Below are 82,161 nucleotides of genomic sequence, written 5' to 3' on the forward strand. Positions count from 1 at the left end.
ATGATTTGAGGGTTAATTATGATGATTTGAGGGTTAATTATGATGATTTGAGGGTTAATTATGATGATTTGAGGGTTAATTATGATGATTTGAGGGTTAATTATGATGATTTGAGGGTTAATTATGATGATTTGAGGGTTAATTATGACCGGCTTTTACAAAACGCCTCGCCTTTATTAGAACTCTCTCAAAACACCACTTTTAAAATCTATCGCAAAACTTATCAAAAATCCTTACCCTTATTGCGTGTAATAAGGAGATGGGTTAAAAAATAAGGCGTATTTTAAGACTGATTAAGAAATTGGAGTGCTATTTTAAAATGTGCTAACGCTTCTTTTTTGAGCGTGGGGTTTTTGAGCATGTCCTCTAAAGCATGGGTGCTTAAAAAATGTTTGGTTTTTAAAGACACGATGCGCCCAAAGGACTCTTCTTTAGAAAGGTTTAAAAGGCGTTTGGGCAAAATCTCGCCAAATACCACAATGACTTTTGAAGTGCTGTTGTCTAATTGCCATGTTAAATGAGGCAGGCATGCGTTGATTTCTTCTTCTAAATTGAGGCTGTTAGAGTCGCATTTAAGGAGCGATAAAATACTGCAATCTTTTAAGGGGTAGTTAAAAACCTTTTGGATAATGCTCTCTAACATGACCGCTTTTAAATTGTTTAAGAAATGTAATTGGCTATCCAGCATGGGGGTGAGCGTGATGAAAGCGAGCTTGGAAGTGGGGTTAAAAAGCCCGATCACCGGTTTTGAATGTTGATGGCGTTTGCACAGATTACAATTTTCTATACCCTCATGAACTTGTTTGTTAAGGGGCTTATTTTGGGGCTTTATAAGGCTAATATCCGTATAAGTTTCGCCCAAAAGACGCTCCATATAAAGGGAGCGTAAAGTTTGAAGGCGTGAAAGTTGCAAAGCGTTCAGTCTTTATGTTTTTTGAAAGCGTGAGGGCTTAGCATGTTTTCTGGCTTGAAAATATCGTCCAATTGCTCTTTAGTTAGGATTTTCTTTTCTAAAGCGATGTCATAGATAGAGCGATCGCTTTTTAAGGCTTCTTTAGCGATCATAGCGGATTTTTCATAGCCGATATGAGGGTTTAGCGCGGTAACAATGCCAATGCTGTTAAAGACATAATCGTGGCAAATCTTTTCATTAGCCGTGATGCCTTCCACGCATTTAGTCGTTAAGGTTTCAATCGCGCGCCCTAAAATCACAAAGGAATGGAAAAGCTTGTAAGCGATAACCGGCTCAAACACATTGAGTTGCAATTGCCCTCCTTCTGCGGCTAACGCCACGCTCAAATCGTTCCCAATCACCGCAAAGCACACTTGATTGACCACTTCAGGGATCACCGGATTGACTTTACCGGGCATAATAGAGCTACCCGGCTGCATTTTAGGCAAATTGATTTCATTCAGCCCAGCCCTAGGACCTGAGCTGAGCAGCCTTAAATCGTTACAAACCTTAGAAAGTTTCACTGCAATACGCTTTAACACCCCACTCACTTGCACATACGCTCCCGTGCTTTGAGTGGCTTCTATCAAATTGTTAGCCATGACAAAGGGGCGGCCCGTTACTTCTTGGATTTTCTTTTCAATCAAACTGCGATAATCCGGGTGCGAATTGATCCCTGTGCCAATAGCCGTGCCGCCTAAATTAAGCTCTCTTACCCAATTCCTAGCGTCTAAAACCTGCTCAATATCCCTATCAACCATCAAAGCGTAAGTTTCAAACTCTTGGCCTAAAGTCATAGGCACAGCGTCTTGAAGTTGGGTGCGCCCCATTTTAATCACATGAGCGAATTCCTTAGCTTTTTGAGCGAAAGCGTCCCTTAAAGCTTTCATGGGAGCGACCAAATTGCTCAAGCGCTCATAAATCGCAATTTTTAACGCGCTAGGATAGGCGTCATTAGTGGATTGAGAGCGGTTGACATGGTCGTTTGGGTGGCAAAATTGATACTCGCCCTTTTGATGCCCCATGTATTCTAAAGCCAAATTAGCAATCACTTCATTCATGTTCATATTCGTGCTTGTGCCAGCCCCCCCTTGAATCATATCCACAATGAATTGATCATGGTATTTGCCATCAACCAACAAATCGCACGCATGGCAAATCGCAATTTTAAGCTTTTCATCAATCAGGCCTAATTGCGCGTTCGCTAAAGCAGCCGCTTTTTTGACTTGCGCAAAAGATTTGATAAAAACAGGATAACTGCAAAGCTTGTCGTTGGTGATGAAAAAATTTTCACTCGCTCTTAAAGTTTGAATCCCGTAATAAACTTCATCGCTAATTTCCATTTGCCCAATGAAATCATGCTCAATACGCATAAAAGCTCCTTATGTAATAATTGAAAAATATTCTAGCTATTGTAACCAAATCTTGGATTATTTTTCTTTTAAACGCAACACTTTTGCCCCTAAGGCGTTGATTTTATCCTCTAATCTCTCATAACCCCTATCCAAGTGGCAAATCCTATGCACCCTACTCACGCCCTTAGCCACTAAAGCGGCTAAAACGAGAGCCGAAGAAGCCCTTAAATCGGTCGCCATCACATCGCTTCCGGTAAGCTCTGTGGATCCGCTAATGGTAGCCACATTGGTTTTTAGGCTGATATTAGCCCCCAAGCGTTGCAGTTCGCTCGCATGCATGAAGCGGTTTTCAAAAAGCGTTTCTTCAATCACGCTCGTCCCCAAACACTGCGTGGCTAACGCCATGAATTGCGCTTGCATGTCTGTGGGAAAGCCTGGGTATTCTTTCGTGGTGATTTCAAAGGCTTGTCGTTTTTTGGCCGGATGAATTTCTATAGAATTTTCTTGAATATCTAGCGAAAAACCAATTTCTATAAGCTTATCCGTAATCGCTTGAAGATGGTTAGGGATGATACGATGGATTTTAAGCTGGCTGTTAGTGATAGCCCCCACGCATAAATAAGTGCCTGCTTCAATCCTATCGGGTATGATTTGAATGTCTTTTAGATTTAAAGCGTCGCTTTCTACCCCCCTAATCTTTAACTCGCTGCTGCCAACGCCCTCAATTTCTACCCCCCCACTCTGTAAAAACGCGCACAATTGAGCGATTTCTGGCTCTTTAGCGGCGTTAATGATGCACGTGATCCCTTTGGCAAGACTGGCTGCCATGAGAGCGTTTTCTGTGCCTGTAACGCTGATTTTATCAAATAAAATGTCATTCCCTTTCAAGCCTTTAGGGGCTTTTGCATGGATATAGCCTTGCTCAATTTTGATTTCAGCCCCTAATTGTTGCATCGCTTTTAAGTGCAAATCCACTGGCCTTGCTCCTATAGCGCACCCACCAGGCAAACTCACTAAGCATTCTTTAAAGCGCGCTAATAAAGGGCCTAAAACCAAAATAGAAGCGCGCATTTTACGCACCAAATCGTAAGTAGCTTCGGTGTGGCTCAGGGATTTAGCGCTGATTTGAAGCGTGTGTGGGTTAAGCCATTCTAATTCTGCACCTAAATTTTGCAACAATAACGCCATCGCTTTTATATCCACCACTTGGGGCAAGGATTTGATTTTGACTTCTTGTTGGCTTAAAAGCGTGGCGGCTAAAATGGGGAGCGCAGAGTTTTTCGCCCCTGAAATTTCTACTCCCCCTTTTAAAGGGACTTGTCCTACAATCTCTAAAAAATCCAATTCTATCCTTTTTCTTTTTTATTCTTAAGGGCTAAGCCGGTAGCGTTAGCGATTTTTTGTTGGTAATTAGGGTTAGCGTTTTCTAATTCTTGCCCAAAATTAATAGCGTCTTCTAATTCAAAAAATTCTGAAGCGACTAATTTTTGGATCGTTTCTAACCACAGAGTTTCTTTATCTTTAGGGCAAATTTTAAAACGCTCATTGAAGTTGTTTTTAAGTTTTTCTAAAGCTGGCACGCTTTTAAGGTTTTTGATTTGTTCGCTCAAATCTTCTAAAGAAAGGCTTTTATTAGGAATATTTTGCTTTAAGGGGGGGCGAGTAAGCCTCCAAACAAGCCCCACCAATAACACAGGCAGCAGGCATACAAAGAGAATCAAATACATGTAAGCGTAATAAGTCAAATTGCCCATGTTGATAAGATTTATAAGCGTTTTTTATAATAAGCGTTACTCGCTTCAATATAGCCTTCCACGCTCCCGCAATCGTATCGTTTGCCTTTGAATTGGTAAGCGATGATGCGCTTTCTTTTGGCTTGAGCGCGTAAGGCGTCTGTGATTTGAATCTCATTGTTTTTACCCGGTTTCGTCTCGCTTAAAATTTCAAAAATATCTGGGGTTAAAATGTAGCGCCCTATCACGGCTAGGTTGCTTGGGGCGTCTTCTTGGCTTGGTTTTTCCACCATGTCTTTAATCTCATACACCCCCTCTTCTAACCATTCGCCCCTAATCACGCCGTATTTTGAAACTTCTTCTAGCACCACTTCTTCAATGGCTACAATGGAGCATTGGTATTTTTGATACAATAAAATCATTTGCTTTAGCACGCTTGGATAATCATGGCTTATACACAAGTCATCGGCTAAAATCACCGCAAAAGGCTCATTGCCTATGAGGGCTTCTCCGGTTAAAATCGCATGCCCTAAGCCTTTCATTTGCTTTTGGCGCACATAGGAAAAACAGCATTTTTCTATAATGTTACGAATGCTTTTTAGAGCGTTTTCTTTGTTAGTGCCTTGGATTTGATGCTCTATTTCATAGCTCGTGTCAAAATAATCTTCTAAGCTTCGTTTATTCCTACCCGTAACGATCGCCATCACTTCACAGCCTGCTTCCATCGCTTCTTCCACAGCGTATTGGATCAAAGGCTTATCCACAATGGGCAGCATTTCTTTAGGAATGGTTTTAGTGATCGGCAAAAAGCGCGTGCCATAGCCCGCGGCAGGAAAAAGGCATTTTTTAATCATGGTTTGTCCTTTGAGTTAAGAGTTTGTTCTAAAAATCCATCAATAGGGATGAAATTCCCAAAAATTTCTTGATAAATCAAGTAATTGAGCATGACTCTAAAGCCATACATGCGAGTCTCGCTATAAGGCATAAGCTCCATGCTAAGCCATGGCTCAAAATGATTTTTTTCTTTAAATCGTTTGGAGCTTTCCAACCACCTCCTTAAAAATCCAGGCCCAGCGTTATAAGCGTAGGCGACAAAAAGGGGGTGGTTGAATTCTTTTTTCAAATGGTTCAAGTAATAATTGCCAAGTTTGAGAGCGATGTTGGGGTTAAACATGTCGTTTAGATCAACATTATCCATGCCAAGGCGTTTAGCGAAAGGCCCTACATTAAAGGGCATGATTTGCATAAGCCCCAGAGCGAACGAGCGCGAAATGACTGCCGGGAGCAAAAAGCTTTCTTGCCTAGCGATCGCATACGCCATAGCCTTTTCATCTGTATTTTGCCATTCAATAATGCCCTCATAAGGGGATAAATAATAATAAATCTTGTCTTTATTGCGTTGGCTTAAAAGATAGGTCAATTCAGGGGCGCTTTTTTCATAATACAGGCTTTTTAGCATCGCATTAAACGCGCCCTCATCTTTCAAACTCAAAGTTTTTTCCTTAAAAATTTGCCACGAAAAAGGGTCATAAGTGTTAAAAGGAGGATCTTCTTGGCTTAAATTTTGGATGTGAGAAATGATGCGGTAATTGGGCGTGGTTTTTAATTTTCGGCTCGCATAAAGACTATAGAGGTTTAAAGCTGGGCTTTGTGAAAGGCGCTCCAAAGTTTTTTTCTTTTTAGAGACTAAATACTGCCAAAAAATCGCTCTGTCTTTTGAAAAATCATCATCTTTAACCACCGCTTCTGATCGTTCAAAATACTTGAGCGCTTTAGAGGGTTTTTTGCGCAAGATTTCGTTAATCCCTAGAATAAAAAAGGTTTGCGCGTTGCTGTGGGTAGCGTTACTTTTAGCCAGAGCGTCTTTAAAATGATCCAATTTAGGATCTAAGATAACCTGATAGATCAAGCGGTTAAACGCCGGGTAATCTTCATCTAAAAGGCGGTTTAACTCTTTAATAGGGATATGCTTTTCAAAAATTTGGAGCTTTTTTTCATAACTCAAATGATTGAAAAGCGCGCTAAACACTTGCACATTAGCCTTAAATAAAGAAGCGCTCACATGCTTACTTTGCAAAATTTCTAATTCTTCATAAAGAACGGGGTAAGCCTCTTTGATTTTAGCTTGTAAGGGCTTAAGAGTTTGAAGGGGGATTTTATCAAAATCTCTGATTTTTGATTTTAAAGCGATAGCGATACAGCTATTTTGGAAAGTGTCTGTTGTTTCTAACATGCTTTCTAGAGTAATTTGCTTGCAATAAATATCTTCAGGCAATTTAACATCAGGGCTTTTTTCTGCATTGTCTGAGCCTTTTTCTTGCATGGCCTTTTGTAGGGCGTTATTTTTATTTTGGGTCAATTCATAGGCTTTTTTAGCGTTTTCTAAAGTGGTTTTTTTATCGCTAATATAACGCCACAAATAATAATCCCTAACGATCCCGGCGGGCTTTTTTTCTAAATCTTTTAAACTCAACTCGGTTTGAGAAAAACTAACACCAAGCACACCCATAAAAAATAAAATAAAAAAACGCATGATTTCCTTTAAAGACTTTTGGCGAGCATAAAAAGCCACTGAATGAGCGTGAGATCCAAGAATTTCAAAACGATGACCACCACTAAAGGAGCGAAATCCAACCCGTTAAACACCAACTTGAATCTAGAGCGTAAAAAATAAAACACCGGCTCACACAAGCGAGAGAGGATTTGCATGATGGGGTTATTGGGGTTAGGCTGCACAAAACTGATAAGCGAATAAATGATCACCACCCACATATAAATCGTAATGAGCGAGCTTAAAATCACCGCTATCGCATTAATAAGGGTAGAAAAAATCATGCTTTGAGCCTTAAGACTTCTTGATAATGGCTTTGGATATAAGGGAAAATCAAAGGCAATTCAACGCCATGCGAGTTCCCGGTTAAAAGAATGCGCAAAGGTTTGAAAAAATCCTTACCCTTAAGCTGGCTTAATCGCATGGCTTCTTTTTTAAAACTTTCAAAATCCTTATACGCTTGAAAATCCATGCTTTTTAGAGCGTTAAAAAGCACTAAACAACGCTCTTTAAAATCTTCGTTCTCGTAAGTTTTAACAATATCTTTTGGCTCTAAAAACAACGAAATTTTTTCTTTCAATTCTAAAAGCGTGCCGCATTCTTCTATAAACAATCTTAAAAGCCCTAAGAGGTTTTTATCTTTTATTGAAGTGAGTTCTAATAATGTTTCATCGTCTAAAAGCTTTAAATGCTCGTGGTTTAAGTGTTTTAAATATTTTAAATTAAAATGAGCCGGGGAACTGGAAAGATTTTCTAAATCAAACCATTCTATCGCTTCATCAAGGCTAAAAACTTCCTTAGGCACTTTATTGCCGATAGTGATGAGATAATTCACAATAGCCTCCGGTAAAAACCCTTGATTCAAAAGCCATTTCACGCTGGACGCTTCATCTCTTTTACTCATCTTTTTACCGCTTGTTTCATCTAAAATAATGGGCAAATGCGCATAAACAATCGGGTCGTTTGAGCCTAAAGCTTGCTGGATTAAAATTTGTTTAGGGGTGTTGCTCACATGATCTTCGCCTCTAATGATCAGACTGATTTTATAGAGCAAATCATCGCATGCGCAAGCGAAATTATAAGTAGGGCTTTTATCTTTTCTCAAAAGCACAAAAGAATCCAATTCATCAGGCTCAAATCTCACTTCTTTTTTAATCGCATCGTTGAAAGACACCGCATGATTGGGGGCTTTTAAACGCACCACAGGGGCATGGTGCTTGTCTTTTTCTAAAGTGGCCCACTCGTCTAAATACCTGAAAGGGCGTTTTTCATTTTTGGCTTTTTCTTTTTCTCTTTCTAAAAACTCCGTACTCGCATAACAATAAAACGCTTTATTTTCTTTCAGTAATTTTTCTGCCATTTCTCTATGGTAATCTATATTATGGCTTTGATACACGAGCTTGTCCCAGCTTATCCCCATAAGCTTTAAAATTTCTAAAATCTCTTGGTCTTTGCCTTCAATGTTACGCTCTTTGTCCGTGTCTTCAATGCGAATGAGAAAGGGTTTATGTTGCTGTTTGGCTACAATGTAATTGAAAATGGCTGCCCTTAAATTCCCTATGTGCATATCCCCTGTAGGCGAAGGCGCAAAACGAAGCATAAAAACCCTTTATTTAAAAATAGTTTTTGATTATACCTAAAGAATACTTAATTGTGTTGCGGTAGTTCTGTTTTATCAAACATGAATAGGCATTATTCAAGAGATTAGCGCTTGGCTAACGCCAAGCTCTTTATGGTTGGTTATCAAAAAGCTAAAAGCGTTTTTATTCAATCACTTCATAAATAACTTCTGTCTTCCAGCGGGTTTTAGGGGTGATTTCTTGGTTGCGATAACCAAAACAAGCCATTACCGACACGCCAAATTCCGCCGTGTTCAGATAGCCTTTTTCCTCTAAATAAGCCTCCACTTTTTCTTGATCATACCCTTCAATCGGGCAAGAATCAATGCCTAACATGGCCGCTGCCATCATCATGTTCGCCATTTGGATATAAGTCTGCTTGCTAGCCCAATCAAACAAAGATCGTTCGCTATTGAGTTTCATATCGTTCTCTTGGAAATTTTTGATGATTTGAGCGAACCTGGAATTAGTGTCATAATCCCTTTTTTTAACCTCATGCATCACTTTCTTAACATAATCGCTGTCATAAGTAACGCCTTTTCGCACAAGATAAATGACAAAATGGCTCGCTCCCTCTAAACCAAAAAGTGCCCCCCAGGCCATCGGTTTTAAATCTTCTTTCATGCGTTCATTTTTTAATAAAAGCATTTTCCATGGTTCAAGCCCGATTGAAGAAGGGGCTAATCTCCCCACTTCAACCAAAGCTTCCCAATCCTTTTGGGAAATACGACGATTAGGATCGTATTTTTTGCAGCAAATCGTTGGTGCTGTAAAGCAATCACTTGTTCTCTGTCCATTTTAATGTTCTCCTTTTTCTAAATAATGATAAACGGTTGCCATATCCATTTCGCCTAAACCGGATTTTTCCGCTTGAGAATAAAGCTCTTGCGCTTTGGATAAAAATGGCAATTGAATCGCCTCTCCTGCTTCATTGTTGGCTAAACGAATGTCTTTGAGCATGAGTTTCAAACTGAAAGCGGCCGGATAGCTATCTTGTAGCCACATGCCTTTTTTAGCTTGAAAGAGAGGCGAATTCATGCCAGATTGGCCAATAATTTGTAAAAATGACTCTGCATCAACCCCTAAATGTTTGGCTAATAGCAAAGCTTCTGAATAAGCAACCCCCCATTTGAGCCAAAAGACTATTAATGGATAATTTAGCCCCTGTCCCTTGACCAATCTTACCCAAATAAAAGGTTTGACTCCCCAAATGCGCCAAAATAGGTTTGAGTTTAGAGATAACTTCTTCATCACCTGCCGCTAAAATCAATAAAGCCCCAGCTTTGGCCGCACCAACCGATCCTGAAACAGGCGCTTCAAGGTAAGTTACTTGATGCTTTTGAGCGGTTTTTTCTAAAGATAAGCTTTCCAAAGGGACGATAGTGCTCATATTCACCACGATTTTTTCAGACATCTGTTCCAAAAATTCTGGCACTAAAACAGCATCAATCGCCGTTTTATCCGAAAGCATGGTAAAAATCAGATCAACTTTAGCGGCCAAATCTATAGGGTTAGTATAAACCGCTACGCCCTTTTCCTTTAAGGGGGCTGCTTTGCTCTCTGTTCGGTTATAAACCGACACTTCTAAATTTGCATCATGCAAGCGAGCCGCCATAGGAGTCCCCATAGCCCCAAGTCCAATCCATCCGATTTTCATTTAACCCTCACTTATTAGCGTGAATACGCCACTAAACCATCTAACCAAGCCTGATGGCCATTTAGCATCGCATTAGGCACAGATTTCGCTAAAGCTTTAGCAGGGACTCCCGATTGGCTTTCTTGGGTTAGAATACGCACACGATCATTATCTAATTTTTCAACAATCCATGCGTGATAGACTTCAAGATGCTCATCGCCTTTAGCTTCATTCCAACCTCTCCAAGCCAAACGCAGTATGGTGTCTTTCAATTCAAACTCTTCCACCTGTGCCTCCACTAAAAAACCAAAAGTTTCAAAACGGAAACGAGTCTTGTCTTTAAGAATGGTATTGTCTTGATTATGCATGTGGACATTCCCTGAATTTTTGTAATACTTTTCCCAACAAGATGCGTCTCTTAAATGCTGCACCACTTTATTAAAATCCAAATCTTTGACAATGACTTCATTGGACACAAAATTATCAGTCTCTCCTGGAATCCATTTTTCAGGCCATTGAATCGCATTCATCGTTATCATGTTTTCTCTGTTTTTAATTTTTTCTGCCTATTGGCGAAAGATTTATAGCATCATTAGGTAAATAATGACCTTTAACCCACTCAATCAGCCATTCTAAAGCGTTGTTTTTAGGATTTTCAATGACTGAATTTAAGCATGCGTTTAAAATTTCGCCGATTTTTTGGTGTTGGTAACCCAAGCTTTGAAGCGTGCCGCCCTTAAGGACTAAATGTTCTTTTTTAAAAGGCTCGTTAGAATCAAAGATTTCTTTTAACAAGCCTTTAATTTTTAAAGCGTGTTTGGGGTTTTCTAGCGCATAAAAATCTAAAGCCAAATTAAAAGGCTCTAAATCGTAGTTTTTCAATAAAAATTTTAACTCTGTTTTGTTGTGAATATTTAAAAAAGCTTTGTGGCATTCTTTAGCTTTGGAAAATAAAACACAAGTTTTTTTAGGGTAGCGTAAATTTTCCAAACTTTTTTGATGCTTAAAAAACCCCAATAATCTTAATTCCAAATTGAAAGGCGCGTTTTTTAAAAACCCTAAATTTTCTATTTTTTCTTGAATAACCAACTCCAAAATTTCTTGATATTCTTTGGCCACTTCATAGGCGTTTTTCCCCATAAGAAGCTTATTCAACTCACTTTGTAAGCGTTCTTTAGAAAGGTGTTTTAACAAATCCTTACACGCAAAAACCGCCCTTTTGGTGTTTGCTGCTATCTTAAAGCCTAAAGTTGCGCTAAATCGCAACGCTCTTAAAATCCTTAAAGCGTCTTCAAAAAACCTCAATCGCGCTTCCCCCACGCATTCAATCGTTTGATTTTCAATCGCATTCTGCCCTTTAAAAGGATCAATCAGCCCTTTTGTAGGGCTATAAGCGATCGCATTCATGCTAAAATCGCGCCGCTTTAAATCGTCTGTTAAATGCGTGCTAAAAACCAATTCTTTAGGCTTTCGGTGTTTGATATGCCCTTTTTCAATTCTAAAGGTTGTAATTTCATAGCTTTGATGGTTTTTAAGGGCTGTGATCGTGCCATGTTTGATACCGGTTTCTAGCACCCTAAAATGGTGCTTTAAAAGAAGCTCTTTACTTTCATTGACTAAAGCGTTTGAGGTCAAATCGTAATCTTTTGGGGTAATGCCCATTAAACAATCGCGCACGCACCCCCCTACCAAGTAAAGCTCATAAGAGGATTTTTCATAAATATCAAACAATTCTTTTAATTCTGTATTTAACTCAAACACGCTTTTTACTCGTAAAATTTCTTTGTGTTATTATATCTTTTTAGAATTTTTAAGGAATTTTGATGGGACAAGAAATTTGCGTGATCGGTTTTAGCGGCGGGCAAGACAGCACCACTTTGGCTGTATGGGCGAAAAAGCGTTTTAAAAAAGTCTGTTTAGTGGGGTTTGATTACGCGCAAAAACACTCTGTGGAATTAGAATGCGCTCAAAAAATCGCTTCTCTTTTGCAACTCCCTTATGAAATCATCTCGTTAGATTTTTTAGAGAATATCACCCGCTCCGCGCTTTTTAAAAACTCTAACGATTTAATAGGGCATTCGCATGTGCAAAATAAAGATTTACCCAATTCTTTTGTGCCTAATCGTAACGCCATTTTTATCACCCTTTTGCATTCTTACGCGCAAAAAATAGGGGCTAGCAACATCGCTTTAGGGGTTTCGCAAGCGGATTTTAGCGGCTATCCAGATTGTAAAGAAGATTTTATTAAAAGCATTGAGCATGCCCTAAATTTAGGATCAAACACGGCGATTAAAATCCTAACGCCTTTAATGTTTTTGAATAAAGCGCAAGAATTTCAAATGGCTAAAGATTTGGGGGCTTTAGATTTAGTTATCAAAGAAACGCACACCTGCTATCAAGGAGAGCGAAAGATTTTGCATGCTTATGGCTATGGCTGCGATAAATGCCCAGCATGCCAGTTGAGAAAAAAAGGCTTTGAAGAGTTTCAAGCTAAGGCTTTGTTTCAATAAAGCGTTGGTAAAAATACTCAAAAGCATGTTTAAGACAAACAATCAAAGAGCGGTAAAAAGCATGTTTTAATGTTTGTTTTTAAAGTTGTATGTATAGTTAAGATAAACGCTCACCACTCTTTTATAATCCAATTTATCCCCATAATTATCGCTATAGTAATTGACTTTAAAGGCTGGCACTTTAACCCCTAATTCCACGCTAGAACCCCCAAGATATATTTCATCACCATAGCGATCAACATCGTATTCATCATTATTCCAACGAACACCAAATTTTCCTTGCAACTGAAAAATCGTGCGGCTCTTGACTTGATTGAAAGGGGTGAGATTATTGCTCGCAAACCAAGTGCTACCCCCTAGTTCCATGCTAATCACAAGCCCTGAAGATTTTCTAAATACATGCCTTGATGCTTTTTTTAATGTGTTAGCGTCTAGCGTTCTGCCGGTCATGTCTTTGTAAAATATAGAGAGCCCTTTTACCCTTCGTTGAACATATTTTTGGGACGCTCGCTTATCGTTAGTCCAATTAATGAGCAAATCCGTATTGAAACCATAGGGTAAAAAAGCAATTAAACCGCTGCCAGGAACAGAACCAACGCCACCAAGTTGGTAACCGAAAAAAAGAGAGTGCCTAAACCCTATAATCCTTTTTTTACCCAAAAAATATTTATACCCAAAGCTGAGTTCGTTAAAAAGACCGCCCGATCCACCATTTCCTGCGAATCGGTTAGCGATTTTTGTTGAATCTTTCACTTCGTTTAAGGCGTTTTGCGCGTCTCTTATGGCTTTTGTGTTTTGTTGGGGGAATACTGAATTTTTTGCGTTATTGATCGCTTGATTTAAGGCGTTTTCTGCTGAAGCTTTTTCGCCGATATTGCCTTGTCCTTGAATATAGCTTCCTTCTGCAAAATTTAAACCTAAATAAAATCCATTCCTTTCAGCGTGGAGCCAAAACGAGAAAAAGAGAGTTAGTAAAAGGGTTTTTTTCATGGTTTTTCTTTGGTTTAAGATTTGATATTATGATTAGGTAGTTTATCATAAAAATAAGATTTTAGTGATTGGGTTTTAATGGAAAACACAATTAAAATAATAAAATAGCCACAAAACCACCGCTTAATCAACATTAAATTAAAAACATGTTAATCTTTAGTTATTTTTAAATTTAGGAAACCCCATGCATCAAAACAATAAAACTTTTTTACCCAACCAATCCGCTCATCTTTCTAAAATCGTTCTTTTTTTAAACACCGGCTTTTTAGCCTATCTGTTAAGTGCTTGTGGGGCGAATGTGCCTATAGAAGAAGTGTTGGTTAAAGATCCCAAAGAGACCAAAGCCCAAGAAGTCGCCAGAGAAGAAAGCGCCATCCAGCAAGAAAACGCTATTATTGATGCACACACCACGCCTTTAATCAATCGTTTCACTAATTATAGCGCTTATGGCTCTTTAAACGGCTTTTACAATTCAGTGGATAACCTCAATTCGCCCATGCAAAACGGGATGTATGGAGGCTATTACATGCCTTATTATTACATGCCCTATGGTTTCATGCCTTATGGGTCTGGCCTTATGCCTTATGGGCCTTATGGGTATGGAGCGCCTGGATACTTCCCTTACGCTTTTTATTGATTGAGCGGCTTTAGCGAGTGCGGTGGTGTTTTCACTCAAACATGCTTGTGTTTTCTAATGGTTATTTCTAACATGCTAGGGTGGTGTGATAGAAAAAGACTATATTAAGAGGAGATATTCTTATGTGTATAGTTAGAAATTTATTTCTTGTATCGCTTGTGGCTTATAGTAGTGCGTTCGCAGCGGATTTAGAAACTGAGACTAAAAGCGAAAAAAAAAGCAGTAAAAAGTTTTACAAACTCCATAAAAACCATGGATTAAAAACCGAGGCTAAAAACGACAAAAAGCTTTATGATTTCACTAAAAGTAGCGCTTTAGAAGGCATAGATTTAGAAAAAAGCCCTAACCTTAAAAGCCATAAAAAAAGCGATAAAAAGTTTTACAAACAACTCGCTAAAAACAATATCGCCGAAGGGGTGAGCGTGCCGATTGTTAATTTCAATAAAGCTCTGTCTTTTGGGCCTTATTTTGAAAGGACTAAAAGCAAAAAAACCCAATACATGGACGGCGGGTTGATGATACACATCCGCTTTTAAGCCCTTATTCATAATCCAAAAACGCATGCGTTTTAAGGGCTAGAGTTTTAGGGAAATACCGCACAAACAAATCCAAAAACACTTTTTCGCTAAAGAAATCCCCAGCGATCGTTACTTCTTGGACGCTAAAATTTTGCGCGTTATCCCAAATGAAATTCCCTAAAAACTCCGCTAAAGAATCCAAAATCCCCAAACTCAAAATTTCATTTTCCACGCCTGCGAGCCTGAAACTCATCGCGCTGTGCATGATCTTTGAAAAGTTTAAAGCCATTTTCAAAGAATCGTCTTTAAGGATTTTATAATCAATCCTAGGGCCTTTAGGGCGTAAGCATTCTTTAGCCAAAGGAATAACGCTCTGCGTGCAAAAATCTTCGCTATAACCCAAAACAAACCCTAAAATGCGAAAAAAATCCAATAAATTAGTGCCCCCTAGATTGTATTTAGAAAGCTCTACAATGCGCGCGTAAAAATCAGGGAATTTAGTGGCGTAGTTTTGTAGCATTCTAGAGGCTTTTTCATCTTGTTTGAGGAGGTTAAATATTTGATTGAAATCAAAACTAACGCTTAAAAGCGTTTTTAAAGAACCATTAGCATGCAATAACAACCTTGTAGGGCGCTTGAAACTAAAATATAGAACGATAGAATTGGGGGTTGCGCTTAAAAACTCTAATTCATCTTTAAAGGGAAAGGTAGAAAAATTATTTTCTAGCACGAATTTTTTAGTGGGTGTGATCAAGCGTTTAGGGGTTTTAAAAAGCGCTTCATAATGTAACAGCACTTCACAAGAACGGCTTTCATGCATAAAAACAAATTCTATCCCCTCATCTTGTAAAATACGGCACAATAAATTCAATATAGGGTCAAAGGGCAGTTGGGCTATGATTTCATCGTTTTTAAAAGTGTCTTTAAACACGCTTTTTAAAGAGGCTTTGATGGAGGGTTTTTCCAAACTGGCTAAATATTTAGCGTCTTCTAAAGGCAATTTAGTGCAACTCAAAACGCTAGAAAGATCGCTAAAAATAACGCTTGGAGAGGGATTTTTTAAAGAAAGGGATAATGCTCCTCTAGAAGTGAAAATAGGGATAAAATCCTGTGTTTTAAGCATCTCTTTTAATTGGGTTAAGCAATCTATAAGCTCTTTAGGGCTATGGATTATATCTCCTTTAAAAGCAGTGTTTTTGATAAAACCCAACGTATTGGCATATAAAGATGCATTTTTGTCTAAAAAATCTTGATGCTCTTTAGCGTTCATAAAAAGGGGCTTTGAAAGGCTTGTTGTTTGGAAAAGATTTTCATCTAAAGGCTCTGTGATTTCCTTTAAAGACAAAAAGCTAAAATCTAAAGAAAAGGGCAAAATTTCGCTTAATTTTTGCGCGAACTCTAAAGTGATCTCAGCGCTCGCTTGGAGGTAGAAAGAAGTCATGTTATCTTTATAAACGCTATAAAAACGCGCTTGCAAATGGAACGCTATTTGCTCTAAAAGGGGCATAAAATTCAGGCTTGTTTTTTCATTAACGCATTTAAAAAGAAAGACAAAAACCAATTCAAAAACCCTTATAAGAGAGTTCAGCGATACAATCTAGGGCAATATGATCGGTGCGTTGCATTTTAACTCCCCATGCGTTGAGTCGGGTTTCTATGGCTTTTAAGGCTGTTTCTAAAGCGTTTAACATTTCGCTTGAGAGTTTGAAAGTGGTCTCGCTCCCTATCACAAAAGGCACAAGCCCCACGATAAAAGTTTTAGGCAAATCCCCTAAAAACTCCGTGAGTCTTAAAGTGTGTAGCATTTCCACTTCATGCGCGCTCCCAGCCCATGTGATTTCTTTAGGAGCGTCCTTAAAATCAAAGGCATAGACTGATCCTATCTCAACGCCTTCAGCGCTCACGCAATCTAAAATCAAAACCTTTTCATACGAAGTGATTAAAGGAATGAGTTGCTGAGCCATTGTCCCCCCATCTACAATATCCACGCTAGGGAAAAAAGAAAAATTTCTTTTGAGGTAGTGGGCTAGATGCACCCCAATGCCTTCATCGCCAAAAAGGATATTGCCAATGCCTAGAATTAGGATTTTTTGACTCATTCTTTGGTATAACCATAGCCATTAATCATAGAATCCGCCCCCGAACTTTCATACCTGATAGAATGGAAAAACACCATATAAACATGCACAGGGACAAACAAAATAAACCCCCAAGTCGCTAAGTGGTGGATAAAACGAATGTTCGCTAACCCCCCACAAAGCGCTTCAAACCACTTAAAAGCGCTTGCTAAAAACGCCCCAAGCCCCGCATGATAGACATTATAATACAGCACCACCCCGCTCAAACTCATCAATACGATCAAAACAACCAAAGTGAAATAAGCCACGAGTTGGATAGGGTTATACGCTCCTTTAGTGTGGGGTTTGCCGCTGATAAGAAAATATGCTTTCATCTGATCAATCCACGCTTTTGGGCTTAAAAGTTGGCTGAAACTCCTGCGTTCCATTAAGCTTTCTTTAGTGAAAAAAAGATAGGTTCTAAAGATTAACGCGCTAATGAGCAAAAACCCAAACATGACATGAAAAGAGCGCACATAAGCTTGTAAAAGATACACCCCTTTATAAAAGCTGGAATTAGGCTGCAAAAAAGGGTAAGCGATGTAAAACCCTGTAGCGATTAAAGCAAAAATACTCAAAGCCCTAACCCAATGGAAAAAGCGCACAAAACCTGAATACTCTTTGTGTAAAACGACCTTATTCATTTTATCCATGCGTAACCCCTTTTTAGAATTTAGCGAAATTAGGCTCTACTTTAAACTCGTTCAAAGACTGCCCCTTAAAATCCATCACATGCACTGAGCATGCGATGCATGGGTCAAAAGAATGGATAGTCCTAATGATTTCTAAAGGTTGGGTTAAATCAGCGATTTTAGTGCCAATCAAGCTCATTTCATAAGCCCCCCTTTGATTTTGAGAATCTCTAGGCCCTGCATTCCAAGTGGAAGGCACCACCGCTTGATAATTTTCCACCACGCCGTTTTTAATACGCACCCAATGGCTTAGCATGCCCCTTGGCACTTGACCAATGTAGCGCCCTTTATATTCTTGATTTTTATCAATGTGATAAGGAGCGCAAGTGCTTTGATCGCTTTTTAGATTTTCCACTAACGCATCAAACGCCAAAAGGCCATTATCAGCGATCGTCTTAGCTTCAATACACCTTGCAGCTGTGCGCCCAAGCGTTGAAAACAACGCCTCTAAAGGCAGTTTCGTGTCTTTTAAAAACTTAGTAGCCACTTCAGTAACATAAGGGTTTTTCGCCGCTAAACCTACCACTACGGAACTTAAAGGGCCTACTTCCATGGGCTTACTATCGTATCTGGGGGATTTTATCCAAGAATATTTATCCTTAGTGTCAAGCACTTTAGCAGGGATTATTTTATTTTCAATCCCCACGCTCTCGCCGTCTTTTAAACCGGTATAATGCGGGTTAGTTTGCCCGTCATAAGGGTGGAGTTGCACCTCTTTAGTGTCTTCATATTGATACCAAGAATGCGTAACCTCTTCTTTAATCAAACTCTCATCAATGGGGTGCAGTTTAGAAATATCCCCATCAAGCACCACCCCACTACTCAAAAGGTATTTATCCTTCCCGAGCAACACTTCTTCATAAGCGATAAAATTCCTTAAGCCACAGCCTTTAATAACGGATTGCTCGTTAGCGAACATTTCGCCTGCCATCACCAAATCAGGGTAGTAAGCATGGTTGATAAAATTGGCTACCACTTCAAACTTGCTCTTCCATTCCGCCAACCTTGTTGGATCCAATATATCCATAACGCTCGTAACACCCCCTACCGTTAGGCTTTGTGGGTGAGGCTGTTTGGCTCCAAAAATAGCGGTCATTTTCGCCGCTTCCCTTTGGATTTCTAAAAGCTTGAGGTAGTGGCTTAAGACGATTAAATTTTGCTCTGGGCTTAAACGATAGGTTTTATGCCCATAGTAGCCATTACTAAAAGGTCCCAAAGATCCACCTTTAGCGAAATCATTCAAGCGTTTTTGAACCGCTTTTAATTCGCCCGCACCGGTATTAATAGGATAAGGGCTGTATTTGAAAGAAAGTTTTGCCGCTTGAATGGGATCGGCTTTTAAAGCACTCATAATATCGCACCAATCAAGCCCATGCAAAGTATAAAAATGCACTACATGGTCATGAAAAAGCAGCGCCATGTTCATCAAAGATCGCACTAATTGTGCGTTTAATGGGGGGGTGATGCCTAGAGCGTTTTCTACCGCAGTGATACCGGCTTTATAATGCGAATAAGTGCATACCCCGCAAATCCTTTGAGCGATAAAGCCTGCATCTCGTGGGTCTCTGCCCTTAATGATCGTTTCTAGCCCCCTAAAAAGCGTAGAAGAAGAAAACGCATCGGTGATCACATTATCATCATCTACGATCACCTCAATCCTTAAATGCCCCTCAATCCTAGTGATAGGATCGACTACGATTTTTTTTGACATGTTAATCCCTTACTCTTTGTTTTTGATCGCTTTAGAAAGGAGTGCATGCGCGGCAATGCCAATAGCGGTTGCACTGAGTAAAGTCGTGCCGACTTTATCCGCCACTTTATCAGCCCCTAATCCATCAAAAGCGGTTTTAATGGAGCGATTCGCCAAAGGCTCTTCAAAAGGACTCATCGTATCCCAAAAATTAGGCTCAGAACACCCTATGCACCCATGCCCTGCACCTATGGGCCAAGAGGTGTGTGAATTGAAGCGGAGTTTGGAGCAATTGTTGAAAGTGTAAGGCCCTTTACAGCCCATTTTATACAAGCAAAAGCCCCTTTTAGCGTTTTCATCGCCAAAATGTTCCACAAACTCGCCCGCATCAAAATGCCCTCTCCTTTCGCACAAATCATGAATCCTGTTCCCATAAGCCCAAGAGGGGCGGTTATACGCATCCAATTTAGGGAGAGCCCCAAACATCAAGTAATAAAGCACATTGCCCACGATATTTTTTTCACTAGGCGGACAACCGGGAACATTGATCACGGGTTTATCAATGATTTTATGCAAGGGTTGCGCGTTAGAGGGGTTAGGGTAAGCCGCTTGAACGCCCCCAAAACTTGAGCATGTGCCTATGGCAAAAATAGCGGCTGCGTATTGAGCGGCTTTCCTACACTCTTCAGCCCCCGTTTCAGCGTTTGGACCTTGAGTGAGAAAGTATTCTGTGCCTTGGGGGATACCGCCCTCTACCATTAAAATGTAATTGTTTTTATGCTTTTCTATGGCGTCATGCAAGCTTTTTTCAGCTTGAAAACCGCTCGCTACCATGATGGTCTCATGGTATTCTAGGTTGATGTAATCAAAGATAATGCTATCAATGGTGGGGTCTGCACTCCTTAACAAGCTCTCGCTGCAACCGGTACATTCTGCCATGTGCAACCAAATCACAGGCAATCTGTTAGCCACTTCTACCGCTTTCAAAGTCAAGGGAGCAAAACTAGCCGGTAAAGCTAAAGTCGTGCTCATCATGCCCGCCCACTTCAACAAATCGCGCCTAGAAATGCCCGCACCCTTAAACTCGTCTTGCAAGTTTTTATGCTCGTTATGAGCGTTAAACGAGCTGACTATCTCAAGGCGTTCTTCAATCTTTTGATAGGTCTTTTTTTCATCGTAGAACATCGCCACTCCTTAACTGGAAATTTTCATTATCTTAACATAATAAAAATAACACAGTTACAATTGATTGTTTTTTAATTTTTATTTAGGTTGAGAGAATTTCTTTAATATTAAGTTTCATTTGGATAGAATTCCCAACTATTTTATTTAAAAAAGGAACAAAATGAAAAAAGTACTCATCATTAACGGGGCCAAAGCGTTCGGGAGCTCTGGGGGGAAACTCAATGAAACTTTGACCCAACATGCAAAAAAGACTTTAGAATCTTTGGGGCTAGAAGTGGATACAACGATCGTAGATAAAGGCTATGAACATGCTCAAGAAGTGGAGAAATTCTTTAACGCTGATGCGACGATTTGGCAAATGCCTGGCTGGTGGATGGGCGAGCCTTGGATTGTGAAAAAATACATTGATGAAGTCTTCACTTTAGGGCATGGGAAACTTTATGCTAGCGACGGCAGAAGTTCGCAAAACCCCACTAAAAACTACGGGAAAGGAGGCTTAATGCAAGGCAAAAAATACATGTTGAGCTTGACCTGGAACGCTCCCATTGAAGCCTTTAACGATCCTAATGAATTTTTTGAAGGGGTGGGTGTGGATGTTGTGTATTTGCATTTGCATAAAGCGTTCCAATTTTTAGGGCTTTCAGCGTTGCCTACTTTTATTTGCAACGATGTGGTGAAAAACCCCCAAGTAGAGCAGTATCTTAACTCTCTCACCACGCATTTGCACCAAGCTTTTGGCAAGTGATTTTAAAATTTTTTTAACCCCCCCATTTTTTGGGGCTTGATTATTCCACAATAAAGTCTTTAGGATTGAGATCGCAGCCTAAGATAAGATCCCTAAGATTACTGCCCACCGTTTGATAACTCGTATTGCTCACAAAGTAGAATCCGTATTTTTCAAAAGGCACAACAAGAGTGCCATCTCTATCCCTTGCTTCAGCTTTTGCTTTATCCCAGTAAATGTATCTTGGAGACTCATCGTCTGTGTAGCTTTCAAAGGCTTCTCTGGCGTTTTCTAGCAAATAGTCTATGACAACGCTAGCCAATTCCTTAGCGTTTTTTGCTGTTTTCCTTTGATGATTGGGGAGCTTAACGCTTTGAAGATTATGGGAAGTTAAGTCATCATCAAGGGTTTTACTAATCTCTCTGGTGCGGTATTCTTTAGGCAAATCTTTAAACAACCCCACTTGACAAAATTTATCCGCTAAATATTCGCTCCTAGCCTTCACTTCCTCTATCCCCCAAGAATGGGTGTTATTGATGAAATAGTCGTTTAAATGCAAGGAGCTGTATTCTTCCATAAGCTCTATTTTTGCCTCGTAAGGTTTGTTGCCAAGCCTTTGATTTTGCCCTGATAAGGTCAGATTCCCAAAATTATTGAGGTAGTCTTGCTCAAAAGTGAAATAGTCCCCCACCCTATCGCGCCATTCTTGGGTGGGGGTTTTGGGGTAGAAATGCTCCACTTCTAGATTTTCTTCTCTTGGTGGTTCAGCGTTACTTAACTTTTCAATCTCAAGCAGGATGAATTTGCACACTTGATTTGTTGCATAAACGTTACGCACAAGAAACGCCGCTTTAATTTTATCGTCATTAGGGAACGCCGTTCGTCCAACGCTCTTGCCCAAATACCGCTTCAATGCATCGGCTGAAACATCTTCCCCTAGCTGTCTGTATAAAGAATAAAGAAGTTCAGCAAGTGCAGGGGCAGGCTCTCCGCACACGCTCCGGTGCACGAAGTAGCTGATAAGGATTTGCAAAATTTCACAGAAGTTTTCATAATCCAATTTGCCTTCTTCAAAATCTCTGGCGCAACGCAAAACAAAGGGCTTTGCCACGCCAAATTTGATCTTCACAAGATCTTTGATGCACAGGCGTAAATTCGCTAACTGTTGCGGGTCTCCACGATGTAAAAAATAATGATCTCTGTCTAAAAAGATTTGATAGATTCTCCCATATTCACGCATATCGCTCATGAGAGCTTGTATATCATTAGGGAAATTCTCTCTGTGGTGGGCTTTTAGCGCGTAATACACTTCACGCTCTTCTTTTTTTAATTTATCTTCAAAATAGATTCTTAAATAGGTTAGAATAAATTCATTCAAATCCTTTTCACCAAGCCAATCTTCTAAAGGAACCCAATAAGTATTATAAAGACGATTCTGGTTGTCAGAATTTTCCCCCATCATCAGATAGTTGCGGATGAGATCTAGCCCTTTTAATTGCACGCCGGTAGCGTTAATGCTTTCAAACACCACTTGCGGATCGTCTTCGCCTAACTCTAAGCCTATGGCTACGATTTTAAGCCGCAAAAACGCGCCATAAATCTCTTCAATGCGATACCCTTTGCTGATATAATTGTCAAGCTCTTTGGTGAAAAATTTATAATTGTTCCTGATGTGTGATACGCCTTGCAGTTCATGCGATCGATTTTGCTTGACAAGATCAAAGGCTTCTTTGTCGCTTTTAATGGGCTTTAGGCGTAGCCTTTGTCCCGAAAGATTGAGTAGTCCGTCAATCTCTTTTTTTATCCCTTCATTTTGTATCTTTGTCTCTATGGCTTTAAGCAAAAGCATGATGGTAGTAACCCTTTGCTGCCCGTCAATGATGACAAATTCTTGGAGTTGTCTTAAGCTCTTTTCATCATCAACATGATGCAAAATATAAGTGATAGAACCCATGAAATGCGTTTTCTTATTTTGAGAAATACTGACAATATCTTCCAGTAATTTTTCACAATTTTCTTCTTCCCAAGTGTAGTTCCTCTGGTATACAGGGATAGAAAATACCGTGCCTGTTAGGGCGAAAAAGTCGTTAATGGTGCTTTGTATCGCTTTCATCGCTTTTCCTTTTTAAGTCAAATTGAAATCACACCGAGTATTAAATCAAAAAAAAAAAAAAGAGCTTAAACTTTTGAAAAAACCGCAATTTGTAGCTGAATTAATTCAAAAAAATAAAAGAGCTTGCACAAAGCAAGCACTAATCTCTTAAAAATTAGGGTATCTCATAAGAATGATACGGCATGAACAAGCGCCCGTAATTAGGATTCACGCGCAATAAATGCTCTTTAAAATTCCCGTAATTACGACAGCTCGACTCAAAACCATTATCGCACGCATACGAGAATAAATCCAAAGCCCTTTGATCGTCTTGAGGCACGCCTAAGCCCTTTTGATACAGCACGCCTAAATTGTTACAGCTCCCCAAAATCCCCCCATCGCATGCCATTTGAAAATATTTCGCCGCATAGTGGTTATTTAACGGAGCCCCTAAATCCCCATTCGCATAAATCCAGCCCAAATTCGCGCACCCCATCATATCCCCCGCGTTACAAGCCAAATAATTCAAATCCACTTGACTGAGCTTGGCCTTATCAATGCCGTAAATATTATTCACATTAGACATCAAGCCCAGATTATAACACCCCATATCATTCCCGTTATCGCATGAAAATTTATAATAACCTATCGCTTTGTAATAATCTTTTTGGACCCCACTCCCGTTAGCAAACATCCACCCCAAATTATTGCATGCGAGCATATCCCCCCCTTGACAAGCCACCGCATACAATTGCAAAGCGTTTTCTTTATCGTTCGTATCCGCATTTTTCTTGTTTTCATACATTTGAGCCAGATTCGCGCAAGCGGTCGCATCGCCCCCACTGCAACCCATTTCATAATAGCGAGCGGCTTTTAATCTGTTCGTTTGGATCCCTACCCCATTAGCATACATCGCCCCCACTGCAAAACACCCGGCCGCATTACCATTATCGCACGATTGGGAAAAAAGCTTGAAAGCCCCTTGATAATCGCCCTTTTTAGCCAAATCAATACCGGCAGAAAGCTCGGTTTGAGCGTTTTCAGGCGATCCCAATTTGTCTAACAGGTTAGAGTTATCGTTTTTAGGGGTGATCTGGGTGTTAGGGTTTGGCGCGCCCTTAGCGTTAGCGGGATTTAATTCAGGGGGTGTGTTTTTTTGGGCTTGGTTATTTTCTTCAGCGCCGCTAAGCTGTAAAATTAAAAAAACAAGCAATAACAAACTTTTTTTGAGCATTCTTTTCATCCTTAATGCAGGTTTTGATTCAACTCAATTTTTTTCACGCTCCTAAAAGCAATCAGCTTACCATTTTGGCTATTGGAACGAAAATGCACGCCATTTTTTCCGGAAAGCTCTTTGCCTTTGTAAAGATTATTGGCATGTTTTTCTAAATTGCTATTCACTTCTAAAAGCTTTTTAAACTCATTTTCTTCAATTTCTATCACGCTCCCAGCTAAAATCGCAACGCCTGCATCCACAATACAGCCATCGCCTAAACTAATGCCGGTAACGCTATTAGCCCCTAACAGACAATTTTTCCCGATGCTAATGGGGTTGTTATTCCCTCCACTTAAAACGCCTAAAACGCTCGCTCCCCCACCAATATCAGTGCCTACTCCAACCACCACTGATGAAGAAATGCGCCCCTCATTCATGCACACTCCCATAGCCCCTGCGTTAAAATTCACATAACTAGCCCCGGGCATTTGGGTATAACCTCCAGTCCCTAAATACGCCCCAAAGCGCGTTTTTGAGCTATCCAGTAAGCGGATATTATCAAATTCAGGGATTAATTGCATCAAATAGCGCGGGAATTTATCTATAAAATCAATGCTAGGGAAATTGCCTTGCATTTTTAAAGCCACTTCGTTCGTTCTGAGCCATTCTAATTCGTAAGGCTTGTTGCCGCTCCAGGCCGCATTAGAAAGCTGGTTAAAAATATCCTCTAAATTCAAACTCCTCAAAGGGGCTTTCCCTAAAGAAAGCGCTAAAAGTTTCATATACGCGCTCTCCACGCTCTCGCAAGGCTTATCTTCAAACAAGATCACCAAGCGATAAAGAAACTCCCCATCGCTATTTTTCAAACGATTTTCTTCTAAAGCCTTTAAAAGCTCTAAAACCACTTGAATGTTTTTATGAGCCATTTTATTAGAATAGGCTTCATTCAAAAAGGGCGTATAAAAATCTAGCGCTTTTAGCACAAAACTTTCATCAATCTCAACGACACGCTCGCTCGCGCTCTCTTTTAGGATTTTGTCTTTAGAAAGCGAATTGCAAAACACCGCATAAGAGCCTAGATTTTCCTCTTTCCAATTCAAAACGGGGTAAGTGGCGCATAAAATCTTTTTGGAAATAGGGGCAATATCCACCCTAGCAATGCCAAAACCTAAAGGCTCTCTGTAACAACTGGATTGCTGGTAGTTGCTCACAAAATTTTTAAACTTATTGATCATGCCTAATCCTTTAAACTCTTTTCTCTTTCTTTAGCCAGATTTTCCACTTCTATCACAAAAGTTTCAAACAAATCCTTTTCAGCCAGTTTGTGAATGACTTTACCCTCTTTAATGATCAAACCGCTGCGATTCCCAAAAGCGATCGCCATGTCTGCATGCTTGGCTTCACCTAAAGCGTTCACCACACAACCCATCACGCTAATGTCTAAAGGGGTTTTAATGTGGCTTAGGCGTTTTTCTACCTTGCTCGCCATATCCACTAAATTGGCTTCAATACGCCCGCAAGTGGGGCAAGAAATCAAATTGATCCCCTCTTTCAAACGCCCGCTATGGCGTAAAATCGCTCTAGCCACTTTGATTTCATTTTCTAATTCCCCTGTGATGGATACGCGCATCGTATCCCCAATGCCTTCCATTAAAAGCCCCCCTAAAGCCATAGCGGATTTGATACTGGAGCTAAAAAGATTCCCCGCCTCCGTAACCCCCAAATGGAAAGGATAGATCACAAGAGGGCGAAGCATCCTATAAGCTTCTATGGTGCGCATTACATCGCTCGCTTTTAAAGAAATCTTAAAATTGGTAAAATCCAAATCTTCTAAAAGCTTGGCGTTATACAAAGCGCTTTCTACCATGCCTTTTGGAGTCGGCCCGTATTTTTGATCAAACTGCTTTTCTAAACTCCCGGCATTCACGCCAATTCTTATAGGAATGTTTTTTTCTTTACAAGCATCAACCACCGCTTTAATTTTGTCTTTAGAGCCGATGTTTCCAGGGTTAATTCTGATCGCATCCACGCTTTGAGCGGCAATGAGAGCGAATTTATAGTGGAAATGAATGTCAGCGATTAAGGGCAAAGGAGACACTTTTTTCAATTCTTTTAAAGCCAGGGCGTCCTTTTCATTACTCACCGCCACCCTCACTAAATCAGCCCCGGCAAGTTTCAATCTGTCAATTTGATTTTTAGTGCTTTCAATATCAGCGGTTTTACTAAAGGTCATGCTTTGCGTGCTAATAGGAGCATCACCCCCTATGGCCACGCCACCGATAAAAATTTGCTTGGTCTTAACTCTATTTTCTAGCATTAAACCTCTTCATCAGTTAAATTCTCACTCGCTATTATACTCTTTTATGCTCTCTCTTTTATGTCCTCTTTCGCTCTTTTTTAGCGCTTTCAATGATAAACGCTTAAATTTTAGGTAAGATCAACTATTCCATTTTAAATTAAAGTAGCCCTATGACTTTTGAGCCTTATCCTTTTGAACGATTAAGAGCCTTGTTTAAAGAGATCACCCCTAAAAAAAAGGGGTTGGATCTAGGCATCGGCGAGCCGCGATTTGAAACGCCTAAATTCATTCAAGACGCTCTCAAACAGCACACCCATTCACTCAATATCTACCCTAAAAGCGCGTTTGAAGAGGGTTTGAGAGAGGCTCAAAGAAGTTTTTTTAAACGCCGTTTTAAGGTAGAATTGAAAGAAAACGAATTAGTTTCCACGCTAGGATCTAGGGAAGTGTTATTCAATTTCCCTAGTTTTGTTTTATTTGACTATCCAAACCCCACTATCGCCTACCCTAACCCCTTTTATCAAATCTATGAAGGATCAGCCCAATTCGCTAGGGCTAAAAGCCTTTTAATGCCTTTAGTTAAAGAAAATGATTTCACTCCAAGCTTGAATGAAAAAGAGTTGCAAGGAGTGGATTTAGTGATCTTAAATTCCCCTAACAACCCCACCGGAAGAACCCTTTCTTTAGAAGAATTGATCGCTTGGGTCAAACTCGCTTTAAAACATGATTTTATTTTAATCAATGATGAATGTTATAGTGAAATTTATGAAAATACGCCTTCTCCTTCGCTTTTAGAAGCTTGCATGCTGGCTGGTAATGAAGCGTTTAAAAATGTTTTAGTGATCCACTCGCTCTCCAAACGATCTAGCGCTCCAGGGCTAAGGAGTGGTTTTATCGCTGGGGATAGCAGCCTTTTAGAAAAATACAAAGCGTTTCGTACCTATTTAGGCTATACGAGCGCTAATGCGATCCAAAAGGCTAGTGAAGCGGCTTGGCTAGATGATGAACATGCAGAATTTTTCCGCAATATTTATGCGAATAATTTGAAACTGGCGCGAAAAATCTTTAAAGACACGCTCATTTATCCTTATAGTTTTTATGTGTATCTGCCCGTTAAAGATGGCGAAAATTTTGCCAAAAGACTTTATCAAAACGAAGGCATTACCACCTTACCGGCTTTGTATTTAGGGCGTAATCATATCGGTGCTGACTGCGTGCGTTTAGCCCTTGTCTATGACACTCCCCTTTTAGAAAAGCCTTTAGAAATCATAGAAGCTTATCGAGAAAACCATGCTTGAAACCCCAAAAGTTTTACTCAAAAACTTACAAGATTGCAAGATCCATTTTATCGGTATAGGGGGGATTGGCATTTCAGGCCTAGCCAAATACCTTAAAGCGCAAGGGGCTAAGATCAGCGGCTCTGATATTGCCATAAGCCCTAGCGTTAAGTATTTGAAAGCTTTAGGCGTAGAAATTAATATCCCGCATGATCCAAAAGCGATCAATCATCAAGATGTTATTATCCATTCAGCCATTATCAAAGAAGACAATACCGAAATACAAAGGGCTAAGGAACTAGAAATCCCTATTTTGTCTCGTAAAGACGCTTTATATTCTATCCTTAAAGACAAGCGCGTTTTTAGCGTGTGTGGGGCTCATGGAAAGAGCAGTATCACAGCCATGTTGAGCGCGATTTGCCCTACTTTTGGAGCGATTATTGGGGCGCATTCTAAAGAGTTTGATTCCAATGTGCGAGAGAGTGCGGATATGAGCTTGGTTTTTGAAGCCGATGAGAGCGATTCAAGTTTTTTATTTTCCAACCCTTTTTGCGCGATTGTGCCTAACACAGAGCCAGAACATTTGGAGCATTATGACCACGATTTAGAGCGCTTTTTCTCCGCTTATAAATATTTTTTAGACCATGCTCAAAAAAGAGTGATTTATAGAGAAGATCCTTTTTTAAAAAACTATTCTAAAGACGCCATTGTTTTAGAAAAAAAAGACATTTATAATATCCAATACATTTTAAAAGACGGCGAGCCTTACACTTCATTTGAATTGAAAGATTTGGGGGCTTTTTTGGTGTGGGGGTTAGGCGAACATAACGCTACGAATGCGAGTTTGGCGATTTTAAGCGCTTTAGATGAATTGAATTTAGAAGAAATTAGAAATAATTTATTGAATTTTAAAGGCATTAAAAAACGCTTTGATATTTTGCAAAAAAACGATCTCATTCTCATTGATGATTACGCCCACCACCCTACTGAAATTGGCGCCACTTTAAAAAGCGCTAGGATTTATGCGAATTTATTGAACACGCAAGAAAAAATTATAGTGATCTGGCAAGCGCACAAATACTCTCGCTTAATGGATAATTTAGAAGAATTTAAAAAATGTTTTTTAGAGCATTGCGACAGATTGATTATCCTACCCGTTTATAGCGCGAGTGAAGTCAAAAGAGACATTGATTTGAAAGCCCATTTTAAGCATTATAACCCAACCTTTATAGACAGGGTGCGTAAAAAAGGGGATTTTTTAGAGCTGTTAGTCAATGATAAGGTGGTAGAAACGATTGAAAAAGGCTTTGTGATAGGCTTTGGAGCGGGGGATATTACCTATCAATTGAGAGGCGAAATGTAATGGGCGTAGCGGTTGTTTTATTTTTAACGCTAATTTTATTGTTTTTAGTGTTAAGGGATTTTGGTTTAGCAAGCCCCAAACAAAAGATTTTAGCTTTTTTAATCGTAGGGATTATAGGAGCGAGCATCAGCGTTTATACTTATAAACAAAACCAACAAAACCAACAAGAAATCGCTTTGCAAAGAGCGTTTTTAAGAGGGGAAACTTTGTTGTGTAAAGGCATTAAAGTCAATAACCAAACCTTTAATTTAGTGAGCGGGACTTTGAGCTTTTTAGGCAAAAAACAAACCCCTATGAAAGATGTTCTTGTGGATTTGGATTCTTGTCAGACGCTTCAAAAAGATCCCTTAATCCAACCCTAATGATGAATAATAATACCCCACCCAAACCCTTAGAAGAAAGCCTGGATTTAAAAGAGTTTATCGCTCTTTTTAAAACCTTTTTTGCAAAAGAAAGAGACACTATTGCTTTAGAAAACGATCTCAAACAGGTTTTCACTTATTTAACTGAAGTGGATTCGATCGGTTTGATCGCCCCTAAAAGCGTGAAAGAAAGCGATCTTATTGTCATCAAACTCACCAAATTAGGGACGCTCCATTTAGATGAAATTTTTGAGATTGTCAAACGATTGCGCTACATTGTCGTTTTACAAAACGCTTTTAAACCTTTCACGCATTTAAAATTTCATGAACGCCTTAACGCTATTATTTTACCCCCCTTTTTTAATGATTTGATCCTTTTATTAGATGATGAAGGGCAAATCAAACAAGGGGCGAACGCTACCCTAGACGCTTTGAATGAAAGCTTGAACCGCCTTAAAAAAGAGAGTGTAAAAGTCATTCATCATTACGCCCACTCTAAAGAGCTTGCCCCTTATTTAGTGGATACGCAAAGCCACCTTAAGCATGGTTATGAATGCCTTTTATTAAAGAGCGGGTTTTCTAGCGCGATTAAAGGCGTTGTGCTAGAAAGGAGCGCTAATGGCTATTTCTATCTTTTGCCTGAAAGCGCGCAAAAAATCGCCCAAAAAATCGTGCAAATTGGTAATGAAATAGATTGTTGTATTGTTGAAATGTGTCAAACTCTAAGCCACAGCTTGCAAAAACACCTTTTATTTTTAAAATTCCTTTTTAAAGAATTTGATTTTTTAGACAGCTTGCAAGCACGGCTTAATTTCGCTAAAGCCTACAATTTAGAATTTGTCATGCCAAGCTTTACGCAAAAAAAAATGGTTTTAGAAAACTTTTCGCACCCCATTCTAAAAGAGCCAAAGCCCTTAAATTTGAAGTTTGAAAAATCCATGCTCGCTGTTACCGGCGTGAATGCGGGCGGGAAAACCATGCTCTTAAAATCGCTTTTAAGCGCGGCTTTTTTGAGCAAGCATCTCATTCCTATGAAAATCAACGCCCATCATTCCATTATCCCCTATTTCAAAGAAATCCACGCCATTATCAACGACCCCCAAAACAGCACGAACAATATCTCTACTTTTGCAGGCAGAATGAAGCAATTTAGCGCTCTTTTATCCAAAGAAAACATGCTTTTAGGCGTTGATGAAATTGAGCTAGGGACTGACGCTGATGAAGCGAGCAGTTTGTATAAAACCCTGTTGGAAAAATTGCTTAAACAAAACAACCAAATCATTATCACCACGCACCACAAACGCTTGAGCGTGTTAATGGCAGAAAACAAGGAAGTGGAATTACTAGCCGCTCTTTATGACGAAGAAAAAGAACGGCCCACTTACACTTTTTTAAAAGGGGTTATTGGCAAAAGCTATGCGTTTGAAACCGCTTTGCGCTATGGCGTGCCGCATTTTTTGATTGAAAAAGCGAAAGCCTTCTATGGCGAAGATAAGGAAAAATTGAATGTTTTGATTGAAAATTCCAGCGCGCTAGAAAGGGAATTGAAACAAAAAAATGAAAGCTTAGAGAACGCTTTAAAAGAGCAAGAAGATTTAAAAAACGCATGGCTTTTAGAAATGGAAAAACAAAAAGAAATCTTTCATAATAAAAAATTGGAATTGGAAAAATCCTACCAACAAGCCCTAAATATCTTAAAAAGCGAAGTCGCTTCAAAAGATACCAGTTCCATGCATAAAGAAATCCATAAGGCGAGCGAGATTTTAAACAAGCATAAAACAAGCCATGAGATCCCCCAAACGATAACAAGCTTTCAAATTAACGAAAAAGCGCGCTATAAAAATGAAAGCGTGCTGATAGCGCAAATTTTAGACAAGGGCTATTACTTGGTAGAAACCGAGCTTGGAATGCGCTTAAAAGCGCATGGGAGTTGGTTGAAACAAATCCAAAAACCCCCTAAAAACAAATTCAAACTCTCTAAAACCATCATTCCTAAACCCAAAGAAGCGGGCTTACGCCTTGATTTAAGGGGGCAACGCAGCGAAGAAGCCCTAGATTTACTAGACGCTTTTTTAAACGACGCGCTTTTAGGGGGCTTTGAAGAAGTGCTGATTTGCCATGGCAAAGGGAGCGGGATTTTAGAAAAGTTTGTGAAAGAATTTTTAAAAAACCACCCTAAAGTGGTAAGCTTTAGCGACGCTCCCATTAATTTAGGCGGCAGTGGGGTTAAAATCGTTAAATTGTAGTTTTTGGTGCTTTTTTATGGGAAATACAAAATCTGCTTTAAACTATAAAGCGATTTTACACCAACGCCCAATGAGGACAAAGCCTTTTATATTGTAAGCGTTAAAAAGGGCTTATCGCTTAATTGAGCCAAAACCCTTAAAAATCTTTAGCCTTGATAGGCTTTTATGGCTTTTTCTAAAACCTTAATCGCGCTCTCTTTGTTTTCAAACCCCTTGACTTTCACCCATTTATTAGGCTCTAAATCCTTGTAAGTTTCAAAAAAATGTTTGATTTTATCTAAAGTGTGTTTGGATAAATCATCAATATCTTTAACATAGGAATGCGTGGGATCAATCTTATCTATGGGTAGAGCGAGTAATTTTTCATCCATCCCGCTTTCATCTTCCATGTTCAAAACCCCAACCAAGCGTGCTTTTACCACGCTTCCGGCTTGAAAAGCCACATCGCTTAAAACCAGCGCATCTACAGGGTCGCCATCAGATCCTAAAGTGTTAGGCACAAAGCCGTAATTTGCGGGGTAATTTTGCGCCCCATAAAGCACCCTATCCACCATTAAAGCCCCGCTTTCTTTATCCAATTCATACTTGATATTAGAATGCTTGGATATTTCAATCACCACGCACAAAGAATCAGCGTCATGACTCACTTCTAATTGGTCTAAATTCATTGCAATCTCCTTTGAATAATAAAAAAAATTATTCTAACATAAAGCCCGCTCTTTTTAAACCTCTTTAGGGGTTTTTAAAGGAGCGTATTGTTTGCTGTATTTATTAAAGGCTTTTAAGCACTTTCTGGCGTTAAATTTATGATAAAAAAGATTATCAAAATAAGATTTTTTAGGGGGCTTTAATGAAATGTCAGGCTTTTTTGCATTTTGAATGGCGCTATTGAAAGCATGCTTGTTTAAAGAAACAGGGCAAGGCAAATAGGTAAAATTAGCCACATCATGGTAAGTGGGGTTGTTCATAAACATATCCACCGGCTCTATGATTTTAAAACGCTCCGTGGCTTCTATAAAGGTTTTAGCACCCTTAGGCGTGAGGTAGTAGCCTGCCGTAGTGGCCACATACACGCTGGTGAGATAAAAATGCTCTAAAAATAGCGCTTCTTTTTCATTATCAGCGCGAGATTCCCAAAAGGTCTCTTTGATGTTTACCTCTTTTGCCAATAAGGATTCGTATTTTGCAGTGAGATCATCGTATTTTGCAGTGAGATCATCGTATTTTGCAGTGAGATCATCGTATTTTTCCGCAATATTCTTATTGAGATCATCGGTGAGTTCATCGTATTTTCCTGTGAGTTTCTTATACACTTCCGTCCGAGCTAAAATACTTCCAATGAAGTGGTTGAGTTTTCTTTTAATTTTTCTAAAAACCACTGGATTAAAAGAGATTTTTTGGGGCACTATTTTGCAAGGCTCAGATAGTCCTTTAGGGTCTTGTTGCGTTTCAATAATAGAGTCTTGTTGCGCATCTTGTGTGGGATTGGGGGGGGGGGGGGTAACTTCATGATTTTCAATAGGCGTTTTTTCAATAGACGCTTCAGCCTCTTCAGTTTCTGTATAGATAGGGAGAGAGTACAAATTGGTTTTATGGCCTCCCCAATAATGCCCATAGAGTCTCACAAAATCAAAAGGGCTTTTCAAGCAATCTTCTAAGGCTTGCATGAAATTAGACTCTAATGCTACATCATCTTCTAAAATAACGACCGGTTGGTTTGTTTTAACGCATTCTTTCCACAAAAAATAATGACTCAAATAGCACCCAAATTCTTGGGGCAATAATTCTTGATAACAATAATCAGAATGGAACCAATCGGATTTTAACATGCTTTGCGCATCATAAAGCTCTTGAACGAGTTTTTCAAAATATTCGTGTTTAGGGCTAATAGCGTCAAAGATTTGAAAAACACAACGGCCTTTAAATTTTTCATTGGATTCTAAAACGAGTTTTTCAGTATCCAAACGCCTTTGACTTTCTTTTAAAGAAATGATATAAACTTGTGTCAAATGAACTCCTAAATATGGCATTCTGTGGCATTCTACCATAAAGTTTTTTCATTCTTTTTAAACCTCTTTAGGGGTTTTTAAAGGAGCGTATTGCTTGCTGTATTGTTGAAAGGCTTTTAAACGTTTTTTAGCGTTAATGCTGTAGTAGAAAAGATTCTTAAAAGTTGATTTTTTAGGCGGAAATGGGTAAGATTTCAAGCTCTTTTTTTGGGGCTTTTGAATGGTGCTGTCTAAAGAATGCTCGCTTAAAGAAACAGGGCAAGGCACATAAGTCAGATTCGCCACATCATGATAAGCAGAATTATCCATAAACATATCCACCGGCTCTATGATTTTAAAACGCTCCGTGGCCTCTATAAAAGTTTTAGCGCCCTTAGGGGTTAAGTAATAACCGGCTGTAGAAGCCACATACACGCTGGTGAGGTAAAAATGCTCTAAAAAAAAGGCTTCTTTTTCATGCGTTGCGTAATAGCTTTTTTGTATTTTTTTGAGAATATAGTGGATGACTTTATGGGTAGAAAGATTTAAAAATCTAGAAACATCAAAAAATTTTTTAAATTTTTCTAAAATAGGGTTATTTTTAAAAGGATAATCAAAGGGAGGAAATACAAATTCTTTGGGTAAAACATGGAATTTTGTCTCGTGGTAATACCAATAGCACCCATAGAGTCTCACAAAATCAAAAGGGCTTTTCAAGCAATCTTCTAAGGCTTGCATGAAATTAGACTCTAATGCTACATCATCTTCTAAAATAACGACCGGTTGGTTTAATTTGACGCATTCTTTCCATAAAAGATAATGGCTTAAATAGCACCCTAATTCAGGCAAAGTCAAACCAGCACCAACATAAGAATGATACCAATCAGATTGCAATAAACTTTGAGCGTCATAAAGCTCTTGAAGTAATTTTTCAAAATCTTCGTGTTTAGGGCTAATAGCGTCAAAGATTTGAAAAACACAACGGCCTTTAAATTTTTCATTGGATTCTAAAACGAGTTTTTCAGTATCCAAACGCCTTTGACTTTCTTTTAAAGAAATGATATAGACACCAATCACAGCTCATTCTCTTTGGAACGCATTTTAATTCGCAAAAGACAAAATATATTCTTGCATTTCATGCACGATTTCTTCAATGCTTCTTTCGCCATTGATGATTTTATGCAAATGTTTAGCCTTGTAGAAATTTTGGATTTCAGCTAAGGGATCTAAAAACACCCGCATGCGGTTATGAAACACCCTTTCATTATCATCAGCCCCCCTAGAGCGCCCTAAAACCCTTTCTTTAGCGGTGTTTTCACTCACTTTTACTTCAATCACGCTTTTTAAGATCACTTCGTTTTGAGCGTTCAATTCCTTATCCAAAGCCTGCATTTGTTCCACGCTCCTGGGATAGCCATCAATTAAAATGATCCCTTTACTAGAGCTTTTAATCGCTGAAAGGATCGTTTCTACCACAATTTCTAAAGGCACTAACTCGCCTTGAGAAGTGAATTTCTCAATCAATAAGCCTCGCTCGGTCTTTTTAGCGCTTTCAGCCCTGAGTAAATCCCCGGTAGAAAAATGAGCGATTGTTTCGCTGTTATTCTTAGCGATAAGCTCTGCGTCAGTGGTTTTACCACTCCCTGGGGCTCCAATGATCAAAAATAGTTGTTTCATATCGTATCCTTTTAAATTATTTTCTCAAGCGAATGTGTAATTCCCTTAGTTGCTCTTCATTAATGGGGCTAGGCGCATCAGTCAATAAGCATGAAGCTTTTTGCGTTTTAGGGAAAGCGATCACATCTCTAATACTATTGGATTTGGTCATTAGCATGATCAAGCGATCAAAGCCTATCGCAAAGCCTCCATGAGGAGGAGCACCAAATTTTAGCGCTTCTAATAAAAAGCCAAATTTCTTTTGCGCTTCCTCTTCGTGGATATTGATTTTTTCAAAGACTTTTTTTTGCATTTCTTCTTTATGAATCCTAATGCTCCCCCCACCAAGCTCCACGCCATTAAGCACCACATCATACGCATGCGCTTCAATTTCTTCTATATCTTCGCATTCTATATTTTTAGGCATCGTAAAGGGGTGGTGCGCGGCATGATAGCCGTTTTCGGTTTTTTCAAACATGGGAAAATTGACCACCCATAAGAAATTCAAAGCGTCTTTATCAATCAAATCAAGCGTTTCAGCCACTTTCAAGCGCAAGCGCCCCATGTAATCTAACACGATTTTTTTATCCCCAGCTCCAAAAAAGACAATATCTCCAGTTTTTGCACCAGTTTTTTCTAAAATATTTTTAAGCCCCTTTTCGCTTAAAAATTTAACTAAAGGCCCTTTAATCCCATCTTCTTTAATCTGCAAATACGCTAAGCCTTTAGCCCCAAATTGGCGCACAAATTCTTCTAATTCTTTTAAAACGCTGCGGCTAAAAAGCGCATCAGCCCCCTTAACATTCAAAGCTTTAATGCGTTTGTTTTTAGGATCTTGCGCGATATTAGAAAAAATAGAATTTGAGCTGTCCATAAAACAATCCCCCACTTCTATTAAAGGCAATTCAAAGCGTAAATCCGGCTTATCGCTCCCGTAATTTTCCATCGCTTCCTTATAAGGCATGCGTTTAAAAGGTTTAGAAATAGTATGCCCAATCGCTTTAAAAATCTCTTGCAACAAATATTCCACCACGCCCATCACATCATCTTCATCACAAAAACTCATTTCCGCATCAATCTGCGTGAATTCTGGCTGCCTGTCCGCCCTCAAATCTTCATCTCTAAAGCAACGAGCGATTTGAAAATACCTGTCCATTCCCCCCACCATTAAAAGCTGTTTGAATAATTGCGGGCTTTGGGGGAGCGCGAAAAATTCGCCCTCATGCACCCTGCTTGGCACTAAATAATCCCTAGCCCCCTCAGGCGTGGTTTTAGACAAAATGGGGGTTTCAATCTCTAAAAAGCCCTTTTGGGCCAGAGTGTTACGAGTAATTAAAGCCACTTCACTGCGTAATTTAAAGATTTCATAAGAATTAGGAGAGCGCAAATCCAAATAGCGGTATTTCAAGCGCAAATCCTCATTCACATGTTTGTTGCCAATTTCAATCGGTGTGGTAGCGCTTTTATTTTCAATGACTAACTCTTCTAAAACAATTTCAATTTTACCGGTCTTTAGTTTAGGGTTTTCTAACCCAGTGCCTCTCAAACGCACTCTTCCTTTAGCCACTAGCACAAATTCGCTCCTGACTTCTAAAGCCTTTTCATAAGCCTTAGAGCTAGGATCACAGACGAGTTGCACTAAACCGCTTTTATCCCTTAAATCAATAAAAACCACGCCTCCATGGTCTCTATAAGTGTTACACCACCCGGCCACTTTGATGGTTTTACCCACATCTTTTTCACTGATTTCTGTGCAGAAATGACTTCGCATGTTTTATCCCTTTAAATTAAAACAAAAATTAAATTTATGAAAGCGTTTTTTTAAGCATTTCATGGATTTCAAGAATGTTAGATTTTACCACAAAACCATCCGCTTCTAAAGATTGGGCTAATTGGCGATTAGAATCGCTGCTCATGGACGAATTGATAATCACAGGAAGATGCTCAGTCCTGCTATCAGCTTTGATGGTTTTTAGCACTTCAAACCCTGAAATAACAGGCATTTCTAAATCCGTAATGACCACACCGACCTGTTGATAATGTTCTTTTTCATACAAATAATCCAACAATTCCCTCCCGTTTGGAAAGGCTAAATAACGCAATTCTAAAGTTTGAACGATCTTTTCTAGGGTTTTAAGAGCGCTTAAGGAATCTTCAGCGATTAAAATGAGTTTTTGGCTTTGAATGGCTTCTATGCAACGCAAAGTCAAGTCGTCTAAATCTTTCAAGCTAGGGAAAACATCGCTAATCATCTTTTCCACATCTAAGATCTGCACCACTCGTTGTTCATCAAAACGAGTAATAGCGCTAAGCTTACCCTCTTCATTAATGCCTTGTTTGTCCCCGGCGCTAATCTCAGTCCAATTTTTATGAATAATCCTTTCAATTTTTAAAACCTTTAGAGCGATGGAATGGTTAGAAAAATGGCACACGATCACCAAATTATGATCATCTTTAACGCTGCATTCTTTTAGATCACGACTCGGATCATTAGCGTTATAATGCAACCACCTTTTCACATCCACTAAAGGAATGGATTCGCCCCTAACGCTAAGAAACCCGAGCATCACGCCATCGCTCCCCCCAAGAATCTCTGTAACCTCCCCGTCATAATGGATAATTTCTCGGATCTTAAAAATATTCATTCCATAAAGCTGGGCGTCTTTTTCTGCATCTAATCTAAAGCATAGAAATTGCACTTCGTTGCTCAAGTGCAACGAAGTCGTTTTGTCAATGTCTCTTACCACCTATTTTCCCCTAAAGCCCTACCAAAGATTAAATGTTATAATACTACCCTAATTTAGTTTAAAAGGTTTTTACAAACATGATAAAAAGCCAAAAAGAATATTTAGAAAGAATTGAATACTTAAACACGCTATCGCACCATTATTACAACCTTGATGAGTCAATCGTAAGCGATGCGGTCTATGATGAACTTTATCAAGAATTAAAAGCTTATGAAGAAAAAAACCCTAATAGCATTCAAGCCAATTCTCCTACCCAAAAAGTGGGGGCTACTACCCCCAATTCGTTCAATAAAAACCCCCATTTAATGCGGATGTGGAGCTTAGATGATGTGTTCAATCAAAACGAATTGCAAGCGTGGTTGCAACGCATTTTAAAAGCCTATCCTAGCGCTTCGTTCGTGTGCTCGCCCAAACTTGATGGGGTTTCGCTCAATCTTTTGTATCACCATGGCAAGCTAGTGAGTGCGACCACTAGGGGTAATGGCTTAGAAGGAGAGCTTGTTACCCACAACGCCAAACACATCGCTAATATCCCCCATTCTATCGCTTATGATGGAGAAATAGAAATCAGGGGCGAGGTGATCATTTCTAAAGAGGATTTTGACGCTTTAAACAAAGAACGCCTAAACGCTAACGAGCCCCTATTCGCTAACCCCAGAAATGCCGCATCAGGGAGTTTGAGGCAGCTTGATAGTAAAATCACTAAAAAGCGTAAATTGCAATTCATCCCTTGGGGCGTGGGCAAGCATTCTTTAAATTTTTTAAGCTTTAAGGAGTGTTTGGATTTTATCGTCTCGTTAGGTTTTAGCGCCATTCAATACTTAAACCTAAACAAAAACCACCAAGAAATAGAAGACAATTACCACACCCTGATTAAAGAAAGGGAGGGCTTTTTTGCCCTTTTAGACGGCATGGTGATCGTTGTGAATGAATTGGATATTCAAAAGGAGCTAGGCTACACGCAAAAATCCCCTAAATTCGCCTGTGCTTATAAATTCCCGGCTCTAGAAAAACACACCAAAATTGTAGGAGTCATTAACCAAGTGGGGCGCAGTGGGGCGATAACCCCAGTCGCTGTTTTAGAGCCTGTAGAAATTGCTGGGGCTATGGTTACGAAAGCGACCTTGCACAATTACTCTGAAATTGAAAAAAAGAATATCATGCTCAATGATAGGGTGGTCGTCATTAGAAGCGGCGATGTGATCCCTAAAATCATCAAGCCTTTAGAAACTTATAGAGACGGCTCGCAACAAAAAATCATGCGCCCCAAAGTTTGCCCCATATGTTCGCATGAGCTTTTATGCGAAGAGATTTTTACTTATTGTCAAAACCTTAATTGTCCGGCAAGGTTGAAAGAAAGCTTGATTCATTTTGCTTCTAAAGACGCTTTAAATATTCAAGGCTTGGGCGATAAAGTCATAGAGCAACTTTTTGAAGAAAAACTCATTGTTAACGCCCTAGATTTGTATGCTTTAAAATTGGAAGATTTAATGCGGCTAGACAAATTCAAAATCAAAAAAGCTCAAAATCTATTAGACGCTATTCAAAAGAGCAAAAACCCTCCTTTATGGCGTTTGATCAACGCTTTAGGGATTGAGCATATCGGTAAGGGAGCGAGTAAAACGCTAGCCAAATACGGCTTACATGTGTTAGAAAAAAGCGAAGCTGAGTTTTTAGAAATGGAAGGCTTTGGGGTGGAAATGGCGCGTTCTTTAGTCAATTTTTATGCGAGCAATCAGGGATTTATCCGATCGTTATTTGATTTATTAAACCCTAAAAGTAGCGATACGGCTGAAGAAAAGCAAAAAAGCTCTTCTGTTTTCAGTGATAAAACGATTGTTTTAACCGGCACGCTTTCTAAACCACGGCAAGAATACGCTCAAATGTTAGAAAATTTAGGGGCAAAAATTGCTTCAAGCGTGAGCGCTAAAACCGATTTTTTAATCGCTGGAGAAAACCCCGGCTCAAAACTCGCTCTGGCACAAAAACATGGCGTGAGCGTTTTGAATGAAGAAGAATTGTTAAAACGCCTTAAGGAATTGGATTAAAATTAAAATCAAATACCCGGTTAAATTCTAAAGAAAAATTCCAATTTTCATTCTTAATGAATTTACTCACAAAATCCTATTTTATAGTAGAATGCGAAAAATAAAGACATTTTAAGGAGCAATGATGGAACACCATAAAGTGCACACAACCATTCAGGCTTTACAAGCCAAGCGCAAAAGGTTGCTAACCGAATTAGCCGAGCTAGAAGCAGAAATAAAAGTGAGCAGCGAACGAAGGAGCAGTTTTAACATTTCGCTTTCGCCGAGTTTGTTAGCCGAAATAGAAGAGATAGAATACGAAGAAAAAACAAGTAAAGAGCGAAGAATCAATCACAGCGTTTTACTTTCGCCTAGTTTTATGGCTAAAGTGGATGAATACATGAAAGAGAAAGGTTTTCCTAACCGCTCGCTCCTCTTTGAAAAAGCGTTGGAATTTTATATGTTAAAACACCCATAAACCAATAGCGGGCAAAAAACGAGAGGGTATTTAGGGTTTTGATAATGAAAAATCAAAAACTCCGTTTCTCTAGCTTTTTAGGGTCTTTCTTATTCAAAGCCTTGGCTTTGTCTATTTTTAGAGTTGAAATGCTTTTTAAAATCGGTCCACTCGCTTAAATCGTGTCTGTCAGTAACGCTATCGCTTTGACAAAAAATATAATAACCCTAAATGGGATTTTAAATCATTTCTAATAAGGGGATTTTATGATTTCTAACATCAGCACACGCCCAAAAACCTACCCACCTAAATTAAACGCAACCTTTTTAAATCCTATCAATTTTTTATAAAATTGATTATTATGGATGAACTAGAAACTAGTTTAGAGCAAAACGCTCTTATAAGACTATCAAATCTCATAAGCTTGCGCAACACCCAACAACTTACAAGTATCATCGCCACTCATGATCCTATTGTCTTAGATAGTTGCGAATGGGTATTGTTGGAATGGCAACATTGCTCAATACAAACCTTTAAATTCTATATTAAAATCTGTAGCTAAAACTTTTAACTTTAAAGAAAAACCAACCACAAAAGACTTATTAGCATTACTAAAGGATATTTAATGGGAGCAATTCTATCTATCCTAAAACTTGAAATCAAATCTTATCTCACCAATACAAGCACGCTATTTTGGACTTTTATTTATCCTATTTTAATGCTCCTATTACTAATTTTTGTTTTTTCAAAAAATACCACTGAAATTTTTTACTTTAATAATATTATAGGTCTAATGGGACTTCTTATTATTTCTAGCGCGATCTTTGGTCTCACTCAAGCTATAACAAGCTTGAGAATCGCATAATATATTCTTGTTCTACATGCTATCACCAGCAACTTTCAAACAAATAACTCTAGCATTAATCGCTTCAAGACTAATCGTTGTAATCCTATATGCTTTTATCTTTATTGTTCTCTCTTTTTATGCGCTCAATATCATCACTATTCTTAATTTTAAAGCGCTTATTTTGGGGTTTGTTAGTGTTTTTTCAAGTGCATTGTTTTGCTTTTGCTTGGCAATTTTTGTAGCTAGAATTTTTCAAAACGAACAAAGCATCTTAGGATTTTGTAATATCATCAATCTCTATGCACTAATGTCTTGTAATGTTTTTGTTCCTTTAGAATACCTACCTAATATTGGTCAATTATTTATCAAAACATCTATTTTTTACTACCTTAATCAACTTCTAATCAAAGCTTTTCAAGGGATTGATACTATACTGGTTTTAGCAACTTCAACATTTTTCATTATTGGTGGCATTATTTTATTTTTACTAAGCGCTAATCGCATGTTACTAACACCAAAAGAACGCATGCGTTAAACCCTTAGTCCCACCATTGATTCGTTTAATGGCTAAAAAAGGGGTAAGCCCCCTACTTTTAAAACGCTAAACGCATTCCAATATTTCCGGTGATATTGATCATTTTGTAATCCAATCCAAACCTAGCCCCCACCCCAGCATTCGCATAAAAGCTTTTAAACAATCTCACTTCCCCGCCTGTAGTGATGCTCGCAAAGGTGTTATAAAGCTCGCCTTTTCTGTAACTCAAAGTGTTATTGCCAATGAAACGCACCAATTTATCCCCCATAGATCTCACAAGCAAATCCCTACCAACGCCGCCAATCGCATAAAAATAAGAGTTTGTGTTGAAATAATGGCGGTTCTCTAAAGCAAGATCAATCGTTAAAACGGATTTTTTAGACGGATCGGCATTCGCTTTAAACTGATTGTAAAGCGCGTTATTCATCACTCCATCTAAACCGGTCATGCCAATATAGTAATACCTTAAACCAATTTGAGGTTTTAAAATGATGCTTTTGTTTTTAAACATGAAATCATACCCATAATTAACTTTTGCGTTCGTCGTCCATGTGCTGTATTTATAAGACTGATTGATCATAGAAAGCAGAGTGTCGTTGGAGTTGATTTGGGCTTTATTAGCCCCCCAAGTTTCATTGACGCTAAAGGTTAGCTCGCTCTTTTTAATGAAAGCTCTCGCATACAAGCCCACATCCACATTATCGGATTTAGAATTAGTGATGCGTTCATAAAACCCGCTATACCCATAAGCCGCATACCCTCCAACAATCACACCCTTAATAAATCTGTCATAGCCCACATTGACACCATAGAGCGTTCCTGTGCCATTTTCCACAAAGCTCACGCCCCCAACGCCGGTCGCCCAAAGGTTGTTTTTTAATTTATCCCTTTGAGAGTATTTTAAAATCACATCCATCGCATTAGGGATCGCATCAGCAAATCTTTGGTTTTTAAGACTACTCAAGCGTTCGCTAAAATCCGTTGAATCAAAGGAAGCGAAATTAGAAAGCTTGGCTAAACGGCTCATTTGTTGCGTGTAAGTGTTGAGCTGCAAAGCATCGGTGGAATTGTTTTTAAGATTGGGTTTAGAAAGCATGCCTAAAGTGCTGGTAATATCTTTCATTAAAGTCACAATGTGTTCAGTGGGATTGTCTTGCAAATAATAAGGAGCGAACAAGGGATTACCCCCCTTAGCCACAAAAAGCTCATTCAACCACAGAATGGAATTATTGCCCGCAGATTTGATCGCATTCAAACCAGTGCTGCCTTGAATGTATTTGATGTAATACTCCAAACTAGGGGCTTGAATGTTAATGGGTTTATCAGAGACGGTAACTTGAACTTTATCATAAAGGATAGATGAATACACCATTTGCCCTTGAGAATCTTTAAAGCTTACCACAAGACCGCCATCTTTAATATTGACCGGTTGGTTGTCATAGCTTAACGAATCGCCATTTAATCGCATGCGTTTGCCGTTAAAATCAATGAGGGTGTAAAGCTTGAGATAATCGCTCAAGCTCCCCCCAAGAATCATTTGATTATCATAGCCATAAACCATGCGTTTAGCATTAATAAGCGTGTAAGCACCTTGCTTGAGTTGAGTGTTAAAATGGATTAAAGCCTGATTGTTATAAGACATGATCGTAGAATTGCCAGTTACGCTTAATATCGTTTTATCAGTTGGGTGCTTGAGATTGAAAGTCAATGACCCTTCGCTCTTGAAATCGCCCCCCACATTCAAACCATTTTCATTCGTGCCAAGAGTCGCTCCTTTTAGCACATTGAGGTTACCGCTAATATCAGCCCTATAATTAGAGTTATTGTTAAAAGCGTTATTCACGATCAAGTTGTTGGCTTTAAAAGTGGCGTTTGATCCTAAATCCAAAGTCCCAATCGTAGTATTTTGTAAGACTTTTGAAAAATCCACTAATCCGTTCGCTTTAATTGTTCCTAAAAATGTGAAGTTATTCGCATTCACTTCTAGCGTTTCATCGGTTGGAGTGCTTGTGTTTGAAGGATTAGCTTTTTTCTCGCCCATGCAATTTAAGACATTCACGCAAATTTGACCTTTTTGAACGCTAATGTCATTTCGTGGCGCATTAAGAATTAAACCATTGGTAGCGTTTAAGGTGTCTAATGAAATATTAGAAAAATCTTTAGACACAAAAGAAAGCCTGCCCTGATATTGCGTGAAATTGATGGTGTTTTTCCCATTAAAAATAATGGACTTGCCCGCTACAAAATTCAATTCCCCTCCTGTAGCGTTACTAAACGAGCTGTTATTCACAAACACATAATCTTTAGCTAAGAAATTAAAATTCCCTTTTTGCCAAAGATTGTGCAATCCCCTAGAGCCTAGTAAAGATCCAAAACCCAATTGTTTTAACTCATCTTGTAAAGATTTAGGGAGTATGGAGCCTAAACCTTGATGATAAACGCCTCCTAAGCCCTTATCAGCGATGATTTTATTAATCATTTGCCCTAGGACTTGATTGCTCATGATTTTATTCACTACGCCTTCGCCCAATAAGTCATTTAACGCTTTTTCGCCTATGCTAGAAATGGTGTTAGTTAGCTCTTCGCTGGGGTTAGTGATGCTATTTAGAGCGATATTGACTAACACGCTCAAGTCCTGTGGACCGAGCCAAGAAATGAGCTTATTGATTAGGGGGGCTTGATTGATCATTTGATTGAGAATATCCCCAAAAGTCGTTTTATCCAAGAAACTCTGTAAGTCTTTGACATCAGAACTAGAACCTATTTTATCCAAGGCTTGATTCAAGCCTCCAGGCACAAAATTATTGGCAAAAGAACTCAAACTTTGCTTGCCATACCAGTTATTGATGAAATTCTCTACATTTTCAATCCCTAAAGTTTTAACGATGAATTTTTCAAACCCTGAAGAATGGGCTTGGATTTGCTCTAAAAGCATTTGATCAATTTCTTTTCTTTTTATAGGATCTAGCGCGTTTAAAAGCCCGTTTTCGCCAAAAACATCGCCCACCGTTTTAGAATTTAAAATTTCCATGATCGCGTTTTTAAAAGTGCTCACGCCTAAGAGGTTATTCACTTCAGTAGGGCTAAGCAAAGAGCTTAAAGTCTTAGATCCAAAATCTTTAGGGATCATGTTGGCTAAATCTTTGGGGATAGCGTTATTATTCAAGCTTTCTTCATAAACAATATTAGAAAGTGCATTCGCTAAACCTTTTTCTCCAAAAAGCTTTTCAATACCACCTTGCCCTAGATAAGAAAAGATTTTATCAGTCCCTTGAGCGTCAATATTGGCTTGATTAAGCACTAAATTTGTCGCGCTTTCAAAAGACACATTCGTGCTCCCCCCGCTCCCCCAAGCGTTCCCGCTGCCGATGGTTCCGGTAATGTAAATGTTTTTAGCCCTAAAGTTAGCGTTAATGTAGCCTAAATAAGGCGCGCTAGAATGGAGCAATTGCCCTAAATCAGTCTGCCTGAACATCTGGCAAGTGTTGTCCCCAACCGCGCATGGATTTTTATACCCATCGCCTCCAAACCACACCACGCTATTCGTGTTCGTTTGCCCTTCTTTGATCGCTCCTACAATGAGATTGCCTTGAGAGAAATCATAATTAGCCGTATTGGAAAAACCATTGATAATACCCAATAAGCTCTTCCAATTTGCTTGGTTTAAAGCAATACCATATTTCTTTAAAATGTCAAAAAGAGTTTCAAAACCATTTGGGCTATTGAGATTGAGATTGTCTAAAGCCCCTGAAGATAAAAGATTGGCTATTTTAGGCAAAAATTCCTTATCTAAACTGGCGATCATATTCAAATCTTGCTTAGTGATAGCCTGATTGTAAATATGTAAAGCTTGTAATGGCTGGTTTTGCGCGTTATAAGTCCCGGGTGTTTCATTGTTTTGATTCAAGCCTTTGATATTACTGCTCAAATAATAAGTGCCGGCTTTATCGCTTGTGTGATTATAGGAATTGGAGCTTTCATCATAAGGGTTTTTTTGGTAATCATACAAACTAGGGGCGAGATTAAACATCGTATTATTAGAAGCGCCATTTTGAGAGATTTGAATTTTCAAGCGGTTGTTATGCAAGGTTTCGGTAATCGTTTCAGTCGTGTTGAGTGGGTTAGTGAAACTCCAAGAATGAACGCCGTTATTAAACGAGTAATCAGCCTTGTCAATCTGTATGCCATAAAAACGGATCTTTTCATAGCCGTTATTCCCCATTAGACCCTGAATGTTTTGAGCTTGTAAAACATTATAAACTAAGGGCTTGTTTTTTGCATCAAACAAATTCACATTAGACAGATTCAAAATACCTTGAGATTCAAAGCTGAAATTCCCGCTTGCATTAATAGATAGAGCGTTACCGCTATTGCCTAAAAGGTTTAGAGTGCCATTCAAGAAAACGCTTTGAAAATTCAGGGTGCTGTTATTGCCTAAATCAAATGAAGCGTCTGCATTAAAAGTCGCTAATTTAGTGAAAGAAATTTGAGAATTATTGGAATAAAAACTCACAGGAGCGTTAAAAACGCTATCACCATTGAAATTCAACAAGCTTGATCCGTTGAGGTTGAAATTCGTTTCCCCTTCCACGCTAAGAGCGTTAAAACTCGCTTGAGAACTTTCAGCCAAATTCATCGTAGAATTTTGTTTAAAAGTGGAAGCCCCTTGGAAATTCAAATGGATATTTTTAGCCCTTAAATTGAGCGTCGCTTGATTGAAATTTGTATTCCCTTTGAAATTAATCAGGCGCACAGAGTTGCCAAAATCAGGCGTTTTACCAAATAAAGGAATGCCATAAAAGGTTACATTAGCGTTATTGAAATTCGCTTGATTGAAGCTGACTTGAGCGTTAGGGTTCAAGTTCAAATAAGACACCCCCTTAAAAGCGGTTGCACCGTTAAAATTCGCCACGCTATTATTGTAAAAAGAAAGGCTTGAAGCGTTTTCTAAAGTCGTTTGGGTCTGATCCCCCCCAATATTGATAGCAGCGTTGGGTTTGACTGAAAGCCTGGAATGATTGAAAGTCACATTCCCATTCAATGAAGACTGATTCACATTTTTAGACACATCAATGACGATTTGAGAGTTATTGAAAATAATGTTATTAGCTTTCAAATCATAGCGGATACCCCCTCCTAAAATGGAATCAGTGAAAATCAAATCCGTATTCGCAACCATATTCACATACGAAGAGCCGCTTTCAGTCGCTCCGTTAATATTAGTCCAGCCACTAAAAGTGGTGTTTTCAAAAGCGATACGCCCTGAGTTAAAATTAAAGCCTCCCCATGTGAAATCCCTAAAGTTAGAGTTTTTAATCTCCATAGAAAGCTTGGAATTAAAATTCGCCCATGAATGCTGGCTCGCGCTAGTTTGTAAGCCCATAGCCACGGTTTGGAAATTCGTGTAATTCAACCCGTCAGCGTTCAAGGTTTCATCAGCGTTAAAATTGATTGTCGCCCCACCGCCAGCATTAGGGTTGCCGACATTAAAGTTATTCGTTAAAAAGATATTAGTTGCGTTGAAATTGCCATGCAAATACAGCAAATTATTCTTGCCAAACCAGATCGATCCGCCATTGTTATTAGCCTTTTCTTGAGCGCTCCCTAAAAGCAAAGTCCCCACCACCGTAGCCCCAAAATTCAGCGACCACGCAAAAGCACTAGAGCCGATAAGATCTTGATTTTTATAAGGCGCGATATAGCACACCCCAACACACACCGGGGTTTTTCCTGGAATAAAATCAAACTGCTTCCTTACCTGACTCCAAATATCCTTAGAATCAGTGTCTGTGTGAAAAGATGAAGAATGGATAGTGAAATATTTATAGGTGATAGAACCCGGATTAAAAGTCTCTTCAAAAACAAATTTTTGGCCGTTGCTTTGGGTGAATTGCACAAAATAAGTGTTTTTCTCCGCCCTTAATAAAGTCCCTCTCTCACCACCATAATGGATCAAATTCCATAAATTTTTTGAAAAAACATTATCCGCCACAATTTCATTATTATATTTAATGTTATTCCCGCTTAAAAGCGTGTAGGTGGTGTTGTTGGTCAAATCCCTTTCAATGTTAAAGATACTATCATTTTCAATAGAAACTGATCCTTTAAGGCGGCTGAAAGGATCGCTGTTAATGAGCGTGTTTGTGCCTTTAAAAGTAATGTTTTTAGTGTCGTTAAACGAATAGCTACCGCCATTAAACGAGTTGTTGTTGAAAATAAGATTTTGCACTCTGGCGTTGATATTGTAGGAATTGAAGGTGTTGTTTTCTAGGGTTAGGGAATTTCCGGCACTGTTTTCACCCCCCTTATAAATCAAAGTGCCGTTATCGCTGAAATTAACATTTTTAATCACCGCATTCCCGTTAGCACTAGCGTTATCCACGCCAAAATTCCCCCCTCTATTCACAGATCCCCCATCCCAAGCAATATCACCCGCTTTAAGGTTAAAGCCTCCATGCGGGGTTTGGTTGCTAAAATTTGCGTTTGTTACATTCAAATTACCATTATTAACAATGAAATTCATCCATGAATTTTGCAAACCGGCTTTATCGTTATTAAGGTTTGCGTTAGCGATATTCAAACGCTTTTGAGCGTTAAACACTAAAATCGCGCCCCCACCGGTTTTGGCTCCATTACCAGAGCGAATCGTGCCGGTAATATCAATTTGACTCGCTTTAAAAACGCCTTGAATATAGCCCACTAGCCCCCATTCAGCCCCTGAAGTTTTCCCAAAACCCACCACGCTATTAGAAGTGGGATTCGCCCCATCAAGGAAAGGGGTGGTTTGGTTGAACACTAAAACGCTGTTAGTACCGCTATAATCTTGCGTGAAAACGCCTGTGCCAGCGATCTTCCAAGTCGTCATGCCGTTGAGATAGAACACGGTGTTACTGGCGTTGTTATTGACATTTTTGAGATTAAACGCATCATTATGGATATTCACGCAATGCGTATACCCTAGAGTGCATAAACGAGTGAGCGTGATCCCGTTATTAAAATTTTCTTTAATGTAGTAAGTCAAGCCGTTATCGGTGAATTGGACATTATAAATTCTAGCGTTGTTTGGCGTGGATTGATCCTTATTTACTAGCGTGCCGCTAGGATTTTCCCCGCTCGTCCAGTGCAACATTTGATACAAAGCGTTATTATTATCCTTATAATCCACGCTTTTAGCGTTAAGCAATTGGTAAGTCGTGCCTACGATTAAACTGCTCAAAAGCCCTTGCATGTTGAAAACAACGCCCTTATTGAAAGTGAAAGTTGTTTGAGCGCCGTTTATTTTGAATTGGCTATTCACATTAAAGGTGTCATCAGTAAAACTGACTTTAGGGGTATTATTGAAATTAAACACGCCCCCATTGAACAAGTTATGATTAAAATCCACTTGCTTGGCGTTAAAACTAAACGATCCGCCATTAAACGAGTTGTTATTAAAAGCGTCTGTCTGCTCTGTATGGTTGAAACTAAACGATCCGCCATTAAACTTGTCTTCAGTAAAGGTGTTATTCGCGCCATCAAAAGTGTAAGAAGCGTCATCTAAAACGGATTTTTCAATGGTGGTCTTGCCCTGAAACTTAAAATTCCCTGCTAAAAAGTTCGTGTTTTTAAAATGGTAAGAATTTTCAGCGCCTTGAAATTTGTAATAAGCCTTGTTGAAATTCACGCTATCAAAAGCGCCATTACCGGTAAAATCATACCCCCCACCCGTCCAATCGTAAAAATCAGATTGAGAAACATTGATTTTAGCGCTACCAGAGCTATCCCCTAACGCCATAAAAGTCATGTAAGAGTTTTGTGAAGTGGTTTTTAGGTTTTTAAAATCAGCTCCAGCGATATTAATTTCAGTCACGCCCACAAAATTCAAAGTCGCCCCCCCACCGGTTTGAGCGCCATTGCCAGACATCATGTTACCGGTGATATAAACCCTATCGGCTGTGAAAGTGCCGGTAATATAGCCCGTTTTCCCCCAATTGACTCCCTCATACCCCCCAAAACGCACCGTGCTATTAGATTTAGGGATCGCGCCATTAGCCCAAGGGGTCGTAGCGTTAAAGACTAAAGCGCTGTTTTTCCCGCCATAGGTTTGAGCAAATCTCGCATTAGTGTAATTCCAAGTGTTTAAGCCGTTAAGATAAAAAATCGCATCAGCTCTATCATCGTTAATATTTTTTAAATTAAAGACATTGCCATGGATATTCACACTATTGGTGTAGTAAATATCGTTCGCACCATAATAAATAGATTGTAAAACAATAGAATCATGGCTAAAAATTTGTCTAAAATGATAGAGCGTGCCGCCTAAATTGTAAGTTACATAGTAAGTGTGGGTGTTGTTATTAGAAGTGGCGTTTTTGCTGTTGTCCTTTGTGGCTTGCGCGTTTTTAAGCCTGATGATATTCCATAAGTCGCTGACATCATTATAAGTGATGTTGCCATTTTTCATGCTAAAGAGCGTGTAAGCACTTCCTATGCTAGGCGTGTAATTTTGAATGTTAAAAATCGCATTAGGATTAATGGTAACTTTACCGGTCATATTAACAAAGGGTGAAGTGGGGTTGTTGATCGTGGTTGTGCCTTGAAAATTAACATTAGCATCAGGTCTATTAAAAACGAACCAACCCCCATTAAAGGTCAAATTATTAAAAGTAATATTATTTGCATTAAGAATGTAGGCGTTTCCTATAGTATTAGCGTTGCCATTAGGCATGCTCCCCAAAATGCTGTTATTAAAGGTAACGCTATTGGCATTAAGATTGAGTTTGTAATGATTGATATTAGAGTTAGTAAAGGTGATGCTCCCCCCGATACCATTCCCACCCTTATAAGTGAGCGCGCCATTATTGTTGAAAGTTACTCCGCTGATGGTGGTTGTGCCATTGCTATCCACGTTATCAAAGCCAAAATTCCCACCATTGACAATCCCGCCATTATAAGTGATCTTTCGCCCCATAGCATTAAAGCCTCCATTAGGGGTTTGGTTGCCAAAATCTGTGTTTGTCAAATTCACGCTGTTATTGGAAATCAAATTGATCCAAGAAGTTTGCGTCCCGGCTCTGTTATTTTGAAAATAAGCCCCGTTAGTGTTTAATTCGTTTGAGCTTTCAAAAACCAGTATCGCCCCCCCACCGGTTTTCCACTCATTACCTGAGCCAACAGCCCCTGTGATAAAAATGTCTTTTGCCTTAAAAACCCCTGTAATAAAACCGATATAGCCCTTTTTCCCAAACCACACAGAAGAATTATTAGGCGTTGAAGAAGCGTTTTTTGTCCCTATATACAATTTGCTGTTGTTGTAGTTTTGCGTAAAACTCCTACTCCCCCCAGCCCAAGTGCGTAAAGGGCTGACATAGTAGGATTTGTTGCTGTTATTTTCATTCACGCTATTGAGCCAATACACCGAACTCTTATAATCTTCAGCGCTCAAAGCCGAAATGAACCCTAGCCCTAAAAAGATTTTTTTGTTGAGAGATAGAGGAGAATTTGAATGCGTTTTTAAGGAATAAATCGTCAAAGGTGAGTTTTTGATTTGATATTTTTTAGCGATTTTCTTTTTAACGCCCTTAAAAGAGCGGTTTTTACTAAAGCGTTCATTCCTTAAATCTATTTTACTACTTCTATAAGTCATATTTTGAACCCTTTTATATTATATAATTACATTTCTTCAACGAAATTTCCATTGTATTAACTAAAAGAAAACAAATCCTTTTACATGTTAGCAACCAATCTCATTATAAAAACCATCAGTTAGTTACTTTCTGTAATACATCTCCTTTAAAACGCATAACTATAAGCCGCATGGATAAAAACGCTCTCTAAAAAATAAGAATTTTTAAAAGAATTTCTAGTGTTTGAAAAAGGGATTTTAGCCCCAAGCTCTATGCGGTGGCGGTAATCAATCGTGCTGCCAAGCCCCACATTAAACAAGCCGTTATAACCCATAAACGAACTATTTTTCATGCCTAAATGGTTGCTTTGATAAAAATACCCTATCCCAAGCCCCCCATACACCCCAAAGCTGTATTTTTTGTAAGTGTAAAAATCGCTCAATACATCTACATTCATGCTCAATAAAGAAGTGTTAATCGTGTGCAATGCGGTGGGTTTTACCGCCATAAGGTAGGAAAATTCACCCCTTAGCGCTAGAGCTTTAAAAAAAGCGAATTGATACCCCCCTTTAGCCCCCCATAAAAAAGCTGTATAAGAAGAATCGCTAACGGGTTTTGGGGTTATTTTAATAGGGGCTAAACCCACCATAGCCCCAAAATAAATATGACTTTTTTTAGGCTCAAACGCCCCTAACAAACCCGCCCATAAAGCCAAAATTAAAACAATTTTTTTCATTCTAAAGTTTTTTGGTTTTGATAAAACCGCTTGATTTTGTCGTCTATGGGAGCGAGAAGGCGATAAAACACCGGCACAATGAGTAAGCTTAACACCATAGAAATCATCAAGCCCCCACTCATCGCAATCCCTATAGGGGATTTCATCGCCGCTCCATCCCCACTCGCCAACGCTAAAGGCAGCATGCCGCAAACCATCGCAATGGTCGTCATTAAAATCGGTCTTAAACGGGTTTTGCCGGCAAACAAAATGGCTTCTTGGATATTCAAACCTTTTTTACGCTCTTCATTCGCCACATCAATTAAAAGCGTGGCGTTTTTACCCACCATACCAATGAGCAAGATCAAGCCTATCATAGAGAACATGCTCAAAGGCTGATGGACTAAACCTAGAGCAAAAAACGCCCCTGAAAAGCTTAAAGGCATGGTAACCATGATGATAAAAGGCTCTAAAATGGACTCATACAACGCCGCTAAAATCATATAAATCAACACAAACGCTGTCGCTAGAGCGATCAGAAACTCCCCATTGGTCTCTTTAGCGTTATCCGCTTCTCCGGTAAATCTGTAATTCGCCCCTTCAACCAGCCATTCTTTAGTGTTTTTGCTCACTTGCGTTAAAATTTCCCCTAAAGAGATACCTGCTTTAGGCTGAGCGAGCACCGTAACGCTGCGTTGGCGGTTATAGCGAGAAATACTGGACGGGCTTTTAGTTTCTGTGATTTCCACTAAAGCGTCTAAAAACATCAATTTATCGTATTTATTACGCACTTGCAAGCGTTTGATGTCTTCTACAGAAACGCGCTTGTCATCAGGCACTCTAATGATCATGTCGTATTCTTTACCATCTTCTTTGAACACGCTCGCTTGAGAAGTCCCAGAGAAAGCAGAGCTCACCACTGAGCCAATGGTTTGAGCGCTCACGCCGTATTTGTTGGCGTTTTGTCTTAAGATCTTCAGTTGCAATTGCGGTTGCGATTCGCTCGTGCTTGTATGGTAGCCTTCGATCTTGCCTTTTAATTCAGGGCTCTCTAATAAGAATTTTTTCAAATTCGCTACGCTTTTATCCACCACTTCTTGAGAATGGGAAAAAACAAAGGTTTGGAAAGGCGAACTATCCCCACCGCCCCCTAAAAGTGAGACTTCAGAAAGATTGATACTCTCTAAATCTTTAGCTTCAGGCATGCTTTTTAATTCTTTCCTTAAAGCGCTCATCAACTCAAATTGCCCCAATTTATGCTCTTTTTTACGCTCTTTTAAAGGCTTGAGCTGCACAAAAATTTTAGCCTTAAAAGGGTTTTGTGTGGTGCCATAACCCACTTGCAAGGTCGTAAATTCCACTTCAGCATGCTTTTCAATCGCTTCTTGAAAGCCCTTAACCTTTTTAGTCATGTAGTCTATACTCACGCCCGGTTTAGCCCTAAGCCATACTAAAAACCTCCCCCTATCTTCTTTCAGCATGAACTCCATACCCAATTTAGAAGCCACAAAAAGCGAACCCATAAACACCAAAACCACCGCTATAGAGATAATGAGCTTGTGGTTTAATACCCATTGGAGCAACTTGGTATAACGAGACTCTAAAGCCTTAAAAAAAGGCTCACTCCACACATAAAAACGAGAATGCCTGGGATTGACCACGACTGAGCTTACCATGGGGATAATCGTAACGACCACCACATACGATAGAGCGATCGCTAAAGCCACCGTGATCCCAAAACTTTGGAAAAAGCGCCCAATAATGCCTTTCATGTTCCCTATAGGCACAAAAACAGAAAGCAGCATCACTGAAATCGCCACCAGAGCAAAGCCAATTTCCCTCACCCCCTCATAGCTCGCTTTTCGTTTACTCATGCCCATTTCTAGCTTTTTATGGATATTTTCAATCACCACGATCGCATCATCAATGATAATCCCTATCGCCAGCGTTAAAGCCACCATGGTGAGCTTGTTTAATGAAAAGCCCATCCATTGAATGAGCGCAAAAGTCCCCATGATAGAAATAGGGATAGAGATCGCTGAAACGAGGGTGATCGTGCCGTTACGCAAGAACGCAAACACCACTAAAACCGCTAAAATCGCCCCCAAAACTAGATCAAATTTCACGTCTTCAATAGAGGTGCGGATATAGCTCGTGGTGTCTAAAAAGGGTCTGATTTCATAGCTAGGGCTAATGGCTTGAATGTGTTTTAAAGCTTCATACACCCTATCTACGATTTCAATTTCATTCGCTCCGGCAATCTTTTGGATTTCTAAAATCACACCGGGTTTGTCTTTAAAGCTCGCAAAAGTGTTGTCTTCTTCCAAACCGATTTCAATCCTTGCAATATCGCCAAGACGCACATGATTACCCACTTGAATCTTTTCCACATCCGCCACGCTATAACTATTCGCATTGATTAAAATAGACAATTCTCTTTGGCTATTGACAATGCGCCCCCCATCAATTTCTACATTCTCCGCTTTAAGCGTGCTGAAAAGATCCGCATAAGTCAGGTTGTATTTATTCATCAAAGTGGGATCGGCATAAATCCTAATCTGGCGCTCTCTAAAGCCGTTGAGCTGCACGCCCCCTACCCCATTGATTTTTTGGAGCATGGGTTTAATGGTGTTTTTAGCGTAGTCATTAAGGGTTGTAGCCGGCACGCTTGAACTGCTCACAAACAATGAAATAATGGCTTGGCTGTCGGTATCAAATTTATTGATAGAGGGTTTTTTAATGTTGGAGTCATCAAAACGCACCGAAGAAATTTTATTAACCACATCGTTTAAGGCTTCTTCATTAGGCTTTTCCAACTCAAATTCAATGACAACGATACTCACATTTTTAGAACTCGTGGAAGTAACCTTTTTGATCCCATCAATCCCCATCACCGCTTCTTCAATCTTATCGGTTACCTTACTTTCTATGATTTCAGCGCTAGCCCCAGGATAAGTCGTAGTAACCACCACCGTAGGCAGATCAATTTTAGGGAAAAGCGCCACGCTCAATTTTTTAAAACCCATAGTCCCAAAAAAGACAATCGCCAAAGCAAACATTAAGGTCGTAATAGGACGATTAATCGCTGTTTTATACATCAAAATACCCTATTATTTCGTTTGGATAAACCCATCGCCAAAAAGCCCCACTGCCATAGGCTTAGACAAAAGGGCTTCAGCACTCACTTTTCTGGTGTTTTCATCAACCGTGGGGTAAACCTTAGTGATTTTAGCTTCATGCTGATTGGAATCCCCATCTATGGAGTAAATGTAAGTATCCCCCACTTTGACTGCATTAATATATTTAGAATCAAATTCAATAACCAATTTCTTGGCATGGCTGACTAATCTCAATAACACCGTATTATTCGCGCTCACCCCTTCGCCCACTTGAATGTTTTTACTCGCTATCACGCCATCAAAAGGGGCTCTTAAAATGGTTTTATTCAATACCGCAATAGAATAAGCGTAATCTGATTCCAAACGCCTGTAATTAAACTCATAACCCTCTAGAGTGTTTTTATCCACAGCGCCCCCAATTTTGCTGTATCGTTGGTATTGCTTTTTAGCGAAAATGAGTTGTTGCTCGGTAGAATCGCTTTGAGCCTGTTTGTCTTGATTATACAAAAGCAACAAAACATCGCCCTTTTTGACCACGCTCCCCTCAGTAACCTTAATGCTATCCACAATCCCTGTGCTGTCTAAGGTGAGCTTGGAGTCTTGCATCGCTTTCACATTGAAAATCGCATACACTTTTTCGCCAGCTTCCAAACTCAAAAAACTCAAAAAAAGTCCTATTAAAATTTTTCGTATCATTTTTATTCCCTTAATGCACATAGTCGTCTATTTTATGCCCGCTGTTGAAAATGTAATTGGCTTTTTGCACTTCATAATTATTGAGTGCTAAATTGTAAGCCACTTCCGCATCAAAGCGCGTGGTTAAACCCCTTAAATAAGTGGTGAAATCCACTAAATTAGCGTCGTATTTCCTTTTAATATTGGCAAAAGAAAGATTAGCCGCATCCAAACTAGCCTTTGAAGATTCAATCTTGGCTCTGGCAATATCAAGCGACTTTCTGTAAAGCTGTTCGTCTTTTTCTTGCTCCAGTTTTTTATACGCTAAATTCTTTTCATTCGCTAATCGGCCTAACATGATGGATTGTTTTTGCAAGCTCAACCCTATATCATCAAAAAATTTCATGCTCGCAGTAACCCCAGCCGTATTTTGCTGACCTGGGAAGAAGTTCCCAAAACTCCCCAAAGCGTAAGCGGGTTTTTGGATCCAAAAGAGCCATGAGTCATAGACATCCACCGTGGGGTAGTAATTGAGTTGCTTGTTCTGGTATTTGAGCGCGGAAATTTGCTCTCTTAAAGAGACTAAATCTTGCCTATCTCTTAATTGCAAATTAGGCGCATCAATCGTAGTCTTTTTTAAATTTTTCACGCTGAGGTTAGTGAGATATTCCAAAGTCAAGCGGTTTTGCTCCAAAGCAAATTGCATGTCTAAAATATCGTATTCGCTCAAATTCCCTTGCGCTTTTAAGCTTTGCAAATCATCAATGGTCGTTAGCCCTTTGTCATAGAGCTTAGTAACCCTTTTAATGTCCGTTTTGATTTGCTCTAATTTCTTTTGTAAAGCGATCATGCGAGCGAGATTGTTAAAATACTCATAATATTGTTGCACCACTTGCAAATACACGCTTTGGCGGCTATACTCTAAATTAGCCACAGTGGATCGGTAAGTCGCAGACTTTTCTTTGACATTATTCACATCGCTAAAGCCATTAAACACATTCAATTTGACTTGAGCCTGGAGTTGTTGCGTGTTATAATGCTTGAAGTGCGGAGTGTCCCTATTTTCATTTTTAAAATAATAATTCGCATCCAAAGTGGGCAAAAACATCGCTTTTGCGATGGTATGGTTTTTCATCGCTTGCTTGACACTGAGTTCTTGCGCTTGCAAACTGAGATTGGTGGTAGCCCCCTTTAGCAATTCATAAAGTCCCAAAGCGGCTTTATCGCTTTTTTCATGGTATTTGGCAATCTCTTGATTGATAGTGGTCGCTGTTTCTTTAGGCGAGGGCAAAAAACTCGGTGTCGCCTCTAAAGAACTTGTCGGCGGATCAATGAGCTTTAAATTCTTATGGCTATAATTGTTAAGGATTTGCTTGATTTCATCTGGGGTTTTAGAGGGGGTTTGCGCTAGAGTTAGAGTAACACACAAACCCAATAAGCTCATGCATCTTATGATAGTTTTCATCAATCCCCCCTATCGCCTGGTTTTAGCGTGCACTAATTGCACTAAATACTTCGCGTTTTCTCTGGGTAAATCCGGTAGCATCCCATGCCCTAAATTAAAAATATGCCCTTGATGGCCCATGACTTTTAAAATCCTTTCAACCCCTTCTTCTAAAGCGTTTTTATCATAAAGGCGGGTGGGCTCTAAATTCCCTTGCAAAACATACTTACCGCCTAAAATCTTTTTTGCCGCAGTTAAAGGCGTGCCCCAATCCACGCCAAACACATCAAATTCCCCGTCTATGCTATCCAAATAAGCGCCAATCCCTTTAGGGAAAAGGATAACCGGGATATGCGCATAGCGTTTTTTAAGCTCTTTAGAGATTTTTTTCAAATAATCCCAACTGAATTTCAAATACGCTTCTTTTTCTAAAGCGCTAGCCCATGAGTCAAAGATCGTCACCGCATTGGCCCCTGCTTGGATTTGAAGGTTCAAATACTCTATCAATTCAAGGCTTAATTTTTCTAAAAGCGCTTTTAAAACTTCAGGCTCACTATAGAGCATTTTCTTGCTTTTAGCATACGATTTACTCCCATCGCCTTCTATCATGTAAGTCGCTAAAGTCCAAGGCGATCCGCAAAAACCGATTAACGCTTTCTCTTTAGAAAGCTTTTGGCGCGTTTGAGAAATCGTATCATAGACATAGTTTAGTTGTTTATAAGCCCCTACTTTTAGGCTTTCCACGCTTTTTAAATCCGTAATCGTCTCTAAAAAATGCGGCCCCTTTTTGGGGATAAACTCCAAATTCAAGCCCATTTCCAAAGGCACTACTAAAATATCGCTAAACAAAATAGCCGCATCCACGCCTAAAATCTCTACCGGCTGCAAAGTAACTTCTGTGGCTAAATCGCTATTTTTACACAATTCCAAGAAACTCCCCGCTTTTTTACGACTCTCTTGGTATTCGCTAAGGTAACGCCCCGCTTGCCTCATCATCCAAATAGGCGTATAAGGTGTTTCTTTTCTAAAACATGCATCAATGAAAATCATCATAAATCCTTAAAAGTTTGTCTAATTATGGTTTTTATACTCTATAGTTAGTTTTTAAAACGAATATTTTACCCTAAAAATCTAGTAAAATCATAAAAGGTGAAAGTGATACCAATAGAATAGATATTCAATCGTGGCGTGCCAAAGGCTTTAGAAAATTTGCTTTGGATAAAATAAAAAGGGATACCACCCCTTGCTTCTATACTCAAGCCAAAATTTTTAGCCGCATTGAAAAACAAGCCCATACTCCCCACCGCTGATTGGATATTGAATTGATACTTATCAATCTTAGCCCCTAAAATTTGAAGCTGATAGCCTAAGGCGATTTTAGGGATAACCCACCCCTTAAAAAGCCTCACCCCAGCGACTAGCCCAGCGCTCATGAAATACGAATCGCCCATTCCTGCATCCAAATACCCCCCTAATAAAGCTTTCTTTTTTAAAATATATCCTGCCTGAAAGCCTAAAGAAGCGTCATGGTAAATTTTATCCATTAAAATAGGTGGGCGGTTTTTAGGGCGGATGGGGGATCTTTTAGTCGTTTTTGCATGCTGATACAGATAGCCGATTTTAAAAGAGCCAAAGTATTTTTTAGTAGGCTCTAAAGGTTTAAAGAAACTCCAATCCTTTTTGGCTAATAAAACCCCTTTCAAAAGGCTTAAGATTAAGAAAAATCTAAAAATCAAAGTTTTAATTCCCATTTTTGTTTGGAAAATTCCACAATCTTTCCATGGAATCTCGCATAAAGTTGCGCTAAAGGAATGGTGTTTTCATAAAGCGCTAAGGCGGCATTTAAATTCTCTTGAACGCCTTTTTCAAAAAAATGTTGCAATTCGTCATAATCTTCTATCTCTATGCCTAATTTTTTTAAAAAAAGGTAGCTGTATTTATCCACCACCATCACTTCTTTAGCGCATACATAGCATAAAATCGCATCTGCGCTTTCTTTGCCAATACCCTTTTGGTCTAAAAGCCACTCTCTGGTTACTTCTTGTTTAAAATTTTCAAAACTTTGAAAGTCTTTTAAAATATTCTTACTCAAATCAATCAGTCGTTTGGCTTTTTGGTTATAAAACCCGCTAGGGCGGACACACTCTGCAAGCTTTGAAAACTCTATATAAGCGATTTTTTTAAGATTGATCTCATCATCATTTTCTAAAATGAAAGCGTTTTTTAGATTTTCTAAAGATTTCAAAACGGCTTCAAATTTAGTGTTTTGCGTTAAAACCGCCCCTAGTAGAGCTTCAAATTTCAAAGCGTTAGGCCACCACCAAGAAGGGGCATTTTTCAATAAATCCAAGCTCTTTAAAGCCTTTAAAATCTCAAAACTATCCAACACAATAACCGCCTGTAATAAAAAGAAATCAAAAAGAGTATTTTATTGAAAAAGAAGCAAAAACTAAAGCGAAAAGCCAACGCTTAAAGCGTTAGCCCCATACAAACACCTTTCTTAAAGCTAAGTTAAAAGCCTTAAGATATTTTGTTGAACGGTATTGGCTTGACTCATCGCATAGCTACCTGATTGCGCCAAAATGTTGTTTTTGTTGAAATTTGCGCTCTCTTCAGCGAAATCCACATCCCTAATTTGAGATTCAGCCGCTTTAACATTCACTTGAGTGATGCTGATGTTATTCACGGTGCTAATCATTTGATTTTGCACAGAACCTAAATCAGAGCGGACTTTATCCAACATTTTCATCGCAGACTCGGCAATATCAATCACCACCATCGCGCCTCTTAAGGTTGTAACCCCAGATCCCAAGCTTTGGTTACCGCTAGCGATCACGGCGTTATAGTTCGCGCCACTCGCTGATTTGACATTAGCGTTAAAATTCCCAGTAACATCGCGCAAATTCACCGTGGTTTCTGCCACTTGAGATTCCCCAAAACCAATCGCTGTGAAACCTAAATGCTGTGAATCAGAAGCTGAAACGACATTGATGCTCTTAGCGTCTAATCGTGTGAGAGAAAGCCTTCCGTAGTTAGTAGAGCCTTTTGTTAAATCCTGACCGCCATTAACCATCGTTAAAGCACTAGGCCCATTACTGACGCTATCGGTCTTGATTTCAATCCCACGACCATCTATACTACGCAAATTCAAGCGCCCTTTTTGATCCGTATAAGCTTCCACACCGGTTTCTGAAGTAACCGCATTGATCGCTGCGACTAACCTTCCGTCTGAGTCATTTTTCTTAATATCTGCGATATTACCCAAATGAATCCCATTTAAGGTTAAATTACTCAAACTTCCTGATTGGACCGCAACATCGCTTGTGGTGATAACGCTCGCATAAGCTTTAACGCCTGTTCGGTTAGAATTTTTGTTGATCACTTCTGCTAACACGCCGATCCCTGTGCCTGCTGAACTAGAGACTTTCACGCTCTCTAAAGTTACATCATTCACGCCATCCACTTGTTTAAAAGTCAAACTGATATCCCCAGAAGCGGTGATTAACGCACCCGTAGCGATACGAACCTGACCGATTTTATCGGAAGTGGTAGAGCCGATAGAAGCCTTAATACTTTGGTTAGAATAAGCCCCTACTTGGAATTCTTTGTTGGTGAATTGACCAGACAATAACGCTTGCCCGTTATAAGTAGTCGTGTTACCGATATTGTCTAAACCTTGAATCAAACGAACGATGTCAGACTGAATCGCTTTACGAGATTCTGTAGTTTGCCCGTCTTGAGCCGCTTGAGTCGCTTTAACCTTAACGGTGTCTAAGATTTTTAACTGCTCATCCATAGCCTTATCTGCAACCTGGATAATCCCCATGCCGTCATTCGTGTTGGCAATCGCTTGACCCAAACTGCTCGCTTGTGAACGCAAAGAATCCGCCACCGTCATGCCTGATGCATCATCAGCCGCTTTATTAATCCTTAAACCCGAACTCAATCTCTCCAATGAAGTTTTAAGCGCATTTTGAGTGAGTGCGGATTGCACATGTGCATTCATCGCATTGATATTTGTATTGACCTGAAAAGCCATTGTTGTAACTCCTTGTTATAAAAAAACCCAAAGGCATCCTTGCTTTTGGTTGGAACTATTATCGGTTAAAGTTTGAAATTTTAAAGGGCTTTATTTTAAAAGCAAAATTAGGAGCATGAAAATGGGCTATAATAAAGAAAATTTATACCAAATCTTATTGAATGCAAACACCAATGGATACCATAAAAAACATTCCATTAAGGACTTTCATTTTACTCTATAAAAGCTCACCAAAATGTGTTGTGTTGGCATCAATTACAGTGCTATTTATCGGCATTATTCCATCTATAAATATTCTTGTTATGATAAGATTGATTGATATTGTGGTAGACCTATTGCAAAATCATACGCATTTTGAATACAGCTTGCTGTTACCAACTTTGCTACTATGGGGAGCCTTGCTGTTTTTAACGCATGTGTTCTCAGGAATTTCATCAAGCTTGCAAACCATTATTGCTGAACAATTTTCTATAAACATCATCACTCAGCTTGCTAATAAACTCACAAAAGTTAAAAATCTAAATTTTTTTGAAAACAAAGATCACACTATTAAGCTTAACGCTATCCATAACGGTCTATACATCCGTCCCCTAAATTATGTCAGTAATCTATTTTTTAACTTGCAACGCATTATAGGGCTTGTGAGTCTGTTTGGGATATTATTTTCCATTAGTATTTATCTACCCTTTATAATGATTTTTGCAACAGTGCCTTGTATTTTCATCTCCAATCATATAGCAAAAAAACATAGTGCTTCCATAGATAAGCTTCAAGACAAAAAAGAGAGCATACAAAATTATCTATATTCTGGACTAGATAACCAAAAGAACAAGGACAACCTATTATTTAACTTCATGCTAAATTTTCATCATAAATTTATTGAAAACAAAGAATTATATATCAATCATTTTGTGAAAATCGCCCAAAAAAACTTAATGCTTACCATATATGCTGATATTTTAATCACCACTCTAAGTATCGCACTATTTTTTCTAATGGTTTTTATTATCCTTTCAAAATTAATTGGTGTGGGAGCAATTGCTGGGTATATCCAAGCATTTAGCTCTACCCAACAGCAACTACAAGATTTATCATTTTATGGAAAGTGGTTTTTTGCTATCAATAAATACTTTGAAAATTATTTCTGTATTTTAGATTACAAAATGCCAAAACCAGAAACACAAATCAAATTAGAAGAAAAAATCCATAGCATTACATTTGAAAATATTAGTTTCTCTTATCCTAATTCAGAACTTATTTTTGAAAACTTTAATCTCTCTTTACACTCTGATAAAATTTATGCACTAGTCGGCAAGAATGCTAGCGGAAAAACCACGCTGATTAAATTATTGCTAGGGTTTTATATCCCAAATTCAGGTCAAATTATTATCAATAACAAATACTCGTTACAGGATTTAGAGCTAAACAGCTACCACCAACAAATGAGTGCCATATTCCAAGATTTTTCTCTTTATGCTGGGTATAGCATTGATGATAATCTTTTCATGCAAAACAACCCCACAAGAGAGCAATTAAAGCAAAAGAGAGAAATGCTAAAATCTTTTGATGAAAATTTTCAAAATTGTCTTAATGATTATAGCAACGCATTATTTGGAACACAGTATAATGGGATAGATTTTTCTCTGGGTCAAAAGCAACGCATAGCCACTATAAGAGCCTTTTTAAAACCAAGTCATTGTGTTGTTTTAGATGAGCCAAGCAGTACTATTGACCCCATTATAGAAAAAGAGTTTTTGGATTTTATTTTTAAAAAATCGCATTCTAAGATGGCTTTAATTATTACACACCGCATGAATAGTGTCAAGCAAGCTGATGAAATTATTGTGTTAGACAAAGGCAAACTAATAGAACAGGACAACTTTGAAACCCTTATGAAAAAACAGGGATTATTTTACGAATTGTTTTTGAAGCAACAATACTAACGAGCGGTTAAAATGTTTGGTAATTTTGGGTATAATCCCAAAAGATTCAAATTTAAATAAGGAATGCCACCATGTTTGGGAATAAGCAGTTGCAACTTCAAATCCATCAAAAAGATTCTGAAATTACAGAGTTAAAAAAAGAAATCAATCTCTATCAAAGCCTTTTAAATTTGTGCTTGCATGAAGGTTTTGTAGGTATTAAAAACAATAAAGTCGTTTTTAAGAGTGGGAATCTTGCAAGCTTGAATAATTTAGAAGAACAAAGCGTTCATTTCAAAGAAAATGCAGAGAGCGTTAATTTACAAGGGGTTTCTTATTCTTTAAAAAGCCAAAATATTGATGGCGTGCAGTATTTTTCACTAGCCAAAAAAACAGGGGGTGTGGGGGAATACCATAAAAATGATTTGTTTAAGACTTTTTGTGCGAGCTTAAAAGAAGGCTTAGAGAACGTGCAAGAAAGCATGCAGTATTTCCATCAAGAAACCGGCTTGCTCTTAAATGCGGCTAAAAGTGGTGAAGAACATTCTGCTGAAGGATTAGGGACGGTTAATAAAACGGGTCAAGACATTGAATCGCTTTATGAAAAGATGCAAAACGCCACTTCGTTAGCGGACTCTCTCAACCAACGGAGCAATGAAATCACTCAAGTCATTTCTTTGATTGATGATATTGCAGAACAAACCAATCTATTAGCCCTAAATGCCGCTATTGAGGCCGCACGAGCGGGCGAGCATGGGAGAGGTTTTGCGGTGGTGGCTGATGAGGTGAGAAAGCTCGCTGAAAAAACCCAAAAAGCCACTAAAGAAATCGCCGTTGTGGTTAAAAGCATGCAACAAGAAGCCAACGATATTCAAACCAATACCCACGATATTAATTCTATTGTAGGCTCTATTAAGGGCGATGTGGAAGAGCTTAAATCCGCCGTGAAAAATAACATGATTGTCGCGCAAGCGGCAAAATACACCATCTACAATATCAATAACCGGGTGTTTTGCGGTCTAGCCAAACTCGATCATGTGGTCTTTAAAAACAATCTTTATGGCATGGTTTTTGGCCTCAATTCCTTTGATATTACCAGCCATAAGAATTGCCGCTTAGGCAAATGGTATTATGAGGGCGCGGGCAAAGAGAATTTTTCCAACACTTCAGGCTATAGAGCTTTAGAAAGCCACCATGCAAGCGTGCATGCTGAAGCTAATGATTTGGTTAAAGCCGTTCAAGAAGACCACATTACCGATTCAAAATACCTAGAGCATAAAGTGCATTTAATGGAAGATAGTGCTAAACATGTCAAAGAAAATATTGATAAGATGTTTTACGAAAAACAAGACGAACTCAATAAAATCATTGAAAAAATTCAAAAAGGCGAATGATTTCATTCAATGAAGTGTTTTTATGTTTTCTAAATCCTTAGAAGCTTTACACCATGCCAAACGATACCGCAAAAGAGAATTGTTTGACCCTTTATTAAAGGATTACGCTTCTAATGATTATTTGGGTTTGAGCGTTAAAAAAGATTTGCTTCAAAACGCATTTAATAAGCTCCAATCCTTTGGTACTCATTCCCCCAAGGCTTCCATGCTAGTGAATGGCTACCACCCTTTGCATGCAGAATTAGAAGAACGACTAGCGGATTTGTTAGAATTTGAAAGCACTCTTTTAGTGGGGAGTGGTTTTTTGGGCAATCTGGCTTTAATAGACACCCTTTTAGTCAAAAACGCCCTCTTATTCATAGACGATCACTACCATGCAAGCGGGATTTTTAGCGCCAAAACGAAGTCTAATCAAGTGGTTTTTTTCTCGCACAATGACGTTAAGGATTTGAAACAAAAACTCTTTAACACCCCTAAAAATAAGCTCAAATTCATAGCCATTGAGGGGGTTTATTCTATGGATGCGAGCATCGCTCCTTATGATTTTTATGCAATCACTCAAGAGACTCCTAACGCTTTTTTAATCGTTGATGAAGCCCATAGTTTTGGGACTATCGGCGAGAATTTATTGGGTTTTTTAGAATATTATCGCATCAAGGAAAAAGACAAAATCATTAAGCTCAGCACTTTTTCTAAAGCGCTTGCGAGCTATGGGGCGTGTATTTTAGCCCCTTTACAAATCATAGAGTTTTTAACCAATCGCGCTAAAAGCGTGATTTACACCACCGCTTTAAGCCTGTTAGACACCGCTTTAACTTTGGCCCATTTAGAATACTTTATCGCGCAAAAACAAGAATTAAAAAATGAGCTTAGCAAACACCAACAAATTATTTTTGAAACCTTAGGTATTAGAACGCTCGTAGGATTTTTTACTTTAGAATTTGAAAACAATCCCGCTCTTTTAAGCGCTCATCATTTTTTGAAAGAAAAGGGGTTTTTAGTGGGAGCTATCCGCCCCCCTACGGTTTCTAAACCCCTTTTACGAGTCTCTTTATCCCTCAAAAACAGCTTAGAAGACACTAAAGAGCTTGCGAACACCCTTTTAAATTATTCTAAAATACAATCTTCTTTTAAGAGTGATTAAATGCTAAAAAAGATTTTTTATGGTTTTATCGTTTTATTTTTGATTGTCGTAGGGTTGTTAGCCATTCTTATCGCTCAAGTTTGGGTAACTACGGATAAAGATATTGCTAAAATTAAAGATTATCGCCCGGGCGTCGCTTCACAGATTTTAGACCGAAAAGGGCGTTTGATCGCTAATATCTATGATAAGGAATTCCGTTTTTATGCGCGTTTTGAAGAAATCCCCCCACGATTTGTTGAAAGCCTTTTAGCGGTAGAAGACACTCTCTTTTTTGAACATGGGGGGATCAATTTAGACGCTATCATGCGCGCTATGATTAGAAACGCTAAAAGCGGTCGTTACACCGAAGGAGGTAGCACCCTAACCCAACAACTCGTTAAAAACATGGTGCTCACACGAGAAAAAACCCTAACCAGAAAACTCAAAGAAGCTATCATTTCTTTACGCATTGAAAAAGTCTTAAGCAAAGAAGAAATTTTAGAGCGCTATTTGAACCAAACTTTTTTTGGGCATGGGTATTATGGCGTCAAAACCGCAAGTTTAGGGTATTTTAAAAAGCCCCTTGACAAACTCACGCTTAAAGAAATCGCCATGTTAGTCGCCTTGCCTAGGGCTCCGAGTTTTTATGACCCTACCAAAAATTTAGAATTTTCACTCTCTAGGGCTAATGATATTTTAAGGCGGTTGTATTCTTTAGGCTGGATTTCTTCTAACGAACTCAAAGGCGCTCTCAATGAAGTGCCAATCGTCTATAACCAAACTTCCACGCAAAATACCGCTCCCTATGTCGTGGATGAAGTGTTGAAGCAATTGGATCAATTAGACGGGTTAAAAACTCAAGGCTATACCATAAAGCTCACGATAGATTTGGATTACCAACGCTTAGCGTTAGAGTCCTTGCGTTTTGGGCATCAAAAAATCTTAGAAAAAATCGCTAAAGAAAAGCCAAAAACAAACGCATCTAACGAAAATGAAGACAATTTGAACGCTAGCATGATCGTTACAGACACGAGCACCGGTAAGATTTTAGCTTTAGTGGGGGGGATTGATTATAAAAAAAGCGCTTTCAATCGCGCCACGCAAGCCAAACGGCAATTTGGGAGCGCGATAAAACCCTTTGTGTATCAAATCGCTTTTGATAATGGCTATTCCACCACTTCTAAAATCCCTGATACCGCGCGAAATTTTGAAAATGGCAATTATAGTAAAAACAGCAAACAAAACCATGCATGGCACCCCAGCAATTATTCCCGCAAGTTTTTAGGGCTTGTAACCTTGCAAGAAGCCTTGAGCCATTCGTTAAATCTAGCCACGATCAATTTAAGCGATCAGCTTGGATTTGAAAAAATTTATCAATCTTTAAGCGATATGGGGTTTAAAAACCTCCCTAAGGACTTGTCTATTATGTTAGGGAGCCTTGCTATCTCACCCATTGATGCGGCTGAAAAGTATTCTCTATTTTCTAATTACGGCACCATGCTCAAACCCATGCTCATTGAAAGCATCACCAACCAACAAAACGAAGTCAAAACTTTCACGCCTATGGAAACCAAAAAGATCACCTCCAAAGAACAGGCTTTTTTAACCCTTTCAGTGCTGATGAATGCGGTAGAAAACGGCACGGGGAGTTTGGCTCGCATTAAAGGTTTAGAAATTGCCGGTAAAACCGGGACTTCTAACAACAATATTGATGCTTGGTTCATTGGCTTTACCCCCACCTTACAGAGCGTGATTTGGTTTGGGAGGGACGATAACACGCCTATTGGCAAAGGAGCGGGAGGAAGCGTTGTGAGTGCACCTGTGTATTCGTATTTCATGCGTAATATTCTAGCAATTGAACCTTCTTTAAAAAGAAAGTTTGATGTCCCCAAAGGCTTACATAAAGAAATCGTGGATAAAATCCCCTACTATTCAACTCCCAATTCTATCACCCCCACCCCCAAAAGAACAGACGATAGCGAGGAACGCTTGTTGTTCTAAGCCTACATGGCTATAGGGACTTTAATGTCTCCGTAATTGATAGAATCTTTAAAGATTTCTTCCACTTTAGCCACAAGAATACTCACCGCTTGATTGTCTAAGCCCATTTTATGCAACCCTTCGCTCAAAGCGTCCTTATCAAAACCACGCGCGCGCACTAACGCAAACACTTCCTCATTGTTAGGATTGATATAAATCCCTAAACGATCCACATTCATCAAGCTATCATAAATGGGCTGTGTCATTTGGATAAACATTTCATTAGTGATCTTTTGCTTGATGCGATTGGATTTGGAAAGGTAAGCCTCTTTGAGTTTATGCACAATATTTTGTGCCACTCTTATCGTCGCTCTTTTGGTAGCGATTTTTTCTATCTCTTCAGTTGTCTTACCATCCACAATGTGCGAGCTATCCACCCCTTGCGTGAGATACTGACTGCGATTTTGCAACATCCAATAAGGCACATCTTGTAAAAAAGAATTTCTTTGTGAAGTGTTTGGGCAAGTGCAAGCTTGCAACATCAAAACACCCAATCCGCATAAAAATAATTGCTTGCTTTTTAAAAAAGATTTTTCTAACACGCTATCCCCTTTGATTTTGGTTTCACAGAGTGTAACACAAATCTTTAAGATTTTAAACAATAATTAGGTAAAAAATAAAAAAAAATAAAATGATTGAAACTTTGTTAAAAAAATCAACACGCAGTTGAGCATTAGAATAAGCCGGGTTCTGTCAATGGATGGCCATTTATCTGGGAAATATTTTGCAATATTCCTCAAGCGAAGCGTGTATCAATTTAGACTTACCATGCGCTTCTTGCTACAAATTGGGTTTGCCCAAACAAGCTAAATTGCTTTAGCTCTGGTGGGCTCTTACCCCACCCTTTCACCCTTACCTTAAAAAGGCGGTTTGCTTTCTGTGGCACTTTCCCTTAGCTTGCGCTAGCCATCCGTTAGATGGAATTTTGTCTAATGTAGCCCGGACTTTCCTCTATTCTAAAATAGCGACCATCTTCTAATGCGTTAATATATTAGAAAAAAATAGCTTTAAAAGAGTTTAAAAATCAAGGGTATAGAGAATATTTTTATTATTCTCATAGCTCACAAGGATAAGCTCATTATCCCTAAACCCTCCAGCACTGATATTTTTAATCTCTTTAGGCAAGCCATAAACTTCAAGAATCTCTTCTTTTGTAGGGTCTATGACTAAAAGCGTGTTAAATTCCTTACTGAACGCATAAAGCTTATTATCCTTTAACGCTAGCGCGCTGATAACTAACTCGCCCAGTTTCCTTTTTGCTTTAAGTTTGGCATTGCCTAATTCAAGTAAAAACTCCCCATGCACTTGCTTGTCGCTATTAAGCATGGAGATGATAATCAAATCCTTATAACGCTTGTTAGGAGCGGTGATCAAATAAGTGGATTTAGCCCCTCTTCTTGCAACGCTAACATAATAGTTTTTCGCCCTAGAAGTTTTTAAGCGGCTGCGTTCCACTTCATCAAAAGAGTTAGCCCCTTCTAAAAAATAAGGGAAGTTTTTAAGCGCGTTAGCGTTTTTGTTAGGAGTGATTTCTACGCTCGTTTTATTATTGCCCATGATCACAATGTTTTCATCTTCGTTAAAATCCGCCCCCACGAACGACCCCACCGTCGCGCTATAATAACTATCCAACACCATATAACTATGAATGGTTTTCAAATCGTTACCCACAAGATAAAGGCCTTGGTTTTCTGTGGTAAGGATCGCCCTGTCTTCATTGAAATTCAAATCCGTGATCGCTCCATTCAGTTTTAAAAAAAGCTCTTCTTTTTTTTCAATCTTTAACGCTTTTGTGATTTCTAAAGGCGAACGTTCATAATCATTATCTTTAGGCAAAGCGCTCAATTTCAAAGGCTCGCCCACATCTCTTCTGCCTAAAACGCTTCTTGGGAATTTCAAATGATCCCAATTTTCCATAGACCAGACAGATTCTTTCAAATTCCAAGAAAAACGCACCGGATCGCTTTGCCCTATGTAAGGGAAAGGCCCGGTAGAAATAAACGCTTGCACGGCGTTAGAACCCACCACAATAAAGAAAATATAAAAAGCGCTTTTTTGGAGCGCATTTAACAAACGATCTTTGAAAGGTTGGGCATTAGGGGCAAAAAAGAGCAAAACCGCTAAAAGCACCACCACGCTAAAAAAGACAAAAAGCGCCCAAAACTGCGTGTGCAAGCCCAAAATAGCGAGCGCGAATCCCTGCCCCACATCTTCTAACGCATGGCTACCGGTATGATAAAAGCTCTCATACAACCCGCTACTAGCCATAAGCAATAGCAAGGCAATGTATTTAGGCTTAAACCCAAAACGCACCACCAAAAGCGCCATAGCCCCTATTAAAATCATGTTGATGCGTTGCACCCAGCAAAAAATACAAGGCGAATCTTTCAAAACATAGCCAAAATAAAAATTCGCCAAACCCACAGGAAAGATCAAAATCCCTAAAATCGCCAAAGAAAAAAGATTATAAAATCGGGTTTCTTTATTCATGCATCCCCCTTATAGATTCATGTTGGGCAAAACGCTAGAGCTGTGGGCTATAAAAATAACAAGCTCCACCAACCACACCACAATCAAAATCCCAAACGCCCAATTTTCTTTTTCAGGCTTTTTAAACGCTATCAAAATAGCGGCCAGACTTAAAATCAGTCCTAAAAACTCCATGCCGTTCCTTAAAATTTTCGTAGGATTATACTCAAAAATAAACTATTGGATAAATAAAAAATATCTAGTGGATAACTTTTGAGAGAATTATATTAAAGGGAGAAAGCCCTATTTATCCATATTTGATTAAAAACAGAGCCAATTTTATCATTTCTTTTTTAACTTCCCATAGATTTTTTTAATTAGAGACAATATTTTAAACAATCTCTCTTGCTTGTTTGTCCTAAGACTTCTTTTTAATACGCCATAACTTTGTGAAGGTTTTAAAATGCAAGACAGCAAAGAAACATCATTACAAAACAAGGGCAGAGCGTTTTTATGCGTCGCGTCTGGAAGAAAATAAATTTGTTTGAATTGCTCTTGATCTTGAATACTAGGATTGTCAATGAAGAAATTCACCCATTCTATCACATCATGAATGTCTAAAGAAATTTGACTTTCTTTAAAATATGAAGCATATCCAACAGCCCCTTCTACTATTTCTTCATAAGCTTTAGAGCGGTGTTTTTCACAAGATGAAACGTCTTTTTGATAGATTGGAACGCCATTCTCTACATTTAAAATAGGGTATTCAGGGCTTGTTAGCAAAAACTCCATAAAATCCCAATTATGAAAATAAACGGGTTTAGGGTGTGAAAAAGGTAAGAAACTCACGCAATCATAATTTAAAATTCTTAGGAGATCCACATAGCACCCAAAAACTTCTTTGTTTAAAGCTTTTTGGATTAACCCTTGCGAAGAATAGCCAAAAGTAATCGTATCTACAATAGCGATATTTCCCTCTAAATTTGATGAAGACAGGTATTTTCTGTAATTATCTAAACATTTTAACGCTAAATGGCGGCAGTATTCAAAGTTACTATATATGTATATATAGGCTTGTTGGTTGGTGGCGATTTGCTTCTTTTTAATTTCTTCTTCGCCTTCTAAAATACGCAAAATTTCCAAGCTCTCGCCCTCTACGACTTCTAAAAATACCGCTTTTTTTAAAATTCTGGGAGCATAGACATAAGTAGTTTTATATGAATTTGGATATAAAATATTAAAAATTTTTTGCAATAAATAACCATCTCGCGCAACAAACACTAAAGTATCAATATTTCTTTTATGAATTTCCTTATAGATAAACTGGCAATAAGCAACGGCTGCAATTCCTGCCTGCATCGCTCCTAAAAGAAACCAATAATCAAATTTTTCATGTTTTTGAATATAATTTTTATAAAAAACGCATAAAGATCCTAAAATAAAACTTTGCGCAACACTGGTTGGAGTGAATGTTTTGTATTTAGGAAAAACTTCTTCTAATTGTTTCAACACGCTTTTTCTAAATAGCGTTGCTATACCTAAACTTTTAGGCATAGCGTCATCTGCCCAAGAATTATCACCGATATGCAACATCTGCGTATTAGTAATATTTTCTTGTTTTAAAACATGCTTAAACAAATCCTTTGAATGTTTAGTAAGCATTATATGGTTACTAAGATAGAAATTTGTATAACCACCAAAACCCTTAGAAATTAAAATATCTTCAAGGACTTCTAAAGGTAAATACATATCTGATACAATAATCACTCTCTTATTGTTCTCTTTAGCGAAACGATAGAGTTCTAACATCTCTAAGTTTGGAATAAGCATCTCTTTTTCAGTGGCAATTTCTACTTCCTTATATGAATGAAACTCTTTTGGAATTTGATGATAAATTTCATCTAGAGTAATGTCTTGTTCTTTACTGATTCCTCTAGATTGCATTTCTGCCAGGATTCTTGCTTGATGAAAACCTTTAATATTATATTTAGTCTCAATATACAAAAATAAATCTGTGGGTTTAATGAAAGGTCTTAGAAGAAGGGTATCAAAAATATCAAAAGAAATCACATCATATTTTAAAATCTCACTTTTTGCCCCATCCAAAAATTTGCGCATACAAGAATCCTTTGTAAAATTTGAGCATTATATCATTTTTTTTTTTTTCAAAAATACAAAAAAAGGGGAAAAAGCTATAGCTAAAGAAAAAGAAGATAAGGAGTTACCCCCTTATTTTTTCAAAGCTTCTAAAGCATGTTTTTTGCCAATTTCAAAGGCTTTTTTGTTCGTTTCAGCAACTTTTGCAGGGACTTTTTTAAGCATGGTGTCTAGCACGATATTTTCTTCTACGCATTTAGTAAGCTCCACGGTAATGGCTAACGCTACCACAGATTGCGTGATGATGTTACCCACTTCATCTTTAGCGATGCTGATAATGGGGATTTTATAAATTTGATACTTTTCTTCGTCTTCTTTAGTGGGGGTTACTAGATTGGGATCAATGACAACGATACCGCCTTGTTTAATATCGCTTTTAAACTGGTTGTAGCTGATTTGAGCGACTGAAAGCATGAAATCAATCTCGCCCTCTTTAGCATAAGGGAAAATAATTTCATCTTTATCTAGCAAAATATCCACTTTAGTGGGCCCTCCACGCACTTGCGAAGTGTAGGTGGAAGTCTTAGTGCCATAGCCCCCACTCACAATCTTAGCTTCAGCTAAAATCTCTCCCGCTAACAGCACGCCTTGTCCTCCAACGCCCGTAAATCGTAATTGCACTTCCATTATTGTTTTCCTTGTGCTTTTTCAATGATTTCTTGATACGCTTCGCAATATTCTTTCCTGTCCGTGTCATGCTTTAAAACGCCTGTAGGGAATTTATCCACCCTTTCTTCAGGGCTCATGGCTTCAAATTGGCGTTTGCTCACCAATCGGCTTTCCATCCATTTTAGCATTTGAGACGCTTCGCCCATTTTATTCTTGCGCCCTAAATTGATATGGCAATTGCTATGGACGTCAAAGAAGCTAAAGCCCTTGTGCGAGAAACCTTCTTTAAGCACTTTTTCTAACTTTTGAGGGTCTAAAACGCTCTCTCTGGCCACAAAACTCGCCCCGGCAGCGGTGGTTAAAGCACATGGGTCAAATTGGTTATCAATATTCCCCCATTGAGCCGTAACCGTCCACATGCCATTAGGCGTGGTGGGCGAAGTTTGGGAGTTGGTCAAACCATAAATGAAATTATTCACTAAAATAAAATTCAAATCAATGTTTCTTCTGCACGCATGCATGGTGTGATTGCCTCCAATCGCAAAGCCATCGCCATCGCCAGAAACCACGATCACATGCTTACTGGGGTTAGCCATTTTAATCCCTGTCGCATACGCCACAGCCCTACCATGCGTAGTGTGAACGGTGTTACAATTCACATACGAACTCATGCGCCCGCTGCAACCAATCCCACTCACCAAACACACATCATCCATTTTCCAACCTAAAGCGTCAATCGTGCGGATAATGGATTTCAAAATCACGCCATCGCCACAGCCCCAACACCACAAAGTGGGTATTTTATCCACACGCAAATATTCATCATAATTAAACGCCATTTTAAAGCTCCTTCAATTTTGCGATGATTTGTTTGGGCGAAATCGTGCGCCCATTGGCTTGCCCAAAGAAATGCACCTTTCTTTGCATAGCCCTTTCAATCTCTTCTAAATACTGCCCCTTATTCAATTCAATCACAAGGATTTTTTCGTATTTATCCCCTATTTCTTTCAAGCGTTTAGCCGGGCTTGGCCATAAGGTTTTAGGCCTGAAAAAGCCGACTTTTTGCTTGCTCTCTTTGTTGTAATCTTTCAAGGCTTCTTTAACCGCTAGAGAAACCGAACCATAAGCGATGATAATAATTTCAGCACCCTCTAAATCCATTTCCTCATTTTCGTTGATAATGTCTTGCTTGGATTCAATCTTATGGAATAATCTGTCAATCAAATCCCCCCCGATTTTAGCGTCTTCAGTAGGAAAGCCAATAGGCCCATGGTGCAAGCCTGAAACATGGTAGCGATAGCCTTTAAAGAACGGGTTTAAAACAGCCGGCTCATCTTGCGCGACTCCATAAGGCTTGTAGTCTTTTTTATCGCCCACAAATTCCTTACGATTAATAGTCATCTTTTGCACTTCTTCTAAATCCGGGATTTGCACCTTGCCATACATATGCCCCACGGTTTCATCCATGAGCAAGAATACAGGAGTCATGAGCATTTCAGCCAAATTGAACGCGCGAACGGTCTCTGTGTAAGCTTCCTCTAAGCTAGCAGGAACGAGCGCGACAGCTTTAAAATCCCCATGTATGGGGTGTCTTAAGAAATTCACATCGCCTTGAGCCACACGAGTGGGCATTCCGGTTGATGGGCCTGAACGCATCACATCAGCGATCACTAAAGGGATTTCTGCCATGAAAGAATAGCCGATTTGCTCCACTTTCAATGAAATACCAGGACCAGAGCTTGCTGTCATAGACTTTGTCCCGCTCATGCTCGCTCCTAAAGACACGCTAATCCCGCTGATTTCATCTTCCATTTGGATAAAATGGCCGCCGCATTTGGGTAAAGCCACGCTCATCGCATGCATAATATCTGAGCTTGGCGTGATAGGATAGCCCCCAAAAAACCGACACCCCACTTCAATCGCCGCTTTAGCGACTAATTCATTCCCATCAGAAATAATCTCACGCATTATTTGCCTCTCCCTTCTAAAATAGTCTCTTCTAAGAGCATGTATTTATTGGCCTTAACCTTTTCGCTTCTTTCTTGGGCTTCTTTAGAAACTTTAGCGAATTTGAAATCCTTTCTGTCAGCCACATAAATCGCAAAATCCGGGCAGTGCAACTCGCATTGCACGCAACCGATACAGCTCTCTGGGTAGGCTACTTTGGCCACTTTTCCAAGCACCCTTTCTTTTTCAATCCCCATGCCAAGAACCCCAGCAGGGCATACCGATACGCAAATATCACAACCCTTACACCTGTCTTCATTCACCCAAACGGCAACCCCATCTGGAGCGCTCATTTTAGCCATTCATTCTCCTTTGTGCTAAAAGCTGTTTTAAGCCCTAGCCATCAAAATTTGCCTAAAATTGTAGCAAGCCTTTTTTAACAAAATCTAAAATGCTTTAATAGTAAGAACTTAAAATTAAAATGAGAAAATACTAAACACTTTTTAACCAATTTAAAAGAAAAAACGCCCCATTAACCCTAATTTTAAAAATGATTATTAGAAAGATTAATATTTTTTAAATGCTCCTTATAAGTCGCGCTGAAAGCATGTTTTTTATCCGGCATTTTCACAAAATACAAGAAGTCAGTTTTTTTAGGGAAAACCACGGCTCTAATCGCTTCTAGGCTCACGCTCCCTACGGGATTTTTAGGCAAGCCCTTGAATTTATAGGTATTGTAGGGGGTGTTATCGGTTTTAATGCGCTCTTTTGTCACTTTAGCGTGTGAAAATTCCTGATAATTCAAAGCCCCATCCATTTGCAAAGGCATGCCTTTTTTCAAGCGGTTAAAAATCACGCTCGCAATCAAGGGCATTTCTTCAGTGTTAGCGGCTTCTTTTTGCACAATGGAAGCGAGAATGATTTTTTCAAACCACTCTTCTTTATGGTAGTATCCAAGCCATTGCTTGCTTAAGGCTTCGTGTTTTTTGAGAGATTGACCGATTAAAGTTTGCATGATTTTAAAAGCGTCCTCCCCTAAAGGCAAATGATAAGTGTCTGGTAATATCACCCCATCTTCTATCACAGCGCCATTCAATCGTGGCGCGATGCTTTCATAAGCTTCATTGAGATCGCCAACTCCTAACTGATAAGTCTCGCTCAAAATTTGCGTGAAAAAATAGCGGGTTTCTCCAGGGATTAAAGTCGTGCTTTTTTGCGCCGCTTTTGCTTTGATCAAACGGACTAAAAAATCCCCCTTCCTTAAAGCCCCATCGCCCATATCAATATAACCTTTTTTAGGCATGCCTATTAGGCGTAAAAAAAGCAAATCCAAAGCGTTCATATCCACGCCTTGCTCTTTTAAAGAAAAAAACACTTTTTTGAGCGAACCTTGCGGGACAACCACCACTTTGTTAAGATAAATTGGTATACTTAAATAAAAAAGAATACTGATGAATAAAAGAAAACATGTATCCAAGAAAGTATTTAATGTCATTATCTTGTTTGTGGCAGTATTCACTCTTTTAGTCGTCATTCACAAAACCCTTTCAAACGGCATTCACATACAAAATTTAAAAATCGGGAAGCTTGGCATTTCTGAATTATACTTAAAACTCAATAACAAGCTTTCTTTAGAAATTGAACGCATTGATCTCTCTTCTTTTTTCCATCAAAAACCCACTAAAAAGCATTTAGAAGTTTCTGATTTGATTAAAAATATCCGTTATGGCATTTGGGCGGTGTCTTATTTTGAAAAACTTAAAGTCAAAGAAATCATTTTAGACGATAAAAATAAAGCCAATATCTTTTTTGATGGGAATAAATACGAGTTGGAATTTCCAGGAGTCAAAGGGGAATTTTCCCTAGAAGACGATAAAAACATCAAGCTTAAAATCATCAATTTGCTCTTTAAAGACATTAAAGTCCAAGTAGATGGCAACGCCCACTATTCACCTAAAGCTAGGAAAATGGCGTTCAATTTGATTGTCAAGCCTTTAATTGAACCCAGTGCTGCAATTTATTTGCAAGGGCTAACCGATTTAAAAACCATAGAATTAAAAATTAACACTTCTCCAATGAAAAGCTTGGCGTTTTTAAAGCCTCTTTTCCAACGCCAATCGCAAAAAAATTTAAAAACATGGATTTTTGACAAGATCCAATTTGCTAGCTTTAAGATTGATAACGCTTTAATCAAAGCTAATTTCACTCCTAGCGAGTTTATCCCATCGCTTTTGGAAAATTCTGTAGTTAAAGCCACTTTGATGAAACCTTCAGTCGTTTTTAATGATGGCTTATCGCCCATTAAAATGGATAAAACCGAATTGATATTCAAAAACAAACAGCTTCTCATACAGCCCCAAAAAATCGCTTATGAAACCATGGAATTAACCGGCTCTTACGCCACTTTTTCCAATTTGTTAGAAGCCCCTAAGTTGGAGGTTTTTTTAAAAACGACCCCTAATTATTATGGCGATAGCATTAAGGATTTATTGAGCGCTTATAAAGTCGTTTTACCTTTGGATAAAATCAGCATGCCATCTAGCGCGGATTTGAAACTCACCTTACAATTCTTGAAAAACACCGCCCCTTTATTTAGCGTTCAAGGCAATGTTAATTTGCAAGAAGGCACTCTCTCGCTCTATAATATCCCCCTTTATACGCAAAACGCTAGCGTGAGCCTGGATATTACCCAAGAATACCAATACCTCTACATAGAAACTACCCACACCCGCTATGAAAACATGCTGGATTTAGACGCTAAAATCGCTTTAGATTTGAATAAAAAAACCCTTTCTTTAGATTCTTTAGTCCATAAAATACGATTCAACACTAACAATAATATCAACATGCGTTCTTATGGCTTGAATAACGACCCAGATAACCCACAGCCTACTAAATTTTCTTTAGATTTAAAAAGCTTGCATTCTATTATTCAAGAGGGTGAAAACTCAGAGGCGTTTAGAAGAAAAATCATAGACACCATTAAAGCCCAAAGTGAAGACAAATTCACTAAAGATGTTTTCTACGCTACAGAAGACACTCTTAAAAACCTTTCTTTGAATTTTGATTTTTCTAACCCAGATTACATGCAATGGAGCGTGCCACAACTTTTATTAGAGGGCGAATTTAAAGATAACGCCTATGTTTTTAGAATCAAAGATTTGAAAAAAATCAAGCCCTATTCCCCTATTATGAAATATTTCGCCTTAGAAGATGGCTCTTTGGAAGTTTCTACGAGCGATTTTGTCAATATTGATTTTTTTGCTAAGGATTTAAAAATCACTTTACCCATCTATCATAGCAACGGCAAGCAATTTGATTCCCTCTCTTTATTTGGCTCTATTAATAAAGATGAAATTTCTGTCTGTACTCCAAGCAAAAGCATATCTATAAAAGTTAAGGGGGATCAAAAGGATATTACCCTTAATAACATTGATTTGAGTATTGACGATTTTTTAGATAGCAAGATGCCAGCTATTGCAGGATTATTCTCAAAAGAACGAAAAGAAAAGCCTAGCTCTAAAGAAATCCAAGATGAAGATATTTTCATTAGCGCCAAACAACGCTATGAAAAAGCCCACAAAATTATCCCCATCTCTACACGCATCCATGCTAAAGATGTCGTGTTAATCTATAAAAAAATGCCTTTTCCTTTAGAAAATCTTGATATTGTCGCTCAAGATGACAGAGTGAAAATTGATGGCAATTATAAAAATGGCATGATCATGGCGGATTTAGTGCATGGGGCTTTGTATCTTAAGGCTCATAATTTTAGCGGGGATTATATCAATACCATCCTCCAAAAAGATTTCGTAGAAGGGGGTTTATTCACGCTTATTGGGGCTCTTGAAGATCAGGTTTTCAACGGCGAATTGAAATTCCAAAACACAAGCTTAAAGAATTTCGCTCTCATGCAAAACATGATCAATCTCATCAACACCATTCCCTCTCTCATTGTCTTTAGGAACCCTCATTTAGGGGCTAATGGCTATCAAATCAAAAAGGGGTCTGTTGTTTTTGGGATCACTAAAGAATATTTAGGGTTAGAAAAAATTGATCTTATCGGCAAAACGCTTGATGTTGCTGGCAATGGGATCATTGAATTAGACAAAAACAAATTAGATTTGAATTTAGAAGTTTCCACCATCAAGGCTTTGAGTAATGTTTTGAGTAAAATCCCTATCGTGGGTTACCTCATTTTAGGGAAAGAAGGAAAAGTAACCACTAATGTGAATGTCAAAGGCACGCTGGATAACCCTAAAACCAAAGTGACTTTAGCGACAGATATTATCCAAGCTCCTTTTAAAATCTTGCGCCGCATTTTCACGCCCATTGACATCATCGTGGATGAAGTCAAAAAAAATATTGAATCAAAAAGGAAATTAAAATGACGCTCAATGAAGCCATTAAAGACAAAGTTTATGAAATCGTAGAAATCGCTAACTGCGATGAATCCCTTAAAAAACGCTTTCTGTCTTTTGGTATCCATGAAGGGGTTCAATGCACCCTTTTGCATTATTCCATGAAAAAAGCCACACTTTCGGTTAAAATCAACCGCATTCAAGTGGCTTTAAGATCCCATGAAGCGCAATACCTTCTCATCAAAGAAAGCGTGTGAAAATGGGTTTAAAACGCGCTAAAACTTACCAAAAAGCCCAACAAATCAAAGAATTGCTTTTAAAACATTACCCCAACCAAACCACCGAATTGCACCATAAAAACCCCTATGAATTGTTGGTGGCTACCATTTTAAGCGCTCAATGCACGGACGCTAGAGTGAATAAAATAACGCCCAAGTTATTTGAAAAATACCCGAGCGTGAAGGATTTAGCGCTCGCTTATTTAGAAGAAGTTAAAGAAGTTATCAAATCCGTTTCTTATTTCAACAATAAAAGCAAGCATTTAATCAGTATGGCGCAAAAAGTGGTTAGAGATTTTAAGGGCGTTATCCCCTCTACGCAAAAAGAATTGATGAGCCTGGATGGCGTGGGGCAAAAAACCGCTAATGTGGTGCTTTCAGTGTGCTTTGATGCAAATTACATAGCCGTAGATACTCATGTGTTCCGCACGACGCACCGCTTAGGTTTAAGCGACGCTAACACGCCCACTAAGACCGAAGAAGAACTCAGCAACCTTTTTAAAGACAACCTATCCAAACTCCACCATGCCTTAATCTTGTTTGGCCGCTACACCTGCAAGGCTAAAAACCCCTTATGCGACGCGTGTTTTTTAAAAGAATTTTGCGTTTCTAAAGCTCGCTTTAAGGCGTAGTGGCTTTATTTGTTATAAATTTATAGTAAAATTAAGATTTTACAATCAAAGTCAAATCATTCTTGAAAGAGTAGAGTTTTATGCTAGAAACAGAATCTAATAAGTTAAAAATAGCCGAAAAAGAGAAAGAAAAAGCTAACAAGGAAAGAGAACTAGAGCTTTCCACTTATTTAGAAGAACTCATTTGCGATTATAAAAACCTTTTAGACATGGAGATTGTTTTTAGTGCAGAACTTGGCTCTACGCAAATCCCTTTGTTGCAAATTTTGCGTTTTGAAAAAGGCTCTGTGATTGATTTGCAAAAACCCGCCGGAGAAAGCGTGGATACTTTTGTGAACGGGCGGGTGATTGGTAAGGGTGAGGTGATGGTTTTTGAAAGGAATTTAGCCATTCGTTTGAATGAAATCCTAGATTCTAACGCCATTGTGTATTATCTCGCTAAAAATTCATGAGATTGTTATTCTTGTTACTGAGCACTACTTTGATGTTACTGGCTGAAGAAAAAATACCTTTAAATGATGACGCCCCCATTAAACTTATGCATTGGCAAAATGCACTAAAAGAAATCCAACCTGATTCAAACGCTCTAGCAACACCACCCATAAAAGCCGTGCAAACCACGCTCACTTTTGAAACGCCTTTTAATAAAACGCCTAAAATCATGGAAGTTGAAGGGCAAAAAGTGATCGTTTTAAAAAACGCTCAATTGGATTCTAAAAAAACCATGGATTTTAAAGAAGCCTCTTTGAATGCCTTAGAAATGTTTTCCTACCAAAATGACATCTACCTCTTGTCTAAAAAAGCCACAGCAGAATTAGAAATCCAAGCCTCAAACAGCAAGGATAAAAAACGGCTCCGCTTTCTTTTTTTGCCTAAAGGTTTTCATTTAGCCCCACCGCCTAACCTGAAAGAAAAATCTCAGCATGCCAATCTCACAAGCCAAGATGAAAAAGAGCGAGCCAAAAACCCCTCAAACGCTCTAGAGTTAAAACCCCCACTGGATTTAAGCCATGCTTACAAGGCACTAGCGGTTATTGCTGCCTTACTCTTAATATTGTATATAATCAAAAACAAAATTGTTCCCACACAAGGGTCTTTTTCTGCAAAAGATTTTAAGTTAGAAGTTAGTGTTTTGGGTCGTGTTGATGCGAACCATAAAATCATTTCCATAGAAACTAATAAGGAGCGTTACTTGGTCTTACTGAGCGACAAATACGGCCTGCTTTTAGACAAAATAAGCCCAAAAACATCTAAGGAAGAACTGATTAAAGAAGCTGAAAATAATATAAAGAATTCAAAATTAGGAAATTTATATGCCGGAAAATTCTAAACTACAACCTGTTAAGTTAGGGAAAAATTTTGACCCTGTGGATCATTCTAACAGGAATTTTTTCTTTTCTCTCATTCTGTCTGTATTGTTACATTGGTTGATTTATTTTTTATTTGAACACAGAGAAGATTTTTTTCCTTCAAAACCCAAGCTCGTTAAATTAAATCCTGAAAATTTATTGGTTTTAAAAAGAGGCCATTCACAAGATCCTAGTAAAAACAACCCGGGCGCTCCTAAACCCACGCTGGCTGGTCCTCAAAAACCCCCCACACCCCCCACCC

At 38.9% G+C, this 82,161-nt stretch carries 63 protein-coding genes, 1 other RNA gene and 6 pseudogenes; 23 read left to right on the forward strand and 47 right to left on the reverse strand.

Annotated elements, in window-relative coordinates:
* Positions 1 to 275, forward strand: a pseudogene (locus tag FIM66_RS01500) (glycosyltransferase family 10 domain-containing protein); the annotation flags it as partial.
* Positions 276 to 283: 8 nt separating this feature from the next.
* Here FIM66_RS01500 and FIM66_RS01505 read toward each other — a convergent pair.
* The 12 genes and pseudogenes from FIM66_RS01505 to FIM66_RS01565 form a co-directional block, all read right to left on the reverse strand.
* Positions 284 to 874 (reverse strand): uracil-DNA glycosylase family protein, encoded by a 591-nt coding sequence (locus tag FIM66_RS01505; protein ID WP_140548658.1) that lies wholly within the window; start codon positions 872 to 874, stop codon positions 284 to 286.
* A 44-nt stretch (positions 875 to 918) separates the two neighbouring features.
* A complete protein-coding gene (gene aspA / locus FIM66_RS01510) occupies positions 919 to 2,325 on the reverse strand; it encodes an aspartate ammonia-lyase (protein WP_001217501.1) in 1,407 nt (468 codons plus the stop codon).
* Positions 2,326 to 2,382: 57 nt separating this feature from the next.
* Positions 2,383 to 3,651: a UDP-N-acetylglucosamine 1-carboxyvinyltransferase gene (gene murA / locus FIM66_RS01515; RefSeq protein ID WP_140599846.1), complete on the reverse strand. Its 1,269-nt coding sequence runs from the start codon at positions 3,649 to 3,651 to the stop codon at positions 2,383 to 2,385.
* 2 nt (positions 3,652 to 3,653) lie between these two features.
* Entirely contained in the window at positions 3,654 to 4,061 is a 408-nt protein-coding gene (locus FIM66_RS01520; RefSeq protein ID WP_140490932.1) for a hypothetical protein, read from the reverse strand.
* An 11-nt stretch (positions 4,062 to 4,072) separates the two neighbouring features.
* Positions 4,073 to 4,894 carry a UTP--glucose-1-phosphate uridylyltransferase GalU gene (gene galU, locus FIM66_RS01525; protein WP_140599847.1) on the reverse strand — a complete coding sequence of 274 codons (822 nt, stop codon included), beginning with the start codon at positions 4,892 to 4,894 and terminating at the stop codon, positions 4,073 to 4,075.
* Positions 4,891 to 6,573, reverse strand: a complete 1,683-nt coding sequence (locus FIM66_RS01530; RefSeq protein ID WP_140599848.1) for a lytic transglycosylase domain-containing protein — start codon at positions 6,571 to 6,573, stop codon at positions 4,891 to 4,893. The genes galU and FIM66_RS01530 overlap by 4 nt, the downstream gene beginning before the upstream one ends.
* Before the next feature lie 8 nt (positions 6,574 to 6,581).
* Positions 6,582 to 6,875, reverse strand: a complete 294-nt coding sequence (locus FIM66_RS01535) for a YggT family protein (protein WP_024118499.1) — start codon at positions 6,873 to 6,875, stop codon at positions 6,582 to 6,584.
* Positions 6,872 to 8,191 (reverse strand): glutamate--tRNA ligase, encoded by a 1,320-nt coding sequence (gene gltX / locus FIM66_RS01540; protein ID WP_140478712.1) that lies wholly within the window; start codon positions 8,189 to 8,191, stop codon positions 6,872 to 6,874. Before gltX ends, FIM66_RS01535 begins: the two co-directional genes overlap by 4 nt.
* A gap of 163 nt (positions 8,192 to 8,354) precedes the next feature.
* Positions 8,355 to 9,007 (reverse strand): annotated as a pseudogene (frxA, locus tag FIM66_RS01545) (NAD(P)H-dependent flavin oxidoreductase FrxA).
* Between the two features lies 1 nt (position 9,008).
* Positions 9,009 to 9,867, reverse strand: a pseudogene (locus FIM66_RS01555) (NAD(P)-dependent oxidoreductase).
* Positions 9,868 to 9,881: 14 nt separating this feature from the next.
* Positions 9,882 to 10,385, reverse strand: a complete 504-nt coding sequence (locus FIM66_RS01560; protein ID WP_140599851.1) for an SRPBCC family protein — start codon at positions 10,383 to 10,385, stop codon at positions 9,882 to 9,884.
* A 13-nt stretch (positions 10,386 to 10,398) separates the two neighbouring features.
* Positions 10,399 to 11,607, reverse strand: coding sequence for a CCA tRNA nucleotidyltransferase (locus tag FIM66_RS01565; RefSeq protein ID WP_140478706.1), 1,209 nt, complete (start codon positions 11,605 to 11,607; stop codon positions 10,399 to 10,401).
* 62 nt (positions 11,608 to 11,669) lie between these two features.
* Between FIM66_RS01565 and queC the strand changes: the two genes are divergently transcribed.
* On the forward strand, positions 11,670 to 12,356 hold the full coding sequence (queC, locus tag FIM66_RS01570; RefSeq protein ID WP_140478703.1) for a 7-cyano-7-deazaguanine synthase QueC: 687 nt from the start codon (positions 11,670 to 11,672) through the stop codon (positions 12,354 to 12,356).
* A 66-nt stretch (positions 12,357 to 12,422) separates the two neighbouring features.
* Here queC and oipA read toward each other — a convergent pair whose 3' ends face one another.
* Positions 12,423 to 13,346, reverse strand: coding sequence for an outer inflammatory protein OipA (gene oipA / locus FIM66_RS01575; RefSeq protein WP_140599852.1), 924 nt, complete (start codon positions 13,344 to 13,346; stop codon positions 12,423 to 12,425).
* Positions 13,347 to 13,530: 184 nt separating this feature from the next.
* On the opposite strand from oipA, the gene FIM66_RS01580 reads away from it, so the two are divergent.
* Together FIM66_RS01580 and FIM66_RS01585 are read left to right on the forward strand one after the other, a co-directional pair.
* Positions 13,531 to 13,983, forward strand: a complete 453-nt coding sequence (locus FIM66_RS01580; protein ID WP_140599853.1) for a hypothetical protein — start codon at positions 13,531 to 13,533, stop codon at positions 13,981 to 13,983.
* Between the two features lie 122 nt (positions 13,984 to 14,105).
* Positions 14,106 to 14,519 carry a hypothetical protein gene (locus FIM66_RS01585; RefSeq protein WP_140478697.1) on the forward strand — a complete coding sequence of 138 codons (414 nt, stop codon included), beginning with the start codon at positions 14,106 to 14,108 and terminating at the stop codon, positions 14,517 to 14,519.
* Between the two features lie 4 nt (positions 14,520 to 14,523).
* Here FIM66_RS01585 and hydE read toward each other — a convergent pair whose 3' ends face one another.
* The 5 genes from hydE to FIM66_RS01610 are packed head-to-tail and all read right to left on the reverse strand — an operon-like array spanning position 14,524 to position 20,185.
* Positions 14,524 to 16,062 (reverse strand): hydrogenase biosynthesis protein HydE, encoded by a 1,539-nt coding sequence (gene hydE / locus FIM66_RS01590; RefSeq protein ID WP_140599854.1) that lies wholly within the window; start codon positions 16,060 to 16,062, stop codon positions 14,524 to 14,526.
* A 1-nt stretch (position 16,063) separates the two neighbouring features.
* Positions 16,064 to 16,600 (reverse strand): hydrogenase biosynthesis protein HydD, encoded by a 537-nt coding sequence (hydD, locus tag FIM66_RS01595; RefSeq protein WP_140501685.1) that lies wholly within the window; start codon positions 16,598 to 16,600, stop codon positions 16,064 to 16,066.
* The gene (gene cybH, locus FIM66_RS01600) at positions 16,597 to 17,271 is read right to left on the reverse strand and encodes a Ni/Fe-hydrogenase, b-type cytochrome subunit (protein WP_140522647.1); all 675 of its coding nucleotides are present in this window, start codon (positions 17,269 to 17,271) and stop codon (positions 16,597 to 16,599) included. The genes hydD and cybH overlap by 4 nt, the downstream gene beginning before the upstream one ends.
* Positions 17,272 to 17,284: 13 nt before the next feature.
* Entirely contained in the window at positions 17,285 to 19,021 is a 1,737-nt protein-coding gene (locus tag FIM66_RS01605; protein ID WP_078269589.1) for a nickel-dependent hydrogenase large subunit, read from the reverse strand.
* 9 nt (positions 19,022 to 19,030) lie between these two features.
* Positions 19,031 to 20,185: a hydrogenase 1 small subunit gene (locus FIM66_RS01610; protein WP_000499066.1), complete on the reverse strand. Its 1,155-nt coding sequence runs from the start codon at positions 20,183 to 20,185 to the stop codon at positions 19,031 to 19,033.
* A gap of 160 nt (positions 20,186 to 20,345) precedes the next feature.
* Between FIM66_RS01610 and mdaB the strand changes: the two genes are divergently transcribed.
* Complete coding sequence (gene mdaB, locus FIM66_RS01615) at positions 20,346 to 20,930, forward strand: NADPH:quinone oxidoreductase MdaB (protein ID WP_120937758.1); 585 nt, start codon at positions 20,346 to 20,348, stop codon at positions 20,928 to 20,930.
* A 40-nt stretch (positions 20,931 to 20,970) separates the two neighbouring features.
* Here the strand turns inward: mdaB and FIM66_RS01620 are convergent, their stop codons facing one another.
* The 4 genes from FIM66_RS01620 to ispG form a co-directional block, all read right to left on the reverse strand.
* A complete protein-coding gene (locus FIM66_RS01620; RefSeq protein ID WP_140599855.1) occupies positions 20,971 to 23,022 on the reverse strand; it encodes a DUF262 domain-containing protein in 2,052 nt (683 codons plus the stop codon).
* A 154-nt stretch (positions 23,023 to 23,176) separates the two neighbouring features.
* Positions 23,177 to 24,235: a tetratricopeptide repeat protein gene (locus FIM66_RS01625; protein ID WP_140548650.1), complete on the reverse strand. Its 1,059-nt coding sequence runs from the start codon at positions 24,233 to 24,235 to the stop codon at positions 23,177 to 23,179.
* An 11-nt stretch (positions 24,236 to 24,246) separates the two neighbouring features.
* Entirely contained in the window at positions 24,247 to 25,452 is a 1,206-nt protein-coding gene (locus FIM66_RS01630; RefSeq protein WP_140478685.1) for a 2,3,4,5-tetrahydropyridine-2,6-carboxylate N-succinyltransferase, read from the reverse strand.
* A 2-nt stretch (positions 25,453 to 25,454) separates the two neighbouring features.
* Positions 25,455 to 26,534, reverse strand: a complete 1,080-nt coding sequence (ispG, locus tag FIM66_RS01635) for a flavodoxin-dependent (E)-4-hydroxy-3-methylbut-2-enyl-diphosphate synthase (protein WP_097694441.1) — start codon at positions 26,532 to 26,534, stop codon at positions 25,455 to 25,457.
* Positions 26,535 to 26,686: 152 nt separating this feature from the next.
* On the opposite strand from ispG, the gene FIM66_RS01640 reads away from it, so the two are divergent.
* From FIM66_RS01640 to FIM66_RS01655, 4 genes are read left to right on the forward strand one after another with little or no spacing between them, the layout of a single operon-like run.
* Positions 26,687 to 27,814: a succinyldiaminopimelate transaminase gene (locus FIM66_RS01640; protein WP_140548652.1), complete on the forward strand. Its 1,128-nt coding sequence runs from the start codon at positions 26,687 to 26,689 to the stop codon at positions 27,812 to 27,814.
* Positions 27,807 to 29,156, forward strand: a complete 1,350-nt coding sequence (gene murC, locus FIM66_RS01645) for a UDP-N-acetylmuramate--L-alanine ligase (RefSeq protein ID WP_140548654.1) — start codon at positions 27,807 to 27,809, stop codon at positions 29,154 to 29,156. The genes FIM66_RS01640 and murC overlap by 8 nt, the downstream gene beginning before the upstream one ends.
* Positions 29,156 to 29,518 carry a hypothetical protein gene (locus tag FIM66_RS01650; RefSeq protein WP_000537703.1) on the forward strand — a complete coding sequence of 121 codons (363 nt, stop codon included), beginning with the start codon at positions 29,156 to 29,158 and terminating at the stop codon, positions 29,516 to 29,518. The genes murC and FIM66_RS01650 overlap by 1 nt, the downstream gene beginning before the upstream one ends.
* Positions 29,518 to 31,764 (forward strand): endonuclease MutS2, encoded by a 2,247-nt coding sequence (locus tag FIM66_RS01655; RefSeq protein ID WP_194147166.1) that lies wholly within the window; start codon positions 29,518 to 29,520, stop codon positions 31,762 to 31,764. Before FIM66_RS01650 ends, FIM66_RS01655 begins: the two co-directional genes overlap by 1 nt.
* 146 nt (positions 31,765 to 31,910) lie before the next feature.
* Here the strand turns inward: FIM66_RS01655 and ppa are convergent, their stop codons facing one another.
* The 6 genes from ppa to FIM66_RS01685 are packed head-to-tail and all read right to left on the reverse strand — an operon-like array spanning position 31,911 to position 38,155.
* Positions 31,911 to 32,432, reverse strand: a complete 522-nt coding sequence (gene ppa / locus FIM66_RS01660) for an inorganic diphosphatase (RefSeq protein WP_001047002.1) — start codon at positions 32,430 to 32,432, stop codon at positions 31,911 to 31,913.
* A 54-nt stretch (positions 32,433 to 32,486) separates the two neighbouring features.
* Complete coding sequence (locus FIM66_RS01665) at positions 32,487 to 33,773, reverse strand: glycosyltransferase family 25 protein (protein WP_238700912.1); 1,287 nt, start codon at positions 33,771 to 33,773, stop codon at positions 32,487 to 32,489.
* Between the two features lie 57 nt (positions 33,774 to 33,830).
* Positions 33,831 to 34,829, reverse strand: a complete 999-nt coding sequence (locus tag FIM66_RS01670) for a glycosyltransferase family 25 protein (protein ID WP_140500054.1) — start codon at positions 34,827 to 34,829, stop codon at positions 33,831 to 33,833.
* Positions 34,830 to 34,853: 24 nt separating this feature from the next.
* A complete protein-coding gene (locus tag FIM66_RS01675) occupies positions 34,854 to 35,429 on the reverse strand; it encodes an adenylate kinase (protein ID WP_140478670.1) in 576 nt (191 codons plus the stop codon).
* 16 nt (positions 35,430 to 35,445) lie between these two features.
* Positions 35,446 to 37,179 (reverse strand): aspartate--tRNA ligase, encoded by a 1,734-nt coding sequence (gene aspS, locus FIM66_RS01680; RefSeq protein WP_140599857.1) that lies wholly within the window; start codon positions 37,177 to 37,179, stop codon positions 35,446 to 35,448.
* A 34-nt stretch (positions 37,180 to 37,213) separates the two neighbouring features.
* Complete coding sequence (locus tag FIM66_RS01685) at positions 37,214 to 38,155, reverse strand: chemotaxis protein (protein WP_140548358.1); 942 nt, start codon at positions 38,153 to 38,155, stop codon at positions 37,214 to 37,216.
* Positions 38,156 to 38,232: 77 nt separating this feature from the next.
* On the opposite strand from FIM66_RS01685, the gene ligA reads away from it, so the two are divergent.
* The 4 genes and pseudogenes from ligA to FIM66_RS01710 all read left to right on the forward strand — a co-directional run bounded on the left by ligA (position 38,233) and on the right by FIM66_RS01710 (position 42,021).
* Entirely contained in the window at positions 38,233 to 40,203 is a 1,971-nt protein-coding gene (gene ligA, locus FIM66_RS01690) for an NAD-dependent DNA ligase LigA (RefSeq protein WP_140599858.1), read from the forward strand.
* A gap of 124 nt (positions 40,204 to 40,327) precedes the next feature.
* Positions 40,328 to 40,660, forward strand: a complete 333-nt coding sequence (locus FIM66_RS01695; RefSeq protein ID WP_000399944.1) for a hypothetical protein — start codon at positions 40,328 to 40,330, stop codon at positions 40,658 to 40,660.
* A 328-nt stretch (positions 40,661 to 40,988) separates the two neighbouring features.
* Positions 40,989 to 41,265, forward strand: a pseudogene (locus tag FIM66_RS08115) (ATP-binding cassette domain-containing protein); the annotation flags it as partial.
* A pseudogene (locus FIM66_RS01710) lies at positions 41,265 to 42,021 on the forward strand (ABC transporter permease). The pseudogenes FIM66_RS08115 and FIM66_RS01710, both read left to right, overlap by 1 nt.
* Positions 42,022 to 42,079: 58 nt before the next feature.
* Here FIM66_RS01710 and FIM66_RS01715 read toward each other — a convergent pair.
* The 9 genes from FIM66_RS01715 to FIM66_RS01755 all read right to left on the reverse strand — a co-directional run bounded on the left by FIM66_RS01715 (position 42,080) and on the right by FIM66_RS01755 (position 61,618).
* Positions 42,080 to 51,646 (reverse strand): vacuolating cytotoxin domain-containing protein, encoded by a 9,567-nt coding sequence (locus FIM66_RS01715; protein ID WP_140599859.1) that lies wholly within the window; start codon positions 51,644 to 51,646, stop codon positions 42,080 to 42,082.
* A gap of 146 nt (positions 51,647 to 51,792) precedes the next feature.
* Positions 51,793 to 52,362: an outer membrane beta-barrel protein gene (locus tag FIM66_RS01720; protein ID WP_050836557.1), complete on the reverse strand. Its 570-nt coding sequence runs from the start codon at positions 52,360 to 52,362 to the stop codon at positions 51,793 to 51,795.
* Positions 52,359 to 55,439, reverse strand: coding sequence for an efflux RND transporter permease subunit HefC (gene hefC / locus FIM66_RS01725; protein ID WP_140599860.1), 3,081 nt, complete (start codon positions 55,437 to 55,439; stop codon positions 52,359 to 52,361). Before hefC ends, FIM66_RS01720 begins: the two co-directional genes overlap by 4 nt.
* Before the next feature lie 12 nt (positions 55,440 to 55,451).
* Positions 55,452 to 56,156, reverse strand: a complete 705-nt coding sequence (gene hefB, locus FIM66_RS01730; protein ID WP_140599861.1) for an efflux RND transporter periplasmic adaptor subunit HefB — start codon at positions 56,154 to 56,156, stop codon at positions 55,452 to 55,454.
* Between the two features lie 10 nt (positions 56,157 to 56,166).
* Entirely contained in the window at positions 56,167 to 57,600 is a 1,434-nt protein-coding gene (hefA, locus tag FIM66_RS01735; protein WP_140599862.1) for an efflux RND transporter outer membrane subunit HefA, read from the reverse strand.
* Positions 57,601 to 57,609: 9 nt separating this feature from the next.
* Positions 57,610 to 58,629 (reverse strand): uroporphyrinogen decarboxylase, encoded by a 1,020-nt coding sequence (gene hemE / locus FIM66_RS01740; protein ID WP_194149233.1) that lies wholly within the window; start codon positions 58,627 to 58,629, stop codon positions 57,610 to 57,612.
* Positions 58,630 to 58,697: 68 nt separating this feature from the next.
* On the reverse strand, positions 58,698 to 59,315 hold the full coding sequence (locus tag FIM66_RS01745; RefSeq protein WP_140548372.1) for a hypothetical protein: 618 nt from the start codon (positions 59,313 to 59,315) through the stop codon (positions 58,698 to 58,700).
* Positions 59,312 to 59,968 carry a 3-methyladenine DNA glycosylase gene (locus FIM66_RS01750; RefSeq protein ID WP_140599864.1) on the reverse strand — a complete coding sequence of 219 codons (657 nt, stop codon included), beginning with the start codon at positions 59,966 to 59,968 and terminating at the stop codon, positions 59,312 to 59,314. Before FIM66_RS01750 ends, FIM66_RS01745 begins: the two co-directional genes overlap by 4 nt.
* Before the next feature lie 117 nt (positions 59,969 to 60,085).
* On the reverse strand, positions 60,086 to 61,618 hold the full coding sequence (locus FIM66_RS01755) for a flagellin A (RefSeq protein WP_000885496.1): 1,533 nt from the start codon (positions 61,616 to 61,618) through the stop codon (positions 60,086 to 60,088).
* A gap of 173 nt (positions 61,619 to 61,791) precedes the next feature.
* On the opposite strand from FIM66_RS01755, the gene FIM66_RS01760 reads away from it, so the two are divergent.
* The 4 genes from FIM66_RS01760 to pbp1a all read left to right on the forward strand — a co-directional run bounded on the left by FIM66_RS01760 (position 61,792) and on the right by pbp1a (position 68,058).
* Positions 61,792 to 63,561: an ATP-binding cassette domain-containing protein gene (locus FIM66_RS01760; protein ID WP_238700913.1), complete on the forward strand. Its 1,770-nt coding sequence runs from the start codon at positions 61,792 to 61,794 to the stop codon at positions 63,559 to 63,561.
* Positions 63,562 to 63,632: 71 nt separating this feature from the next.
* On the forward strand, positions 63,633 to 64,934 hold the full coding sequence (gene tlpD, locus FIM66_RS01765) for a chemotaxis chemoreceptor TlpD (protein WP_140599866.1): 1,302 nt from the start codon (positions 63,633 to 63,635) through the stop codon (positions 64,932 to 64,934).
* A 22-nt stretch (positions 64,935 to 64,956) separates the two neighbouring features.
* On the forward strand, positions 64,957 to 66,078 hold the full coding sequence (locus FIM66_RS01770) for an aminotransferase class I/II-fold pyridoxal phosphate-dependent enzyme (protein WP_140599152.1): 1,122 nt from the start codon (positions 64,957 to 64,959) through the stop codon (positions 66,076 to 66,078).
* Entirely contained in the window at positions 66,079 to 68,058 is a 1,980-nt protein-coding gene (gene pbp1a / locus FIM66_RS01775) for a penicillin-binding protein 1A (RefSeq protein WP_140599867.1), read from the forward strand.
* A 2-nt stretch (positions 68,059 to 68,060) separates the two neighbouring features.
* Here pbp1a and FIM66_RS01780 read toward each other — a convergent pair whose 3' ends face one another.
* The 10 genes from FIM66_RS01780 to mltG form a co-directional block, all read right to left on the reverse strand.
* A complete protein-coding gene (locus FIM66_RS01780; protein WP_077232129.1) occupies positions 68,061 to 68,639 on the reverse strand; it encodes a tumor necrosis factor alpha-inducing protein in 579 nt (192 codons plus the stop codon).
* 124 nt (positions 68,640 to 68,763) lie between these two features.
* Positions 68,764 to 69,079, reverse strand: an RNA gene (rnpB, locus tag FIM66_RS01790) — RNase P RNA component class A.
* A gap of 35 nt (positions 69,080 to 69,114) precedes the next feature.
* On the reverse strand, positions 69,115 to 70,587 hold the full coding sequence (locus tag FIM66_RS01795; protein ID WP_140490810.1) for a disulfide bond formation protein B: 1,473 nt from the start codon (positions 70,585 to 70,587) through the stop codon (positions 69,115 to 69,117).
* A gap of 9 nt (positions 70,588 to 70,596) precedes the next feature.
* Positions 70,597 to 70,761, reverse strand: a complete 165-nt coding sequence (locus tag FIM66_RS01800) for a hypothetical protein (protein ID WP_000394805.1) — start codon at positions 70,759 to 70,761, stop codon at positions 70,597 to 70,599.
* A gap of 147 nt (positions 70,762 to 70,908) precedes the next feature.
* Positions 70,909 to 72,684: an HAD-IA family hydrolase gene (locus tag FIM66_RS01805; RefSeq protein WP_140548388.1), complete on the reverse strand. Its 1,776-nt coding sequence runs from the start codon at positions 72,682 to 72,684 to the stop codon at positions 70,909 to 70,911.
* Between the two features lie 111 nt (positions 72,685 to 72,795).
* Positions 72,796 to 73,350: a 2-oxoglutarate:acceptor oxidoreductase subunit OorC gene (locus FIM66_RS01810; RefSeq protein ID WP_108303020.1), complete on the reverse strand. Its 555-nt coding sequence runs from the start codon at positions 73,348 to 73,350 to the stop codon at positions 72,796 to 72,798.
* Positions 73,350 to 74,171: a 2-oxoglutarate ferredoxin oxidoreductase subunit beta gene (locus FIM66_RS01815; RefSeq protein WP_000885323.1), complete on the reverse strand. Its 822-nt coding sequence runs from the start codon at positions 74,169 to 74,171 to the stop codon at positions 73,350 to 73,352. Before FIM66_RS01815 ends, FIM66_RS01810 begins: the two co-directional genes overlap by 1 nt.
* A 1-nt stretch (position 74,172) precedes the next feature.
* Entirely contained in the window at positions 74,173 to 75,300 is a 1,128-nt protein-coding gene (locus tag FIM66_RS01820; RefSeq protein ID WP_140478644.1) for a 2-oxoglutarate synthase subunit alpha, read from the reverse strand.
* Entirely contained in the window at positions 75,300 to 75,641 is a 342-nt protein-coding gene (locus FIM66_RS01825) for a 4Fe-4S dicluster domain-containing protein (RefSeq protein WP_001096895.1), read from the reverse strand. The genes FIM66_RS01820 and FIM66_RS01825 overlap by 1 nt, the downstream gene beginning before the upstream one ends.
* A gap of 182 nt (positions 75,642 to 75,823) precedes the next feature.
* Positions 75,824 to 76,813 carry an endolytic transglycosylase MltG gene (mltG, locus tag FIM66_RS01830; RefSeq protein ID WP_140478641.1) on the reverse strand — a complete coding sequence of 330 codons (990 nt, stop codon included), beginning with the start codon at positions 76,811 to 76,813 and terminating at the stop codon, positions 75,824 to 75,826.
* Between mltG and FIM66_RS01835 the strand changes: the two genes are divergently transcribed.
* The 6 genes and pseudogenes from FIM66_RS01835 to FIM66_RS01860 form a co-directional block, all read left to right on the forward strand.
* A complete protein-coding gene (locus tag FIM66_RS01835) occupies positions 76,731 to 79,670 on the forward strand; it encodes a DUF3971 domain-containing protein (protein ID WP_140599868.1) in 2,940 nt (979 codons plus the stop codon). The two genes, mltG and FIM66_RS01835, sit on opposite strands and share 83 nt — an antisense overlap.
* Positions 79,667 to 79,897, forward strand: coding sequence for a FeoA family protein (locus FIM66_RS01840; RefSeq protein ID WP_000174143.1), 231 nt, complete (start codon positions 79,667 to 79,669; stop codon positions 79,895 to 79,897). The genes FIM66_RS01835 and FIM66_RS01840 overlap by 4 nt, the downstream gene beginning before the upstream one ends.
* A gap of 2 nt (positions 79,898 to 79,899) precedes the next feature.
* Positions 79,900 to 80,550, forward strand: a complete 651-nt coding sequence (gene nth, locus FIM66_RS01845; RefSeq protein ID WP_194146558.1) for an endonuclease III — start codon at positions 79,900 to 79,902, stop codon at positions 80,548 to 80,550.
* An 80-nt stretch (positions 80,551 to 80,630) separates the two neighbouring features.
* Positions 80,631 to 81,002 carry a flagellar motor switch protein FliN gene (gene fliN, locus FIM66_RS01850; RefSeq protein ID WP_000894333.1) on the forward strand — a complete coding sequence of 124 codons (372 nt, stop codon included), beginning with the start codon at positions 80,631 to 80,633 and terminating at the stop codon, positions 81,000 to 81,002.
* Positions 80,999 to 81,880 carry a hypothetical protein gene (locus tag FIM66_RS01855; RefSeq protein ID WP_140599869.1) on the forward strand — a complete coding sequence of 294 codons (882 nt, stop codon included), beginning with the start codon at positions 80,999 to 81,001 and terminating at the stop codon, positions 81,878 to 81,880. Before fliN ends, FIM66_RS01855 begins: the two co-directional genes overlap by 4 nt.
* Positions 81,864 to 82,161: pseudogene (locus FIM66_RS01860) on the forward strand (siderophore-mediated iron transporter); the annotation flags it as partial. The gene FIM66_RS01855 and the pseudogene FIM66_RS01860, both read left to right, overlap by 17 nt.

Source organism: Helicobacter pylori, from assembly GCF_006439795.1.
Classification (GTDB): Bacteria; Campylobacterota; Campylobacteria; order Campylobacterales; family Helicobacteraceae; genus Helicobacter; species Helicobacter pylori_CR.

What these genes read in the sequence shown, in the direction of transcription:
- FIM66_RS01505 (WP_140548658.1), bottom strand. Translation starts at nt 874, where the DNA reads ATGGAGCGTCTTTTGGGCGAAACTTATACGGATATTAGCCTTATAAAG.
- aspA (WP_001217501.1), bottom strand. Translation starts at nt 2,325, where the DNA reads ATGCGTATTGAGCATGATTTCATTGGGCAAATGGAAATTAGCGATGAA.
- FIM66_RS01520 (WP_140490932.1), bottom strand. Translation starts at nt 4,061, where the DNA reads ATGGGCAATTTGACTTATTACGCTTACATGTATTTGATTCTCTTTGTA.
- galU (WP_140599847.1), bottom strand. Translation starts at nt 4,894, where the DNA reads ATGATTAAAAAATGCCTTTTTCCTGCCGCGGGCTATGGCACGCGCTTT.
- FIM66_RS01530 (WP_140599848.1), bottom strand. Translation starts at nt 6,573, where the DNA reads ATGCGTTTTTTTATTTTATTTTTTATGGGTGTGCTTGGTGTTAGTTTT.
- FIM66_RS01535 (WP_024118499.1), bottom strand. Translation starts at nt 6,875, where the DNA reads ATGATTTTTTCTACCCTTATTAATGCGATAGCGGTGATTTTAAGCTCG.
- gltX (WP_140478712.1), bottom strand. Translation starts at nt 8,191, where the DNA reads ATGCTTCGTTTTGCGCCTTCGCCTACAGGGGATATGCACATAGGGAAT.
- FIM66_RS01560 (WP_140599851.1), bottom strand. Translation starts at nt 10,385, where the DNA reads ATGATAACGATGAATGCGATTCAATGGCCTGAAAAATGGATTCCAGGA.
- queC (WP_140478703.1), top strand. Translation starts at nt 11,670, where the DNA reads ATGGGACAAGAAATTTGCGTGATCGGTTTTAGCGGCGGGCAAGACAGC.
- oipA (WP_140599852.1), bottom strand. Translation starts at nt 13,346, where the DNA reads ATGAAAAAAACCCTTTTACTAACTCTCTTTTTCTCGTTTTGGCTCCAC.
- FIM66_RS01580 (WP_140599853.1), top strand. Translation starts at nt 13,531, where the DNA reads ATGCATCAAAACAATAAAACTTTTTTACCCAACCAATCCGCTCATCTT.
- FIM66_RS01585 (WP_140478697.1), top strand. Translation starts at nt 14,106, where the DNA reads ATGTGTATAGTTAGAAATTTATTTCTTGTATCGCTTGTGGCTTATAGT.
- hydD (WP_140501685.1), bottom strand. Translation starts at nt 16,600, where the DNA reads ATGAGTCAAAAAATCCTAATTCTAGGCATTGGCAATATCCTTTTTGGC.
- cybH (WP_140522647.1), bottom strand. Translation starts at nt 17,271, where the DNA reads ATGGATAAAATGAATAAGGTCGTTTTACACAAAGAGTATTCAGGTTTT.
- FIM66_RS01605 (WP_078269589.1), bottom strand. Translation starts at nt 19,021, where the DNA reads ATGTCAAAAAAAATCGTAGTCGATCCTATCACTAGGATTGAGGGGCAT.
- FIM66_RS01610 (WP_000499066.1), bottom strand. Translation starts at nt 20,185, where the DNA reads ATGTTCTACGATGAAAAAAAGACCTATCAAAAGATTGAAGAACGCCTT.
- mdaB (WP_120937758.1), top strand. Translation starts at nt 20,346, where the DNA reads ATGAAAAAAGTACTCATCATTAACGGGGCCAAAGCGTTCGGGAGCTCT.
- FIM66_RS01620 (WP_140599855.1), bottom strand. Translation starts at nt 23,022, where the DNA reads ATGAAAGCGATACAAAGCACCATTAACGACTTTTTCGCCCTAACAGGC.
- FIM66_RS01625 (WP_140548650.1), bottom strand. Translation starts at nt 24,235, where the DNA reads ATGCTCAAAAAAAGTTTGTTATTGCTTGTTTTTTTAATTTTACAGCTT.
- FIM66_RS01630 (WP_140478685.1), bottom strand. Translation starts at nt 25,452, where the DNA reads ATGATCAATAAGTTTAAAAATTTTGTGAGCAACTACCAGCAATCCAGT.
- ispG (WP_097694441.1), bottom strand. Translation starts at nt 26,534, where the DNA reads ATGCTAGAAAATAGAGTTAAGACCAAGCAAATTTTTATCGGTGGCGTG.
- FIM66_RS01640 (WP_140548652.1), top strand. Translation starts at nt 26,687, where the DNA reads ATGACTTTTGAGCCTTATCCTTTTGAACGATTAAGAGCCTTGTTTAAA.
- murC (WP_140548654.1), top strand. Translation starts at nt 27,807, where the DNA reads ATGCTTGAAACCCCAAAAGTTTTACTCAAAAACTTACAAGATTGCAAG.
- FIM66_RS01650 (WP_000537703.1), top strand. Translation starts at nt 29,156, where the DNA reads ATGGGCGTAGCGGTTGTTTTATTTTTAACGCTAATTTTATTGTTTTTA.
- FIM66_RS01655 (WP_194147166.1), top strand. Translation starts at nt 29,518, where the DNA reads ATGATGAATAATAATACCCCACCCAAACCCTTAGAAGAAAGCCTGGAT.
- ppa (WP_001047002.1), bottom strand. Translation starts at nt 32,432, where the DNA reads ATGAATTTAGACCAATTAGAAGTGAGTCATGACGCTGATTCTTTGTGC.
- FIM66_RS01675 (WP_140478670.1), bottom strand. Translation starts at nt 35,429, where the DNA reads ATGAAACAACTATTTTTGATCATTGGAGCCCCAGGGAGTGGTAAAACC.
- aspS (WP_140599857.1), bottom strand. Translation starts at nt 37,179, where the DNA reads ATGCGAAGTCATTTCTGCACAGAAATCAGTGAAAAAGATGTGGGTAAA.
- ligA (WP_140599858.1), top strand. Translation starts at nt 38,233, where the DNA reads ATGATAAAAAGCCAAAAAGAATATTTAGAAAGAATTGAATACTTAAAC.
- FIM66_RS01695 (WP_000399944.1), top strand. Translation starts at nt 40,328, where the DNA reads ATGGAACACCATAAAGTGCACACAACCATTCAGGCTTTACAAGCCAAG.
- FIM66_RS01715 (WP_140599859.1), bottom strand. Translation starts at nt 51,646, where the DNA reads ATGACTTATAGAAGTAGTAAAATAGATTTAAGGAATGAACGCTTTAGT.
- FIM66_RS01720 (WP_050836557.1), bottom strand. Translation starts at nt 52,362, where the DNA reads ATGAAAAAAATTGTTTTAATTTTGGCTTTATGGGCGGGTTTGTTAGGG.
- hefC (WP_140599860.1), bottom strand. Translation starts at nt 55,439, where the DNA reads ATGTATAAAACAGCGATTAATCGTCCTATTACGACCTTAATGTTTGCT.
- hefB (WP_140599861.1), bottom strand. Translation starts at nt 56,156, where the DNA reads ATGATACGAAAAATTTTAATAGGACTTTTTTTGAGTTTTTTGAGTTTG.
- hefA (WP_140599862.1), bottom strand. Translation starts at nt 57,600, where the DNA reads ATGAAAACTATCATAAGATGCATGAGCTTATTGGGTTTGTGTGTTACT.
- hemE (WP_194149233.1), bottom strand. Translation starts at nt 58,629, where the DNA reads ATGATTTTCATTGATGCATGTTTTAGAAAAGAAACACCTTATACGCCT.
- FIM66_RS01755 (WP_000885496.1), bottom strand. Translation starts at nt 61,618, where the DNA reads ATGGCTTTTCAGGTCAATACAAATATCAATGCGATGAATGCACATGTG.
- FIM66_RS01760 (WP_238700913.1), top strand. Translation starts at nt 61,792, where the DNA reads ATGGATACCATAAAAAACATTCCATTAAGGACTTTCATTTTACTCTAT.
- tlpD (WP_140599866.1), top strand. Translation starts at nt 63,633, where the DNA reads ATGTTTGGGAATAAGCAGTTGCAACTTCAAATCCATCAAAAAGATTCT.
- FIM66_RS01770 (WP_140599152.1), top strand. Translation starts at nt 64,957, where the DNA reads ATGTTTTCTAAATCCTTAGAAGCTTTACACCATGCCAAACGATACCGC.
- pbp1a (WP_140599867.1), top strand. Translation starts at nt 66,079, where the DNA reads ATGCTAAAAAAGATTTTTTATGGTTTTATCGTTTTATTTTTGATTGTC.
- FIM66_RS01795 (WP_140490810.1), bottom strand. Translation starts at nt 70,587, where the DNA reads ATGAATAAAGAAACCCGATTTTATAATCTTTTTTCTTTGGCGATTTTA.
- FIM66_RS01800 (WP_000394805.1), bottom strand. Translation starts at nt 70,761, where the DNA reads ATGGAGTTTTTAGGACTGATTTTAAGTCTGGCCGCTATTTTGATAGCG.
- FIM66_RS01805 (WP_140548388.1), bottom strand. Translation starts at nt 72,684, where the DNA reads ATGCGCAAATTTTTGGATGGGGCAAAAAGTGAGATTTTAAAATATGAT.
- FIM66_RS01810 (WP_108303020.1), bottom strand. Translation starts at nt 73,350, where the DNA reads ATGGAAGTGCAATTACGATTTACGGGCGTTGGAGGACAAGGCGTGCTG.
- FIM66_RS01815 (WP_000885323.1), bottom strand. Translation starts at nt 74,171, where the DNA reads ATGGCGTTTAATTATGATGAATATTTGCGTGTGGATAAAATACCCACT.
- FIM66_RS01820 (WP_140478644.1), bottom strand. Translation starts at nt 75,300, where the DNA reads ATGCGTGAGATTATTTCTGATGGGAATGAATTAGTCGCTAAAGCGGCG.
- FIM66_RS01825 (WP_001096895.1), bottom strand. Translation starts at nt 75,641, where the DNA reads ATGGCTAAAATGAGCGCTCCAGATGGGGTTGCCGTTTGGGTGAATGAA.
- FIM66_RS01835 (WP_140599868.1), top strand. Translation starts at nt 76,731, where the DNA reads ATGAATAAAAGAAAACATGTATCCAAGAAAGTATTTAATGTCATTATC.
- mltG (WP_140478641.1), bottom strand. Translation starts at nt 76,813, where the DNA reads ATGACGACTAAAAGAGTGAATACTGCCACAAACAAGATAATGACATTA.
- FIM66_RS01840 (WP_000174143.1), top strand. Translation starts at nt 79,667, where the DNA reads ATGACGCTCAATGAAGCCATTAAAGACAAAGTTTATGAAATCGTAGAA.
- nth (WP_194146558.1), top strand. Translation starts at nt 79,900, where the DNA reads ATGGGTTTAAAACGCGCTAAAACTTACCAAAAAGCCCAACAAATCAAA.
- fliN (WP_000894333.1), top strand. Translation starts at nt 80,631, where the DNA reads ATGCTAGAAACAGAATCTAATAAGTTAAAAATAGCCGAAAAAGAGAAA.
- FIM66_RS01855 (WP_140599869.1), top strand. Translation starts at nt 80,999, where the DNA reads ATGAGATTGTTATTCTTGTTACTGAGCACTACTTTGATGTTACTGGCT.